The organism is Marinoscillum furvescens DSM 4134 (genome assembly GCF_003386095.1).
GTDB classification, from domain to species: Bacteria; Bacteroidota; Bacteroidia; order Cytophagales; family Cyclobacteriaceae; genus Marinoscillum; species Marinoscillum furvescens.
The window spans coordinates 57,672-173,014 of sequence record NZ_QREG01000011.1 but is presented as its reverse complement, the minus strand read 5'-3'; the positions used below and the strand labels follow the sequence as shown (position 1 = coordinate 173,014).

General features: G+C 43.2%; 91 protein-coding genes, 1 tRNA gene and 1 pseudogene. 46 read left to right on the top strand and 47 right to left on the bottom strand.

Features of this window, described 5'->3' with window-relative positions:
* Positions 1-54: 54 nt before the first annotated feature.
* Both C7460_RS12905 and C7460_RS12900 read left to right on the top strand, forming a co-directional pair.
* Positions 55-1,212, top strand: a complete 1,158-nt coding sequence (locus C7460_RS12905; protein WP_115868524.1) for a glycosyltransferase family 4 protein — start codon at positions 55-57, stop codon at positions 1,210-1,212.
* Positions 1,209-2,189, top strand: a complete 981-nt coding sequence (locus C7460_RS12900; RefSeq protein ID WP_115868523.1) for a glycosyltransferase family 2 protein — start codon at positions 1,209-1,211, stop codon at positions 2,187-2,189. The genes C7460_RS12905 and C7460_RS12900 overlap by 4 nt, the downstream gene beginning before the upstream one ends.
* Positions 2,190-2,191: 2 nt before the next feature.
* Here the strand turns inward: C7460_RS12900 and C7460_RS12895 are convergent, their stop codons facing one another.
* Both C7460_RS12895 and C7460_RS12890 read right to left on the bottom strand, forming a co-directional pair.
* Positions 2,192-3,802, bottom strand: coding sequence for a cyclic peptide export ABC transporter (locus tag C7460_RS12895; RefSeq protein WP_115868522.1), 1,611 nt, complete (start codon positions 3,800-3,802; stop codon positions 2,192-2,194).
* A gap of 1 nt (position 3,803) precedes the next feature.
* Positions 3,804-4,508 carry a glycosyltransferase family protein gene (locus C7460_RS12890; protein WP_115868521.1) on the bottom strand — a complete coding sequence of 235 codons (705 nt, stop codon included), beginning with the start codon at positions 4,506-4,508 and terminating at the stop codon, positions 3,804-3,806.
* 60 nt (positions 4,509-4,568) lie between these two features.
* Between C7460_RS12890 and C7460_RS24385 the strand changes: the two genes are divergently transcribed.
* On the top strand, positions 4,569-4,700 hold the full coding sequence (locus C7460_RS24385) for a hypothetical protein (RefSeq protein WP_262511853.1): 132 nt from the start codon (positions 4,569-4,571) through the stop codon (positions 4,698-4,700).
* 12 nt (positions 4,701-4,712) lie between these two features.
* A complete protein-coding gene (locus C7460_RS12885; protein ID WP_115868520.1) occupies positions 4,713-5,531 on the top strand; it encodes a glycosyltransferase family 25 protein in 819 nt (272 codons plus the stop codon).
* Here C7460_RS12885 and C7460_RS12880 read toward each other — a convergent pair.
* Complete coding sequence (locus C7460_RS12880) at positions 5,528-6,418, bottom strand: glycosyl transferase family 90 (protein WP_170148004.1); 891 nt, start codon at positions 6,416-6,418, stop codon at positions 5,528-5,530. The two genes, C7460_RS12885 and C7460_RS12880, sit on opposite strands and share 4 nt — an antisense overlap.
* Positions 6,419-6,644: 226 nt before the next feature.
* Between C7460_RS12880 and C7460_RS12875 the strand changes: the two genes are divergently transcribed.
* Both C7460_RS12875 and C7460_RS12870 read left to right on the top strand, forming a co-directional pair.
* On the top strand, positions 6,645-7,514 hold the full coding sequence (locus C7460_RS12875; protein ID WP_147302946.1) for a glycosyltransferase family A protein: 870 nt from the start codon (positions 6,645-6,647) through the stop codon (positions 7,512-7,514).
* A 13-nt stretch (positions 7,515-7,527) separates the two neighbouring features.
* Entirely contained in the window at positions 7,528-8,553 is a 1,026-nt protein-coding gene (locus C7460_RS12870) for an NAD-dependent epimerase/dehydratase family protein (protein WP_115868517.1), read from the top strand.
* Positions 8,554-8,606: 53 nt separating this feature from the next.
* Here the strand turns inward: C7460_RS12870 and C7460_RS12865 are convergent.
* Positions 8,607-8,679, bottom strand: a tRNA-Met gene (locus C7460_RS12865).
* A gap of 239 nt (positions 8,680-8,918) precedes the next feature.
* Between C7460_RS12865 and C7460_RS24380 the strand changes: the two genes are divergently transcribed.
* Positions 8,919-9,044, top strand: a complete 126-nt coding sequence (locus C7460_RS24380) for a hypothetical protein (RefSeq protein WP_262511852.1) — start codon at positions 8,919-8,921, stop codon at positions 9,042-9,044.
* Here the strand turns inward: C7460_RS24380 and C7460_RS12860 are convergent.
* The 6 genes from C7460_RS12860 to C7460_RS12835 all read right to left on the bottom strand — a co-directional run bounded on the left by C7460_RS12860 (position 9,041) and on the right by C7460_RS12835 (position 19,139).
* Positions 9,041-10,345, bottom strand: a complete 1,305-nt coding sequence (locus tag C7460_RS12860; protein WP_115868516.1) for a TolC family protein — start codon at positions 10,343-10,345, stop codon at positions 9,041-9,043. The genes C7460_RS24380 and C7460_RS12860 overlap by 4 nt on opposite strands.
* Positions 10,342-13,401: an efflux RND transporter permease subunit gene (locus C7460_RS12855; protein WP_115868515.1), complete on the bottom strand. Its 3,060-nt coding sequence runs from the start codon at positions 13,399-13,401 to the stop codon at positions 10,342-10,344. Before C7460_RS12855 ends, C7460_RS12860 begins: the two co-directional genes overlap by 4 nt.
* 6 nt (positions 13,402-13,407) lie before the next feature.
* On the bottom strand, positions 13,408-14,469 hold the full coding sequence (locus C7460_RS12850) for an efflux RND transporter periplasmic adaptor subunit (RefSeq protein WP_115868514.1): 1,062 nt from the start codon (positions 14,467-14,469) through the stop codon (positions 13,408-13,410).
* 339 nt (positions 14,470-14,808) lie between these two features.
* Entirely contained in the window at positions 14,809-17,058 is a 2,250-nt protein-coding gene (locus C7460_RS12845; protein WP_115868513.1) for an ammonium transporter, read from the bottom strand.
* A 209-nt stretch (positions 17,059-17,267) separates the two neighbouring features.
* On the bottom strand, positions 17,268-18,794 hold the full coding sequence (locus C7460_RS12840; protein ID WP_115868512.1) for a hypothetical protein: 1,527 nt from the start codon (positions 18,792-18,794) through the stop codon (positions 17,268-17,270).
* Positions 18,795-18,818: 24 nt separating this feature from the next.
* The gene (locus C7460_RS12835; protein WP_115868511.1) at positions 18,819-19,139 is read right to left on the bottom strand and encodes a tetratricopeptide repeat protein; all 321 of its coding nucleotides are present in this window, start codon (positions 19,137-19,139) and stop codon (positions 18,819-18,821) included.
* A 68-nt stretch (positions 19,140-19,207) separates the two neighbouring features.
* Between C7460_RS12835 and C7460_RS12830 the strand changes: the two genes are divergently transcribed.
* From C7460_RS12830 to C7460_RS12815, 4 genes and pseudogenes are all read left to right on the top strand, one after another.
* Positions 19,208-19,945, top strand: coding sequence for an electron transfer flavoprotein subunit beta/FixA family protein (locus C7460_RS12830; RefSeq protein ID WP_115868510.1), 738 nt, complete (start codon positions 19,208-19,210; stop codon positions 19,943-19,945).
* Position 19,946: 1 nt separating this feature from the next.
* Positions 19,947-20,903 (top strand): electron transfer flavoprotein subunit alpha/FixB family protein, encoded by a 957-nt coding sequence (locus C7460_RS12825; protein ID WP_115868509.1) that lies wholly within the window; start codon positions 19,947-19,949, stop codon positions 20,901-20,903.
* On the top strand, positions 20,903-21,499 hold the full coding sequence (locus C7460_RS12820; protein ID WP_115868508.1) for a bifunctional nuclease family protein: 597 nt from the start codon (positions 20,903-20,905) through the stop codon (positions 21,497-21,499). The genes C7460_RS12825 and C7460_RS12820 overlap by 1 nt, the downstream gene beginning before the upstream one ends.
* Positions 21,500-21,510: 11 nt before the next feature.
* Positions 21,511-22,796 (top strand): annotated as a pseudogene (locus tag C7460_RS12815) (NupC/NupG family nucleoside CNT transporter).
* Between the two features lie 21 nt (positions 22,797-22,817).
* Here the strand turns inward: C7460_RS12815 and C7460_RS12810 are convergent.
* The 6 genes from C7460_RS12810 to fbaA all read right to left on the bottom strand — a co-directional run bounded on the left by C7460_RS12810 (position 22,818) and on the right by fbaA (position 29,863).
* Positions 22,818-23,828: a Gfo/Idh/MocA family protein gene (locus tag C7460_RS12810; RefSeq protein WP_115868507.1), complete on the bottom strand. Its 1,011-nt coding sequence runs from the start codon at positions 23,826-23,828 to the stop codon at positions 22,818-22,820.
* Positions 23,829-23,833: 5 nt separating this feature from the next.
* Complete coding sequence (locus C7460_RS12805; RefSeq protein WP_115868506.1) at positions 23,834-24,202, bottom strand: methylglyoxal synthase; 369 nt, start codon at positions 24,200-24,202, stop codon at positions 23,834-23,836.
* 147 nt (positions 24,203-24,349) lie between these two features.
* Entirely contained in the window at positions 24,350-25,237 is an 888-nt protein-coding gene (locus tag C7460_RS12800) for a 3-hydroxybutyryl-CoA dehydrogenase (protein ID WP_115868505.1), read from the bottom strand.
* 11 nt (positions 25,238-25,248) lie between these two features.
* On the bottom strand, positions 25,249-26,754 hold the full coding sequence (locus tag C7460_RS12795; RefSeq protein WP_170148003.1) for an alpha-amylase family glycosyl hydrolase: 1,506 nt from the start codon (positions 26,752-26,754) through the stop codon (positions 25,249-25,251).
* Positions 26,755-26,852: 98 nt separating this feature from the next.
* Positions 26,853-28,670, bottom strand: a complete 1,818-nt coding sequence (locus tag C7460_RS12790; RefSeq protein ID WP_221409518.1) for an alpha-amylase family protein — start codon at positions 28,668-28,670, stop codon at positions 26,853-26,855.
* A gap of 128 nt (positions 28,671-28,798) precedes the next feature.
* Complete coding sequence (gene fbaA, locus C7460_RS12785; RefSeq protein WP_115868503.1) at positions 28,799-29,863, bottom strand: class II fructose-bisphosphate aldolase; 1,065 nt, start codon at positions 29,861-29,863, stop codon at positions 28,799-28,801.
* 374 nt (positions 29,864-30,237) lie between these two features.
* Between fbaA and C7460_RS12780 the strand changes: the two genes are divergently transcribed.
* From C7460_RS12780 to C7460_RS12765, 4 genes are all read left to right on the top strand, one after another.
* Entirely contained in the window at positions 30,238-32,964 is a 2,727-nt protein-coding gene (locus C7460_RS12780; protein WP_115868502.1) for a 4-alpha-glucanotransferase, read from the top strand.
* An 82-nt stretch (positions 32,965-33,046) separates the two neighbouring features.
* Positions 33,047-33,574 carry a hypothetical protein gene (locus tag C7460_RS12775; protein ID WP_147302945.1) on the top strand — a complete coding sequence of 176 codons (528 nt, stop codon included), beginning with the start codon at positions 33,047-33,049 and terminating at the stop codon, positions 33,572-33,574.
* Positions 33,571-34,305, top strand: coding sequence for an LVIVD repeat-containing protein (locus C7460_RS12770; RefSeq protein WP_170148002.1), 735 nt, complete (start codon positions 33,571-33,573; stop codon positions 34,303-34,305). Before C7460_RS12775 ends, C7460_RS12770 begins: the two co-directional genes overlap by 4 nt.
* On the top strand, positions 34,302-34,997 hold the full coding sequence (locus tag C7460_RS12765; protein WP_147302944.1) for a hypothetical protein: 696 nt from the start codon (positions 34,302-34,304) through the stop codon (positions 34,995-34,997). The genes C7460_RS12770 and C7460_RS12765 overlap by 4 nt, the downstream gene beginning before the upstream one ends.
* On the opposite strand, the gene C7460_RS12760 is transcribed toward C7460_RS12765, so the two are convergent.
* Entirely contained in the window at positions 34,994-35,752 is a 759-nt protein-coding gene (locus C7460_RS12760) for a carboxypeptidase-like regulatory domain-containing protein (protein ID WP_170148001.1), read from the bottom strand. The genes C7460_RS12765 and C7460_RS12760 overlap by 4 nt on opposite strands.
* Before the next feature lie 129 nt (positions 35,753-35,881).
* Between C7460_RS12760 and C7460_RS12755 the strand changes: the two genes are divergently transcribed.
* The gene (locus C7460_RS12755; protein WP_115868497.1) at positions 35,882-38,194 is read left to right on the top strand and encodes an acyl-CoA dehydrogenase family protein; all 2,313 of its coding nucleotides are present in this window, start codon (positions 35,882-35,884) and stop codon (positions 38,192-38,194) included.
* Here the strand turns inward: C7460_RS12755 and C7460_RS12750 are convergent.
* From C7460_RS12750 to C7460_RS12700, 10 genes are all read right to left on the bottom strand, one after another.
* Entirely contained in the window at positions 38,191-38,718 is a 528-nt protein-coding gene (locus C7460_RS12750; protein ID WP_115868496.1) for a methylated-DNA--[protein]-cysteine S-methyltransferase, read from the bottom strand. The two genes, C7460_RS12755 and C7460_RS12750, sit on opposite strands and share 4 nt — an antisense overlap.
* The gene (locus C7460_RS12745; protein ID WP_147302943.1) at positions 38,715-39,656 is read right to left on the bottom strand and encodes a hypothetical protein; all 942 of its coding nucleotides are present in this window, start codon (positions 39,654-39,656) and stop codon (positions 38,715-38,717) included. The genes C7460_RS12750 and C7460_RS12745 overlap by 4 nt, the downstream gene beginning before the upstream one ends.
* Before the next feature lie 388 nt (positions 39,657-40,044).
* Complete coding sequence (locus C7460_RS12735) at positions 40,045-40,575, bottom strand: inorganic diphosphatase (RefSeq protein WP_170148000.1); 531 nt, start codon at positions 40,573-40,575, stop codon at positions 40,045-40,047.
* A gap of 44 nt (positions 40,576-40,619) precedes the next feature.
* Positions 40,620-41,384: a patatin-like phospholipase family protein gene (locus C7460_RS12730; protein WP_115868492.1), complete on the bottom strand. Its 765-nt coding sequence runs from the start codon at positions 41,382-41,384 to the stop codon at positions 40,620-40,622.
* A 37-nt stretch (positions 41,385-41,421) separates the two neighbouring features.
* On the bottom strand, positions 41,422-42,312 hold the full coding sequence (locus C7460_RS12725; RefSeq protein WP_115868491.1) for a hypothetical protein: 891 nt from the start codon (positions 42,310-42,312) through the stop codon (positions 41,422-41,424).
* A gap of 34 nt (positions 42,313-42,346) precedes the next feature.
* Positions 42,347-43,006, bottom strand: coding sequence for a GDSL-type esterase/lipase family protein (locus tag C7460_RS12720; protein WP_170147999.1), 660 nt, complete (start codon positions 43,004-43,006; stop codon positions 42,347-42,349).
* 93 nt (positions 43,007-43,099) lie between these two features.
* Positions 43,100-43,396 carry a thioredoxin gene (gene trxA, locus C7460_RS12715; RefSeq protein ID WP_115868489.1) on the bottom strand — a complete coding sequence of 99 codons (297 nt, stop codon included), beginning with the start codon at positions 43,394-43,396 and terminating at the stop codon, positions 43,100-43,102.
* A 40-nt stretch (positions 43,397-43,436) separates the two neighbouring features.
* Positions 43,437-43,865 (bottom strand): VOC family protein, encoded by a 429-nt coding sequence (locus tag C7460_RS12710; protein ID WP_115868488.1) that lies wholly within the window; start codon positions 43,863-43,865, stop codon positions 43,437-43,439.
* Positions 43,862-44,302, bottom strand: coding sequence for a gamma-glutamylcyclotransferase family protein (locus tag C7460_RS12705; RefSeq protein ID WP_147302942.1), 441 nt, complete (start codon positions 44,300-44,302; stop codon positions 43,862-43,864). Before C7460_RS12705 ends, C7460_RS12710 begins: the two co-directional genes overlap by 4 nt.
* On the bottom strand, positions 44,283-44,531 hold the full coding sequence (locus C7460_RS12700; protein ID WP_115868486.1) for a hypothetical protein: 249 nt from the start codon (positions 44,529-44,531) through the stop codon (positions 44,283-44,285). Before C7460_RS12700 ends, C7460_RS12705 begins: the two co-directional genes overlap by 20 nt.
* Positions 44,532-44,762: 231 nt before the next feature.
* On the opposite strand from C7460_RS12700, the gene C7460_RS12695 reads away from it, so the two are divergent.
* From C7460_RS12695 to C7460_RS12660, 8 genes are all read left to right on the top strand, one after another.
* Positions 44,763-45,725 (top strand): ROK family protein, encoded by a 963-nt coding sequence (locus tag C7460_RS12695; RefSeq protein ID WP_115868485.1) that lies wholly within the window; start codon positions 44,763-44,765, stop codon positions 45,723-45,725.
* Positions 45,726-45,820: 95 nt separating this feature from the next.
* Positions 45,821-47,890: a carboxy terminal-processing peptidase gene (locus tag C7460_RS12690; protein WP_115868484.1), complete on the top strand. Its 2,070-nt coding sequence runs from the start codon at positions 45,821-45,823 to the stop codon at positions 47,888-47,890.
* 45 nt (positions 47,891-47,935) lie between these two features.
* Entirely contained in the window at positions 47,936-48,850 is a 915-nt protein-coding gene (locus C7460_RS12685; protein WP_115868483.1) for a DUF4097 family beta strand repeat-containing protein, read from the top strand.
* A gap of 90 nt (positions 48,851-48,940) precedes the next feature.
* Positions 48,941-49,513 (top strand): carbonic anhydrase, encoded by a 573-nt coding sequence (locus C7460_RS12680; protein ID WP_115868482.1) that lies wholly within the window; start codon positions 48,941-48,943, stop codon positions 49,511-49,513.
* Between the two features lie 135 nt (positions 49,514-49,648).
* Entirely contained in the window at positions 49,649-51,619 is a 1,971-nt protein-coding gene (locus tag C7460_RS12675) for an OPT family oligopeptide transporter (protein WP_170147998.1), read from the top strand.
* A 3-nt stretch (positions 51,620-51,622) separates the two neighbouring features.
* A complete protein-coding gene (locus C7460_RS12670) occupies positions 51,623-53,134 on the top strand; it encodes a sodium-dependent transporter (RefSeq protein WP_115868480.1) in 1,512 nt (503 codons plus the stop codon).
* Positions 53,131-53,235, top strand: a complete 105-nt coding sequence (locus C7460_RS12665) for a MetS family NSS transporter small subunit (RefSeq protein ID WP_115868479.1) — start codon at positions 53,131-53,133, stop codon at positions 53,233-53,235. Before C7460_RS12670 ends, C7460_RS12665 begins: the two co-directional genes overlap by 4 nt.
* 1 nt (position 53,236) lies before the next feature.
* A complete protein-coding gene (locus C7460_RS12660; RefSeq protein WP_115868478.1) occupies positions 53,237-53,725 on the top strand; it encodes a pyrophosphohydrolase domain-containing protein in 489 nt (162 codons plus the stop codon).
* A gap of 245 nt (positions 53,726-53,970) precedes the next feature.
* On the opposite strand, the gene C7460_RS12655 is transcribed toward C7460_RS12660, so the two are convergent.
* Entirely contained in the window at positions 53,971-54,432 is a 462-nt protein-coding gene (locus tag C7460_RS12655) for a hypothetical protein (protein ID WP_115868477.1), read from the bottom strand.
* A 128-nt stretch (positions 54,433-54,560) separates the two neighbouring features.
* Between C7460_RS12655 and ffh the strand changes: the two genes are divergently transcribed.
* A complete protein-coding gene (gene ffh, locus C7460_RS12650; protein WP_115868476.1) occupies positions 54,561-55,880 on the top strand; it encodes a signal recognition particle protein in 1,320 nt (439 codons plus the stop codon).
* A 151-nt stretch (positions 55,881-56,031) separates the two neighbouring features.
* Here ffh and C7460_RS12645 read toward each other — a convergent pair whose 3' ends face one another.
* Positions 56,032-57,009, bottom strand: a complete 978-nt coding sequence (locus C7460_RS12645) for a pyruvate dehydrogenase complex E1 component subunit beta (RefSeq protein ID WP_115868475.1) — start codon at positions 57,007-57,009, stop codon at positions 56,032-56,034.
* Between the two features lie 109 nt (positions 57,010-57,118).
* Entirely contained in the window at positions 57,119-58,909 is a 1,791-nt protein-coding gene (locus C7460_RS12640) for a tetratricopeptide repeat protein (RefSeq protein ID WP_115868548.1), read from the bottom strand.
* A gap of 144 nt (positions 58,910-59,053) precedes the next feature.
* Between C7460_RS12640 and C7460_RS12635 the strand changes: the two genes are divergently transcribed.
* A complete protein-coding gene (locus C7460_RS12635; RefSeq protein ID WP_115868474.1) occupies positions 59,054-59,272 on the top strand; it encodes a PspC domain-containing protein in 219 nt (72 codons plus the stop codon).
* On the opposite strand, the gene C7460_RS12630 is transcribed toward C7460_RS12635, so the two are convergent.
* The 4 genes from C7460_RS12630 to hisS form a co-directional block, all read right to left on the bottom strand.
* Positions 59,256-60,254, bottom strand: a complete 999-nt coding sequence (locus tag C7460_RS12630; RefSeq protein ID WP_115868473.1) for a glycosyltransferase family 2 protein — start codon at positions 60,252-60,254, stop codon at positions 59,256-59,258. The genes C7460_RS12635 and C7460_RS12630 overlap by 17 nt on opposite strands.
* Complete coding sequence (locus C7460_RS12625) at positions 60,254-60,586, bottom strand: YbaB/EbfC family nucleoid-associated protein (protein WP_115868472.1); 333 nt, start codon at positions 60,584-60,586, stop codon at positions 60,254-60,256. Before C7460_RS12625 ends, C7460_RS12630 begins: the two co-directional genes overlap by 1 nt.
* A 16-nt stretch (positions 60,587-60,602) precedes the next feature.
* Positions 60,603-62,159, bottom strand: a complete 1,557-nt coding sequence (locus C7460_RS12620) for a gliding motility-associated C-terminal domain-containing protein (protein WP_115868471.1) — start codon at positions 62,157-62,159, stop codon at positions 60,603-60,605.
* A gap of 96 nt (positions 62,160-62,255) precedes the next feature.
* The gene (gene hisS / locus C7460_RS12615) at positions 62,256-63,611 is read right to left on the bottom strand and encodes a histidine--tRNA ligase (RefSeq protein ID WP_115868470.1); all 1,356 of its coding nucleotides are present in this window, start codon (positions 63,609-63,611) and stop codon (positions 62,256-62,258) included.
* 68 nt (positions 63,612-63,679) lie between these two features.
* On the opposite strand from hisS, the gene C7460_RS12610 reads away from it, so the two are divergent.
* Positions 63,680-63,997, top strand: a complete 318-nt coding sequence (locus C7460_RS12610; protein WP_115868469.1) for a hypothetical protein — start codon at positions 63,680-63,682, stop codon at positions 63,995-63,997.
* A gap of 53 nt (positions 63,998-64,050) precedes the next feature.
* Here C7460_RS12610 and C7460_RS12605 read toward each other — a convergent pair whose 3' ends face one another.
* The 3 genes from C7460_RS12605 to C7460_RS12595 all read right to left on the bottom strand — a co-directional run bounded on the left by C7460_RS12605 (position 64,051) and on the right by C7460_RS12595 (position 68,819).
* Complete coding sequence (locus C7460_RS12605; protein WP_221409516.1) at positions 64,051-64,617, bottom strand: YdcF family protein; 567 nt, start codon at positions 64,615-64,617, stop codon at positions 64,051-64,053.
* 212 nt (positions 64,618-64,829) lie between these two features.
* Positions 64,830-67,814 carry an ATP-binding cassette domain-containing protein gene (locus C7460_RS12600; RefSeq protein ID WP_115868467.1) on the bottom strand — a complete coding sequence of 995 codons (2,985 nt, stop codon included), beginning with the start codon at positions 67,812-67,814 and terminating at the stop codon, positions 64,830-64,832.
* A gap of 93 nt (positions 67,815-67,907) precedes the next feature.
* The gene (locus C7460_RS12595) at positions 67,908-68,819 is read right to left on the bottom strand and encodes a hypothetical protein (protein WP_115868466.1); all 912 of its coding nucleotides are present in this window, start codon (positions 68,817-68,819) and stop codon (positions 67,908-67,910) included.
* 109 nt (positions 68,820-68,928) lie between these two features.
* On the opposite strand from C7460_RS12595, the gene C7460_RS12590 reads away from it, so the two are divergent.
* The gene (locus C7460_RS12590) at positions 68,929-69,135 is read left to right on the top strand and encodes a hypothetical protein (RefSeq protein ID WP_115868547.1); all 207 of its coding nucleotides are present in this window, start codon (positions 68,929-68,931) and stop codon (positions 69,133-69,135) included.
* Here C7460_RS12590 and C7460_RS12585 read toward each other — a convergent pair.
* Both C7460_RS12585 and gltB read right to left on the bottom strand, forming a co-directional pair.
* The gene (locus tag C7460_RS12585) at positions 69,127-70,602 is read right to left on the bottom strand and encodes a glutamate synthase subunit beta (protein WP_115868465.1); all 1,476 of its coding nucleotides are present in this window, start codon (positions 70,600-70,602) and stop codon (positions 69,127-69,129) included. The two genes, C7460_RS12590 and C7460_RS12585, sit on opposite strands and share 9 nt — an antisense overlap.
* Positions 70,602-75,080, bottom strand: coding sequence for a glutamate synthase large subunit (gene gltB / locus C7460_RS12580; protein WP_115868464.1), 4,479 nt, complete (start codon positions 75,078-75,080; stop codon positions 70,602-70,604). The genes C7460_RS12585 and gltB overlap by 1 nt, the downstream gene beginning before the upstream one ends.
* Positions 75,081-75,408: 328 nt before the next feature.
* Here gltB and C7460_RS12575 point away from each other — a divergent pair, with 328 nt between their 5' ends.
* From C7460_RS12575 to C7460_RS12525, 11 genes are all read left to right on the top strand, one after another.
* On the top strand, positions 75,409-76,779 hold the full coding sequence (locus C7460_RS12575) for a TlpA family protein disulfide reductase (RefSeq protein WP_170147997.1): 1,371 nt from the start codon (positions 75,409-75,411) through the stop codon (positions 76,777-76,779).
* Between the two features lie 122 nt (positions 76,780-76,901).
* Entirely contained in the window at positions 76,902-77,954 is a 1,053-nt protein-coding gene (locus C7460_RS12570) for a sugar phosphate isomerase/epimerase family protein (RefSeq protein WP_115868462.1), read from the top strand.
* 442 nt (positions 77,955-78,396) lie between these two features.
* A complete protein-coding gene (locus tag C7460_RS12565) occupies positions 78,397-82,788 on the top strand; it encodes a T9SS type A sorting domain-containing protein (protein WP_221409515.1) in 4,392 nt (1,463 codons plus the stop codon).
* A gap of 433 nt (positions 82,789-83,221) precedes the next feature.
* Positions 83,222-84,364, top strand: a complete 1,143-nt coding sequence (locus C7460_RS12560) for a glycoside hydrolase family 26 protein (RefSeq protein ID WP_115868460.1) — start codon at positions 83,222-83,224, stop codon at positions 84,362-84,364.
* A gap of 8 nt (positions 84,365-84,372) precedes the next feature.
* Entirely contained in the window at positions 84,373-86,253 is a 1,881-nt protein-coding gene (locus C7460_RS12555) for a sialate O-acetylesterase (RefSeq protein WP_115868459.1), read from the top strand.
* Between the two features lie 55 nt (positions 86,254-86,308).
* A complete protein-coding gene (locus C7460_RS12550) occupies positions 86,309-90,364 on the top strand; it encodes a hybrid sensor histidine kinase/response regulator transcription factor (protein ID WP_115868458.1) in 4,056 nt (1,351 codons plus the stop codon).
* A 336-nt stretch (positions 90,365-90,700) separates the two neighbouring features.
* Entirely contained in the window at positions 90,701-93,910 is a 3,210-nt protein-coding gene (locus C7460_RS12545) for a SusC/RagA family TonB-linked outer membrane protein (protein ID WP_115868546.1), read from the top strand.
* An 18-nt stretch (positions 93,911-93,928) separates the two neighbouring features.
* Positions 93,929-95,608 (top strand): RagB/SusD family nutrient uptake outer membrane protein, encoded by a 1,680-nt coding sequence (locus C7460_RS12540; RefSeq protein ID WP_115868457.1) that lies wholly within the window; start codon positions 93,929-93,931, stop codon positions 95,606-95,608.
* 52 nt (positions 95,609-95,660) lie between these two features.
* Positions 95,661-96,896, top strand: a complete 1,236-nt coding sequence (locus C7460_RS12535) for a glycan-binding surface protein (RefSeq protein ID WP_147302940.1) — start codon at positions 95,661-95,663, stop codon at positions 96,894-96,896.
* A gap of 23 nt (positions 96,897-96,919) precedes the next feature.
* Positions 96,920-98,935: a hypothetical protein gene (locus tag C7460_RS12530; RefSeq protein WP_115868455.1), complete on the top strand. Its 2,016-nt coding sequence runs from the start codon at positions 96,920-96,922 to the stop codon at positions 98,933-98,935.
* A 103-nt stretch (positions 98,936-99,038) separates the two neighbouring features.
* Positions 99,039-100,802 carry a glycoside hydrolase family 9 protein gene (locus C7460_RS12525; RefSeq protein WP_170147996.1) on the top strand — a complete coding sequence of 588 codons (1,764 nt, stop codon included), beginning with the start codon at positions 99,039-99,041 and terminating at the stop codon, positions 100,800-100,802.
* Here C7460_RS12525 and C7460_RS12520 read toward each other — a convergent pair whose 3' ends face one another.
* A complete protein-coding gene (locus C7460_RS12520) occupies positions 100,803-101,501 on the bottom strand; it encodes an NUDIX hydrolase (RefSeq protein WP_115868453.1) in 699 nt (232 codons plus the stop codon).
* Positions 101,502-101,723: 222 nt separating this feature from the next.
* On the opposite strand from C7460_RS12520, the gene C7460_RS12515 reads away from it, so the two are divergent.
* From C7460_RS12515 to C7460_RS12490, 6 genes are all read left to right on the top strand, one after another.
* Positions 101,724-103,268 (top strand): alpha-N-arabinofuranosidase, encoded by a 1,545-nt coding sequence (locus C7460_RS12515; protein WP_115868452.1) that lies wholly within the window; start codon positions 101,724-101,726, stop codon positions 103,266-103,268.
* A 138-nt stretch (positions 103,269-103,406) separates the two neighbouring features.
* Positions 103,407-105,056 (top strand): ribulokinase, encoded by a 1,650-nt coding sequence (locus C7460_RS12510; protein WP_115868451.1) that lies wholly within the window; start codon positions 103,407-103,409, stop codon positions 105,054-105,056.
* Between the two features lie 12 nt (positions 105,057-105,068).
* Entirely contained in the window at positions 105,069-105,773 is a 705-nt protein-coding gene (locus C7460_RS12505; protein WP_115868450.1) for an L-ribulose-5-phosphate 4-epimerase, read from the top strand.
* Positions 105,774-105,780: 7 nt separating this feature from the next.
* Positions 105,781-107,265 carry an L-arabinose isomerase gene (gene araA / locus C7460_RS12500; protein WP_115868449.1) on the top strand — a complete coding sequence of 495 codons (1,485 nt, stop codon included), beginning with the start codon at positions 105,781-105,783 and terminating at the stop codon, positions 107,263-107,265.
* 21 nt (positions 107,266-107,286) lie between these two features.
* Positions 107,287-108,444 (top strand): galactose-1-epimerase, encoded by a 1,158-nt coding sequence (locus C7460_RS12495; RefSeq protein WP_115868448.1) that lies wholly within the window; start codon positions 107,287-107,289, stop codon positions 108,442-108,444.
* A 75-nt stretch (positions 108,445-108,519) separates the two neighbouring features.
* Entirely contained in the window at positions 108,520-110,139 is a 1,620-nt protein-coding gene (locus C7460_RS12490; protein WP_115868447.1) for a sodium:solute symporter, read from the top strand.
* Between the two features lie 56 nt (positions 110,140-110,195).
* On the opposite strand, the gene C7460_RS12485 is transcribed toward C7460_RS12490, so the two are convergent.
* From C7460_RS12485 to C7460_RS12475, 3 genes are all read right to left on the bottom strand, one after another.
* The gene (locus C7460_RS12485; protein WP_115868446.1) at positions 110,196-110,495 is read right to left on the bottom strand and encodes a P-II family nitrogen regulator; all 300 of its coding nucleotides are present in this window, start codon (positions 110,493-110,495) and stop codon (positions 110,196-110,198) included.
* A gap of 1 nt (position 110,496) precedes the next feature.
* Entirely contained in the window at positions 110,497-111,471 is a 975-nt protein-coding gene (locus C7460_RS12480) for a sodium-dependent bicarbonate transport family permease (RefSeq protein WP_115868445.1), read from the bottom strand.
* 103 nt (positions 111,472-111,574) lie between these two features.
* Positions 111,575-111,919, bottom strand: coding sequence for a hypothetical protein (locus C7460_RS12475; protein ID WP_147302939.1), 345 nt, complete (start codon positions 111,917-111,919; stop codon positions 111,575-111,577).
* A gap of 133 nt (positions 111,920-112,052) precedes the next feature.
* Between C7460_RS12475 and C7460_RS12470 the strand changes: the two genes are divergently transcribed.
* Positions 112,053-113,231 carry an Nramp family divalent metal transporter gene (locus C7460_RS12470; RefSeq protein ID WP_115868443.1) on the top strand — a complete coding sequence of 393 codons (1,179 nt, stop codon included), beginning with the start codon at positions 112,053-112,055 and terminating at the stop codon, positions 113,229-113,231.
* 12 nt (positions 113,232-113,243) lie between these two features.
* On the opposite strand, the gene C7460_RS12465 is transcribed toward C7460_RS12470, so the two are convergent.
* Genes C7460_RS12465 through C7460_RS12450 form a run of 4 tightly spaced genes read right to left on the bottom strand, consistent with a single transcriptional unit; the run spans position 113,244 to position 115,223 of the window.
* Positions 113,244-113,630: a group III truncated hemoglobin gene (locus C7460_RS12465; RefSeq protein WP_115868442.1), complete on the bottom strand. Its 387-nt coding sequence runs from the start codon at positions 113,628-113,630 to the stop codon at positions 113,244-113,246.
* Positions 113,631-113,690: 60 nt separating this feature from the next.
* Positions 113,691-114,317: an MCP four helix bundle domain-containing protein gene (locus tag C7460_RS12460; protein ID WP_115868441.1), complete on the bottom strand. Its 627-nt coding sequence runs from the start codon at positions 114,315-114,317 to the stop codon at positions 113,691-113,693.
* Between the two features lie 33 nt (positions 114,318-114,350).
* A complete protein-coding gene (locus tag C7460_RS12455) occupies positions 114,351-114,653 on the bottom strand; it encodes a hypothetical protein (protein WP_115868440.1) in 303 nt (100 codons plus the stop codon).
* A 30-nt stretch (positions 114,654-114,683) separates the two neighbouring features.
* On the bottom strand, positions 114,684-115,223 hold the full coding sequence (locus tag C7460_RS12450) for a hypothetical protein (protein WP_115868439.1): 540 nt from the start codon (positions 115,221-115,223) through the stop codon (positions 114,684-114,686).
* Between the last annotated feature and the right edge of the window lie 120 nt (positions 115,224-115,343).

The following is a 115,343-nucleotide window of genomic DNA, read 5'->3' as shown; positions in this document are numbered from 1 at the left end:
TAAATGCAGGAGTGGTAAGAAATACTACTTTTGCAGACTATATAAATCAATCAAATGGCTAAACTGAAAGTTGCATATTTTCTTGATGTGATGACAGAAGACCTGGACGGTGTGAGTATCACAATGCATCAAATCATCAAACGACTTCCTCAGGGAAATATAGAGCCGATTTTCATAACTCCACAGCCCCCTGAACAGACCCTGCCTTACCCTGTTTATAAGTGCCCTTCCTGGCAAATACCTTTTGGTAGTAAAGACTACCGATACGCGCGTCCTAAGAAAATGAAAAACCTGGATAAAATTCTGGATGAATTTAGTCCTGACCTATTGCACTTTAGTAGCCCTAGTGAATTGGGGAAATATGCGATTCATTACGCAAAGGCCAATGGGCTGCCAGTCACTACGATATACCATACGCATTATCCAAGTTTTGCGCAGTATTATTTGCGATTTGTACCTGGTATAAATGCTATCACGGAGCGGGTAATGAATCACTTATATTGGCTGTATCGTTCCGTGGACAAAGTCTTTGCCCCAACGCCAAGTATGAAATCTTATTTAATTGGTAAAGGCGTAAATGCCGGAAAAATTGAGATTTGGGGCAGGGGAGTTGATTCCGCGCGTTTTAATCCGGGTCTACGTGATATTGATTTTTTTGGTGCCTCTTACCGGTCTCAAAAGAAGGTGTTATTTGTAAGTAGGCTGGTGAAAGAAAAGGAACCTGAAACACTGATGAGGTTGTATAAATTATTTGCTCAAAAGCGGCCTGATGTTACCATGGTGGTCGTAGGAGGTGGGCCTATGCGGCCAAAGCTAGAGCGAGCAATGCCTAAAGCTGTATTTACAGGGAAACTGACAGGGCAGGATTTGGCGAAGGCCTATGCTTCGTCAGATGTGTTTGTTTTTCCTTCCACCACCGAAACATTCGGTAATGTGGTGCTGGAAGCCATGTCGTCAGGACTACCCGTAGTTGCAGCAAATGCCGGGGGGCCAGGAGATATCATTCGGCTGTCAAACGCTGGGGCAGTGGTGGAGCCACGTAAAGAGCAGCAGTTTTTTGAAGAAATTATAAAGCTTTTAGACGACCCTACATACTACAGCAAGCAAAGTAATATGGCCAGAAACTACGCTTTGTCACAAAATTGGGACGACCTGTGTAGGGATTTGTTTGAGATCTATAGAAGTGAAATAGAAAGCAAAAACGCAAAATGAATCGACCAAAAATCTCAGTTGTAGTTCCTATTTATAATGTCTCGGCGTTTTTGCGACAGTGTTTGGACAGTATAATTCATCAGACTCTTGATGACTTAGAGGTAATACTGGTAAATGATCAATCTCCTGATCCCAAGGACGATGAAATATGTCTAGAATACACTTCGAAGTATGATCGTGTTACCTATGTAAAACATGAGGAAAATAAAGGGCTTGGAGGAGCAAGGAATACAGGATTGTTTGCAGCTAAGGCGGATTATGTTGCTTTTATTGACAGTGATGATTGGTTAGAGCCCACTTTTTTTGAGGAGTTATACCATGCGGCAGAGCGAAAAGACGCAGATATAGCGCAATGTTATTTTTATAAAAAACGTGCGAATGGCACCAAAGTACAGCGTTTAAAAGCCCATAGAAAGCAAGCTGACACAATGAATGCCATTAATAGTCTTGCATGGAACAAGATTTATAAGAAAAGCCTGTTTTTGGACCATAATATCCTCTATCCTGAAAAAATTGCGTCTCAGGATGTGGCTACCATGTCCAGACTAATCTACTTTGTAGATAGTGTAGCGTTGGTTCGAAAACCGCTTTACAATTATAGAGAAGATCGGGCCGGATCACTTACCTCCAGGTATCCTAAATTGCTAACGGATTTACCAGTGGTTTTTGACATTATTAAGTCGTTTTTAGTTGATGAAAACAAATTTGAGTCCGATCAGCTGTTTTTTGAAAAACGTGTCATGAGAAGCCTTAACCATCACCTGGAGCGGATGCTAAAAGAGCCATCGATGACGGAACATGAAAAGAATGAGTTGGTTAAGGATAAGCTTGAGAACTCACTTCAGTATCTCAGGCTCCCGGGAGGTAAAAAGTATCATACTTTAACCCAAGCACTCAAATCTCTTAAACGCTATCGACGAACGGTTGAGGTTAAGATACTTCTAAAAGAAATCAGCTATTTATTTTCATTCCGGTGAGCCTACTTTAATGTCATTCCTTCTTGAAGTTCGATGATTTCATCGGCTACATCAAAGTATTTTTCATCATGTGAGATTACAATGACGGTTTTACCATTCCGTTTTAGTTCTGGTAAAATGGAGTAGTAGAAGATTTTTTTGAAGTATGGATCTTGATTTGCAGCCCATTCATCAAAGAGATAAATTTCTTTGTCTTCCAGTATTTTGGTGATGAGCGACAGTCGGCTTATTTGACCAAATGAGAGGTTAGTGGTTGAAAAATTGTAATTGGCATCTAGCTGAACTTTTGACTGCATTTCCAGCAATTGAATGGTCCCAGCAGCGTTTTTATCCAAGTGATTTTTGTCTATATAACCCAGTTGACCAAAAGTAAAAGAGTCCGCAAAATATGCTGAGAACTGATTTCGATAGTCTATCAGGTTTTCTTCGCTTACTTTTTGGCCTTTGTAAACTATATGTCCTGTTTTTGGTTCGTATAGGCCGGTAAGGATTTTCGCAAACGTGGTTTTTCCACTGCCGTTTCCTCCGATAATGAAGGTAATTTTCCCTGTTTTGATACCCATTGTTAAGGGACCAAATGTCAATGAATTATCATGCCGAGACTCCAGGTACTGGTAACTAATATTTTCCAACGCCACTATGTCCGAATGAGATGCGTCCTTCTGGAGTTTCTTTTGTGATGAAATGGAAAACTGATCGATTTCTGAGCTGATAGAGTTGATTTGCTCAAAAGACACTTCTACCGATTTAAGGTCCTGAAAGAAGCCGCTAATTTTTGCAAAATAGGGAGTTACAAAAAGTATAATTGGTAGGAAAATTTTGAAGCGCTCAAAATCAAAGTCCAGGTAGTCAATACTCAGATACATGAAAATGCCGACAAAAAGAAAGATCAACAGATCTGTGACGCGCTGCGAAACACCGTTAGTTACCCGACCTTTTAAAAATGCAGAGTTCATCTGATTCATGTCCGAGGAGATTACTTCTCCCAGATAGTGGTTTCGTTTTTCCTTATTCAGACTCAGCTCTTTTAGCCCAGCCACCATGTTTCCGAGATTCCGGTAGTGAAAATTTCTAAACCTTACCGATATCCGTGTATATCGCTTTAGTTTAGGAATGAGTATGATGACCAACAGTGTTTGAAGGCCAAAAACGATGAAAAAGTAGGAGGTAAGCTGTGCATCAATGATGAATAGGCGTACGAGTGTGCCTACTACTGCTGTAGCAGCGATGAGGAATGTAGGGATGCGATCTACAAAATTGGAGATGTCAGAAATGTCTTTGGTAATAATAGGGAGTACTTTGTCCGATACTGCTTCAATATATTCGTAGCGTGCCATCAACGTTTTCCTTACGAGCTTTTTAGTAAGCTCACGCACGATGATGATGTTTATTTTAGAGACAAAGTAGGATGAAAGTACACCTATAGATGCAGCGGCAAGGCTAAACCCAACTATTCCGATCAAAAACTCAGTAGTTATGCCCTCCTGATTTTTCAACCCTGAGTTGATATAGTCAATTACCTTGGCAGTACAAAGACCTGCTGTAAGGGCTGTGATACAGCCAGCTATAAATAGTCCAAGCCTATTTTTAACAAGCGCGAAGATTTGCTTCATGTTAGAATGTTTTGTCGAATTCAGCTTTGATCCTGGAGGCAATTTTTTCTTTACTCATAGCTGATAGATGCTGCACAAACTTCGTGTTGCGTTTACTTACAAGTTTGGAAGGTAGGTAGCCTACAAGTTTGTCAAGCTCTGGGTCTTGAAGTACGCCTCTGATGAGTACGTTTTGCGTGCGAGGGTGAATATCAGCGATATGTTTGAGTCTTCCTCTTCCTAGGTCAATCCATGTTTGTAGAAAGTTTCTAACTTCTTCTGTATTGGCCATTATGTTGAACCCAGCATTGGGGAGTACCCATCTTTTTAGGTCATAACTTAGCTTGAAGTTGTGAGAGAAATAAAGTCCAAAACGATCAGATCCATCTTTTTGAAATAGGATTTGTTGACCGGGTTTCATGTGCCTGTTCACGATTTCACTTACTTGCAGATCGTACATGTTGTGGTAAATGAGCGTGTCTGCATCCACCATCATGATATAGTCTGCCGAAGACTTTTTTTGGTGGTCGATCATCATTTGGATTCTACTCCAGGTAAAAGCCATGTCTTCCAGGATTTTTTCACTGTAGTGGAAAAAATTGTATCCGTGCATTTTACAGTACTTTTCCCACATTGGGATCGAGTACTGGGTGTAAATATCTATATGCTCGGTAGCTAGCATAATGATGTCTACTTTTATAGTATCTGGGGTAGTTTCTTTAGTCACGGTATCGAACCTCTTGATTATGGAAAAATTTTGCTTATGCGCTATGATCTCAAATAGATAATGGCTGGAGAGGACTCCATTTTTGAAATTTCCGAAGGTTTTGTTTTAGCAGAAGCTGCAACCTCTTTTCAAATTTATCAAAGCTGCAAAATTAGCATTTTTAACCATATGTTTGCACCAGCATTGAAATGATATCAATAGAGAATGAGGATAATTAAATCCATTTTTTGCAACAATCTAGATCGCTCCGCTGACCGCCGTGAGCACATGACGCAGCTTTTCGAGGCACTTGGCGTCAGAGATGACGTGTTTCGTTTTAAGGCACTGCATGGTGGGGTCATTCATAACCCTAACAATTTTCAAAAAGGGAAAATTGGAAACCTTACCTCTCAAATGAGTATCTGGAAATATATCTCCAAGCAAAAAGATGGGTGGTATCTCATTTTGGAGGATGATATCAGTCTTCGTGAAGAATTTGAGCCGTCTACTTTCTTCGACTTGTTTGAATCAGAATTAGAAAAGCTGCCGAAAACCATACAGGCTATTCATTTAACTCGAAATCAGAATAAGCTTTTTGATAAAAAGTTCGATGGAAAAACCACTCCTTATAAAGTGTTGGGGCATGTAGGTGATCAGGAAATTCGCAAATGCTCTTTGATTTTTCCCTGGTCAACTCTCACTGGAGCGTACCTTCTTACGCCAAAAGCAGCCAAAAGGGTTTTTCGATATGCTTTTTACTCGGTCAAATATGCCAAATACCTGCCTTTTAAGAAGTTTAATACCGATGTACTGATGACTCGAAGCCTATACACTTCGTTTCACGGGGCGATGGTGCAGTGTTTTGTGCAAAATGAGCTGATGGATGAGGCTACAAATCGGGTATCTGTCTTACATGAGATATCGATTGGTGAAGATGGCTCCAAGGGACTCAAAACGGAAGTGTATCCTAATTTGCAGTACTTTGACCATGAAGCTCCCAAAAGGCTTTGTCCATGGTTTTCTGAGGAAAACCTGGGGAGTTAAACGTATTTGGCCCTGCTGGCATATTCCTGCAATACGTTTCGCCTGATCCTGACGTCTAGTGAATCATCTAGAAACTGATGCACGAAATGTCTTCCATTCAATGCGATCTGTTTGCATTCCTGGTCATTATTACTTGCCCATGTCAATAGATCTTCCAAATTAGAAAGATCGTCGTTTAATTCTAGGTAATGAATGTTTGCAACCAGATGTTCCTCCATTATCCATGAGCGCCATCTGGGTTTGGTCATGATAGGTACGGAGTTTGATGATAAAACCCACCTCAAATTACTGGCGATATCATTGCCTTCCAGGCTGACTATGAATTTGCTCTTTAACTGATCCGCTATGGTTATTGGTGGTTTTTTGAATCTTGCCAGCTCAGGTTTCTGTTTCACTGACGAAAATCCAATGTTGTAGTGTTGAAAGTATTTTTTTACAAAGGCTTCTCTCAGTGCAGCACCAGTTGTTGCTCCTCTCCAAATCACGTTGTTGTTTTTGTGCTCCCATTCTATATCAGTGTTCTGGACAGTTTTGCAAGGGAGGTTAAAACGGAATGAGCGCAAATTGTATAGAACGCTAGATTTGTCCTCTGGCGTTCTGGTTTTTCTGATTATTGGCAGCCCCTCAGTGTCACCGTGCTCTCCATAAAATAGCGGGAATTTGAAGTCAGCTATTTCCAGGTTTTGCCCGTAAAACGGGCGAAAAAAATCAACTAATGAATGAAGGTCTCTATAGTTTTTGATGAAAGGAAGTGCACGAATATCTCTAAGAAAAGGTAAGGGCATAAGCAACTGGCAGTACCACCTGGTCAGTGTCTTTTCAAACTGTTTATACGCAATTAAATTCACCTCCTTTTTAGTCCAGTAATCTCTTTCTTTGAGTTTCAAAAGCTGCTGTAAGTTGAGCTCTATAGACTTTTGATGATTCAAATAATACTCTACGCGTTCATCAGGATCTATCCATTGTGATGTATCTATATTTTGCTGACTTTGAATCTTGCTCATGGGGCTGCAAACTTAATAAAGTTTAAAAGAGCGGATGTGGTAGTGAAAAGGGAGGGAAAGTGATAAGAAAAACTATTTTTGCCTCTAAATAATTGAAAATTTTGAGAACGTGCGAATTATAAATGAAGTAATAAGGCTCTTTCAGATGAGGCATACAGCCCCGGAGAAATGGATCGAGAGGAGCAAGGGCCGGAAAAAGTCTAATGCAGTAATATCATTATCTGTACTGCCTGCCAGATTCAAACACTTTGAGCCTACTCTAAACTCTATTACGGATCAGTCACTTCTACCTGAGAAAATCGTAATCAACTTACCCAGATACTTCAAACGAGATAAGACGAATTATGAAATACCTGATTACGTAAAAAACCATCCGCTCATTCACATCAATTGGATAGAGGAAGACCTGGGGCCAGCGACCAAAATACTGCCAACAATGGACTTGTATAAGGATGATCCAGATAAGCTGATCATAGTCCTGGATGATGATCAGATATATCCTAAAGGAATGGTCGAAAACTACGTAAAACACTCACAAAACCTGCCTGATTCAGCAATGACCTTGTCTGGGTGGACAGTACCAAAAGGGTTTGATCATGGCAATAAGGTGCAGATTTATGGGGCTATTGTGAGGGTTTACAGAAGAGATACATCGATCGCCGAGCCACAGCGAGTAGATTGTCTGCAAGGGGCGGCGAGTTTTGCAGTGAAACCCAAGCTGTTTGACCAGCGTGTATACGATTTTGCCAATGCACCAAAGGAAGCATTTTTTGTAGACGATATTTGGCTTAGTGGAAACCTTGCATGGAACAAGTCTCCAGTATATGTGGTGCCAGCTCCATTTCGTTTTGGGAGGTTTGTGTCCCTTCGTCAGTCTACAAAAGTCAGTCTATCGAAAACTGTCAATTCAGACAATACCAACAACAACACGCTTTACAGGTATTTCGAGAAAGATTGGTGGTCATTAAATTTCAAGTGAAAAAATAGTAAGCATGAGTAAAAAAGTATTAGTCACAGGAGCTGCTGGTTTTATTGGCTTTCATACGGTATCCAAACTAATTGCGTCTACTGATTATCAAATTGTAGGGCTGGATAATATCAATGATTATTACCCGATGACTTTAAAGTTTGAGCGACTAAAAGCATTGGGGATTCATCCGGATTTTATTCGTTACGGCAAAAAAACCGGCAGCAAGTTAAATAACCGCTTCGATTTTATTCGGATGGATCTGGCTGATGAAAAGTCCCTAACCGAGCTATTTCAATCTGCTGGGTTTGATTACGTGATCCATCTTGCCGCGCAAGCAGGAGTGAGGTATAGTATAGATAACCCTAATGCTTATATCCAATCGAATGTAGTAGGGTTTAACCATATACTAGAGGCTTGTAGGACGTATCCGGTGGAGCACCTCGCCTATGCTAGTAGTTCGAGTGTGTATGGGTTAAATAAAGAGCAGCCATTTTCTGTTGATCATAAGGTGGATCAGCCTGCGAGCTTATACGCAGCTACCAAAAAGAGCAATGAACTGATGGCTCATACGTACAGTCATTTGTTTAAAATACCCACTACAGGTCTTAGGTTTTTTACTGTGTACGGTCCATGGGGTAGACCAGATATGGCTCCTATGTTGTTTGCCAAAGCCATTATGAATGGAGACCCGATCAATGTTTACAATAATGGTAAAATGTCTCGAGATTTTACTTACGTAGATGATATCGTAAATGGAGTCTGTGGAGTAGTGGAGGCAGTTCCAGATGAAAATGAAAATGGACTTCCATACCGCATCTTTAACATAGGAAATAGTAGCCCGGTACAACTTATGGAGTTTATAGAGGTGCTGGGGCAGGCTTTAGGCAAAGAAGTTCAAATGAACTTTATGCCGATGCAGGACGGTGATGTGGTGAGTACCTATGCAGATATCAGCCAACTTCGTGAAGTGATCGGGTACGAGCCTAAAACAGATATCAAAACTGGCGTTGGGGAGTTTGTAGAATGGTATAAGCAGTTTTATAAATAAACAGCTCAGATTGCATAAAAAAAGGTCAGCAGAAATGCTGACCTTTTTTATAGTAGCGGGAGCAGGACTCGAACCTGCGACCTTCGGGTTATGAGCCCGACGAGCTACCAACTGCTCCATCCCGCGATGTGATTTGTTCCGCAAACTTGCAACAAGATTACTTGATTTCATAACTTTCAAGCTGTTTTCTGATCGTTTTCAGAGCGCCTTGCTGCGTTGTGGACTGCAAAAGTAGGAAAGACTTTTGCATTACCAAAGGGTTGTGAAAATTATTTTAAGAAATCTTTACTTTACAACAATGCACTCGTGAAAAACGTTGTTTAAGTACCTTCCAAAACGACTTTTTAGGCTACAATTAATGCTCAATGAAAATACAACTCACTCCGGATCAGCTCAAAGTACTTTCTGCAGCAGCTGAAAGGGTAGGACTTAAGCTCAATGAATACATTACACGCATCATTGTGGAGCATCTGGAGAAAAGGTTTGATTAGTCCAGTAGTTGTCCGCTAAGCCTCATAAGTTCCACCTCAGCCATGTTAGCGGTGTGGATTGCTTCCAGGTATCTCACTTCAGCGCTGATTGCGTTTCGCTGTGCCTCACGAATTTCCAGGGCATTCGATTTTCCTACTCGATACCTCTCCAGTGCTATACTTTCGTTTTCCCTTGCCACTTCCAGATTCTGTTCTTCAAGGGTGATGAGTTGCAGGGCATTTTGGAAGGTGAGGTAGGCTGTTCGCAATGAGGAAATGATCTGAGTCTCAGCTTCGTGATAGGTGATCTCAGATCGCTCCAGATTTACTCTTGCATTTTGAATTTGTCTTCGTTGATTCCATCCATCAAAGACGGTCATATTAGCAGAAAGTCCATAGGATAGACCTGTAGCCTGGTTGCCGCGCAAAACACCCACTTCGTTTTGTTGGTTGGAATAGTTGTACCCAAGATTAAATACCAGCTTTGGCCAAACATCTTGCCTAAATTCCTTTACTGCCAAATAGTTTGTGTGGGATTGACTTTTAAGGAATTGAAGGTTTGGATTGAGGTTTAGCGAATTCTCCTGGAGAGATTCGAGACTCAAAGAAGCGTTTGGAGTGTAGTTGTACTCAAGGTTTACAGAAGAGTCTGGGGCTACCGTTCCCAGCATTTGCCAAAGCTGCAATTTTTGAGCGATAATCATTTCTTGTTGTTTTACAAGGGCAGATTTGTCAGTATTGAGGTCCACTTGCGCCTGCAGATACTCCATTTTACTAGCCTTACCTACATCATACTTTTGCTTGCTAATCTTTACACGTTCTTCGGATACTTTGAGCGAGCTCTTCATGAGTTCGAGTCGTTCTTCCTCTAGCGAAGTGGAAAAATAAGCTTTAATGACGTCTGCGAGGGTGGTCTCAATTCGTGATTTCAGTGCAAGTTTGTTGGTGCTCTCTAAGGCACCTAACTTGTCTTTGGTGGTAAACATTTTCATGCCATCAAAAAGTGTCCACTCCATATCTATACCAGCACTATAGCTAGTGCTTTTGGCGCCATCTCTACTCTGAGTTACAGGGCCATCACCAAACTCAAGCGTTTGTTCAGTATTTCTAATGCTTTGATTGGCACCTCCGCTTAGTGCAACAGTGGGCAGCATGCCTGCATTTCCTGCGGAATTATTGTTCTTTGCAACCTCCAGGTTCTTGCGTTCAAGTCTGATTTGGTAATTGTTTTCCAAAGCAGTGGCCAAAGCATCTTGCAGAGTGAATGTGCTGTCTGGCTGTGGATAGGCCAGTGCTGTCAGTATGGTTAGTGTCTTGATCATACGCGTGCTAAACGTTTTTCTTTGCTCGTTAAAAAAGTATAAATCGCAGGTATTACAAAAAGACTCAGGAATGTAGCGATGACCATTCCTCCAATAACAGAAATCCCCATAGATACGCGGCTTTCGGCTCCGGCACCCAAAGCCAATGCGATAGGTAGAATGCCGAGAATCGTTGACAAGCTGGTCATCAAAATAGGTCTAAAACGCATTTTTGCCGCCCCTTTTATGGCTTCCATCACACTCAGGTCCTGAGCCTTGCGTTGGTTGGCAAACTCTACAATCAATATACCGTTTTTGGTCACCAGACCGATCAGCATGATCATTCCAATCTGTGAAAATATGTTGAGTGTTTCATTGAAATACCAAAGCGTAAGTAAGGCACCACTCAGCGCCAGAGGCACTGTAAACATGATAATGAGTGGGTCTCTGAAACTTTCAAATTGCGCTGCCAGTACGAGGTAGATGAGTATTAGTGCCAATGCAAAGGCAAAATACAAGTTGCTGGAGCTTTGTTGAAACTCAAGTGAGGTACCGGATAGTGCTGTTTGAAAACGATCATCCAATACTTCATCAGCGATAAGGTTCATTTGTTCCAGGCCTTGCCCCAGGGAAACACCTTCAGCCAGACGTGCCGAGACCGTAGCGGACGTGAATCTATTGTAATGAAACAACTGGGGAGGAGTGGAGCGTTCTTCCAGAGAGAGTAGGTTGTCTAGCTGTACTAGATCTCCACTTTTCGATTTTACATAAATCGATTTGAGGTCAAGAGGCTCGTCACGGTCTTCGCGTGCCAGCTGCCCGATGACATAGTATTGTTTGCCATTCATAATGAAATAGCCAAACCGTGTGCCACTGAGACTTAGCTGTAGAGTTTGCGCAATGTCGCGTACCGAAACACCCATGCTTTGAGCCTTCTCACGATCAATTCTGACGCCCAATTCAGGTTTGTTAAACTTCAGGTTGAGATCTACAAAGCTAAATGCCTCATTGCCGTTTGCTTTTTCCAGAAAACCAGGTAACACTTCTTTAAGTTGTTCGAGGTTTCTTGCCTGAATCACAAAGCTTACAGGCATGCCACCAAAGCTTCTGCCGATCGATTCGGGCTCAGATACAAATGCTCTGGCTTTTGTGTTGGCAGCTACTTTTGGTTGTATGCTTTGTACTATTTCATGTTGGGAGCGCTCCCTGTCTGCCGCATCAGTAAGTTTTACAATAATAAAGGCGGCGTTGGTGGCTGCAGAAGATGAAAAACCAGGGGATGTAATGGTGATGATGCTTTTGGCTTCAGGTACATTGTCCTGCAGCATTTGGGTCATTTCCGTAGCATAGTCATCCATATAATCGAAGGTGGCCCCTTCTGGCCCCGTGGCAAAGATCCTAAATTGTCCACGGTCTTCTAGAGGAGAGAGCTCGGTAGGCAAAACTTGCATAAAGAGGTAAATCAGTCCACTGGCCACGACAATGATAATTCCCGAAACCCACCGATTGGCCATGAAGCTGTCCAATGCTCGATTGTATTTTTCATTGAGCCACACGAAAAATGGTTCAGTTTTTTCATAAATCCGCTGTTTCTTTTCCCGGCGTTTTAGCATTTTGCTAGATAGCATAGGCGTCAGTGTAAGCGCTACAAATGATGAAATAACTACCGCTACTGCAACGGTTATTCCGAATTCACGAAACAGCCTACCTGTAAGGCCCTGAAGGAAAACAATTGGAAAGAATACAGACGTAAGTGCCACTGTGGTGGAAATCACAGCAAAAAATATCTCATGGGTTCCTTTTTTGCCCGCTTCATTCGGCTCCATGCCATTTTCAATTTTGGAATAGATGTTTTCCAAAACAACAATGGCATCATCTACTACCAGTCCTATAGCCAATACAATTCCCAACAGGGTGAGCACATTGATAGAGAAGCCCAGTAGGTACATCGCAAAGAATGAACCGATGAGGGCAATTGGAACGGTAATAACGGGTATAAAGGTGGTTCGCCAATCCCTTAGAAAAAAGAAAATGATGAGTACGACCAGGCCAAATGCAACAAAAATTGTCTGCTGTACTTCGGTGATCGATTCTTTGATGTATTCGGTGTTATCAAAGGCGATTTCTGTTGAAATGTCCTCTGGGAGGTTCTTACGCAGGGTTTCGAGGCGTTTATAGAATTCTTCAGCTATCTCCAGGTTATTCGATCCTGGCTGTGGCACTATGGCGTTGAGCACTAGTGGTATCCCATTGTTGCGCAGTGCCGTACGTTCGTTTTCTGGGTAAAACTCCGCATGACCTATGTCTCTAAACCGGATAATGTCATTGGCAGACTCTCGAATAATCAAATCATTAAACTCTTCCGGGGAACTTAGCCTGCCGAATGTTCGAACTGTAAGTTCTGTGGTGTTTCCTTCGATTCGTCCAGAGGGTAGCTCGATGTTTTGTTGCTCTACAGCCGTGAGTACGTCCAAAGGAGTGAGGCTAAATGCTGCTAGCTTGTCGGGATCCATCCACAGCCGAATAGAGTATTTTTTTTCACCCCAAATTCTAACTTCACTAACGCCTGGAATGGTTTGAAACGTTTCCTTAAACAAGTCATCAGCAATTTCGCTTAATTCCAGCAGGTTGCGCTTTTCGCTAAAAATGCGGAGAGCAATGATGGGATTAGAATCTGCATCTGCTTTGGTGACAATAGGAGGGTCCGCATCCGGAGGTAAGTTCCTTAAAGCGCGAGAAACCTTGTCACGCACATCATTGGCTGCGGCTTCCAGGTCCATTTCCAGGTTGAATTCCACGGTGATGGTGCTGCGACCATCGGCACTAATGGAGGAAAGGGTTTTTATACCATCAATTCCATTAATGGACTCCTCTAGTGGTTCTGTAATTTGAGTCTCGATCACGTCTGCACTAGCGCCAGTATAGCTCGTAGAAACGGTGATTACCGGAGGGTCTACACTGGGATACTCTCTTACACCGAGATAATTGAAGCCTATAACTCCAAAAAGCATAATGATGATAGACATCACTATCGCCAAAACCGGTCGATCAATACTTATGTTGGATAAACTCGCCATGATAAGTTACTTCAGGTTTACGTTGACTTCTGCTCCGGGCTGAATTTGCAAAATACCTGTGGTGATTACGGTTTCCCCTGATTTTAGCCCATCAGTGACCTGTATGTTGTCATTTCTGCGTATTCCGGTTTTGACAGACCTACTTTCTACCTTGCCGTTTTTATAAATAAAAATCTTTTTACCGTTAAGCTCTGGTATCACAGCTTGCGTAGGAATCATCAAAGCATTCTCTATGGTTTCGAGTGTAAGTTCTATTCGCGCAAACTGCCCCGGATACAATTTGCCACCGCCATTAGGTGCTTTTGCCCGTACACGAATGCTACGGGTTTCCATATCTATTTGTGGCTCTATGGCATAGATCTCTCCTTTGAAGGGTTCGTCATACGCGTCCACCGTAAAGGAGATTTTGTCTCCAATGTTTACCAGGCTGATGTACTTACTTGGTACAGAAAAATCAATTTTGATAGGGTCAGTTTTGTAAAGCTCTGCTACCCGAGTGCCAGGGGTGAGGTAAGTGCCGGAAGATACATCTCTCAGACCCACATGTCCATTGAATGGAGCATAAATATGATGTTTAGCAAGCTGAGCTTCGAGTACTTTTATTTCTGAGCGTGAAGTGTTGAGTGTGGTAAGAGAAGTTTCGTATTCCTCTTGACTGATCGCTTCTTTTTTAAGAAGTGCCTGCTGCCTTCTTTCCATGTCTTCATTGAGTTTCAATGAATAGCGGAGCTTTTCAAGTTGTGCTCGTACTTCCTGGTCATTTAGTTTTAACAGTAAGTCACCTTTTTTGACTTTCTGACCTTCAGTAAAATATATGGATTCAATTTTGCCTGAAACTTCTGCGCTCAGTATTACAGATTCATCAGGGACTAGAGTGCCCGTAATTTTCACCTGATGGTCAAGTTGTTCTTTTGTTACCTGCACGGCATCCACCGTGAGTTTGCTCTTTGGAGTCGATTGGTTTGTAGGTGACTCGTTATCATTCTTTGGTAGCTTGGGATAAATAATGATCCCCACTACCACCACTGCAATGAGTGTGTAGAGGATTTTTTTGCCAGTCTTGTTCATAGTAGATGTCTTTCTATACTCCGTTTTTTGCCGATTGTTTCAAAAAATAAAGACGCAGGTAAGAAAAACCGATGTACAAACATACATCGTGCCAAAACTTGGCTCAACAATACATGAACCTAAAAAAAAGAATGCTTATGTTGAAATGGTAAGGAATTGTGGTTAATACGGGTTCAAAATACCCAATAAGCGGTATAGAAATTGTAGGTATTTATAAGCTTATTTGTAATGTTCAACGTTGAGCGGTTGAACATCAGGTTTTAGCTCTTTGGAGAGCTGAAACCGAATGGCAGTTAATCTAAAAGGCGGGAAAGTCCCGCCTTTTAGTTTTCAAAATAGTTATGGTTTGATACCAATTAGTAGAACGTCTTCACTTTGGCTTTCTTCACCTTTCCAGTCTTCTAAAGCGTTTTCATAGGTCAGCTTTTGTTCCAGCATGGATTTTCCACCATTCTTTTCCAATAGCACTCTGAGTTTGGTGTTTGCAAATCGTTTTCCGTTAGGGTTTAGTTGATTTGCCAATCCTGAGGTCGCCAGGTAGAAAGAATCTCCTTTGTTGAAGTCTATTTTGACTCGTTCAAACTCTTTTACCGGTATGGACGGATCTCCGAGAGGAATGTCTATGTTTTTGTATTCTTCCAGGTTTTCATCCAGCTTTTTCACAAACAGTTTAACACCCTGTCCACTACCAGTGTAGTAGGCTTTCCTGCGGTTTGTGTCCACCAGTAGTACGCCCATTTCCACACCTATTTTACCATGGTCGGTGGCTTTGGAGTGTTTGAGGGCCAGATGAAATTTGGCGTCTAGCAAGGCTAGTATTTTTTCTGGGGGCAAAATCTTTTTCATGCCCACGATTTCATTGAGTTGAGAAATGGCCATAGCAGAAACAAAGGCGCTAGAAATGGTAGGATCCAGGGCTGAAGCAGCGATGATAATGTTATAGCCTTTTTCTTTTCCGTGCCAGTAAAAGTCTCTTGCTACACTTTCTTTGGCCCGCATCATCACGAAGGAGTCTGGAAAAACAGAAACGATGTTATGCTCTTCGCCGAGCAAAACATCCTGTAAGTTTCCTATCACCTCCATGTTTTCTTGCAATATCGATAGTTCGATCAAGCTATTTTGTGCGTTTACCTCATCTCGCTGCTGTTCTATTACACCCGCCAAATACCTGATGGCACTGGCCGTAGGTAGTACGTTTCCATTATCATCGAGGTATTGTACACTGTCTTTTTTGATCAGGTCTAATCGTGTCTCACGTGGTAGATTGAGGTATTCTTCTACTTTAAATAAGTTGTAAGAGCGATCGCCGACCCTCACTGATACCTGGCTAACTTCCTCTTCAGGTGAGTTATCGCCTTCATTTTCTGCTGTGGCGGTTTCAAAAACTGCTCCCGATTTCTCTGCTTCGGGAGACAACCTCAAGCCGATTGTGGATTTGACCAAAACAAAAATGAAATAGGATATACCTACTGTGAAAACCATGCAGACAAAAATACCTAAGGTTTGGACGCCTAGTTGTACCCATCTGGAATGCACAAGCATTTCTTCATTTCCAAAAAGCGCAACGCATAGTGTGCCGAAAATACCACCAAACCCATGTACTGGTATAGCCCCAACCGGGTCATCTAATTTCCATTTCTCACTGATGAGAATATATGAGTAATTGTGCAGCACACCTGCGAGCAAACCGATAACGATACTGCTTATAGGAGATACTACATTACAGCAAGCTGTGATAGCTACCAGTCCGGTGAGTGACCCACCGATTACTTTTTCAATCAGGTCTTTGTTCTTCTGTACGAACTTCGCATGTAGATAAGCACTGAAACAGGCTCCGGCCGCTGCCAGGTTAGTATTGAGAATGATCAAAGGGACACTTTGGTCAAAAGCTAATACACTACCGCCATTGAATCCCCACCAGCCTAGCCACAAGATCATCAGGCCAAGAACACTGTAGGCATAGTCAGATGCCTTTACAGGCTGAATGACCCCTTTGGCTGTAAACCTCCCCAGTCTAGGCCCTACCATCCAAATACCAACAATACCTACCCATGCACCCACGGAGTGCACCACGGTAGAGCCTGCAAAATCCATAAACCCGAGTTTTGCTAGCCAGGGCTCATTCGTTTCTATTAACAGGTTGCCCCAAGCCCAATGCCCGAAAACAGGGTATACAATCACTGCCGTGAAAAGTGAAGCAATGAAGTAGGGGCCAAGTGCAGTTCGCCCGGACATAGCTCCGGAAACTATAGTGAGTGCTGTACCTGCAAATGCTAGCTGGAAAATAAAGAAAACCAACGGGTAGCCTTCGTCAAGTCCGAATCCGGCAAAGAAACTGGCACCAAAGAATCCACCGGCAGACTCACCAAACATAATTCCAAATCCGATGATAAAAAAGGCAAGACTACCAGCCACCCAGTCCATAAGGTTTTTGATGCCGATTCCTGATCGGTGTTCTTCTTTTACCAGTCCGGTTTCCAAAACCTTAAATCCTGCCTGCATAAAAAAGACCAACGCAGCTGAGATTAAAATCCATAGAATGTTGGAAGTACTGAAAGAGTCTTGTGATTGAATGTAGAAGTTGTCCATGAAAAATTGTGGTTGATGTAAATCAATCACAATTTAATGAACACTTATGTATATTGAAAATAACACAAAAAATCAACTGATTTATTGTAAAAAAATCAAAATAAATTCAAGTAAGTGAAAATAACACCAAATGAGCTTAAGATCTTTTTGAGTTATTGCTAAAAAAGTAATGCCAATTCAATAATGTTAGATATTCTGAAGTGAAACAATTAATTGGTAAAATATTTGGTCAAAACCTTTTTCCAACCATCGTTTAAGTTTGTCTGTTCAGATCCGAAATATAATTTCATATATTCTTGAAAGCTTCTAGACTCTTCATAGTCATACACCTGAACCCAAGGGCCGAAATTATTTACAGTTATTTCATCTTCATACTTGGGGTTGAATAAGTTATCCGCGGTGATCGACGGAGACAATTCGAGGATTTCAGCAGGTATCGTAGGGAATTTATGTGATTTATTTGTGATCTGAGAGTGACACCTCCAATACCTGGATTTTAAGTTCACAACAGGCTTGGAGGTGGATATTAGACTAGATACCGAAATCACTTGGAAGTCTCCCTCACCATCTATGGATGCACTCACTTGATGGTTTTTGATCTCCATATTGATATCATTTACCGAATGGTCAAGAGCAGGTGTGGTTGGGCTCCCCTCATAATTATACGTAAACCCTTTGTCTTGGTCTTCATACTGTATGTGAACACTGCTTAAAAGGTAGTCTGAAATGTTATTAGGCGTAACCAATTTTAAATGACTTCCATTGTTTATCAACTCTTGATGGAACATGGGCTGGGGCTCGTAGCTAAAGTAATTGGATGATGATTCATGCGAATACGTTAATCGAATATTGTTGTCGGAAAATCCATAGTTTGTATTTAGTGGAAGATCCATCACCTTGGAGTAAATGAGATCATTTTCAGTGATTTCGATATCTTCATTGATCACTGAGCTATCAATTAAATAGAACGCTGATCCTTTCTCTTCACTTTGAAGGGAAACCAAAATTTTTTCATTTTCAGATATTGTTATTGTTGAACCAAAGGAGCCAGTAAATATTCTGTCAGCATGTATAAGCCCATAACCTGAAGGATAAGAGGTCACACTATATCTAAATGTATGTCTTTTGGGCCAATTGATGTAAACCTTGGAATTGACATCTTGATATGAATTTATCCAAAATTCTCCTTCTAGTCCGTATTGAATTTCATGAACATTGAAAACGGAATCATTAAACTCTTCGGGACGAGACATTGTCATCAGACTGCCATCATTGGCCGATATTGACATATAGGATACGACATTATTTGATTCATCCGTGACAAATACACCCTGGAACTTCCCAAACATAAAATCATCTACAGGTGAGTTGGATTGAACTTTAATTAGTGTGTTTTCAATTTGAACTCTCAAATTGGTGGTTGCGGTCTCGACTCCATCCACAAACGAAATTGCCTTTAGTTCATAGTTTCCATCTAAAAAGTCTCTCACACGGATTTCACTAGAGAATGGGGGTGAGGTCGATTCAGCTACCAATTCATCGTTCAAATAATATTGAATACTTGACGTTCGGCTGTTCCAGCCGCGTACTTCAACTACTGGCGTGTTCCAGATTTTCTGTTCATCAATAATGTTGACAAAACTCAACTCAGATGATATTTCCTCGAATTTTTCTCCGATACAAGATGTTGCGATCACGATTATCGCGAATGCTATAAGTGTAAGCCAGTTTTTCATAGATGGTGGTTTTGTACAAACCTACTAATTCTCAAATTGAAAATTAAGGTATGCCGATTGCAATTCTTTCAAAGAATGAGCATCCTTTTGATTTTTCGCCTGATCAATACCTCGTTTGTAGATATCCTCAGCAATATCGAATTCATCCAGCTCCGCAAACAGCGCTGCTGCATGGTAGTAGGTCCCCAAATAATCAGGATGTTTTTCGAGTAATTCCTCAAACAATTGACGGCTAATTGTCTTATTATCCTTAAGGTGTTCTAATGCCAAAGCATATTTTGGAAAAGGGTCATTTGGGTCCTCCTCGATGAATTTTTTGAGTTGATTGATGCGATCCTGGTTCATCTTTATTATTGATAATATTTGCTAACTTCGAAACCTCAATATTAACCTTAAAATATCAAGAAAAGAGAATGAAAATACTCGTTTGCATTACGCATGTTCCTGATACCACGTCAAAGATTTCGTTTACCGACGGAAATACGAAGTTTGACAAAACAGGTGTGCAGTACATCATTGGCCCCTATGATGACTATGCGCTCGCAAGAGCGGTCGAACTAAAGGAACAACACGGAGGATCTATCACGGTCCTGAACGTAGGAGAGGCAGAAACTGAGCCTACTATAAGAAAAGCACTGGCGATAGGAGCGGATGAGGCAATCCGTGTGAATGCCTTTCCAAGCGATGCTTTTTTTGTAGCTAAACAAATCGCTAGTGTTGCTAAAGAAGGAGCTTATGACCTCATATTGATGGGGCGTGAATCAATAGACTTTAACGGAGGGCAGGTACATAGTATGGTAGGGGAGCTTATGGGCTTGCCTTCAGTATCGCCTGTAATGGTCCTGGATATTGAGGGCTCTACCGCCAAAATCCAACGTGAAATAGAAGGTGGTAAGGAGTTTATGGAGCTAGATATGCCATTTATTGCTGGCTGTCAGGAACCAATTGCTGAATGGAAAATCCCAAATATGCGGGGAATCATGTCTGCACGATCTAAACCACTCCAGGTGGTAGATCCTACCGATGATGGAGTGCAGGCTGATGTGGAGGTATTTGAACTTCCACCGGCTAAGGAAGCTGTGAAGCTTGTAGATCCAGAAAACCTGGACGAATTGGTAAACCTATTGAAGAACGAAGCAAAAGTATTGTAAAATGGCAGCATTAGCATTTGTAGAACTAGAAGAAGGACAAGCGAAGAAGTCTTCCCTTGAGGCAGTTAGCTATGCCTCAGAAGTGGAAGGTAGTGTAACTGCGATTTCATTTGGCCAAATGGCTGATGGAGAGCTTGATAAAATTGGTGCAGCAGGAGCGAGTAAAGTACTGCACGTTACCGATGAGAAGTTAGCTACTCCTAACATCATGGCGTATGCGTCTGCTATCTCCGAAGCGATGAACAAGGAGGGGAGTAACCTACTGGTGCTGGCTAAGTCCTCACTGGGAGATCCTGTGGCAGCTCGAGTGGCCATCAAGACCAATGCGGCAATGGCTACTAATGTCACTGAATTGCCAGATACGAGTGATGGATTTAAAGTGAAGTGTAGCATCTATACAGGAAAAGCATTTGCTATCACCAGGTTAAGTTCAGAAAAGAAAATTCTTGGGCTAAAGAAAAATGCCATCTCTATCAAAGAAGATGGGGGCACAGCAGAAGTAGAAGCGTTTAGCCCGGCTACAGACGATGGTGATTTTAAAGTACAGGTTACCAATAGAGAAAAAGCTACTGGTGAAATACTTTTGCCCGAAGCGGATTTGGTGGTGTCAGGAGGTCGTGGACTAAAAGGCCCCGAAAACTGGGGAATGATAGAGGAGTTAGCCAAGGCCATCGGTGCCGCTACAGGTTGTAGTAAGCCGGTTTCTGATATGGAATGGCGCCCTCATCACGAACACGTGGGACAAACTGGTGTAAAAGTTAGCCCATCTTTATACATTGCGGTCGGAATTTCTGGCGCAATCCAACACCTGGCCGGTGTGAACTCATCTAAATGCATTTTAGTGATCAATAAGGATGAAGAAGCACCGTTTTTTAAGGCCGCTGATTATGGTGTAGTAGGTGATGCATTTGAAATTGTACCAAAACTAACTGAAGCAATAAAGGCACAACAAGGTTAATGGCTGATAAAATCAAATTAGAAATATTAGGACTCTCTTCGAGTCAATCACAGTCTGGATCATTTGCACTGGTATTGGGAGAAGTCGGCGCCAACCGTCGACTTCCCATTATTATAGGGATGTTCGAAGCACAGGCGATCGCTATAGAGATTGAAAAAATCACTCCAAACAGGCCCATGACTCATGACCTGTTTAAGTCGTTTGCGTTTAATATGGGCTATGATATCAAAGAGATATACATTTCTGATTTGAAAGAAGGGGTGTTTTTTGCCAAGATTAAGTGTGAGTTTAACGGTGAGGAATTTGATGTAGATGCGAGACCTTCAGATGCAATTGCTATTGGCTTGCGTTTTGATGTGGACATCTATACCAATGAAAGCATTCTGACCGAAGCGGGAATCGTAATGACGGATGAAGACGATGATGTGTCAGAACCGCAACCCAAAACTACCAGGTCTGGCAAGCCTGAGCCAGTGGCTAAGAAACTGGAAGATTTACCTTCCGATCAACTAAATAAAATGCTTGACGAAGCCCTTGCCAAAGAAGACTATGAGCGAGCGGCCAAGATCCGTGATGAGATCAACAAGCGCAATTAACAAGTAATTTGATGGATGTATTAAGGGCTGCCTTTGGTTTGCTATTCCTCATAGGCGTGGCCTATTTGTTTTCACTCAAGCGAAAGTCTGTGGACTGGCGTCTTGTGCTTACCGGCATCACGTTGCAAGTGGTGTTTGGTGTTTTGATTACACAGATTGAATTGGTAAGACAGGCGTTCAACTGGGTAAGTAAGCAGTTTGTAGTGCTGTTGGGTTTTTCTGGAGATGGTGCACGCTTCTTGTTCGGAAACTTGTTAGACACCGAAAGCCTGGGATTTATATTTGCCCTACAGGTACTACCTACAGTTATCTTCTTTTCTACATTGACCTCAGGGTTGTATTATTTGGGAGTGCTGCAGTGGATAGTAAAGGGTATCGCCTGGGTGATGGCTCGTACTATGAAGCTATCTGGAGCAGAATCACTCTCTGCAGCTGGCAATATATTCTTAGGACAAACAGAGGCGCCACTGCTGGTAAGGCCGTTTGTGCCTAAAATGACCAGATCGGAGCTAATGTGTCTCATGACAGGAGGGATGGCTACTATAGCAGGAGGCGTACTCGCCGGATATGTTGCTTTTTTGGGTGGGACAGATCCCGTAGAGCAGGAAAAATTCGCAGCTTATTTGCTCAGTGCATCGATAATGAATGCACCAGCGGCTATCGTGATGGCTAAAATCATGCTGCCGGAGTTGCATAAGGATGACATCAATACTGACCTCAAAGTAGCCGCTGATACGATGGGTGTCAATCTTGTAGATGCGCTGGCACGAGGCGCCTCAGAAGGTCTGAAGTTGGCAATGAATATTGGAGCGATGCTCCTGGCGTTTATTGCTTTAATAGCAGCTATTAACTATGTACTGATGGCTGTAGGTGATCTTACAGGACTCAACTCGGCCATTGTAGCGAGCACAAATGGTAGCTTTGATGGGTTTTCATTAGAGTATATTTTGGGGCAGATATTTAGGGTATTTGCATTCGTCATAGGTGTGGACTGGCAAGAATCTTTGCAGGTAGGTAGTTTACTTGGACAAAAGTAGTGGTTAATGAATTTGTGGCGTATCTGGGATTATCCGAATTTGTGGCCGAAGGCGCGCTCAATGAAAAGTCTGTGGTAATTGCCACTTATGCCTTGTGTGGGTTTGCCAACTTTAGCTCTATTGCTATTCAGATAGGTGGCATAGGAGGGATGGCACCTTCCCGGCAGGGAGATATTTCCAGGTTGGGAATGCGGGCGCTATTTGCGGCCACATTAGCAACTATGATGACAGCAGCTATCGCTGGAGCGCTGATGGCGTAAAATACGATATGGAATAAGGAGCTAAGGTACCTGAATATTGATCCAGGTGCCTTTTTTGTTTGATTCGAAGATGGCTTCTATGATCCTGCAATGGTCGCGAGCGTCTTCCAGAGTCACCGGCTCACTTGTGTTTTCCAGAATAGCTCTGCAAAAGTCTTCAGCTTGAAGTTGGTACTGATCAGAAGGAGGAAGCAGTTCTTCTACCTCATTTTTTCTCAGAATATCAGCACTATTGACACGCAACACGGTCGGCTGATCCGTAGGTGCATTGAAAGGAATCATGATTTCCAATTCTTTTTCAGTACCCAGAACATGTACGCGCTGGTAGGCTGCAGCCTGAGTACTTACTGCGAACTGAGCTTTAATTCCAGAGGAAAATTCCATTTGTACCGTAGAGAGCACGTCAGTGCCAAATTGCTCATCTATCTGTAGACTTGCAATCACTCGGGTAGGGCTTTCGCCAAACAAGTAACGACTAGTCATTACCGGGTAACACCCAATGTCCCACATAGCACCTCCGCCATAATTAGCAATGTTTCGAATGTTTTGTGGGTCTGCATTAAAATAAGAAAACGTGCCTTGATACAGCCGAATTCCTCCCAATAAGCCAGAATCAATGATGGCTTTAGCACGTTGCCACTGCGGGTGGCTTTTTACCATGAAAGCTTCGCCAACTTTTACATTGTATTTGTTGCGTAGCTTGATGAGATGTTCAGCATCCTGTACAGTAAGCAGCAAGGGCTTTTCACAGAGCACATGTTTTCCTGCTTCTATTGCTTTGGCGGTCCACTCCACATGAAGATGATTGGGAAGTGGGTTATAGATAACATCTATTTCCGGGTCTGAGAGCAATGCTTCATAGGAGTCATAAGCAACCGGAATATTGAGCTCTTCAGCCACCTTGCCTGCCTTTTCCAGGTTACGGGAAGCAATGGCTCTAACGGCTAAATCATCACTTTTGAGAAGTCCTGGAATGACTTTCTCCACCGCTATTTTTGCAGTGCTCAAGATGCCCCAATTCAGCTTTTGCATGTCAGTTAGATTCTTTTGAGTAAGGTGTCCATCATAAGTCTGGCCGCTGCAGGGTTGGTAGCCAATGGAATATCGTGAACATCGCAGATTCTCATAAGCATCTGTACATCAGGCTCATGCGGGTGTTTGTCTAACGGATCTCTAAAAAAGATGACCATGTCCAGTTTCTTTTCGGCTGCCTCTGCGGCAATTTGTGCATCACCACCTAGTGGACCTGACAGGTATCGCAGCACTTTTAGTCCGGCTTTCTCTACATGTGAGCCCGTAGTGCCTGTTGATACCAGTTCTATTTTTTCTAGATATTCTTTGTACTTCAGTAGGAAGGCCACCATTTCAGCCTTTTTGCCATCGTGTGCGATGATTGCTATTCTCATAAAAAAATGTTCGGTTTGAAAATTATTCCCTCCGAATTTAAGAAGACCTGACTATCTAAGTGGTACTAAGTCAGAAAAAATAGAGAGAATTTCAGCAAGTGGCACACGGTAAAGAGGCGGGCAGTCCTGCCCGCCTTCTGTATAGGACTATTTAAATTGTGGACTTACCACTAAATCTTTGGAACCCGGTGTGTATTTGTAAAATCCTTCACCCGTCTTTACTCCTTTGAAACCTGCTGTCACCATGTTGACCAAAAGGGGGCATGGAGCATATTTAGGGTTTCCAAACCCATCATGGAGGACATGTAGGATGGAAAGACATACGTCCAATCCGATGAAATCGGCTAGTTGCAATGGCCCCATAGGGTGTGCCATTCCGAGTTTCATAACTGTATCTATTTCCTCTACGCCTGCTACGCCTTCAAATAGACTATAAATAGCCTCATTGATCATAGGCATTAAGATGCGGTTAGCTACAAAGCCTGGGTAATCGTTAACTTCTACGGGTACTTTTTGAAGTTTCTTCGATGTTTCCATTACCAACCTGGTGGTCTCGTCAGTAGTAGCATACCCTCGAATTACTTCTACTAGTTTCATGACAGGTACAGGATTCATGAAGTGCATCCCGATCACCTTTTCAGGTCGTTTGGTGACAGCTGCAATTTTCGTGATAGAAATAGAGGAAGTATTGGTTGACAAGATGGCCTGATCCGGTGCGTGGGCATCCATAGTCTCGAAGATCTGTTTTTTGATCTCAAAATTTTCTGTTGCTGCTTCCACTACCAGGTCGGCGTTTTTTACACCTTCGCTAATATCCGTGTAGGTGGATATATTGTTAAGTGTTGTGGTTTTATCATCCTCAGTGATTTTCTCTTTCGCTAACTGCCTGTCCAGGTTTTTGCCTATGGTGGCCAGTGCACGCTGTAGAGCGTCTTGTGAGATGTCAATCAATGCTACCTGATAGCCGTGCTGAGCAAATATATGAGCTATGCCGTTGCCCATGGTGCCAGATCCGATTACTGAAATGTTGTTCATTGGGTGTAAATCTATTTTTGGGGTTTTGAGATAAATATTATGGATTCATAAGGAGGCAAAACTACTGTTTCTCCTTCGAGTTTGGAGTCTTTAGTCACAAAAACCATGTCACCCGGAGCTTTGACGATCGATTTGGACTGACCACTGAGGTTGTGATAGACATGTGCCAATTCTGTTCCGTACTCTCTTACATACGCTAGCACCTCATCGTCCTTTAGGTCTATTGATGCCAGGCCACCGTGCCGGAGGGCTTCGGACTGATTTCTAATTTGAATAAGCCTCCGGTAGTGATGGTACATGGAGCTAGTGTTAGACCTCTGCTGATTCACAGAAGGTGTTGTGCCGTTGATGTTGTATATTGGCGTCATCCATCGAGTTCTACACCCATCGTTTTCTTCATCATCCCAGAGCATTGGTTCCCGAATTTGCTCGTCTGGTTTCATCCCGCGCATTCCAATTTCCTCTCCATAGTAGATATATGGAATACCCGGAAATGTCAGTAAAATAGCCGGGGCCAGCTTTCCTTTTTGCTCGTTTTCCAAAAATGACATCACTCTGTTTTGGTCATGATTGGTGAGAAAAGTCGCATTGATGAAATTGGGGTTGTTACGGGTAAAGGCCTCCATACTGGCTAAAAATAAAGATATTGGAGATTGATTTTCTAGTAATCTCCACGCATTTTTATGGATAGTAGCACCTACGAGCCGTTCATTTTTCACACTTTCCATGATGGAAAATGAAAGATCAAAATTGAACAATGAAGTGAATCCTCCAGCAAAGGGTGCCTGCGTGGGAAGATCAGCCCATACTTCACCTACGAGATAAACATCCCGTTTGTATGACTCCATGGTAGATTTAAATTCTTTCCAAAAAGCGTGATTGTCTTTGGCGCGATGGTCTGGGTAAATGTGCTTGGCCGCATCTAAGCGAAACCCATCAACACCAATCTCAGTGAGCCAGTATTTTCCCACCTTATAGATTTCTTCTCGTACGCGAGGATTGTCATAATTGAGGTCTGGCATACCACTCCAAAAGAAGCCAAAATACATTTCATCTTGCCCTTGTACTGCGTTCCATTGGTGGGTGTTGTCACTGTCGCCAGTGATTTCTTTTACCAGATTGTCTTCCGCTTTGATTTCGGCTTCACTAGCCCATACAAAAAAGTCTCTGAATTCGCTTTCCGGATCTAGTGCTGACCTAAACCAGGGATGAAGGTGCGAGCAATGGTTAATAACCAGGTCGATGACAATCTTAATGTCACGCTGATGTGCTTCTTTTAGCAAACGCTGAAAGTCTTCTATCGTGCCATAATCGGGATGGATACTGTAGTAATCTGTAACATCATATTTGTGATAAGAGGGAGAAGGATGTATTGGAGTCAGCCAAATGGCTCCAACGCCAAGGTCTGCCAGGTAGTCCAGTTTGCTGGTTACACCGTTGAGATCTCCAATGCCGTCTCCATTGCTGTCACAAAATGACTGTACAAAAATTTCATATACTACTCGATCTTGCCACATTTCTACTGTTGTTGGTTTGGAGCTTTCTTCACCAATCGGCCTACATTGGCTACAAGTGGCCATGAGGCAAAGACTATAAACCAGTTGTTTCAACCAGTTCATTCGCTTAGTTCAAAAATTTGGTAATTCATGGCGGGAACTTTCACGATGAGCTCACTATCCTGTTGAGAATCCAATGTGGTCTCACGGCTAAAAGCATGTTTACCATCAATTTTGATTTGATTCGTAGTGATGCCAAACGTCTCCCAGGCAGCTTGCGGGATTTTGATAGATGCTTGTTGCTCGTTTTGATCAAAGTTTACGACAATCAACAGCACCTGATCCGGTGTATGCCTCACAAAGGCATATACGTAATCGGAGTAACCGGTGTAGTGTTCATTTCGGTTGTAATAGTGTAGGTCATAGAAACCCCCACTGCGCAGTGCAGGGAGTTCATTGCAAGCCTTTAAGATTTTGGAATATGCTACTCTCAATGAACGCTGAGCGTCACTCAGCTGACCACCATCATAGGCACCATTGTTTACCCACTTGACGTGCTCTGGCACTCCCCAGTAATCAAAGATGGTGGTGCGTCCGTCATCACCACTAAATCCAGACGCTCCAGCTCCAGGTTCGCCCACCTCTTGTCCAAAATACATCATAACTGGTCCCTTGTGCATAAAAGCTGAAACGGCCATCATTGGTATCCCTTTGGAGGCATCTCCGGCAAAATCAGGACTTGCAATGCGCTGCTCGTCATGGTTTTCCAGGAATCGGAGCATCTGATCTCCTATACCTTCCTGCCGCTGCCAGATGCCGGTAATAGCATCGGAGTTGGCATGCCCTCTAATGATGTTTTTGAGCGTGTCATACATTTCTACTTTATCGTAGAGGTAGTCAAATCCACCTGTGTGTATGTAGGTGCGGTAGGCATTGGGGTTGTAGATTTCTGCTGTAAAGCTTATTTCCGGGTACTCACTTTTCACTTCTTTAATCACCCATTCCCAAAACTGAACAGGAACCATCTCGGCCATGTCACACCGAAAGCCATCTACACCTTTAGCAGCCCAGTACGTCAATATATTCTTCATTTTCAGCCAGGTGTCAGGTGTCTTGTAAAAGTAATTGACACGCCCTCCATCCTGATAGTCTACTCCATAGTTGAGTTTTACTGTTTCGAACCAATCATGTACTGAAGGTTGAGCGCTGAATACATCGTTGCCTGTAGCCTTAGCTGGGGTTTCATCAAACTTACCGTCTTTGGTAGGGTGAGGGTGGGGACCTAGTGACTCGTAAGCTTCGGGTACCTCAAAGGATTTGCCTGGTAAATAATAGAAGTTGTTGTCGGGAGCAAAGCGTACGGAATTGTCATCGTCCTCCCCAAAATCAATCACATCTTCAGGCTTTGCATCTGAGTAATAAGATCTGGCAACATGATTGGGGACAAAATCAATGATCACTTTAAGTCCTGCCTGGTGTGTTCGTTTTACCAGACTTTCAAATTCCGCCATACGGTTCGTGACATCATTTGCCAGGTCTGGATTCACATCATAGTAGTCCTTGATCGCGTAAGGAGAACCTGCACGGCCTTTCACCACATCAGCATCATCCAGAGAAATTCCATAATCGGTATAGTCGGTAAGTAGTGCGTGCTCTATGACTCCTGTGTACCACACATGGGTTATGCCCATGGCCTTTATTTCGTCTAAAGCCTTCGAGGAGATATCATCAAATTTCCCAACGCCATTTTCCTCGAGCGTGCCCCAGGGTGTGTTAGTCGTGTTGGTGTTTCCAAAAAGACGGGTGAATATCTGATAGACTATCGGGCGATTGGGAGATTCCATAGAGGTGGATTCAGTAGTAGTTTGTTCTTGAGTTTTTGTAGAGCAGGCCATGATCATACAGGCCATAAAGGCAATAATTGTAAGGTTTTTCATACTTCTCTATATAGGACATTGGAAGCCTAAATTACGTAAAGAAGGAGCTTTTGCAAACCTTGCTCTATGAAAAAGAAAAAGCCATTCTAACCTGTTAGAATGGCTTTTTTGTAATACAAACGATTGAATTAAGCGTTTGTGTTGATATTGTTCAAATCTTCGAAAGCAAGCTTTAGTCGCTCTACAAAAGACTTTTCTGCTTCTCTGAGCCACACACGTGGATCGTAGAATTTTTTGTTTGGTACATCGTCTCCATCAGGGTTGCCGATTTGCTCTTGCAGGTAGCCTTCTTTGGCCTGATAGTAATTCTTTACACCATCCCAGAATGCCCACTGCAAATCTGTATCAATGTTCATTTTGATCGCTCCGTAAGAGATGGCTTCACGGATTTCCTCGCGTGTTGATCCAGATCCTCCGTGGAATACGAAGTTCACTGGATTGTGGCCAGTTCCAAATTTTTCCTGAATGAACTCCTGAGAGTTTTTCAAAATTTTAGGAGTAAGCTTTACGTTTCCTGGCTTGTATACACCATGTACGTTACCAAAAGCAGCAGCTATTGTGAAATCTGGACTGATTTTCATGAGTTCTTCGTAGCAGTAAGCCACTTCCTCCGGTTGCGTATAAAGACGGCTGTTGTCAATGTCTGTGTTGTCTACACCATCTTCTTCACCGCCAGTTACACCAAGTTCTATTTCCAGGGTCATTCCCATTTTAGCCATGCGCTCAAAATACTTCACGCAAGTGCCAATGTTTTCTTCGATAGGCTCCTCGGAGAGGTCAATCATGTGTGAGCTAAAAAGTGGAGCTCCGGTTTCTTCGAAGTGCTTTTCGTTTGCTTCGATCATGCCATCTACCCAAGGGAGCAATTTACGAGCTGCATGATCCGTGTGTAGAATTACTGAAACTCCATATTGCTCTGCGAGCTGATGCACGTGCTTGGCACCGGCTACAGCACCGGCCACAGCCGCTTTTTGGCCGTCATTGCTTAAACCTTTACCAGCGATGAAAGCTGCACCTCCATTGGAGAATTGCACGATGACAGGGGCTTTTACGTCTCTTGCAGTCTCCAAAACAGCATTTATTGAGTTAGTGCCGATTGTGTTTACAGCCGGAAGCGCAAATCCGTTTTCATTAGCGTAATTGAGCAGTTCGGTTGCTTCTTTTCCAGTAAGTACACCAGGTCTGAATTTCATAAGTAAGTATTTTGGTTATTCTAAGATGTCACAAATATAAGAGCTTCCCTTCATACCTGTCCCTACCTTTTAAATTCTTCTATTATGGGTGCTGTATTATTGGTAATTTCCTATTTTAACCCAGAGAAAAACGGTCTCAATTGTCAAAAAACCAATAAAACCTGTGTAGTTGAAGCTTTCAAACGTTTGTATTTTTCAGATAGAGTAGGATCAAGATTTTTGATGTTTCCAAAAAGTTGACCCATTAGTAGTAAAATCGGGTTGAAGAGGATTAAAAATCAGCACTGGATCAAAAAAAATAATTCGATTTGATGATTGTATTTTGGAATGGGATTGAGACTTGTAGGACGATTATGTGAAGCCAAAAAAGAAGTATGAAACTAAAGTTTGTAATTAGCTACCGTACCAGCTGGGGTGAGCAAGTGTGTATTTGTGGATCTTTGCCTGAGCTGGGCAATGATGAAGAACGTAATGCCGTACCCTTGGTGCCTACCTCGGGAGATCAGTGGGAACTAGAAGTGGACGTGAAAGATGTAGGAGAGGTTAGTTACCGATACCTGATCAAATCTAATGAGGAAACTATTCATCGAGAGTTTGGAAAACCCAGAATTCATCGCAGTTTAAAGCAGTTTCGCAATTTGACGTTCAGGGACATATGGCGCCCAAATAAGCACGTGGAAAATGCACTATATACAGCTCCATTTTACAAAGCCTTTTTTCAGCGAGCTCATCAAGAACAACCGACCCATACCTATGACGCTAAGTCAAACTATGTACGGTTTCAGCTACGAGCTCCGCGTATAGGGAGAGATTATCAGATGGCTATAGTGGGTAGCCATGAATGTCTGGGCAGCTGGGACGAAAACAACATAGTGCTGATGAGTGATGAGGACTTTCCGGTGTGGACTGTGGATGTTCCTATTTCGGAGGGAGCTCCACCTTTTGAGTATAAATATGTGATTTACAGTCATAAGGACAAAAAGGTAGTTACCTGGGAAGAAGGGGAAAACCGCTATTTTCCACTCCTTGATTTTAAGCAGAAGAAGCGATTAGTTGTACAGTCCGACGAATTTTTCAAATATCCTGTGGGTGCCTGGAAGACTGCTGGTGTGGCTATTCCAGTTTTCTCTATTCGTACAGAAAACGGGGCCGGAATAGGAGAGTTTGCCGATATCCCCAAATTGGTGGACTGGTCAGTTAAAACTGGACTGGAAATTATTCAGGTATTACCCGTAAATGATACTGTAGCCACAAAAACCTGGACGGATAGTTATCCATATGCAGCCATCTCGGTAGATGCTCTTCATCCAATCTATGGCAGTATGAAAGCCATAGGGGACTTGAAAGACAAGAAACTGCAAAAGCAGATTGATGAGGAAGCAACTAAACTCAATGACCTCCCTGAAATAGATTATGAGGGGGTGATGAACCTTAAAATGAAGTTTTACCGACAGAGCTACGCAGACAACAAAGCGAAGTTTCTGAAGAGCAAGGCCTTTAAAGCCTTTTTGGCTACAAACGAAAATTGGTTAAAAGATTATGCGGCTTTTTGCTATCTCAGAGATAAACATGAAACGGTAGATTTTACACAGTGGGGAAGCTATGCAAGCATTACCGATGAGCAATTGGAACAGCTGGTAGCTCCAGACAAGAAACACTACGATGAGGTAGCGGTGCACTACTACATTCAGTTTCACCTGGATGCGCAACTAAAAAACGCCACCAACTACGCCCGAAAGCATGGTGTGGTGTTGAAGGGGGATATTCCTATTGGTATTTATCGAAACTCCGTGGATGCCTGGCGGCTGCCCCACCTTTTTAACATGGATACGCAGGCAGGGGCGCCACCTGATGATTTTTCGATTTCAGGTCAAAACTGGGGGTTTCCCACTTACAACTGGGAAGAAATGGCCAAAGATGGTTACCAGTGGTGGAAAGATCGAATGGTAAAAATGTCAGATTATTTTGATGTCTTTCGAATAGATCACATTTTAGGTTTTTTCAGAATCTGGGAAATTCCTCGTGACCATGTAGAAGGAATTCTTGGGCATTTCAACCCTGCTTTGCCCGTGTTTAAGTCTGAGTTGCAGGAGCGAGGCATAGCCTTTGATTATGACCGGTTTTGCAAGCCATACATTCGTGAACATATGATGTTCGATCTGTTTGGTAGCCATGCAGAGCAGGTAATTGGGCAGTATCTAACAAAAAGTGAAGCTCAAAGTGCTTATCAGCTTAAGCCTGAGTATGATACGCAGCGCAAGCTCCAAGAACACTTTGATCAGCAGGTTGCTAATGAACCACTGAGTGCGGAGTATAATAACTGGTTGAAAAGCAATCTGTTGAGGTTGTGTGGTGAAGTATTGTTGCTGGAGGCCCCGGGCACCGGCGGAGAAGCTTTTAACCCCCGCATTGGGATGCACAGCACCTATAGCTACCAGGAGTTGGACGATTATACAAAACAACGACTGGACGATTTGTATAATCATTATTTCTACCATCGACATAATGACTTTTGGAGAGAAAGTGCCATGCAAAAACTTCCCATGCTGAAGGAGGCTACAGATATGTTGATCTGTGGTGAGGATCTGGGGATGGTTCCTGCGTGTGTTCCCGGTGTGATGGATGAGTTGCAAATATTGAGTTTGGCTATACAGCGAATGCCCAATGATGATCGCGAGTTTTGGCATCCTGCAGATACACCTTACTTGAGTGTGACCAGCACGGGAAGCCATGACATGTCCACGCTGCGTGAGTGGTGGCAGGAGGACCCTGATCGAACGCAGCGATTTTATACTACTATCCTCGGAAAAGAGGGAGGCGCCCCGTACTATTGTGAGCCCTGGGTAGCTAAAGAGGTAATTCAGCAACATCTGGAATCTCCGAGCATGTTGTCCATCATTCCATTGCAGGATTTTGTGGCAATGGATGGTCAGCTCAGAAGGCTTCTTCCCGAAGAGGAGCGTATCAATGTGCCTGCCAATCCGCAACACTATTGGCGCTACAGATTTCATCTCACCATGGAAGAACTTTTAGCACAGGAAAACTTCAATGGCTTTTTACGAGAAATGATTGATAAAGGCGGGCGCAGCTCGGACTATTAATCTTCTCGTTAAAAAATAATCCTGTCAAGAACCAACGGTTTGGTTGATTGTAGTGTCAATATTACAAACAACCAAACCGTCTATGAGAGTACTTATTTCTTCACTTTTAATGGCTGGCAGTTTACTGATCGGTTGTACCGATAGTTTCGAGCCGGACTTTGAACAGGAGTCTGTAATGGGCTTCAAGCCGATCTATGCTGATGGTGATCAGCAGTTAGCATTGGAATCTGCCAGGGCTATAGAACTGGCCGGTAAAATATACGCGTATCAAAACCTGCTTTTTGTCAATGAAGTAGGTAAAGGGGTGCATATTTTTGACAATACCGACCCTAAAAATCCAACAAACTTGCGCTTTTTGTCTATTCCTGGGAATAATGATGTGGCAATCAAAAAGGGTGTTATGTATGCAGACAGTTACAATGATCTCCTCGCTCTGGAAGTCACCCAGGACACTGTGCTGCTCCTAAAGCGTATAGAATCAGTAATGGGTTTTTCGGAGGAATACCCTTTTGAAAACAATTCATACTTTGAGTGTGTGGACCCTGAAAAAGGAAAAGTAGTGGGCTGGGAGCGCACTGAATTGGAAAAACCTAAATGCTACCGACCATGAAAAGGCTTTTTTGGATACTATCTATTGTAACGATAGCGGGCTGTATGGACACCGCTGGTGAAATGGCCATAGATTTTAATGAAACCGGAGTAGGGGGCTCTACTGCCCGATTTTCTATAGCTGGTGACTTTTTATATGTAGTGAATGACTCAGAACTTCAGGCCATCGATATCTCTGATGAAAGAAACCCCAAACACGCTTCTTCTACCTCTTTAGGATGGGGGATAGAAACCATTTTTGGCTATGATGGCATGTTGTTTATCGGAGGACAAACAGGGATGCAAATTTATGGGATTCAAGAGGATGGCTCTCCAGTTTATGTTTCTGATTATACACATTCTACAGCTTGTGATCCGGTCATTGCCAATGATCAATATGCTTACGTGACGATTCGCTCCGGGGAGTTTTGCAACAACATTATGGAGGTCAATAATTTACTTGTATTGGACATAAGCAATATCAGAAGCCCTCAATTGGTAGCTGAGATCCCAATGACGAACCCCAGAGGATTGGCTTTTTTCAAAGGAGATTTGTTTGTGGGAGAAGGTCAGTTTGGGCTTGTCCGATTTAGTCTGGAGGACCCTTCATTCCCGAGACAAAAGGAGGTGTATGACATTCCCGCCAATGATATGATTCCTCTGGATAATACGCTAATCATTACACGTGATGAAGGTATCTTTCAGTTTGGGTGCGAAGAAGATGAGTTGCTACTATACAGTCCCTTAAGATGAGAGTGGTTTATACAGCACTATGTTTGAGCATGCTGCTATTGGATGTAAAGGCTCAAAACCCGGATAGCGCGCAGGCACATGTATCTACTTTCAATAAATGGGTTTTAAAAGTAGATGGTACAGATTTGGTTCACCCAAAAGACCCAGCTCTGACCCTGGCCATGGAACACAGGTTTTTGCAACGGTTTTCTGTTAGTCAGGAGTTGGGGTATGTTATGGCCGTATACGAAACCAACGAACCAGCATCCAATTTTATCGGGGTTAAAACCTCTACGGATTTAAGGGCTTATATAGCTCCTTATTCACCGAGCGGCTCTTTGTATGTTGGTATTGCTGGGGATTATCGTTTCTTAAAAGTGAAGGATAGGCTGACACTTGGTTATGGCTGTACTGGAGATGATCTTTGGTCCTGTAATTATCTGAGTTCTGAAGAAACGGAAGTGTCAACGAATCGCTGGACAGGTATTTTGAAGTTTGGAGTGCAGGAACAAGCTCATCCAAGAGTACTGATTGAAGTAGATGCAGGTATCGGGCTAGGGTACTTGTCTAGTAAAAACAGCGCCAACGACGAAAACGTTACGATTTTTGAGTTTGAAAATCAGGGAGATGGAAACCAACTGCTCAGCAATACCTGGTCTCACATTTTTACTTTCAATGCTAAAGTGGGCATAGTACTTTCACAGTACGACTAATAGCCTTTTACAAAAGGAACCGTTCGTTCAAAATATGCGAGCAACCAGTTCCAAATTTCATTGGGGTGGTAGGTCTTTTGTATGCCGGGATATTGTTGGTGTAGCTGAACGATGATTTGGTCATATTCTGCGCTATCTAATCCGTAGATAGCGCTTAGTTTCTTTCGCACCGAGTCCTGCGCTATATACTTTTGATAAGTGATCGTTTCTCTTGTTTCTTCATAGGCCTCTAGCGCTGCTCTTTTCTCTCGTTCATCCTTACTGAAATAAGTAATGGGGCCATGAATTGTGGCCGCCGGCACTGGTACACCACCTACTCCAGAGGCTCCTAAAGTGACATCACCAGGCTTGATAGGGTCAGGAGGGTTGGTGATAGTTACACCTGGTATATGGATAGCAGGGCCTTTGATATTCAAAGGAACCTTGTAGTAGCGATCAGCGTAAATCGTGATTTTTGGGAGCTGGATCGTGTCTATGGGTAATGTGACCTTTACGAAATTCACCAACATATCGTTAGTTACGGGCAACGTGAGCGTTTGATGCCCTACGTACGAAATCTCAAGTGTGTCATTGCGACGCGCCATTATCTTAAAATTACCATGGATGTCGCTTACTTTTCCAAGACCAGTAGAGCGGTTGACTACATGACAAAAGCCCACAGCTTCTTCCTTCTCATTTTCCACCTTGCCTGTCACGCTATGCTGCCCCATGACGGTCACAGCACCCAATAAAAATATCACTACAATCCACCGCATGTGTAAAGAAAGATAAAATTGTATCGAACAGTTTCCCAATTTTAGCATTTTAACACTATTTAAGAGGTCAATTTTTACCCCATTCTACAAGACTAAATTGTATCTTTAGTTCGTTTGAAAATATGGAATATGAACAACAATAGCCGATTTCACGAGAACCCTTACCTTTTTTCTTTTATGCCCATGTTTTACATGGTTTGGGCAGATGCTATATTGACGCCTAGTGAGATCCTGAAAATTCGGGAGCTTGTCGATAATCAGCTATGGGTTACAGAAGAGGATCGGGCGTTTCTGTTAGGCAAGCTGGACCCCAAAACTCCTCCGAGTCCTGATGAACTTAAAAGCTGGCTGGTGGAAATTCGTCGGGCAGCGGGAAGTCTATCTGCAGACATGAAAAAAAGTTTGGTAGATATAGGGATAGAATTAGCTCGGCTCAATGCTCGCAACCAGGATGATAAGACATTGGATGAAGCAAGAGCTCCACTCACAGATATAGAAGAAGCGCTAGGGATCATTTCGCATGAAGCTGCTTTTCATTTGCGATCGCAAGACCGGGTAGCCCAAACTCAAAGTACACGATCCTCTTCAAGTTTTGAAATCGATCAAATGACTTCTATTTTGGAAGGTGAGGAGTCTGAGGTCATCAAACGAGTAAAAACCATCATTTCTGATCCAGAATTCATTTATTTCCCAAAACAGGATGTCGATGAGTATCGGGAGCAGGTCTTCACCTGGTGCAAATACCTGGCTGATCAGGGGTTTGGCAGTATGGCTTACCCAAAAGCCTATGGAGGTGGAGACAGCATACGCGATTATTTTGCCATAATGGAAACCCTATCGTATCATGATCTGAGTTTGGTGATCAAATTTGGCGTGCAGTTTGGGTTATGGGGGATGAGTGTCTATTTTTTAGGGACTGAGAAGCACCATAAGGCCTACCTGAAGAGGATTGGTGCATTGGAGCTTCCCGGCTGTTTTGCAATGACAGAAACTGGCCACGGAAGCAATGTGAAGGGAATAGAAACCACAGCTACTTATGATCATGAAAGTGCATCATTTGTGATAAACACACCTCATGAAGCCGCAGGAAAAGAGTACATCGGAAATGCCGCAGTACATGGAAAAATGGCTACTGTATTTGCGAAACTTATTATCGGTGATACGGACTATGGTGTGAATGCATTTGTGGTGCCGCTAAGAGACGACCATGGACATGAGCTACCAGGTGTTCGCATAGCCGACTGTGGCCATAAAATGGGCCTAAATGGAGTGGATAATGGGCGTATTTGGTTTGATCAGGTTCGAATTCCGAAAGATAACATGTTGGACCGGTTCGCCTCTGTAGATTCCTCCGGGCAGTTTACAAGTCCGATAGCCAGTGACAACCGTCGCTTTTTTACGATGCTGGGAACTCTGGTAGGAGGCAGGATAGGGATACCACGATCAGGTCTGAGTGCGCTAAAAAGTGGGTTGACGATTGCGATACGCTATGGTGATCAACGCAGGCAGTTTGGACCTGAAAATGGCGCAGAAGTGCCTATACTCAACTACCGGACACATCAGCGGAGATTGATGCCGCTATTAGCGGAAAGCTATGCGCTGCATTTTGCCTTAAAGCACCTCACGCAGCGATTTTTGGATCGAACTGACGATGATATGCAGGAAATAGAGGCCATGGCAGCCGGGCTGAAAGCCTACGCAACCTGGGCCACTACCAGAGGACTGCAAGAATGCAGGGAAGCATGTGGAGGTAAGGGTTATCTGAGTGAAAACCGGCTGGATCGATTAAAAAATGATACCGACGTGTACACCACGTTTGAAGGAGACAATACGGTCTTGATGCAGTTGGTTGCCAAAAGTCGGCTTTCAGAATTTAAAAAGGAGTTTGCAGACATCAACCTGTTTGGGATCATCAATTACGTGGCTTCACAGGCAAAAACGAGTCTGACAGAGCTCAACCCAATCATTACCAGAAATACAGACCCTGAACATTTATTGGATTTGGACTTTCATAAAAGCGCATTTGAATACCGGGAGCGGGATATTCTTACTTCTGCTGCTCGTCGTATCAAGAAGCATCTTGATAATGGAATGGATTCTTTTGATGCTTTTAATCAAACACAATATCACATGGTGAATGTGGGGTTTGCTTACATTGAGCGAATTGTTCTCACGCAGTTTCAAGATGCTCTAAAGAAAGTAAGTGATCCACAGTGCAAATCGGCACTTCAGAAAGCGTGTCAGCTGTATGCCCTTAGCCGAATGGAGAAAAACAAAGGCTGGTACCTGGAGCATGGTTATATGGAAGGAGCAAAGACCAAAGCAATTCGTCGAGTAATCAATCAGCTATGCCTGGAAATGCGGGAAGATGCTGTGGCGCTGGTAGATGCTTTTGGTATTCCTGAAAGTTGTTTGGCTGCACCAATTGCCATGCGATCTTAGGCGAATAGTTCTGGAGTTTTTGGCAATGCACCTTCTAGTTCCAGTAAAGCTTTTTTGCGCCAAAGTTTGCCGCCATAGCCTACCAAACTGCCATCACTACCAATTACACGGTGGCATGGAATGAGTATCGCCAGTCGGTTGTCTCCATTTGCTTTAGCCATCGCTCTAATGGCTTTTTTATCTCCCAGCAGTTCTGACTGCTGGGCATATGAGTGCACTTTTCCGTAGGGTATTTTTAATAACGACTGCCATACTTTTTGCTGAAAAGCAGACCCAGGATAGGTGATGGGCACATCAAACTGTGTGCGTTTCTGCTCAAAATATTCTGCAAGCTGGTTGCGCAAAGTATCAAAATGTGGGTGGTGACCTTCTTGCAGTTTTGATTTTAGAAGTGATGTGATTCGTTTTTCCTGAGTAGGCAGCATTCGGCGATCGTGAAATTCCAGTAAACAGATGCCGCTATCTACAGCCCCCGCTACCATGTCTCCAAGTGGCGTGTGAATGCGAGTGGTCTGTATAGTCATTTGTGATAGGAGAAATCGTTGTGCTTAGGTATTTTGAATATCCCCAACATCCAGTCGGTCCATTCTTTCTCGTCTAGCAGTCGTATGCCTGGTTTTCGTTCAAGTGGATGCTCTTTATCTATTCGCGTGTTGATGATCAGCTCGGCATGGTGATTCCCTTGAAGTTGGAGTTGTTTGACCATCTCCGAGCCGGGTAGCACATTCATGTCAAAAAGGCTGCGATGGTATTTTGATAGCTGCCAGTTGATGTCGGTATCGTAGTACAGTCTTACCGGGATGCTTTGTAGGTGTTTCGCATTACCTCCTTTCTCCTCAAATGTGTTAAACGGGCTCAAACCTTCGTATTTATAGGTTTTTTCTTCAGGTGTGCCACCAAGCTCGCGGTGCATGATGCCTAAAACCATTTCCGGCTCCATACCATTGGCAGTGGCTTGATCACTCAGTTCCCGGGTCAGGCTATTATGTTTGAAGGTAAGGTCTACAGGTGCATCTATGGCGAAAACAGCTTTTGGCTGAATCGGGTAGTCGTCTGAATAGGCAAGGCAATACTCAGCATAACGCAATGCAATAGTGCCCCCAGCTCCAAATCCTCCGATCATTATCTTTTCTTCAGGGTACTCGTATTTGCTTTTTACAGAGTCAATCACCTGATTTATTTGCTTGACTACATGTCTGTCTGCATAGAGTTTGGGACCACACGGAATCACTACTGTAGCTACTCCATGTACATATGCAAACTCCTCCATGTCAGTATCACTCAGGAGGTGTTCTGTGGATTGATTAAAATCAGGGATAAATACTACCAGCGCCTTAGGTGCTGAGGGTGGGGCTACCACATGGTAGGATTTACCGCCGTGTAATTGGTACGGTACGGGAGTTTGAGCCAGCGATAGCATATTGGCCAAACACATAATCAACAAAGTAATAGTTAATCTCATGGTCGGAAATACTTTACTTCTAAGTAAATTGAATCTAATGGGAATAGAAAATTATTTTTTTATTGTTGTGGTCTTAGTGGTAATTCCACTGTTTTTTTGGTGGAGGGTAAAGACCTTCAACCGTCAGAAAAACACTGTGGTGGTGAAATGCCCTTCATGCGCTACAGTGCAGCGACTGTCACACTTACATAATTATACCTGTAAAAAATGCTCCACTGCAGTCCGGTATTTGGACGACAATGGAGCATTGCTGTTGGAAGTGAATAAGTATCACTGTGTAGCCTGCGGTGCTGAAAACCCCAAAGGTGTCCTCACATGTATAAGCTGCGGGCTGGCCAATGCAGAGCGTTTATCCAGCTGAAAAAAATTCCTCCGGATTAAGTCGTAGTTAACGAAACTTTTTATCGTAATCTTCAATGGCTTTAGACACTATGTCCAGGGCTGTTTTTCTATTCTGAAAGTCCTCTATGACTACCGTCTTGTTTTCCAGTTTCTTGTAATCTTCAAAGAAGTTTTGAAGCTCTTTTACAAAGTGAGGTCCCAGGTCTGTGATGTCATTTAGGTGGTTGACACTCATATCCCCAGCAGCCACAGCAATGATCTTATCATCTTTTTCGCCCTGGTCCAGCATTTGCATAGCCCCAATTACTTTGGCAGGCACTATACACAATGGATCTACAGTGATTTGTGTCAGCACAAGAATGTCTAAGGGATCCTGATCGTCACAGTAAGTTTGAGGAATGAAACCGTAGTTAGCTGGATAATACATCGATGAATAGATCACCCGATCCAAAATCAGCATCCCAGACTCTTTATCCAGTTCGTATTTTGCTCGTGAGTTTTTGGGGATTTCAATGATACCATTGACCACTTCTGGGGCGTCTTCACCAAGTCTTACATCATGCCAGGGGTTCATCATAAGGCTTTATTTTTTTGTTTGCAAAGATACACGCGGTAGTTGCGCTATGTAGATAGTTTGCTCAATTCTTTTTTAGCTTCTTCGTAACCGATTTTATATACCTCATCAGCCACACTACTGTCTAGTATGCTGTAGTCTGCCAGTTGGTCAGGTGCTATGACCAGGTCACAGTGATCCAGGCTTTTTACCACAGTGGCATTTACGCTCAGCTGAAACACGCGAGCGGCTATCTGAAGCATAGAGTTTAACTCCTTTACTGGACGTATGGGGCTGATATTGATCGCTATTATTTGCTCACAGTCGTTCATGATGGGAGTGACCGGAAGGTTGTCAAATGTGCCGCCATCTATGTACAATGCTCCATCCACCTCTATGGGGCTAAATAAAATAGGAATGCATGCAGAAGCAGCGACTACATTGCAGAGGTTTCCCTTGTTGTGGTATTCAATAGTTCCTTTGTTGAGATTGGTGGCTGCAAAAAATGCCGGCTTGGACAATTCACTGATGTCTTCGCAGGGAATGTTATCTTTTACTTCCTTGATGAGACCTTTTAGTGAGAGCAGGCCATTTAACGGAAAGTTGAATTTACTATAATCAAATAGTCCTTTTTCTTTCAATAAATCCAGGGTGTCCTCTGGCGACATACCGTAGGCATAAAAGGCACCAACAATAGCTCCTGCACTTACTCCTGAGATTACATCTGGGTAAATACCTGCTTCGTGCAGTGCCTGAATAGCGCCCAGGTGAGCAAATCCTCTAGCTCCTCCGCCGCTGAGTACCAGTCCTGTCTTGTATTTTTTCTTAGCCACGTAATGGGGTGTTTGTTGTTAATGCAGGAATTTAAACTCATTCAAAAAGAATAGCTAATTCTTCTTGTAGAAAGCGAAATAGATCGGATCCAGAACGTGAAATGAGGTGAGGAAAGGCGCGGTAATCTTCTCCTGTCACTTCAGTTCCTTTCTTTAGACCTATAAAACCAATAGGAGCAGGGTGTAGATAATGGTACGTAGCTAGTCGATATCCTACTTGTTTGCCTTTATCGTCTGGCAATGGATGCGGTACCACGAGATGGAAAACAATGGACTGGAGGGCCAGGGCATAATTGAAGTGTTCGGTGGTTACCTGGACGGTGAGCATTGCATCCAGCTGCAGCTTTTTGCATAAAGTACCGATTTCATTCACAATCTTTTGGTGGTCACCTTCACTCAGTGTGCTGGCTATAAAATCGATGCCTTCAGGCGTGTTATGAAGACGGTTTGATTCCAGAACGTCCAGCAACTTCACTCTTTTTCTGGCCAAGTCATTGATGAGGGCTTGGGTGTTGTGAAAGGATGCTTTAGCATTGGCTGTTTGTAAATAATCCTGTGGCAATAAAAGCTCTACACTTGCTGCTTTCAATGTGTCTTCGAGGTGGTGATAGGAGCTATTGTAAATGTGTGAAATGAGATTGAGAGAGCTCTCAGGCCCATGGGTATAAGCGAAAAGAGCCTTTTTGCTGTTAAAATCAGTCTCTACATGTGCAAAAGTGAGAAGTCCGATTTTTGATAGTGGCAATTGCTCAGCGGTGAGTTGGCCTTTGGCTACAGGTCGTTTAAAATCACTTAAAAGTGAGCAGTGTATCTCTACATTCTTGTAAAACTCACGGTCTGGAGCTGTCGAATACTCATAAAGGCTTTTCTGACCAAGGCAACAAACAACCTGAAGGCTACTAAGCAGTAGCATTGTGTAACGAATCATGGCGGTGACTATGTCTTTAGGGTGATCTGTAAAGTTATAAAGCTTCTATATATGGTGTCAAAACATTCGTCCAGATGGCGTACCCCTGTTCATTCATATGCAAATCATCTTCAATGAAAAGTGATTCATCCAGTAGACCGTGTTTGTTCATCATTGGTGTCCATACGTCTACATATACTACGTTTGCTTCCGTTTCTGTCCAGGCTTCAAGTGTAGTATTGAATGCCTTGTATGTTTCTGCAAGGTGCCAACGAGCAATGCTTGGTTTGGGACACACATAGTAAACGGGAACGTCAGGAAAATCCCTACGTATAAGGGACAATAGCGTCTTGGCATCAGCCATCACCTGATCTATGGGTTTGCCTGCCGCCAGGTCATTGTCACCTTCATAGAGAAAAATGGCAGATGGATTTGTAGCCGCTATTAACTCTTTGTAATAGAAAATAAGGTCACTAAAATGTGATCCGCCAAACCCATTGTTAATGATTTTATCGTTTTCAAGGTCAGTAGCTACATCTTTCCACATTCTAAAGCTTGAGCTTCCTGCAAATACGACAGGTTTTTTGATAGCCGCTTGCTTGTTTTTTGCCTGCAGGCGAATGACTTCCTCTTTAAACCTGGAAGGATCCTGAGCAAAAGAAAGGAAATAAAAGGCGGTCAGTAAAGCTGAAAAAATAAAGCGTCGGGTAGTCATAAGGTATCTAGCTGTTTGAAGTTTAAACTTAAAACAATCTAGCATTGCTAAAAAATACTACATAGTGTAAGTGACTGCCCGACTATATGGCAACTAGGCTATTTTTCGAACTTCACGGGTAATTTCGTTTGCCTGTGCTACTCCTGACTTCCTCCAGATGATTTTACCATTCTTAAAAAGGATGAGTGTCGGTATGCTGCGTATACCGTATTTATTAGCCGCCTTATTGTTTTTATCTACATCTACTTTAAGGATGTTTACGTTACTTCCGAGCTCGTTTTTTACTTGTGTAAGTATGGGAGGCATCATCTTGCAGGGACCACACCAGTCCGCATAAAAGTCTACAAGTGTCGGGGTGTTCCTATTTATCAGTTCGTGAAAATTTGCCATGATTTGGAAACTCCGTTTTAATAAAAATGGTTCGTTTCGGTTATTTCGTTGTATTTCCTTTGAGCCAGTCGGTAAAGACCTCATCTACTGGTTCCCAAAGCTCTATTTTTTGACCGTTTGGATCTAGGATGTGGACAAATTTACCGTAATCGAATGCTTCTATTTCGTCACAGATGGTCACACCTGCTGCTCTGAGTTTTTCCACGAGTCCTTCGATGTTTTGAACCCGGTAGTTGATCATAAACTCCTTTTGAGATGGCTCAAAATAGTCTGTATCAGCGTTGAAAGGGCTCCACTGCAAGTAGTTGATTTGGTCTGGTTGGTGAGTATTACGAAACTCAAAGGTGGATCCGTATTGATCTGTAGCTAGTCCGAGGTGTTCGTGGTACCAGTTTTTGGTGGCTTCAGGGTCACTGCATTTAAAAAAAATACCTCCCAGCCCCGTCACTTTAGGTTCTTTTTGGCTCATGATTGTTTGGTCTGTTCAATGTCAAATTTACCGGATTTTATCTCACTGTCGGGCTGCACTGTTCCCAGATATTCATATACCCAGCATTGGATGGTTTTACCTTCGAGCCTTATGGGCCTAAGCCTGCGGGCATATTCTGGTGCATTAGTGATCAATGGGCTGGCATGCTCGTATTCATCCAGGATTGGTAGAGTCCGGTTGGGGTGATTTAACCAGAAAACCTCACCGTAGACCTGTTTGTCGCCTTCAGGCCTGTAAATGACACCGGGGTAGCTGGCTACCCGATAGAGCAATCCATCATAGGTTCCCAAACCTAACAGACGAGCGTCTAATGGCGGTGTTTGTGTTTGTTCGTTTCCATGGAAAACGGACATCAAAAATCCATAAGCGAACAAGTAAGGGTCGGGCATGTAGTCGTCAGTTGTGACATTCTGCAAGTTTTTGCGCTAGTACTCGAGCCTTGTGTGCTTCAAGAGTGGCCCTGGCAGCGGCCTCTTCTGCTAATTGGGTTTGGCGGAGCGCTGACTGTGCTTGCGCTTCGGCCTCTTGCTGAGCCTTACTTAGCTGGTTTTTTAGTTCGCTGTTGGTGCTTTTACCCTGAATCAAGAGATAGGCCAGAACTGCGATAATTATAATTGGAACGGTTAGTTTGAGTATGTTTTTCATGACGGTGCTTTTAATCAATAAATATAAGGTGAAGTGACAGGTTTTGCTAATTGCTTGTGTTTTTCATGTGAGCTACCTTCAATTCTTTACTGGTCAGAAATGTAAAACGTTTGCATTTTTAGAATTGCTAATAATTGTTGGTATTCATGCCAAATTGTGGGCATCCGTTTCGGGGTTCTGCATATATTTGATTTTTTAATGATTTTAAACGCTTGATATAACATATTTTCTATGTCTAAGAAAGTCGCCATTGGAGTGGATATTGGAGGTACACTTACGAAAGTCGGAATTGTAGACCGTGAGGGAAACTTGTACGCCAATACAAGTTTTTCCACTACAATGCATCAAGAATTTGGAGACTATTTGGATGAGTTGAAACAGCAAATAGAGACCTTGCGTGGGCAGCTAGATTTTGAGCACGAAGTATTGGGTACCGGAGTAGGAGCACCAAATGCCAATTACTATAGGGGCACCATAGAGCATGCTGCCAATTTACTTTGGAAGGGTATCATTCCATTTGTAAATGAAATGAAAGCTCGCTTCGATGTACCGACCTACATTACCAATGATGCCAATGCTGCGGCGATTGGAGAGATGATCTATGGCAAGGCGGCCGACATGAAAGATTTTATGGTGATTACTCTGGGTACTGGTCTCGGGAGTGGTATTGTCTCAAATGGCGAATTGATTTATGGACATGATTCTCAGGCAGGAGAGTTGGGTCATGTGGTAATAGACCCCAATGGGAGATACACCGGATTAGGAAGACGTGGAGGGCTAGAGGCCTATGTGAGTAGTACTGGACTGAAGCGAACAGTATATTTTCTGTTAGCCGACAGAATGGATGATAGTATTTTGAGAGATGTTGCTTACAATGACTTGCATGGAGAGATGATTATGGATGCCGCTGAGAAGGGAGATCCCATCGCTCAGGCGGCATTTGACATGACTGGTCGAATATTGGGAGAACAATTAGCGAATTTTACTACCTTTTCTCATCCGGAAGCATATTTTCTCCTAGGTGGATTGGCTAAAGCCGGAAAATGGATTTTTGAGCCCACTCAGACGCATCTGGAGAAAAATTTGTTGCCTTTTTATCAGGGAAAGGTCAAATTACTTCCTTCGGGTATGTTGGATAAGAACGCAGCAGTTTTAGGGGCTGCAGCACTTGTTTGGAAACAGCACGAAGGGTGAAAGTTAACTTGATTTAACCTTTGGGGAAATAATATGGTCTGGTTTTTGAAATCTTAAAACCAAATCATTCGTTGTAAAGAAAAAGTAAATATTGGATGAATAAGTTAGTATTGATATTGGGGTCGGTGCTCATGACCTACGGGTTTAGTGAGTTTACCGCAGAGGAGTCCGTAGCATCATCAGCCAACCCAACAGCCGACTCGTTGGTGTATCTGGAACCAAAGCCAGAACATGCCAGTGAAACCTTCGTGATCGTAAACTTGCTCAACCGATATCACTACCGCAAAATTGATCTGGATGATTCGTTGAGTTCGGTGGTTTTTGATAACTACTTTGAGTCTTTAGACCCTAACAAATCCTACTTTCTAAAATCTGATAGAGAGTACTTTGAAAAATACAGGTATACGCTAGATGAGCATTTTCCTGAAGGAAACCTGGATTTTGGCTACCAGCTGTTTAGTGTTTATCGTGAGCGATCATTAGCGCGAATTGAGAACATCTACAACCTTCTGGAAAAAGAGCCTGATTTTAATCAAGACCAATACTTTGAGACCGATCGTGACAAACTGCCCTGGGCTGAAACTCATGCTGAACTAGACAGTATATGGGTCAAAATCATTAAGAATCAGGCCATGAGTTATAAACTCGCAGGCAAGGAGTGGCCTGATATAGCTGATGCACTGAAAAAACGCTACCAGCGTGTAGAGAAAGCACTTTATCAGTACAACAGCGAAGATGTGTACCAGGCATATATGAATGCCCTGACCAGTGCTTACGACCCGCATACGAACTATTTTTCGCCTATAGCGAAGGAGAACTTTCAGATAGATATGAGTTTGTCTCTGGAAGGAATAGGAGCACAGCTCACACAGCAGCTGGATTATACCAAAGTAGCAGACATCATTCCAGGAGGTCCGGCCTATAAGAGTAAGCAACTACAAAAAGATGACAAGATCATCGGTGTGGCGCAAGGCGATGACGGAGAGTTTGTAGACGTTATCGGGTGGCGTCTAGATGAAGTGGTTCAGAAAATCCGAGGACCTAAAGGCTCCATTGTAAGACTGCAAATTATTAAGCATAATAAAGACATCAATTCACTGCCTGACACCTTGCGATTGGTACGTGACAAGATAAAACTGGAGAAATCTGCCGCAAAAGGGGAAATAATTCCCATCACGGAAGGTAATCAACAATACCAGTTAGGAGTGATCACAGTGCCCAGCTTCTACCTCAACTTTGAGGATATGAATAAAGGTGTAAAAGACTATCGCAGTACTACACGTGACGTGCGGAAGCTTATCGATAGTTTGAATGTGAAAGGAATGGACGGATTAGTAATAGATCTAAGGTACAATGGTGGCGGCTCGCTTCAGGAGGCCATAGAGCTCACCGGTCTTTTTATTCCTGATGGTCCAGTAGTACAGGTGAGAAATACAGACAATAGCGTAGAAGTGATGAAAGACACCGATGGAGGGAAGGTCTTTTATGATGGACCCCTTGCCGTACTTACTAATCGCTATAGTGCTTCTGCCTCTGAGATATTTTCTGGAGCAATTCAGGATTACAAACGAGGAGTGGTTCTTGGGGAAAATACTTTTGGTAAAGGTACTGTTCAAAACCTGATCGATATAGGACGCTACATGCAGCAAAAAGACGTAGACCTTGGACAGTTGAAAATGACGCTGGCTAAGTTTTATCGGGTGTCAGGCAGTAGCACTCAGCTCATGGGGGTTTCTCCGGATATTGCATTTCCATCTCCATACGAAGATGAAAACTTTGGGGAAAGTGGGCGTCCTACAGCGTTGCCATGGGACGAAATTCGTACCACAAAATACGATCCTACCAACACGATTTCAGATCAAATGATTGTACATCTAAGAAAGCTTTACAACAAACACCTTCAAACAGATGAGGACCTGGCTGACTTACAGAAAGATGTAGAACGTGTGCGTAAGCTTCGAGAAGAAACAAAAGTGTCATTGAATCTGGAAGAGCGTAAGGCACAAGAGCAGCAAGAAAGCGAAACAGAAGCGGACCTCTCTACTACACTTCAACCAAGCGAAGTGTTTACAGACGAGGTAAACAGCGAAAAACTATCAGAAGATCCTTACCTAAAAGAGGCCCTGAGGCTTTTAGCTGAGCTTTCTAAAAATAAGATTGGTTGATATGCAACCTTATTGGCAAGTCTCGCATCTGTAAAAGAAAAAGATATGAGACTTGCCTTAACCTTACTCTTTGCCCTCAGCCTGATGGGCGCTACAGCTCAGCAAACACTTGCTGAAATTCATTTTGAGTCAGAAAATATTTCAAGCGTCATTGTACAGGGAGTATTTTGTGATGTCACCGTGGAGCCGGGACGTACTACGAAAATCGATGGATTGATTGCTGGAGATGGCTCTCCAGGTGATTACGAGTTTGTAAAATCGATGGATGGAGGGCAACTTTTGATAAAAGTTGAGTCCAGACGAACCAAAAACAAGTGGAGTTGGGGGAGCAGTAGGGATTCAAAAATTGCGGTGACACTTCCAGAAGGTGTTACCCTTCAAATCAAAAACACTTCAGGTGATGTACAGGTAGAGCGCTATACAGCCAATACGCTGGATGTGCAGGTTACCAGTGGTGATGTTTCGCTGGAGACTATAAATGCAAACTTATCATTAAATGCGACTTCTGGCGATTTGAGTGTAGAAGGGCTCACGGGTGATGTCACTTCAAAGACCACATCAGGCGATCAGGAATTTACATCAATCAAAGGAAATATTTCTGTAGTTGCCACATCTGGTGATTTGGAACTAGCAGCTGTTGTGGGCAACATCACCGGCCAGGCTACCAGTGGTGATATAGAAATAGAAGATGCTGAAGGTGCTATTGTACTTCAAACTACCTCTGGAGATATATCCGGGGAAGAGGTCTTAATCACCGGAGACAGCCGCTTCAAAGCTACTTCTGGAGATGTAGAGTTTGAATTGTTGAATGATTTTTCTGATTTGAGTTTTGACCTAAAGACTTCATCAGGGAGTTTGCGAGCGGGAGCTGTAAAAGAATCTAAGCGACTCATCCTGGAAGGCGGGAAGTTTGACGTTCTGGGAGTCACAACTAGTGGCAGTCAGTATTTCTACGAGTAATGTCCGTATTATTACGGGTTTGATTTGTCATTCTATTGGCTATTTTTGGAATCGATATAAAATGAATAAGCATTCTAAAAACACAATAAAATGACGTCACAGGAAGCATTATCTCAGCTAAAAGAGGGAAATCAGCGCTATGTCGCAGGAAATTTACAGCATCCACACTCAGATGTAAACCGTAGAGAGTCGCTCACAGGCGGGCAGCAACCATTTGCGGTAATATTGAGTTGTGCAGATTCACGAGTAGTTCCAGAGTTGGTTTTCGATCAGGGTATCGGAGACATCTTTGTGATTCGCGTGGCGGGAAATATTGCCAATGACGATGTTACGGGAAGTATTGAGTATGCTGTGAAGCATCTAGGTTCTAAGCTCGTGGTAGTATTGGGTCACGAAAAATGTGGAGCAGTAGGAGCTAGCCTTGGAGATGAAGATCCTGGAGGGCACATCAGCGCTATTGTAAAGAAAATCAAGCCTTCAGTTGAAGAAGCAAAAGCACTTGATGGTGATTTGCTCACCAATGCAGTAAAAACCAATGCAAAAAATACCGCAAAAGAGCTAGCAGGGTCAAAGCCTACAATGGCTCCAGCTGTAGCTTCGGATGGTGTTGAGGTAGTTTCAGCTTACTACAAGCTAGAAACCGGAGAAGTAGAGTTTCTTTAATAAAAACCACTGCTTTAGCAGTTATTACTATAAAAAGCCACGACCAGAACAGGTCGTGGCTTTTTTGTTTTTAATGGCTAAATCCACATTTTTGTTGGATACCAAAATTGAACCCTAACATTATCCCATATCAGTATGCACAAACCTCACATCAGTCCTGAGACTCGTCTCAACGAACTGACCTTACGGTCCATCCTAATTGGAGCACTGCTATCTGTAGTGCTCGGAGCTGCCAACGCTTATTTTGGCTTGTTTTCAGGACTAACAGTCTCGGCTTCCATTCCAGCAGCGGTCATTTCCATGGCTATTTTGAAAGCCTTTAAAAACTCCAATATTCTGGAAAACAACATGGTGCAAACAGCTGCCTCTGCAGGAGAGTCACTCGCGGCTGGAGTAATTTTCACTATTCCTGCTCTTGTGATTATGGGGTATTGGCAAGAGTTTAATTACGTAGAAACTACGCTAATATCTATTTGTGGAGGTGTATTGGGGGTGTTGTTTACCATACCACTACGCCAGGCCCTGATCGTCAAGGAAAAGTTGATGTTTCCAGAAGGTATAGCTACGGCTGAGGTCCTGAAGACAGGTGAAAAAGGAGGTAAATCCGTAAAGCATCTAGTGTACGGAAGTTTAATAGGCGGGGTTTTTAAGTTTGGCTCGGAGGCTTTAAACCTGTGGCATGGCATTTTTGAAAAAGCAACAGTAGTTCAGCAGAAGGCTTATTTGTACTTTAGTCTTAACCTTTCGCCGGCTTTGGTAGCCGTAGGGTATATCGTAGGTCTCAATATCAGCACCCTGGTTTTCATGGGTGGAGTCATTACCTGGTGGATAGCAATTCCAGCCTATGTGGGCATGAATGGCTTCGATGCAGTGGCCCAAGAACTGGTGAATGCAGGAAAATTTGTGTCCGTAGAAGGCGTTACAGCGGAGGCTCTGGGTGGAGCGCTTTGGAGCGTGAAGATGCGCTATCTGGGCGTAGGTGCTATGATTGTCGGAGGCCTGTGGGCGCTGCTAAGCTTGCGCAGTGCATTGGTTACAGCATTTACATCAGGAGTAAAAGCGTTTAAAGAAGGCTCAAAGAAACTCTCAGAAACCTTACGTACCGATCTGGACACGCCAATGTCATGGGTTTTGATCGGAATCGGAGTGATGATTGTGCCTGTGTTTTTCATCTACCTTACCATTATTCAAGACGTACCCGTCACACTTTTTATGGCTGTTTTGATGGTGGTGGCTGGGTTTCTCTTTTCAGCTGTGGCAGGCTACATGGCTGGCCTTGTAGGCAGTAGCAACAACCCCATTAGCGGTGTTACCATTGCTACGATTTTAAGTACAGCTTTACTGCTTCTTTTATTGTTAGGAGGTTCTGACCCTGGTAGAGGTGCTGCAGGAGCTATTCTTGTAGGAGCGGTGGTATGCTGTGCTGCTGCTATCGCTGGAGACAACATGCAGGATTTAAAAGCTGGCTATGTACTTGGTGCCACACCAAGAAATCAGCAGGTGATGCAAATGATAGGAGTAGTGGCGGGAGCACTGCTAATCGCTCCGGTGCTTAATTTGCTACTGGAGTCTAAAGGTATTGGAAGCCCTACTGCAGAACATCCTAATCCACTGACAGCCCCGCAGGCTACATTAATGATGAGTGTAGCTACAGGTATATTTGGAGGTGAACTTCCGTGGACCATCATTACGATAGGTGGCTGTCTGGGTGTAGTGATCATCATTGCTGACCAATACCTCAAATCGATCAATTCTAATTTTAGAATGCCAGTGTTGGCAGTGGCTGTCGGGCTATATCTTCCCTTTGAACTGGATTCTTCCATATTCATAGGAGGGGTCATCGCCTGGATGATTGACCGTAGTTTTAGAAAAAACAATATTACAGGCGAGCCAGCTGATAAAGCAAACAATGCCGGTTTGCTGATCGCTTCTGGACTTATCACAGGCGAAGCGTTGATGGGTATTTTAATTGCACTGCTGGCTACTTTTGGACTGAACCTACAGCTGGGAGCAGAACCCCTGGGAGGCAGTCTGGTTGGGCTGGGCATACTAGGGCTCATTCTGGTCTATCTGTATAGAGCAGTCATCCAACAATCGAGAAAATAAGGCATGCAGAAACACGAAGAATTTAGTAACCGGTGGGGCATTATTCTGGCCTCACTCGGTATGGCCATTGGTGCGGGTAACTTGTGGCGATTTCCGCGTCTTGCAGGCCAATATGGTGGGAGCTTTATTATCCTTTGGATCCTATTTCTATTTATCTGGTCTATACCGTTACTACTTGCAGAGTTTTCCATTGGGAAAAAGTTCAAAAGTGGGGTTATTGGCAGCTTTGGAAAACTCGTGGGGTCAAAACTCACCTGGATGGGTTTTTTTATTACCGTCTGCACATTAGGCATTGCTTTTTACTACTCAGTAGTTACGGCCTGGTCGCTAGAGTATCTGGGGATTTCGATTGGCAACCTGATCAATGGCCTCAGTGGTGGGGTGTCGCTCGGTGAGCGCTTGAGCAACAACCCGGAATACTTACAGGAGCAGTGGGCATTGCTTTCCAATCAAAACTTACTTACAATCGCCTTGTATGCCCTGGTAGTAGGGTTGGGTGTTTTTGTGGTGAGCAGGGGAGTGAAGGGTGGCTTGGAGAAGGCCAACAAAGTTTTAATTCCCAGTTTGTTTGTACTGCTGCTTATTGTGGCAGTAGCAGCCTTACTTATGCCGGATGGGGTAAAAGGGCTGGAATACATGTTTACGATAGACCCTAAAAACTTATCTAACCCAACCATTTGGATAGAAGCGCTATCCCAGTCGGCATGGAGTACAGGGGCTGGATGGGGGCTGATGATAACTATTTCATCCTATTCCAGATCAAAAGAAGATATTACACTCAATACCTTTATTGGTGCCTTTGGGAATAATACAGCCTCTATTTTGGCTGGTATGGCCATACTGCCAGCGGTTTTTGCATTGGCAAGTTCAGAGCAAGCGGCCATAGCTTCATTACAGTCAGGCAGTCAGGCACTGACTTTCACAATTATTCCAGAACTTTTTGCTACGCTGCCCGGCGGAGGTTTTTTGGCTGTGGTCTTCTTTTTAGCACTTACGCTCGCTGCTTTTAGTTCTTTCTTGCCAATGCTTGAGCTGCTAAAAACCAACCTGGTTCGCACGAACCTAACACAGCGAGGAATCATTGTGGTGATGGTTTTGGTGTTTATTCTATTTGGGTTTCCATCAGCTTACTCCTTAGATTATTTTAGTAATCAGGATTGGGTCTGGGGACTCGGCCTGATAGTAAGTGGTGTATTTATTGCCATAGCTACAGCGGTGTATGGCCCTAATCGTTTTAAAACGGAATTGATGGATATTGATTCGGATTTTAAAGTATCAGGGTGGTACTTTAGTGCTGCTATCTATCTAAACATTGTGATGGGTGTGGGAATTATTTACTGGTGGATGTCGCAAGGCTATAGCCAAAACCCATGGTTTGATGAAAATGGTGCCTGGAACTGGTGGGATGTGTATAGTAATGCCACTATCACTACGCAATGGGGAACTGTCCTATTGCTGGGGATACTACTAAATAGCCTGTTGTACAGACAATTTGTCCAAAAAGAAAAACGATGAGTGTATCTTCTATTATCAGTATGTTGGCGATTATTGCAGTGGTGCTGGGAGGTTTTCTATACTTTCTGACCAAAGCAATTAAAAAAGAAAAGGAAAAATAGCATGGACAAAATCGATTCATTGAATCAAGTAGCAGAATTTCATAAAACGTTTAAACACCCTATCGAGCCATCTCCGGTGATACCTGCGAAGGAGCGATGTGAGTTGCGCGTATCGCTTATTGCCGAGGAGCTGAAAGAATTACAGGAAGCTATCACCAATAATGATTTGGTAGAAGTAGCCGACGCACTTTGTGATATCCAATATGTGCTTTCAGGAGCAGTCCTGGAATTTGGCTTAGGGGAAAAATTTGTGGAGCTCTTCAATGAAGTGCAGCGCTCCAATATGAGCAAAGCATGTGTTTCGAAAGAGGAAGCTGAAAAAACAGTAGCGCATTATCGCGAACACAAAAACACGGAAGCTTACATCGTAGAGGAAGATGGTAAATTTTTAGTTTACCGAAAGGGGGACAATAAGACCCTTAAATCTATCAACTATTCACCGGCTAATTTGGAGTCTATTATAAACCAGGAATCAATAGCGAAATCGTAGAGGTTAAGCTGCTTTGAATATCCATGAGGTTATTCAGAGTTTTCTCGTCACATCCTAAGCCAAACATAATGATGGCGTAGATAGAAAGAGAAGTCAATAGTTGGATTAGCGGCTTGTTCTTCATCTTAGAAAGTCTGAATTATTTTGCTAAATTATAAATAATTTATTGATCTATGGATCAAAATAGCAAAATAATTCAGTCTATGGTGCAAATCCTGTATTTTAAGGGTTGATTGCCTTGTGTATTATTGGTCTATAGAAACCATGTATACATTGGCGTTGGGCTCACCGTCATCTTCATAGGCTACCAACATACCATCATCCATAAGCCAGTAATCATCTACATCCATATCAAAGTGGTCTGTGTCTTTTATGTATAGTCTACCATTTTTAATGCTCCATTCAGAGTACTCAATTTCCCGCTCGCCAAATGCCTCTACGGCTATTTTTAGTTCGCCATCAGGGCGAAAATCCATGTAGATTTCTATTTCTTCTAGTATTCCGGATACAAGACCAGAAACTGAACTGAGAATAACTTTGCCTAGTAAGCTTTCTTCAGAAGCTTCTTCTTCAGCATCTTTTAAAGCGTCTTCTACGTCAATAATTAGTTTCCAAGTTCCTATAACCTCTTTTTCCTTCACCTTATGCTGGGCTTGAGTAGTGGTGGCTAGTGAGGCAACTAGAATAATCAATAAGATCCTTTTCATGAGTTCGATGTTTTTGTTGTATTATGTATTGCAAGGTACTGCATAATGTATCATACTGAAAATCGAATACTTTAGTTACAGTAAATAGATGTTTATTAGTTTTGCAGCTAGGAAAAAGACACGATCGAATGTTTGATAATCTTAGTGTAAAGCTCGACCGGGCTTTTAAAACCCTGAAAGGTCAGGGAAGTATTACAGAAGTAAACGTTGCATCTACCATAAAGGAAATCAGACGAGCGCTGATAGATGCTGATGTCAACTATAAAGTAGCCAAAGAAGTGACCGACTCCATCAAGGAAAAGGCACTTGGGCGAGATGTATTGATAGCTGTTTCTCCTGGTCAGTTGCTCACCAAAATAGTAGCTGAAGAGCTTACCTTGCTCATGGGTGAGACTAATGTCCCTATGGATCAGACAGGGAATCCCAATACCATATTGATTGCCGGATTGCAAGGTTCGGGTAAAACCACTTTTAGTGGAAAACTCGCCAATATGCTAAAGAAGCAAGGACGTACCGTATTGTTGGCTGCATGTGATGTTTACCGCCCTGCAGCGATAGATCAGCTGAAGGTGCTGGGTGAGCAGATAGGTGTTGAGGTATACACAGAACCCGATGAAAAGAACCCTGTGAAAATAGCTAAGAACGCTATTAAATATGCGAAGGAGCAGGGTAAAAAGTCTCTGATCATTGATACAGCTGGACGACTTGCTGTGGATGAGGAAATGATGCAGGAGATTTCTGCAATTAAAAAGGAAATCAATCCTTCAGAGACCTTATTTGTGGTGGACTCTATGACAGGACAAGATGCTGTAAATACTGCAGCTGTCTTCAATGAGCGTTTAGATTTTGACGGAGTAGTCCTCACCAAGCTCGATGGTGACACTCGGGGTGGAGCAGCGCTTTCTATACGCAAGGAGGTCACTAAGCCTATCAAGTTTATCAGTACTGGTGAAAAGATGGATGCCATCGATCTTTTCCACCCTGACCGTATGGCAAAGCGAATCCTCGGTATGGGTGATGTACTATCACTTGTAGAAAAGGCTCAGCAAAATTTCGATCAGGAAGAAGCCCGCAGAATCAATAAGAAAATCAAAAAGAATCAGTTTGGTTTTGATGATTTTCTGTCACAGATGGAGCAAATCAAGAAGATGGGTAACATCAAAGATTTGCTGGGCATGGTACCTGGTGTAGGAAAGGCCATTAAAGACATAGATATAGACGATGATTCTCTGAAGCCTATTGAGGCGATAATCAAGTCAATGACCCCTGATGAGCGTGAAAACCCTGACCTGATCAATGGCTCTAGGCGTCAGCGCATAGCTAAGGGTAGTGGTACCTCTGTGAATCAGGTGAATCAATTGCTGAAGCAATTCCAGCAGATGCGTAAAATGATGAAAACAATGAATAAGATGGGAGGTGCAAAAGCACTTTCTAACCTGATGCGCTAAAAGAATAAGTTCATTCTATTAAACGACAAAGGCTAGAGACTCTCTAGCCTTTTTTTGTGCCTCATGAGGCTGCAGATTAAAATTAAACCATAAAAAAAGAGGTGCATACTGAGCACCTCTTTCTCTAAAGCAAATATCTTAGGATAGCTTATTATCTGTAGCAAACAGCGTTTATTGCCTCTACTGTACGCTTTACATTTGGAAGTATCTCCTCGATCAAGGTAGGAGCATACGGCAATGGCAAGTCTCTGTTATTTACCTTATGCACTGGTGCATCCAGGAAGTCAAATGCATATCGCTGGATGTGGTGGCTGATTTCTGTTGCAATTGATGAAAGTGGCCAAGCCTCTTCTACCACTACAAGTCTATTGGTTTTCTTTACAGACTCTACGATAGCAGCATAGTCAATAGGACGAACAGTACGGAGGTCAATCACCTCTGCGCTCACGCCTTCTTTTTCCATTTCAGCAGCGGCTTCATTCGCTACTTTCATCATTTTACCAAATGAAACCAGTGTAACGTCACTACCTTCTTTGACTAGTTTCGCTTCACCAATGGGGATGAGGTACTCTTCTTCAGGAACCTCTCCTTTATCACCATACATGAGCTCAGACTCCATAAAGATTACAGGGTCATTGTCACGGATGGAGGTTTTTAGTAGACCTTTAGCATCGTATGGATTAGAAGGTACTACCACCTTCAATCCTGGAGTATTGGCATACCAGTTTTCAAAGTTTTGTGAGTGTTGTGAACTGAGCATTCCGGCATTACCGGTAGGGCCACGAAATACGATAGGCACGTTAAACTGACCCCCAGACATGGACATCATTTTAGCAGCACCATTGATCACCTGATCGATAGCAACAAGAGAGAAGTTGAAAGTCATGAACTCTACGATAGGACGGAGGCCATTCATAGCTGCACCTACTCCCAAACCACCAAAACCCAACTCTGCGATGGGTGTATCAATCACGCGATCAGGACCAAACTCGTCGAGCATTCCCTGACTCACCTTGTAAGCACCATTGTATTCAGCGACTTCTTCTCCCATCAAAAAGACTTTCTCGTCTTTTCTCATTTCTTCGCTCATCGCTTCACCAAGTGCTTGTCTAAATTGTATTTCTCGCATGATTTATTCGTTGATTTTAAAGCCCTGCTAAATTAAAAGATTAGGGCGATATAAATAAAAAAAGCTCTCCAAAATGGAGAGCTTTTCCTTATAAAATTCTCTTTGATCCTTATTTCACCGCTTTTGCTACTGCATCAGCGTAGTTTGTAAACTCAAGGTCGTTGAGCGCTTTGTCCTTCAGTGAAGGATCTTTCTCAACTGCTGCTTTCAGGCTGCTTGTTACGTCTGCAGCATTGTTTTCACGAGCTGAAGCCACAGCAATCAGGTAGTGTGCCTGAGCACCTACTTTTTCGCTGCTAGTAACATTTCCTAAAGTTGATTTTGCAGCACTGTACTCGCCACCTAGAAGGTGAGCAAGACCGTGATCAAAAGTAACTATATCACTTTTTGCAGAAGATGCAAATGAAGCGCGAGCTTCTTCGTATTGACCGTTCATCACCTGGATGGAACCTTTCATTCCTTTTACATTAGAAGATGTGGTGTTAGAAGGAGATGCAGTTTCTGCAGTTTTAAGGGCATCCATTGCTTTAGCATAGTCAGCTTGCATCAAATATGCAGCACCGAGGTTAGCATTTACAATTGCAGATTTGCTCTTATTAGCAGCGATTTCAAGTTGTGTGATTGCATCCTGAACAAGTCCAGTTTTTGCTGATCCTTCAGCTTTTTTCGCTTTGTCAAGGTAAACAGCCGCAAGGTTGTTGTGAGCTACCCAGCTACCAGATTTTGTAGCTGCTTTGTAGATAGCTTCTTTCTCATCCAGTGAAGGAGTAAGTGTAGCTGAGAAAAGGAACTCCTCAGTAGAAAGTGTATCTGCATCTACATCACCGTTTACGATCTGCTTAGAAAGTACAGCAATCTGTGCATTAGATTTCTTCTCCTTAACTGTAAGGATTTCAGTTTTTGCAGTACGCAATCCAGGATATACTTCTTTCAAAAGTTTGTCGTAAACAGGAAGCTTCTGTAGTTCATCTTCTTTTTCTTCGAAAGATCCGTTTCCGTTTACAATTCTAAGCACTTTGTCTTTTGCACTTTGCTCGATACCATCGTACTCAGCAAGGGCTGTTTTAAAGCTGCTCCAGTCTTCTACTACTGGCTTCAAGATAAACTTGATAGAGTCAGCCATGCCTTTGTAATCGTATCTTCTCATCTGCTTTCTGTAGAAGTTTTCGATTGTTTCAGCACGATTTTCAGCAAGACTGCTATTTACTCTTTCAGGACCTTCTGGAGAGTGAGTACCAGTGATGGTTACAGTTCTGGTTACGTTTTTCTCAGCGATAAAAGCAGCAAGGTTGTTGCTTTTTGTTCTGTTTGAAGAGCCTTCGATGCTCAAAGAAGGGTTTAAACGAGATAGCCCCTGCTCGAAGTAGAAGTTTACTCGTGTAGGGATCAATTCTTCTTTGTCGTTGTACCCGTGATCAGCATACGTGCTGAAAACTACAGGCTTAGCAAAACGGCTTGTCATTACAAGACCTTTAGCTACCTCCATACGAGGCGTAGTTTTAGACTTTCCAGATCTTGGATCGCTAGCTACTCCTTCTACATAAAGCGTTCCAGGATTCATGCCTTCCTGATAAGGGAAAGTCATTTGAGAAGATTTTCTGGATGTAGAAGAACTGCTAGAAGGGAAGTCCTCAGCTTTGAACTCGATAGATCCTACCTCAACCTCTTGGTCGCCATATTGATAGATGGTGTTGATAGTGTATACTTTACCAGTTGGGAGCATTTTAGGAGGTAAAACCGCTGATAGTTCGAAAGGAACCGTGCTTCCATGTACTTCTAGTGGATTAGGGTCTACCTGCAAATCTTGGTCTGAGGCAAGCTTAATCATTTTGCTTAGCGCACAGCCAGAAAAAATCATTGCTCCAGCAACGAATGCTATAGCAAAATTAACTTTTTTCATTTGGATCATTTTTTTGAATTTTCAGTAACAATAATGGTCAATACCTAAATGTTGAATGCAATAATACGGAAATTTAAACATTCTTCGTAATGCATGAATAACAAATGTAATTGGCTTTTGTTATCTTTGGTGACATCTTAATCGATGGTTTTTATGCAGGAGTTTTTTGAAAAATATGCTTTCGGTGTATGTACTCGTCTCGGGGAGAAACTTCGCATCCCTACCTCGAGTATTCGGTTATTTTTCATTTACACCTCTTTCCTTACGTTTGGATCCCCTGTGGTCATCTATCTCGCTCTTGCTTTTGTGATGAACTTTCGGAAGATGCTCAGAAGACGGGATAATTCTATTTGGTATTACTAAGGTCTGAGTATTTTTTCTTTCCCTGGAGATAGTATGCTGTCAAAATACTGTTAGTTGGCCTGGGAGATGGGGTTGACCTGTTTTCATTCTGAATGCTTGTTTTCCACCTTGAAAGCGCATCTTTGTGCGCAGTGAATACCGCCTTGAAGTGCGCAAAAGATTGGTCATTCCAAAATTTTATGCCTGCGATTAGGTCCAGCACTATTCGGAAGGGTAATTTCCACCAAAGCTGGTTCTTAGGTAAGTTTTTGATGAGTAAGGTGAGCCCGTTTCGAAAGTTTAAATAAGTTTTTCTCGGGCTGGTTTTGTTGAGCGTTCCTCCACCTACATGATACACAGTTGCCTGGGGCACACAGGCCAATTGATATCCTTGGCTGCGCATTCGCCAGCAAAAATCAATCTCTTCCATGTGAGCAAAGAAAGAAGCATCAAACCCCGAGAGTGCATGAAACACCTCCGATCTAACCATAAAACATGCCCCTGTAGCCCAAAAAACATCACAGATCGAGTCATATTGACCTGTGTCTTGCTCCAAAGTATCGAATATGCGCCCCCTACAGAATGGATAACCAAGCGAATCCAAAAACCCTCCAGCCGCGCCGGCATATTCAAAATGTGACTTATTGTATATGTCGTTGATTTTTGGCTGAACGGCTCCATAAGTGGGGTTTTCATCCAGAAAACGCACCATCGGAACAAGCCAGTTGCTGGTAACTTCTATGTCACTATTGAGAAGTAGGAAGTACTCAGCCTCTATCTGATTGAGCGCTTCGTTATACCCCCCAGCATAACCATAATTTTCTGAAAGTTTAAGAACTTCTACCTCAGGAAAATTCTCCAAAACTGCTAAAGAGTCATCTGTGCTGGCATTATCAGCAACTATAATCTTTGCCTCCGAAGAATGAAGGATTAAGGTTGGTAAAAATCTTTTGAGGTAATCCTGTCCATTCCAATTCAGAATTACTACGGCGGTTTTAACCATCAAACCATATTGTTTAAGTCAAAACCAGGAATGTTAGGCATCATGCCTTCTGTGGCTTTTTTCATATGGGCTTTGGCTTCCTGGTCGATATCAGTAAGAGCCTTATTAACCGCTGCGATCACCAGATCTCGCATCATTTCTGCATCGTCAGTGCTTACAATGGATGGATCTATTTCCAGTGAAATGAGTTCTTTTTGTCCGTTCACGGTAGCTTTTACCATGCCGGCACCAGATTCTGCTGTTGTGGTGATGTCTTTGAGTCCCTCTTGTGCTTTCTTCATGTTCTCTTGCACTTCCTTGAGTTTCCCCATCATTTTCATCATATCAAACATAAGCCTTCCAATTTTTTCAGTTTCTAATGAGCGCAAAAGTACCAACTTGCGTTTTAAGTTTCCCGCTTTGCAGCTTAAACCTAAGTTCGTACAAATAAGTGCCAGATGGCATTAGTTCTTTGCCTATTCGTCCGTTCCAAACCGGGTTTTGGTTAGAAGTGTGAACGACAGCACCCCAGCGGTTATAAATGGAGATCTCAAATTCTGGAGTAGGCAGGCCAAAGAGCTCAAGCCAGTCATTCATGCCATTGCCGTCGGGCGAAAAGGCTTTTGGGACAAACACGATGGTTTCAAATGTTGTGGTCACCGCGTTGGAGTAGCTACAGATTGAATCGTAACAGTATCTGGTTCGCAGGTGAATCACTTCACCGAGGCCTGAAGGAAGCTCCAGATTATCCTGATAATCCATAACAACCGACTGGGAGCTGTCTGCACTGTAAAGCAGCAATTCTTTTTTGGCCGTACCCAGCTGATTGATAGGGTCTTTAGATGAAAGACTGACATTGTTTCCTTCATAGCTCCGATCTACTAACCGAAGTGTGGGGGCAGCAATGACCATGCTATCCAGAGCATTGTCACAGGTGTCTAGTAGATGCAGTCTGTAAAAATACTGTCTGGAAAAGGAGGGAGGGCTATCGCGAAATGGTCCGTTAGTAGATGTGAGGTGATTAAAAGCGTTTTGACTGGCGCCTCTTCCTATATCCACTTTTCTAGAAGTGCTGAGCTCAGGGATAGCTAAAAGGATTTGATTGTCTTGCACAGACGCATAAATGTTTTGAAAACTATCAGAAGATGTAGGCGAATACAGACATATTTCTTGCTCAATCACTGTGGAGGCGTCACAAGCGTTGAGCTGGGCAATGGTCACACACAGGCTATCACTATCGAATGAGGGGAGCTTTAGCTGCATTTCAATTGATAAATACCCCGTATAGAGGTTTTGAGTATTGAGTGAGTTGGTTGCTACTGCGATCGAGTATTTGGCAAGTGGAAGAAAATTCGTAGGCTGTAATATCAAGTGCGATTGATTTAGACAGCCTGGAGCTATGAGTGCTCTGCTGAATGACAACTCTGACTGTGTGCCTAGATTTACACTGATGCTCGTATCATCACATGTTGCAAATGATTGATCCCTTAACCCCTTAATATAAATCTTCCCAGAGGAGCTGCTGAAGTCATACTGCACGGTATTCGGGAGTCGAGTGGTTAGGGAGTCACGATCGTTGAAAACGATGAGGTATTCATCATAAAATTCGTCTTGAAGCTCCAGAGAAATGGCAGACTGGCTGCATTGGTAAATTTCATATTGTGGGGGAGTGCTGTCCACCACTTCAAAAGTTAATGTGTCCGTTTTAGGGACTATATCCCGCCCAATTACCTGCACAATTTCATATATCCCGGGCTCAGAGTAAGTATAAAATGTATCGGATGTTTCTACCTGTCCTGATTCATAAAAATACTGACGACTAACATCCCCAAAGCTATCAGTACTGGTGATGTGTATGGTAACGGGTGCACAGCCTTCAGGAAAGTCAATAGCAAAGCGGCCCAACTGACTTGAGTGCTGGGCCACTGTGGTATGTAGTTGTAGGCAAACGAATATGACTAATATAATCCGCAAACGAGCGTATGGTTTATTATTAGCTAACGTAAAAAACGAGCAATAATTTTAGCTGAGTAGCTGGATTAATTGCTCTATGGTATAAGATGCTTGCTCACCACTCACCATGTTTTTTACCCCATATTGCTGTTTTTCAATTTCTTCCGTACCGATAACCAGCACATGAGGAATGGCCTTTTTGTCTGCATAGTTAAACTGCTTTTTCAGTTTTGCCTGGTCGGGATATATCTCAACCTGAATCCCCGAACTACGCAGTTTTTGGAGTAAGCTCAATCCATGTTTGAAACAATCTTCATCAAGGTGCGCTATGAGAAGGTCAACTGATTTGGTAAGGTGATCAGGGAAAAGTCCTTTTTCTTCTAAAACATCATAAATTCGATCCAGACCGAATGAGATGCCAACACCAGAAATCCCCTTGAGCCCAAACACTCCAGTGAGGTTGTCATATCTACCTCCACCGGTGATACTGCCAATTTTCACATCAGTAGCTTTTACTTCGAAGATAATGCCTGTGTAGTAGGAGAGGCCTCGAGCCAGGCTAAGGTCTAATTCTACTTTTAGCGGAGTGCTCGAATGAGCACTCAGAAACTCAAAATATTGTTGAACTTCTTCAGTTCCTCGGTTTTTACCAATGAGTTTTTCAAATGCATCCACCTTGTCTGATGCCGATGCAGTAGAGTGAAACAACCCAACTACATCTTGAAGTTTTGTCTCGTCTGCTCCTAAAGCTATCAGTTCTTCATTTACTTTTTCTTCGCCTATTTTATCGAGTTTATCTATTGTCACACAAAAGGGCATTTCTTTACCTGCAAGCCCAATGAAACGAGCCATTTCCATGAGCAGTTCACGGTGATTGATCTTCAAGACAAACCCATCGTACTGGAGGTTGGCATATACTTCGTGCAGCATCAGCGTAAGTTCTGCTTCATTCCAAAGTGAATCAGAACCCACGATATCGGCATCACATTGATAAAACTCGCGATATCTGCCTTTTTGCGGTCTATCCGCTCGCCATACAGGCTGTATCTGAAAACGTTTAAAAGGAAATGTAATGTCGTTTTGGTTTTGCACCACGAATCTGGCAAAGGGCACAGTGAGGTCGTAACGCAACCCTTTCTCCGCTATTTTAGGTAGTAGAGCACCGCTTCCCGCTTGATAATCCTGTTCGGATGTTTTTTTAAGATAATCTCCGGAATTCAGGATTTTAAAAAGCAGTTGATCACCTTCGTCACCGTACTTTCCGGTGAGTACGGAGAGCTGTTCCATTGCCGGCGTTTCTATTTGGCTAAATCCATATTTGATGAAACTCTTACGGATGGTATCAATGATATATGAGCGCTTGGCCGACTGAACGGGTCCAAAATCGCGTGTTCCTTTCGGTATAGATGGTTTTGAAGTTGCCATATATTTGTTTTGGACAAAACTAACTAATCCTCTAAATTTGCACCTCGTTTAATAGAAATGATCAGAAAATGGCTGTTACAAGATTAGAAAGAAAAGGTAGAAGAAATAAGACAAGAGCTAAGAACCGCGTAAATACAATCAAGAAATTGAATGCGGTACCTACCATCAAGAATGTAGATGTAGAAGAGATCAAGAAAAGCTTCGAAAAGCCTGCCAAAAAAGCAGCTCCTAAGAAGGAGGCAAAAGCTGAAGAAGCAAAGGCTGAAGCTCCTGCAAAAGAAGAAAAGAAAACAAAGGCAAAAGCAGCTCCTAAAGCAGAAGCTAAAAAGGAAGAAAAGCCTAAGAAAGCAGCAGCCAAAAAAACAGAGAAGAAAGACGAAGAATAATTCGTTTACCTCTTATATACATTTGAAATACCCGGCCTTGGTCGGGTATTTTTTTATGTGTACCCTAGAAGCTTGTAGGCGATTATTCCCACCCATTCATGCAGAAGCTTATACCAGATAATCAATCCTTCCACATTTGGAACGACAATAGCTGGAGACCACAATAGCTTACCTGCCTGATAGTCTACAGGATAGGGAATCACTTCAAAGCCCTGCTTTTGAAAACATTTTACTGCTCTGTACATGTGTGTAGCAGATGTAACCAAAATTATGGGTCTGTTATCGATGCCTCTTGCCTTTAGCATATTCTTTGTGTGAACGACATTCTCATGAGTGTTGCGTGAGAGGGTGTCTGCTAAAAGTGCAGCTGAGGCTACACCACTGGCCAGGAAAAAGTCAATAAGCTGCGTGCTTTCCTTTTCATCGTTGTAAATGAGCTCCCCTGAACCGCCAGATAACAGGATGCTTTTTGTAATTCCCTGATGGTAAAGCATTAGTGCCTCGGTCACTCGATCTGCACTTTCATTTAAATGCATTTGATCACTTATCCCCATATTGGTTTTATTGGCGCCTCCCAGTACTACTGTCACATCGGTCAGAGGCAAGTGATCTTTTGGCACTGGTGGATATTCACTTTTCCTGAGTACCAAGTGTAGGATGAGCGGGTTAGTAAACACAAACAGGAGAAATATACCCATCAAGCCAAATAGCTTCTTCCAAAGAGCTGATTTAGCCCACCAGGAAAGCAGCCAAAGTAGAATGATCCAAAGAATAGGATTGAGTAGTAAACCTAAGATTTTAGATAAAATGAAAGCCACGAGTAACTAAGCGACTAGTTTACGATTTTTTTCAACCAATCAAAATACAATGCCACGAACAGGAATATGGACATGAGCCAAATCACCGTGACATTAAAATAAAGGGTGTCTATATACATACCTGCAAAGTGTTTTTGCGGCTGATAGAATTGTGCTCTTACGTCCAATACATGGTCTGGGAATTCTGGATCATGGTAAATAGGATAAAGTTTTTGCACCAATTCATTGTTGTGCTCCAGTATGCGGTGAGCAGTGGCCACATTTTTAACCAGTTGCGCTACGGCTTCATTGTGATGGTCTTGCTTGAGCTCATTAAAAACCTGTCTTTGTTCAGGACTACTTGTAAGTTCTTTGAGTTTCGACTGCTTCGTTGAATTGGCTTTTTTAAACCTGAGGTTGTAGTAGGTGACCAATTTGCCTAAAAACTCTTTGGTGTCATCAAACAGCTCATCTGACCAGTTGCTCAAAGTCAGCTGATCAACCTGAGGAAATTTATCGTACCCAATTTTGCTGAGTTCTTTGTTTAGTTCATTGCGAAGGGTGGTGAGTTTATAGGCAATGATTTCGCGTTCTTCTTCTGAAGCACCTGCAATGTTGTGATGAATGTATTCCAGGTCATCCTCCAGGCGAGGGAAGGTATAAACTGTTTTAAACTCACTCTCAGCCATTTGTTTGTCTTGAGGATAAAACATAGCATTGAATGCATTGGACTTAAACTGGTGTACAGCTAGCGCTTCAAATGCCCACCGAGAGGCCATGACTTCACCTATCATAGGTACTTTGTCTTCTGTAGTAATCGATGGGTTTAGTTTGTCAAAGTTTACCACTACGCCACTAAGTATGAGTTGAGGTATGACAAGGAGTGGAATAAGAATGTATACCGTAACTGCAGACTTGAAAGCAGCGGAGATGTTAAGACCCAGTAAGTTGGCAAAACATGATGTACTAAAAAGCACTAACCAAAAAGGAAGAAACATGCCTTTTATTTCGAGAATCCAGTGACCGAGAGCCAGATAAGTAGCTGTTTGAAAAGCTGATATCGAAAACAGTATGATCAACTTGGAATAGAGGTAACTAGACCTGCTCAAGTGCAAAAACGCTTCTCTTTTGAGTATTTTCCGATCCTTAATGATTTCTTCTGCACTTACTGTGAGTCCCATAAAAAGGGAAACGATCACACTCATGAAGAAAAACACAGGAATGTTCAGGTTTTCTGAAAAGTGATAAGTGGTGGTGTCTTCGGGCATGTACCGAATGATAAAAGCGAGCAGAAGCGCAAGAATAGGAGCTTCTAGCAGATTGATCAGTAGGTACTGCTTGTTGCTTAGTTTGCTTTTTAGGTCTCTAATGGTAAAAATACCGAGTTGCTTCAGGTGGCTCGGCAGATGTAAAGTCTTGTGCGGTATTACGTCTGTTTCCTTGATTTTCGGAAGCTTAATTTTCTCCTTGAAGTGGGCATACCATTGTTCTGGAGAGGTTTTTCGTTCTTTGGTAAAGTTTCCAAACTCATTGATCACCTTCGATTCAATGATATTAAAAATTTGTTCGGGGTTTGCTGTGCGTGACTGGTCCACCATCTTTACGATCTGCTTGAAATAAGAGATTCCTTCGATAGGGTTTCCATAATAGACCTGATAGCCCCCAACATCCAAAACGATCAGTTTATCGAACATTTTGAAAATGTCTTCGGAGGGCTGATGGATCACAACAAATACCATTTTGCCCTTCAGCGAAAGTTCTTTGAGCAGGTCCATAATGTTTTCCGAATCCCGAGAGGAGAGGCCGCTTGTGGGCTCATCCACATACAATAGACTAGGTTCGCGAAGTAGTTCGAGACCAATATTTAATCGTTTTCGTTGACCTCCCGATATGGTCTTTTCCAGCGGAGAGCCCACCTTCAAATGACGCGTTTCGTACAGGCCAAGTGATTCCAGGGTTTTGTTGACAAGCTCACTTATTTCGTCGCCAGACAAGTCTTTAAAGCACAGCTTAGCGGCATAGTACAGGTTGTCGAAAACTGTAAGCTCTTCTATTAGTAGATCATCTTGTGGGACATAACCAATCACACCGTCAATTTTCTTGGGGCTGACATGTATATCTACTCCATTGACCCGCACACTGCCTTCGGAGGGCTTGTCATTGCCATTCAGGACATTGAGTAGGGTAGACTTACCTGCACCACTACCACCCATAAGCGCTATAAGCTGGCCACCTTCTTCCTGAATATTGATGTTTCTGAGGCCAATGTTTCCATTTTTGAATTTAAATGAAACCTGATCTGCCACGAATGTTAGGTGGTGTTCGGCGGCTATTGACCGAAATCTGTTAACAATTTCACTATGATAAAGAGGATCAGATGACTCAAATTTAATGCTGCTACCTGACGCCAAATTATAGATGCGGTTTGTACGCATTGGTATTTCATTGAGCACAGGATTGTGCTCGCCCACATACTTAGCCAGGTACACTTCTTCATTGGGAATGCGAAGAATCAGTATGAATCCGTCGAACTCCGGCCGAATGATTCGTTGGCATTTTTCGGGGATTTGATAATTGCCGTCATCTACAATCATCAGGTTGCGGGAGCTTATCTTGCTACGTTCCTGAAAAATGACAAAAGCTTTGATCAGATCTGTGAGACGCTTGTCAATATTTAAATGGTCTGAAATCAAGTAAAGCAGCTCATTTTCTCGCTCTGAGATACGACCATCAGCATTGATCACAATGATGAGGTTCAGGATAATAATGATCTTCTGTTGGGAGGTTTGCTCCTGATTGATCCTCATGCATATCTCAGAGATATGTGCAGCTTCGTCTCCAGGGCTATGGGCATTGGCAGTAAGTTCATCAAAAAGAGAAAGAAACCTGATGGAGGAGTCTTGAGTTAAATTGTCTTCCAAAAAATTCTGGATGGAAGCACGCTCATCAGCAGTAACTTCGTCCTCTTTGGCCACTATGGCCAATAGCTCAACTATAGCTCTTAATATTTCTTCACTCATGATCTGGCGACGATATTAGGTGTGTCTAAAACTACAAAAAGCATTGGAGAACCAATGCTTTTTGATATAGTTAAGATAGGTTGTATAAAATGCTTATTTGTATTCCACGATATCTCTGCGTACCCGTTTTACCTCTTTAGTAATATCCAGTAGCATATCTTGGGTCAATACAAAGTTTCCTGTGTTTTCAGAGATTTTCTCTTCGATCTCCGCCAGGTCTCCATCGTAGAGAATTCGCAAGATATTGAGCTCGGCTATCATTTTAGCGATGATATCGTCTTGTGGAAGGTCTTTGAGCATAGCGATCACATCCAATAAAGGTTTTTTCTGATCCAATACCACTTTTACCATAGGCTCAAGAATGAGGTTTCTGTTTTCTTCATCCAGCACATCTGTAGGGTAAGTTTCTATCACACGTACTGCCAGGTGTAGGCCCTCTACAAAACTGCCTGTCAGCACTAATGCTGCCATCGTAGCGCGATCTGCATTTTCTAGCTTGCTTTCAGCTTCGATTATCGCCTCACTCAGGATTTTATTCAGGCTGTCGGCATTGTTCAGGTTATTTTGGAATTTTTCAATAGTGGCCACATTAAACACTGAAGCAACACCCAGGCTTTCTGCCAGCTTTTGACAACTTTCCATGTAGTTAGTGGCTTCTTCTATCTTATTGTAGGAGATAAGGTACCCCATATCGGTAGCATATACACCTAAATTAAGGGCTGCTTCATCTTCGTTGGTTTGATACTGGGGTAACTTTTCTAATGAATTGATGAGCTCTGCATTGTAATCTGCTCCGGTAGCTTGCAGCAAATACGGGACCTCAGTTGGTGAAGGTAAATCATGGATCACCTGATCCATATCCGAAACGATTTTTTTCTCAGCTTCAGAGAAGGCCACTTCATCAGCCTCCGCCTTGGCTTTCTCGCTAGAGGAGCTACCTCCACAAGAAGAAAAAAATATGGCAACCGGAAAAAGTAAAGCAAAAGCGCGTAACGAATTGTTCATTTTAAACGAGGGTTAGGTTTAAGTACTCTCAATTTTAATGCTTTTTTGGGTTGCATTGAAATTTAGTGTAGATAATTTCGCCCAACGAATAAGAAAAGAACAAATAGGAATGAAAGGATTGGCTTACAATAATCTAAGAGCAGGAAAACAATATTGGCTGCTCAATTACGGGGAGCGGTATGAATTCGAAATCCTGGAAGTAATGTACCCCCAGGATTTCAAACTTAAAGATCTCAATACGCTCGAGCACTTTCACATGTCGGATATTACACGCTACGGTACTGGCGAGGATTTTGAAATACGTGAATTACGCTAATTGGTAAAACGATTCTGATTTAGAAGGAAGCTTAGAGCTGCCCATGATAAACTGATCAACAGCGCGAGCGGCTTCACGGCCTTCGGAGATCGCCCAAACTACGAGCGACTGACCTCTGCGCATATCTCCAGCTGCAAAGACTCCTTTTTCACTTGTTGCATAATTGTCAGCTTTCACATTGCCGCGCTGATCCAAATCCACTCCGAGCTGATCGATCATTCCTTCTTTTTGAGGGTGCACAAATCCTGCAGCAATCAGAGCAAGCTCACATGGAATCACACGGTCCGTACCTCTGATTTCTTCCATGCCATTGTCACCCCACTTGATGTCAACAATCTTTAGCCCTACCAGCTCACCTTTATCATTCCCGATAAACTCTTTAGTAAGGACAGCCCAATCTCTCTGCGCCCCTTCTTCATGAGAGGAAGAAGTTTTGAGCGTCATTGGCCACTCAGGCCAAGGGTTGTTTTGAGCTCTAGATTCTGGTGGTTTTGAAAGCAGTTCAATCTGCGTGATCGACTTGGCACTATGACGGTTGGAAGTACCCACACAGTCAGATCCGGTATCACCGCCACCTATTACAACAACATTTTTGTCAGTAGCAAAAACCTCTGCTTCAAGTTTGTCTCCTTTATGGTTCACCAAAACGTTAGGATTTTCACCAACACGTTTGTTTTGCTGACTTAGGAAATCCATAGCGAAGTGAATGCCCTTCAGATCTCTGCCCGGCAATGGTAGATCTCTTGGGACCGTAGATCCTCCACAAAGAAGTACTGCATCGTACTGATCCTGAAGGTCTTTCACGGGAATATCTACACCAATATTGCAATTGGTTTTAAAGGTGATGCCTTCTTCTTCCATTACTTTGAGTCTGCGGTCTATTGTCCACTTCTCTAGTTTGAAATCTGGAATTCCAAATCGCAGCAATCCACCGATTCTGTCTGCTCTTTCATAAACAGTGACGTTGTGACCGGCACGATTGAGCTGAGCTGCAGCTGCCAGTCCGGCAGGACCGGAGCCAACCACTGCTACAGATTTGCCTGTGCGGTGCTCTGGTGGGTTGGCCTTGATCAGACCTCTTTCCCAAGCCTCTTCTGCTATGGACTTTTCGATGTGCTCTATGGCTACAGGGTCCTTATTGATCCCCAGCACACATGAGCCTTCACACGGAGCAGGGCAGATGCGCCCTGTAAACTCCGGAAAGTTATTCGTAGAAGAAAGGATTTTGTAAGCATTGGCCCAATCCTGCTTGAATACAGCATCATTGAAGTCAGGTATTTGGTTGCCCAGTGGACAGCCATTGTGGCAAAATGGGATGCCACAATCCATGCAACGTGCTGCTTGCTTATTTGTCTTTTCTTCTGCAAAGGGCTCGTAGATTTCCTTGTAATCTTCAATCCTTTGTTTAGGATCCCTTGACTTGGGAAGTTCTCTGTCGTATTTTAAAAAACCGTCTACTGCTCCCATTATGCTACTTTTTCTTTAATTTTTCTTTCTTCTAAAACTCTTTTCAAATCATTCGGCATCACTTTCACAAAGTACTGCTGCATGTGATCCCAATCATCCAGGATGTTGGCCGCCAGGCTACTTCCTGTAAGCTCAGCATGTGTGCTTATTTCTTGTTTGATATAGCTCAGGTCTTCTTCGTCCATAGGGTCGAGGTTGACCATTTCCATGTTGAGCTTGTCTTTGAATGATTCATTGGTATCAAGTATGTAGGCAATTCCACCACTCATACCCGCTGCGAAGTTGTTTCCGGTCTCACCGAGAATAATCACGCGACCTCCGGTCATATACTCGCATCCGTGATCCCCAACACCTTCTACTACGGCTTCTACTCCGGAGTTTCTTACACAGAACCGCTCTCCAGCCTGTCCATTGATGTAAGCCTTTCCACTGGTAGCACCATAGAAGGCTACGTTTCCAATGATGATGTTTTGTTCAGGCTTGAACGTAGCCACTTCTGGAGCTTTCACTACAAGCTGTCCACCAGAAAGGCCTTTTCCACAGTAATCATTGGCTTCACCTTCCAGATAGAAGTGAACTCCTGGTGCCAGGAATGTGCCAAAGCTTTGACCAGCAGAACCTTTGAAGCCTACTTTGAATGGAGTGCCTTCTACACCTTTGCTGCCGTACTTCTTCGAAACTTCATGCGAGAGCATAGCTCCAACAGATCGGTCGATGTTGATGATCTTGTACGTTTTGTCGTTTTCTCCTTTTTTGAGGTAATCACGCACCAGCTTGGTGTCCAATACTTTCTCCAATTCATGGTTCTGATCGATCTGATGGTGTTTTCCAAAAGACGATGGTACCTGCATTTGATGAAGGATAGGAGAGAAGTCGATGTTTTGCATCTTCCAGTGGTCCAGGTCCGGCTTCACTTTGAGTACGTCTGAATGACCCACCATCTCATTGATAGTGCGGAAGCCTAACTCAGCCATGATTTCGCGCATTTCTTCGGCTATGAACGTAAAGAAATTAACGACGTGATCAGGGTTTCCTGTAAAGAGTTTTCTGAGCTCTGGTTTTTGAGTAGCAATTCCTACCGGACAAGTATTCAAGTGACACTTACGCATCATGATACAACCCTCAACAATGAGAGCGGTAGTACTAAAGCCATATTCCTCAGCACCTAGTAGGGTAGCTACTGCTACATCTCTTCCAGTCATCAGCTTACCATCTGTCTGCACTACTACTCGAGATCTGAGGTTGTTTTTCAGAAGCGTCTGATGTGCTTCAGAAAGTCCCATTTCCCATGGAAGACCTGCATGACGAATAGATGATAGTGGTGATGCTCCCGTACCTCCGTCTGCACCTGATATCAGAATTACATCGGCTTTAGCTTTAGCTACACCAGAAGCAATCGTACCTACACCTGCTTCAGACACTAGCTTCACGTTGATACGTGCATGTCTGTTGGCATTTTTCAAGTCATAAATTAACTGCTTCAGATCTTCGATAGAGTAGATGTCGTGGTGAGGTGGAGGAGAGATAAGTCCTACACCTGGAGTAGAGTGACGTACTTTTGCTATCCACTCATCTACTTTGTGACCTGGAAGCTGACCACCTTCACCTGGCTTGGCTCCCTGAGCAATTTTAATTTGTATTTCTTCAGCTTCTTTGAGGTAATTGCTCGTTACGCCGAAACGTCCGGAAGCTACCTGTTTGATGGCTGAGCGTTCCCAGTCGCCATTTGGTTTGCGTTGGAAACGGATTTCGTCTTCTCCACCTTCTCCACTGTTACTCTTTCCACCTATGCGGTTCATAGCGATCGCCAGCGTAGAGTGAGCTTCGTGTGAGATGGACCCAAACGACATGGCACCTGTAGCGAAGCGTTTCATGATATTGCTAGCAGGCTCTACTTCCTCTAATGGCACCGGGGTGCGTTTTTTAAAGTTGAAGAGGCTACGAATCGTAAGGTTTTTCGCCTCGTGCTCCTGCACTGCTTTGGAGTACTGCTTAAAGAGTTTGTAATCTCCCAGGGAAGTAGACTTCTGCAACAAGTGGATGGTTTCCGGATTGAGCAGGTGAGCTTCACCATTGCGCTTCCATTGAAAATACCCACCGACTTCTAGTAGGTTGTTGTCCGTACCAAACCCTGCGTGGTGCTTGATTAGACATTCTTTTTCCAGATCGTCGAAGGTGAGTCCATCTAATCGACTAACTGTGCCTTTAAAACACTTGTTGACTATTTCAGACCCAAGCCCCACACACTCAAAAATCTGAGCGGACTGATAAGACTGAAGGGTGGATATTCCCATTTTAGAGAGGATTTTCAATAATCCTCCGCCTACTCCTGTGGTATATCTTTCGAAGTATTCGGTTACAGGCTTATCGTTATCCAGTTTACCTTCTTCATATTGATCTTCAAGAACTTCGTAAACTTTAAAAGGATATATTGCACTAGCACCGTATCCCACTACTGTCGCAAAATGGTGCGTTTCCCACACATCACCAGCTTCGGCTATTAGCCCTGCTTCTGTTCGCAAGTTTTTAGCTACGAGATGTTGGTGTACTCCACCCACACTCAAGAGTGTAGGTAGTGGTACGCGTTTATCACCAATATTTCTATTAGAGATGATAAGGATCGTTTTGCCTTCTCCTACAGCTTTTTCAGCATCTGCACATACCTTATCCAATGCTGTTTTTAGGTTCACCTCACTTGGATCGTACGTAGCGTCCAAAATAGCATAGTCAAACCCGATAGCTTTTTGGTTGGTGAGCTTATAAAAATCCTCACGTGAAAGCACAGGCTGAGAGATATGAATCTGACGGGTGTGCTCAGGCGTTTCATCCAATATGTTTAGCGACTTACCTACACGAGTGAATAGTGACATCACCAATCGCTCACGAATCGGGTCGATAGGAGGGTTACTTACCTGAGCAAAGTATTGCTTGAAGTAATTGGAAATATGCTGGCTCTGACGAGAAAGTACAGCAAGAGGCGCATCAGCTCCCATAGAACCTACAGGATCCTTGGCCTGAGCAGCCATAGGTACTATAGTTTCTTTAAGGTCTTCTTGTGTATACCCGTAGGCTTTGAGTTGCCTTTTGAGCAGAGACTTTTCTGTTTTTTCTTCCTTCACTTCAGGGTCTGGAAGCAATCGAAGCTTGATACGCTCTTTTTTGATCCAGTCAAAGTAAGGTTTGTTTTCAACAATGCTCTTTTTGATTTCATCATCTTTAACGAGCTTGTTATTGGGCAGGTCCAGCCAAAGCATTTTGCCTGGCTGTAGTCTGCCATTTTCCACTACATTTTCTGGCTTGATCTGGATGGCACCTGTTTCAGACGCCATTATCAGCCTATTGTCTTTAGTGACTGTATATCGAACAGGACGGAGACCATTTCTGTCAAGGGTAGCACCTAGTTGTTTACCATTAGTAAAGAAGAGGGCTGCAGGGCCATCCCACGGCTCCATAAGTGATGCATGGTATTTGTAGAATGCCTTTTTCAATGGATCCATGAAGGAGTTGTCTTGCCAAGCCTCAGGCACGAGCATCATCATGACGTGAGGTAGTGATCTTCCTCCGAGCACGAGGAGTTCGATCAATGCATCCAGGTTTGCCGAATCTGAGTTTTTAGGATTCGTAACGGGTAGCAGCCATTTCAATTCCTTCTCAGAGAAAAGAGGCGAGTTCATATTTGCCTCTTTAGATTTCATTTTGTTTACGTTACCTCGAATGGTGTTGATTTCACCATTGTGAGCGAGGTAGCGGAAGGGTTGGGCAAGCTTCCAGTTTGGAAATGTGTTGGTCGAAAACCTAGAGTGAACAATCGCAAAGACAGATTTGAAATTCTTGTTTTGCAAATCGTGGTAATACTCTTCGAGTTGATCAGTTTTTAGCTGACCTTTATAAATGACTGTACGAGAAGAGAGGCTACAAACATAAAAATCACCATTTTCACCTTCTACGTTACTTTTGATTTCATGCGTGGCGTAGTTGCTCAGCACAAACAGCTTACGCTCCAGCTCCTCTTCAGTGAGTCCCTCTTTGGGTTCTACGAAAAGCTGTTCGATGTAAGGTTCAGCAGCTTTGGATTCATGACCAGGTACTTGTTCGTTTACAGGCACCAATCGGTAGCCTATCAGTCCCAGGTCAAGGTCTTTAATACATTTATTTAGGATGCGTCTACATTCTTCCCTGAGCTGATAGTTCTTAGGGAAAAATAACATACCCACACCATAGGCTCCTTTTTCAGGAAGTGTGATGGCGAAGTTTTCCAACTCAGCCTTAAAAAACTGATGAGGAATCTGGACCAAGATTCCAGCTCCATCACCTGTATTTTCGTCACTGCCTGTGCCACCCCGGTGCTCCATGTTTTTCAGCATGGTTAGGGCATCCTTTACGTTTTTGTGGGATTCTTTATTGTTGATGTCTGCTACACATCCAACGCCACAAGAATCGTGCTCTAACTCTTTGGTATACAGTCCTTTATTCGACATTAATAATTTCATTTAGTTGTTAAACCAACCTCAAAAATACTGAAAGAGAGGCGCTAAGAGAAATAAAAGTTCTTAAAACAGCTTCCTTACCGAACAATATTTCAAAATTGCCAATGGTTTACTGGTTTGATTGAATGATTTCAAAATTCACAAAAAATAGCCAATATAAAATGTTAATTTTTTAATGAAATGAAATTTTACTGTAATATTTGTTATTTGGTGTGTGATAGGTTGCAATTTGTAATGTTAAAACATGGCCTATCTCCGAGATAGCCCACATTTTATGAATGATCTATATTTGAGGAATCTGTTTAATGAGTTGTGTGATATGAAAAAATACGTCCTTTTTATCCTGATTTTGACAGCAACTAAAGCCTGGTCTCAACCAGCGAATGTGGCCTTCGAAATACAAGGTTTAAATGCGGATACCGTATATGTCGGATATCATTTTGGTAGTCAGAAATACTTAATGGATACTTTGGCTGTAAAAGATGATGCATTTGTGCTTGAAGTAGAAAAGGTAAAAAAGGGTTTGTACTTCGTTTACAGGCCCGACTATTATTTGGAGTTTATACTTCACTTAGGTGACTACCGGTTGAGTACTTCTAGAGCAGGAGGGACAAGGGAAATGGAAGTTCAGAATTCAAAAGAAAATTCGTTGTTTCAGCAGTTTCAGAAAACAATGATTGGGCTTCAAAGTGAGCAGCGATCCTTGTCAGAAAAGCTACAGGAAGCCTCAGGAGAAGATTCCTTGCAAATCAGGCGTAGCCTCCAGCAGTTGGCGACAGATCAGGAGGAGTTTCGTCAAGGGCTAATTTCCGATAATCCAGAGACCTTTCTTGCCAGTTTTGTTGGATTGATGGATGAAGTAGCAGTACCTAAAATGGATGAAATTAGTGATGAAAAGGAGCGTCAAAAAAGACGCTATAACTATTACAAAGAGCATTATTTTGATAATGTGGATCTAAGTGATCCAGCTCTTCTGAGAACTCCTCTGCTGCACAATAAAGTCATGAAATACTTCAACGATGTACTTGTGCAACATCCGGATACCCTTATTCAAGGCGTTGATTTTTTGTTTAATCAAGTGAATAATGAACCGGAATTGTTTCGGTATTGGTTGGTCACATTATTTAAGAAATACGCCGAAGCTAAAATAATGGGACTTGATAAGGTGATGATCCACCTGATAGAACACTATTACCTTACACCACAAGTGGACTGGATCTCCGAAGAATACGAAAAGACCCTTCGCGAAGAAGTAGCCTATATCAAGCACAATGTGATAGGTAATGAAGCGCCACCACTAAATGTTGTGGATACTTTGATGCAGCCATTTTCCTTAAGGCAAGTGGCTTCCGAATATACCTTACTGTTTATTTACGATCCGGATTGTGGGCATTGCAAAAAGGCCATTAAGAAACTTGAAGAACTTGACACTGAATTTGCAAATCAAGGGGTGGAGGTAGTGGCTGTATGTACCACTACGGATGTAGACAAATGGAAGAACTTTGTAAGTGAGCACAATCCTATGTGGCACCATACGATAGATCCCACGGGTAAAAGCTACTTTCGGGTTTACTACGATGTGCGCAGTACACCAAAAATCTACTTGCTCGATGGTCAGAAGAAAATTATTGCTAAAAAGCTCGACGTAGAGCAGCTTCTGGATTTTGTAAAAAACGCTGAGAAACTTTAAAGGGTGTCAACTTTCCCATTTGTGGGTGTCATTTGTTCATTATTGTTCATAGATAGCTTGAAGAGTTGTATATTTCTGCTGGAGGCCACGCCTTCACATTTTTTTAGATCTAAATACACACTATGAATCACAATCGACGCAAAACACTAAAACACATCGGTATGACGGGTGCCGGTCTGGCTGTATTGGGCAGTTCGGGAATCATGAGCGCGTGCTCTGGCTCCACCAATAAAAATCAGACCACAGAAACTCCGAAGGAGGACGCAACCGCTTCCGCTGGAAGCCTTTTCTTTAGTATTTCTTTGGCTCAGTGGTCACTGAATCGTTCCTTTTTTGGAGCTAGTCGCCAGCTTAGCTGGGCAGAATTCGGCGAGCGGCTACAGTCCGACCCAGACTCTTTACTTCAAGGCGAATTGGACCCCATTAATTTCCCCACAATTGCCAAGAACCAATTTGGCATTGATGCCGTGGAGTATGTCAATACCTTCTATTTCGGTAAAGCAAAAGATGCCAACTTTTGGAAGGAAATGAGGAAGCGATGTGATGATGCGGGTGTGAGTAGCTTGCTCATCATGTGTGATGCCGAGGGTAGCCTTGGGGATTTGGACGAGAAGGCCAGAGTACAAGCTGTAGAAAACCACTACAAATGGGTGGATCACGCCAAAACTTTGGGTTGTCACTCAATAAGAGTAAATGCTGCTGGAAATGGTACCGCAGAGGAAGTAAAAACATCGGCTATTGATGGACTAGGCAGACTCACCGAGTATGGAGCTAAAACCGGGATCAATATCATCGTAGAAAATCATGGGGGGTATTCTTCCAATGGCCAGTGGCTATCAGAAGTCATTCAAGGGGTTGGCAGTGAATACTGCGGCACGCTGCCTGATTTTGGGAATTTCTGTATAGAACGAGGCGAAGATGGCTGTGCCAATGAATATGATCGCTACCAGGGCGTGAAGGAGCTCATGCCATTTGCCAAAGGCGTGAGTGCAAAGTCTCATGGCTTTGATGCCAACGGGGCTGAAATACATACGGATTATGAAAAAATGATGGCTATCGTGAAGGCTGCAGGTTTTACCGGCCATGTGGGTGTCGAATATGAAGGCGATGAGCTGTCTGAAGCAGAAGGTATCCTTGCTACCATAAAGCTCCTCGAACGCGTAGGGGAAATTTGAGAAAAGAACCAACACTTGAAAAGGTCATCAAATCAACATGATGACCTTTTTATGCAATAGAACTTCCCGAAAATACTAAAACTGGAAAAGGCTCCATTTCAGGTTCCTGCTCCCATCATATTGCAATGCCTAATCAAACATCCTGCAATGTCTTTTCTACCCAATGGGAGTACACATGTTTTAGGCCTGCTTACAAAAAAATAACAGGCGCTTACAAAGCACCATGGGACAAAGTGCATTTTTCCATTTTTTATGATTAATTATTGCAGGAATTACCGTTCTGAGTACTTACTCCATTTTTATGATCCTCAACACAAGAATTACATGCCTTGCTGTGTTATTTTTCACTTTTCACTTCGGCATTGCACAAAAGCCTGATAGTCTTTTCACTTTCAACTCAAGCGACTCTACACGCTATCGTTATGAGTATGTCTTTAATGATATGGACCAACTCGAACAGGAGTTAGTTTATTTATTTGATGACGATTCCAAGAGCTACGATTTGTCCTACAGATATTATTACACCTATGATGATTCAGGAAATCAATCATCTCGTGAGCAGCAAAATGTCAGCTATTCTGAATTTTTTGACATGGACATGTTTCGTACTTATCACTATACTAGTAGTGGAAGTGGTTACGATCGTAGAACTTCTCGATATGAAAATGTAGAGGGAAATGTGCTATATAAATGGCAAAGCGACTATGACTATGATAGGGGTAGCTATACTCGGGAGACAGATCGGTTAAACAGATATACCACGACGAATTATTCTGAGGGTACCATTGTAGAGGTTTACTCCAGGGTGGATGACTTTGATTGTACGGATGTATTTAGGTGTGGCAGTGATTATACGAACTATACCAATACGAAAACCACTTCCACTTACAGTGACAATACCATGAGTGACCTTATCCTTCGATTGGTAGCCTATGGTGATGAGAATAATGAAAACTGGAGGGACTCAATACAGACTACCTATACTAGAAGTGCAGATACACTTACTACGGTAATCACCAGATGGACAGGAGTAGAGTGGCTCAATGACGCTAAGACAACTTCAGCTACTTCTGAAGGTAAACAAACCCTAAACGAAAGCTACAACTGGAATAGTGACGAGCTTATTTGGGTGGGAGTGAGTAAATGGACTAGGGAATATGATGCTTCAGGAAACCTTACTGATTACATAACCTATTCCTGGGATGATACCCACAGCACCTGGGTAGCTGCCAATAGTCAGCGAACAGTAAACACTTATAATGATGTAGATAGCCTTGTCGTCAAAGAAAAGTTTGAATGGAACGAAGTGGACATGGAGTGGAGTCCACTTGAAAAGTATGTTTACGACTATGACGAATGGAGCAATGAAACCCTAAATGAGCGCTACACATGGAATGGGAGCGCATATGATCAGCAAAGCGGCAATAAATTCACTTATGCTTATGATGCGAATGACAACATGACGCTCTATGAAAGACAAACTTTTAACTCAAGTAGTGACGCTTATATTCCGTTTGATAAGAAAGTATATCAATACGATTCGGTAAGTCAACAATTACTGTATGAGAGGTATTCCTGGGATACTGATGCTAGTGACTGGTATGTGAAAAACAGAACAAAATCAGCATATGACGAGTCTGGTAATCTGATTCTTCACGAAACCTATTTTTATCATTCAGGATTGGGTAAATTATACGGTAGTGAAAAATGGGAGAAGGTTTTTGATGGTGACTTTCAAACCCTTGAGTTGAACTATACATGGGATAGCTCCACAGACAGTTGGAGTGGTAGTGATGGGTATCAAAGGTCCCTTACCACCAATGAGCAAAAGCTGAATACATCGTTTGAATACTATACCTACAACAGTTCCATACAGGATTTTGTAGGTAGTCAAAAGTATGAAGCCACCTATAACTCCGAAGGCAAAGTACTTACCAAAACAAGTTACGGTTGGGATACGGGTACGGAAAGCTGGTATGTGAATAAAACAGAGAACTACGAGTACTATGATGGAATCAGACATACTTTACAAGAAATTTATTCACGTGCTTCTATAGGTGAAGAACTTTCTGGTCTATCAAAAGTCGTGAATCTATATGATGAGTTAGGAAACAACACTGAAACTATCAATTATGTCTGGGACGATATTATTGGGGACTGGGCCAATACAGGAACAAGATCCAGTCAGGAGTTTAATGAATATAATGTTCAAATTCGCTACAAAGCAGAAGTCTGGAATGAATCTGAAATGAAGTGGGATACCACACAAATAAGGAAGTACGACTATACTTATTTGGAAGATACGTCATTGTACACCGAGCGGATTTACTCCACCTTAGACCTGTCTACAAAACAGTTTGACCCTATCCAAAGAAATGTAAAGGCCTATGATCGGTTTTATAAGGATACCCTCATTTTGAATTATACCTGGAGTACTGATGTCTGGGCGCTTCAGAGTGGGAATAAATACAAATTTAACTATGACAGCTATGGAAACCAGACGGAATATGAAAAGTACTATTATCACTCGGGTACTGAGAGTTTTATCGGGCAGGAAAAATGGGAGAAATTATTTGATAGCAATGGTACAAAGCTTAGGCACTATGTATACCGATGGGACAATGCAGGCAAGGAATGGATATTGGACTATGGATCTGAAACCTATTACGATGATGACGAAGATGGAGTAATTAATCGCGAGGATGTAGCTGTGAATGACCCAAATGCCTGGCATGATTTGGATGGCGTGGATGATCACTACGATCAATGTGAAGGTACGGTTATTCCTGAATTTGAAATTACCGAGGCTAATTATCAATCATATGATTTTACAGAAGTGAGCCAAACGCTATGCGGAGAAGAAACCTTTGATTTTGGGGGTCAAGTTATTGCAGAAGCTGGAAACTACTATGAGTATTTTGTGAGTAGTACGGGATGTGATTCCGTTGTGGTGCTCAGTATTCAAAAAGGGATAATCTATGATGAAACCATCGAAGTTACCCGGTGTGCTAGTGATGTACCATATGCTTTTGGGTCGCTGGCTCTATCAGAATCTGGTAACTACACGCAAACCTTGAGTTCTTCATACGGCTGTGACAGTACGGTGAATCTTACATTTACACTATTGCCAGAGCCACAGCAGACCATAGAGCAAGTGCTTTGTCATGGAGAATCGTTTGATTTTGATGGGCAATCCCTTTCTACGACAGGTGTTTATGAGAAAATATATACTTCTCAGACTGGTTGTGATTCATTGGTTACAGTAAACCTCACAGTAAACGAAGCGGTGATAGCTACGCAAGACCCAATCACATCGTGTGGTAGCGTCTCTATCAATGGAACAACTTATAATGAATCCCAGACTATTACCGATCTATTTCCGGGTGGAGCAGCGAATGGTTGTGATAGCACCAGCATCACAGAGTTAACCATATTATCGCCAGTTGTTGCCACACAACCTGCCATCACAGGTTGTGAAAGTGTAACATACAAAGGAGTTACTTATAATAGCTCACAAACTGTGGAAGAGGTGTTTGCCGGACAAGCAAGCAATGGCTGTGATAGTACGAGCATTACAGAAATCATTGTGTTAGAACCGGTGGTAACCACCCAGAACCCCGTTACTGCTTGTGGGAGTGTTTCTATTAATGGAACTACTTACTATGAGTCGCAGACAGTTACCGATCTTTTTCCGGGTGGTGCAGAGAATGGTTGTGATAGCACTAGCATTACAGAGTTAACCATATTAGCGCCAGTTGTTGCTACACAACCTGCCATCACAGGTTGTGAAAGTGTAACATACAAAGGACTTACCTATAATAGCTCACAAACTGTGGAAGAGGTGTTTGCCGGACAAGCAAGCAATGGCTGTGATAGTACGAGCATTACAGAAATCATTGTGTTAGAACCGGTGGTAAGCACCCAGGACCCCGTTACTGCTTGTGGGAGTGCTTCTATCAATGGAACTACTTACTATGAGTCGCAGACAGTTACCGATCTTTTCCCTGGTGGTGCAGCGAATGGTTGTGATAGCACCAGCATCACAGAGCTGACCATATTAGCGCCAGTTATTGCAAAGCAACCTGCCATCTCAGGTTGTGAAAGTGTAACGTACAAAGGAGTTACTTATAATAGCTCACAAACAGTGGAAGAGGTGTTTGCTGGACAAGCAAGCAATGGTTGTGATAGTACGAGCATTACAGAAATCATTGTGTTAGAACCGGTGGTAAGCACCCAGGACCCCGTTATTGCTTGTGGGAGTATTTCTATAAATGGAACAACTTACTACGAGTCGCAGACAGTTACTGATGTTTTTGCAGGAGGTGCAGCGAATGGTTGTGATAGTACGAGTATCACCGAGGTTGTAATAATAAACGCTACGCCTGAAACAACTCAAACTGATAATCAAATCTCCACAGAAACACTTGCAGACACTTATCAATGGATTGATTGTGCGTCTGATCAAGAAATAGAGGGGGAAATAAGCGCCACCTTCGTTCCACTTGTTTCTGGAAGCTATGCGGTCAGAACAATACTAGATAATTGTTCATTTATTTCTGACTGCATAGATTTCAAAGTTGAAAATGCTGATGTGTTAAACGCTAAAAAGCAGATTAGAATTTCCCCTAATCCAACCAATGATTTCGTGGAAATCAACCTCTTACAATCGGCTAATATCACTATTGTAGATATGAACGGGCGTGTGGTCATTTCATCTCACTCGAACGACTCCAAGCTTATCAAATTGGATCTTTCCGAATTAAGCGAAGGTATTTACTTACTCAATATCCTTAGCGAATCGAAAAGTCAGACACATAAAATAATCAAGAGATAAGATCCGATTTTCTCTAAATCTGATTCGAAAGCCAATTGGAGCACTCCAATTGGCTTTTTATTTATGCAGCACATCTACTCTATCTTGTAGGGCTATTTTACTGTATAGCACGGGAACGAATTTCATCACTACAAGCTTGCTGCTTTTCTATTTGTGGCTTTGAATCAGCACATAGAATGCAGCAAAATTTAATGGTTTTGAATCTTAACTCACAGAGTTTTTTTACAAGGTCACCAAAGGAAAAACACCCTATTGAGAGCCCTTTGGCGGTGTATGATCATTTTATGGGTATCATTTGTCTTTTGATTTCTCCTTCCTCCGTGTAGCTAGTATAATTACTCCATACCAAATTATTTAGGTATCACTTCATTCTTCATAGGTTAAGAGAGTCGGTTATAGCCGACTCTTGTTTTTCGATTCTCAACGCACACAAATGAAACACATCTTTGGTCTATTTGCTCTTACTATTTTAATCCAACAAACACTTGCTCAGACACCTATCGATCTGGATGCAACCCGTGAAACTAAAAGCTTATTACTAAACCTACATCATATAGCTAAAGAGGGATTTATGTTTGGACATCAGGACGATTTGGCATATGGGGTGAAATGGAAAGCAGAGAAGAAGAGATCTGATGTAAAAGAAACTGTGGGTACATACCCAGCTGTAATAGGATGGGACCTGGGTAGTAGGATGGATTTGGATGCGAATCTGGATGATGTCCGATTTCAGAATATGAAGCGGTGGATCAAGCAGAGTTACCGGATGGGGAGTATAACTACCATTTCGTGGCATCTGGATAACCTCTCTACCGGTGGCAATAGCTGGGATAAGACACCCTCTGTAAGCGATTTACTTCCTGGTGGAAGCAAGCACGAGGAGTTTAAGCAGCAACTGAACCTGGTGGCAGCCTGGCTGGATCAATTGCGAGTGGGTTGGTTTAAGCGTATTCCAGTCATTTTCAGACCCTGGCATGAGCATAATGGTGACTGGTTTTGGTGGGGAAAAGGTAATTGCTCGGAAGAAGAGTATATTGAGCTGTATCGCTTCACTGTAGATTATCTGAAAAACGAGAAAGACATCCATCACTTGCTGTATGCATTTTCTCCAGATCGCAGTAGATGGAAAATGGATAGCCTGGCAAAATCGACTTATTTCTATGGCTATCCGGGTGATGAGTACGTGGACATAATAGGTTTGGATAACTATGGCGATGTGGGTAGAATTGGAGGAAGTGACAGCCCAGAGTTGCAGCGAAAATACTTTATAGAAAGTCTGGAATTGATCACTGAGATCGCTCGTGAGCGAGGCAAAGTAGCGGCGCTTTCTGAAACAGGTTTGGAAGGGGTGACCAATGAAAAGTGGTTTACAGATGTGTTGCTTGACCCTATTTTGGCAAACGATATTGCGATAGCCTGGGTGCTGGTGTGGCGCAATGCCAACACCACCCATCACTATGCGCCATACCCGTCTCACCCTTCAGTCGCCGATTTTATTAAATTCGAGGAACACGAAAAGACATTTTTTGAGCGGGATATGAACAATCCGTACAAATCAGGAAAAGCACTCAAATAATCCAACCTATGAAACAACTCCTATTTCTCGTATTTGCATGCATCGCTGCTGTTTCTAATGGGCAAGTGTCGTTGAATCTGCTTTTTCAGGACCATATGGTGTTGCAAAGAGATCATCTAGTACGATTTTGGGGAACCGGAAAGCCTTCAGAAAAGATTAGTTTGAGTGTCGATGGAATAACGGTGAATACTGTCGTTGACAAATCAGGAAAATGGGAAGTATTATACCCGGCACATGGGGCAGGAGGGCCTTACCAAATAGTTATAGAAAGTACAGATTACCGATCAACTATAAAAGATGTCTGGTTTGGCGATGTATGGATTGCTAGTGGACAATCGAATATGGAATGGCCACTCAATGGAAATGTAGATGGCTGGCAAAGCGAAGTTGCCAATTCGAGCTATAATCAGATTCGATTTTTCAAGGTTCCGCATCAAATAGGGTCTTCTCCACAACAATCCTTTAATGGTGGTGAATGGAAAATCGCCAACCCAGAGACCAGTGAGCACTTTTCTGCTGTTGCCTGGTTTTTTGCCAAGAAAAATCATTTAGAGAAAGATGTGCCCGTGGGCATCATAGAAAGCAACTGGGGTGGTACTCCAGCCGAGGCCTGGACCCCCGCTTCAAGGTTGGTAGGCGTGCCAGGCTATGAATTGGCGGCAAAAGAGATTTTAGATCCTAAAGCAAACTGGTCAGATAGTATTCGTGCCAACAATGAGCGAAATGAAACCAAATACCGAAGAATTGGCGATGAACATTCCTTCTTAAAAACAGGTACTCAGCTTCCAGGTTACAACGATTCCAACTGGCAGCAGGTAGCATTGCCTAATCAAGAGGCATTGACAGATTTTGTCTGGTTGCGGAAACATATCAGTCTGGAAAACACCGCCGAATCTTCATTATTTCTCGGAGATGTGACCAAAACTGCGACCTATTTTGTGAATGGCAAACTGGTGGGCCGAGAGTCCTGGCAGGATGACACCCCTGTGTTAAAAATCCCGGAAAATGTGTTGAGAGAAGGGGATAATGTGATAGCTATTCGATGCATCAACGATTGGGACAATAAGGTGTATGTAGGTAAACCAGGAGCCATGTATTTAGAGGTGGGAAGCGAGCGTATGGACCTCTCAGGAGATTGGCTTTTCAGTAATCAGGTGGAGCCACCTATGCCTGTTGTAAAGCGATATAACTGGCTGCCAGGAATGATTTATCATGCAATGATTGCTCCAATAGCTGGCTACACCATAAAAGGTGTCATCTGGTATCAGGGAGAGAGCAATGCCGACAAGCCAGACCAGTACTATGAGCTTTTCAAAACAATGATTGAAAGCTGGCGGATCGCCTGGAGACAAGGAGAGTTTCCATTTTTGTTTGTTCAGTTAGCTAATTTTATGGAAAGGAAACCCGAGCCCTCGGAGAGTCAGTGGGCAGCACTTAGAGAAGCACAAAGTCAGGTGCTACAATTGCCTAAGACTGGCATGGCCGTGGCCTTGGATATAGGGGATGCACTAGATATACATCCACGAAACAAGCGAGATGTGGGAGAGCGACTTTGGCTTGCTGCGCGAAATGTGGCCTTTGGTGAAGCTCTTATCCATAGTGGCCCTACTTACAAAGCCCATACAATGTCGGGCAATAGACTTGTCATTAGCTATGACTATGTAGGGAATGGATTGATTTCCAATGGGCCTGTGAAGGGCTTTGCTTTGGCTGGTGCCGATGGTAAGTATGTTTGGGCTGAAGCCAAAATAAGTGACAATCAGGTAGTAGTATGGAGCGATGAGATCACTACGCCAAAGTATGTGCGCTATGGCTGGGCTGACAACCCGGAGGTTTCGCTTTACAATGCAAACGGACTACCCGCTGTGCCTTTCCAGCAACAACTATGATTTCCATATGTAAGTACCCGAACATGTATATTATTAGACCTTAACCCAAATCGTGATGAGACCCATTTTGCAAAAAATCCTGGTTCAGTTTTTTGTTTTGCTTGCCATAGTATGCCACGGACAGCATTCGCAAATCCGATTTGAGCATTTGGATAGTAAAGACGGACTCTCGCACAATCGAATCAACAGCATTTATCAGGATCAACTTGGGTTTATTTGGTTCGGGACCCCGTCAGGTCTCAATCGCTATGATGGCAGTATGATCAAAGTATTTGAGCCTGATGAAGACAATCAGTTTGCCTTGAGTAACCCAAATATCTTTTGGATGAAAGAAGGTCCCGAAGGCCACATGTGGATCAAGCCAAACTATGGCGTTTTTGCTTATGATGTCTTTCAGGAACGGTTTATCAACATTCAGGACTTGATTATTCAGTTGCGAATAGATGATTATAACCTCACAGACCTCATAAAGGACGAACATGGTAATTACTGGTTTATCATCGAAAACCTGGGAGTGAAGACCTATCTGTCAGACCAGGACACCATTTACCACTATGGCGGGGCATATCGGGACGTAGTTTCTGCTGCATTAGATGGCAAAGGAAATATTGCACTTACGCATATGAATGGCAGTATTGAGCTGATTGATACTGGCGATCCACAAAAAACAACTTTCATCAAATATCCGGAACACTTACAGGGAAAAAGTGAGCTCAAAACCTTTATTGACAATGCCGGAGATTTTTGGTTTTACAGCGAAGCATACCCTTTTGGTGCGTGTCGGTTTTCTCCTGAAACGAGTAGCTGCAAACACTATGATGCAGACGTACTGGGTAGCACACTAGTCAGTGGTATCATCCAAGACCAGGCGGGAAGGGTAATCATAGGGGTGGATCACGGAGGACTCACGATTATAGATGATCAGCAACAAACTATACAATCCATCAGGAATAATACTTCTGACCCTAATTCACTAAGTATCAATTCGGTCATTTCTATCTACAAGGACAAATCGGAGCTCGTGTGGATAGGTACCAATAAGGGAGGAGTCAATTATTTTTCACCTAAGTCAGTAAATTTCAATTTTTATAAGAATGTAGATGCCCGATCACCAAAAGCCAACGATCTACTAGCGATTATGCAAGCAGATGAACATACCCTTTGGCTCGGGTCGGATGGGGCTGGGCTACATCGTTTTGATCGCCGCTCCGGTTCCTTTACTACCTATCGGCATGACCCTCAGGACCCGCATAGTTTGAGCTCAGATATTGTGGTGAGTCTATCTCCTGCAGCAGATGGGGGCATCTGGATGGGTACTTACATGGGAGGGCTCAATTACTTTGATGGCCAAAAATTCACTACATATAGGCACCAAAAAGATGATCCTAATTCACCCTCTGGTGATAGCGTATGGAAGCTTTACCTTGATTCGAAAAACCGGCTTTGGTTAGGGACCTTAAAGGGAGGAGTCAATGTTTATGATAGTGCATTTCAAAAAATCTATGAGTTTAACCGCGAGAACGGCACGATAAAATCGAACTATGCGACCTCATTTAGCGAGGATCGAAGTGGCCGCATGTGGGTGGGTACAGGCTATGGTATTGAGATTTTTCATCCAGAAACGCAGACCTTCAGCCACATCCTACAGGACGAAAGCAAAGAAGGCTCACTTAGCAACAATTCCGTATTAGACATTTATTGTGCTTCCGATGGCACCATGTGGGTAGGTACTATGTATGGCCTAAACCGTTTTGATAAGGATAAACAGCAGTTTGAGACCTTTACCAAAGAAGACGGGCTGCCAGACAATATCATTTCTTCGATTTTGGAGGATGATTCAGGCGATATGTGGTTTGGCACCTTCAAAGGCCTGTCTAAACTGACCATTACCGATGACAGCCTCAGGATTTTCGAAAACTTTGATTTATCTGACGGTTTGCAAGGCGAAATGTTCAATGAACGCTCTGCGCTCAAGTTGCAGTCAGGGCATTTGGCTTTTGGTGGCAGCAACGGTCTCAATATTTTTGATCCGGAGCAAGTACAGTTTACCAATGAGGAAAATAAACTGGTATTTCTGGACTTTTACATCTCCAATCACCGCATTAGGTCTGGCGAGTGGTACAATGGCCGAGAGTGGTTTGCAGATGGCCTCAACCAAACATCAGCAATTACACTTAAACATTTTGAAAACTCATTTACCATAGAGTTTACAGCACTCAATTACTACCAAAATGAAAATACGGTTTATAAGTATCGGTTAAAGGGGTTTGATGATCAGTGGGTGACAGACCCTAATATACATCGGGTAAACTACACCAATCTTGACCCGGGTCGTTATACGTTTGAGGTGATGGCTACTGACCAAAGTCACATGTGGAGTGGTGAAACAAAAACACTAAACATCACAGTTTTGGCGCCCTTTTGGGAAACACCTCTGGCCTACGTAATCTATATGTTCGTATTTGCTCTGGCGCTAATCTTCACTCGCAGAGTCATCATCAATAAAGAGCGGTTTAGAGCCAAAGTGGCTCAGGAGCAATTGGAAGCAAAGCGCCTACACGAACTGGATCTGATGAAAATCAAATTTTTCACCAACATCAGCCATGAGTTTCGCACACCACTTACGCTGATCCTTACACCAATAGAGAGGCTGATGAAAAGCACTGAGGATGAAGCAAAAAAGGTGCATTATGAGCTGATTCATAGAAATGCCCGCCGCTTACTCAATCTGGTCAACCAACTGTTGGATTTTCGTAAAATGGAAGCCAATCAGCATCGTTTGTCATTGGCATCTGGTGATATTATCGCTTTCATGAAGAGTATCGTAGACTCGTTTACAGACCTGTCAAGTGAACGCCACATTCACTTGAGCTTTGAATCATCCGTTCCTCAATTTTTCACCCGATTTGATCGTGATAAGCTAGAAAAAGTGATGTTTAACCTCTTATCCAATGCGTTTAAATTTACACACCCTCAGGGTAAGGTAGCTGTTGAGATCGATGAGGTAGCCCAAAAAGAAGGAGTACATACCATTCGCTTTGCAGTAAGAGATACCGGTATAGGTATTCCTCAGGAGCGCAAAGCACAAGTTTTTAATCGGTTTTTTCAGGTAGACAATGCTTCATTTAACCTAAATCACGGTAGTGGAATTGGGCTTTCGATTTCGAAAGAGTTTGTAGAAATGCATCATGGTGAAATTTGGGTAGAAAGTGAAGTGGAGAAAGGTAGCAAGTTCATCTTTGAGTTACCACTCAAAAGACTTTTAGAGCATAGGGAGGAAATTGAAACCACACAGATAGTCAACAGTCAGGAATCCGTGATCGAACCAGAAGTGCATCAGGAAAACTGCCCAACCATTCTGCTGGCAGATGACAATGAGGATTTTAGGTTTTACCTAAGAGATAACCTAAAAGCTCTTTATAACATCTATGAGGCACCAAATGGCAAAGAAGCCTGGAAACTGGCAATGGACAAGCAGCCAGATCTGGTGGTAACCGATATTATGATGCCTGTGATGACAGGTATTGAGCTTTGTCAAAAGATAAAGCGCGACCCGCGAACAGGACATATTCCGGTTATTTTGCTCACCGCTCATTATTCAGATGATCAAAAACTTGAAGGATTTGAGGCCGGAGCCACAGAGTATATTACGAAGCCTTTCAATTTTGAAATTCTAATACAGGGCATTAAATCAGCTATTCAACTTCAGAAGCAAATCCATGCATCTGAACATCGGATTGTGGCCAAACCATCTGAGATTGCAATCAAGTCTCTGGATGAAAAGTTTATAGAAAAGGCCATTGCCATAGTAGAGGAAAATATCTCCAATGCCAATTTTTCGGTTCAGGAACTCAGCAGGGAGCTGGCTGTGAGTAGGGGGCAACTCTACAAAAAGACCTTGGAGATCACAGGTAAGTCTCCCATCGAGTTTATCCGATTGATACGCTTAAAGAGAGCAGCGGCGCTTTTAGAAAAAAGCCAGCTAAGTGTAGCTGAGGTTGCTTATAAAGTAGGCTTCAACAATCCGAAATATTTTACCAAATACTTCAAGCAAGAATACAAAGTATTGCCGTCCAAATATGCCCAATCACTGGACCGGCAGGACACCTAGTTCCGCCTACTCAAAATCAAGCGAAAATATTCACCAAAAGCGATAAGAGTCAGTGAGCCAGTGACTTTAGGTAGCTAGCTAGTCGGTGGAATTAGGTATTAAATGACTTTGAAATAGTGTACATATGATTACTGAAGATGTTGGGGCTTGTCCGAAGACATTTTATGACCTTCATGTGATAAAATGACGGAGCTAATTGGGAATAATTCCTACTATCATTGAATAATCCTTAATCTAATTAGTCTGAACTGATGATTAAATGAGGATTTTGAAATCAATCATACAACCGATTAAGATTTTCTAAAAAGTCACATTATGAGAAACGATTACAGTAAAATGAAACCAAAAGAACCCGTCAGGTCATGGCCTGGTGTTTCTTTTGTGATGGTATGTCTCCTGCTTTTTGGGGGATATGTCAGTAAGGCACAAAACACCACCCGAGTGACTGGTACAATTAGCTCCGATGAAGATGGAGGCACACTTCCCGGAGTAACTGTACTAGTAAAGGGTACCACCAACGGTACCATTACAGACATTGAAGGAAACTATTCTATTCAAGTACCTGAAGATGCTACATTGATTATTTCGTTTGTGGGGTTTCAGACACAGGAGATTCCTGTAAATGGACGAAGTGTTATCAATGTAAACATGCAAACTGATGTAGCCGCACTAGATGAAGTAGTGGTAGTAGGCTATGGTACCCAAAAGAAAAGTGATTTAACAGGCGCCGTGGCCTCATTGGATGGGGAGACCCTCAATGACATGGTAGCGGCCAACATAGATCAGGCACTAAAGGGACGGATAGCAGGTGTGCAAGTAACACAAAACACAGGTGCACCTGGGGGAGCGGTTTCGCTGCGTATTCGTGGTACCAGTTCTATCACGGGCAGTAGTGAGCCTCTATATGTAATAGATGGTATTCCTATTTCAGGAGAAGGCCAGTCTATTGCAGGGTTTGATTGGGCAGGGGGTGCCAACGGACAAAACCGGGTAAACCCACTTGCTTCAATCAACCCCAATGATATAGTAAGTATAGAGGTGTTAAAAGATGCCTCAGCTACAGCCATCTACGGATCGCGAGCAGCCAATGGTGTGGTCATGGTCACCACCAGACGTGGAAAAGCTGGCGAAGCTAAGATCAGCTATGATGGCTACTATGCCGTGCAGGAGCTTCCCAGAAAGCTTGATATGATGAATCTACGGGAGTTTGCAGCGTATCAGGCTCAAGTGGCAGAAGAAATCGATGGAATCGAACTCAATGAACGGTTTCAAGACCCATCACTTCTCGGAGAAGGTACTGACTGGCAGGATGCCGTTTTTGAACAAGCGCCTATTCAAAGTCACCAACTTTCTGTTTCTGGAGGTGTGGATGATTTCAAATATGCGATATCTGGAGGCTATTTTTCACAGGATGGGATCATCATTGGCTCTGGATTTGAGCGTTTCACCACCCGGGTAAACCTGGATGTAAAAGTAAAAGAGTGGTTCAAGATGGGTACTAGCATCACCTATGCCGATATAGATGAAGTGATCACGCTAAATAGTGGTGGAGATGGTGTGATTTCTCAAGCGCTACAGATGTCTCCCGCAGTACCGGTTCGGGATATAGATGGAAACTTCGCCGGACCTGTGCAAAATACTGCTGAGATAGGGTCCAACCCTGTGGCCCTGGCCTTATTGAGAAACAACACCCTTAAGCGTGAACGCCTCATGGCTAATTTTTTCGCAGATTTGGATTTAGCTAAAGGACTAAAACTACGCACCGAATATGGGCTAGACAATGCACATGGCCTCAATAAATCTTTTAATCCAACCTATGAATGGGGAGTCATTCGAAATGATGTGAATGATTTGCGTCAGCGGGAGGAGAACAACTTCTTTTGGATTTGGAAAAACTACCTGACTTATAATTTTAAATCTGGGGTGCATGATCTCACCGCGATGTTGGGTAATGAAATGCAGGAGTCACGCTGGAATGGATCAGAAGTTTATAAAACCAACTTTGTGTCCAATGACATTCAAGTACTTAACCAGGGAGAAAACTCTACAGTGCCTACCAATGGATGGCTTGGAAACTCTACGCTGGCTTCCTACTACACCCGTTTAAATTATATTCTTTCAGATAAATACCTCTTTACCTTCACTGTGAGAGCAGATGGATCATCTAAGTTTGGTCCGAACAACCGATGGGCAGTATTTCCGTCTGGTTCCTTTGCGTGGAGGGTGATGAACGAGGATTTTATGCCCAAAACCAATGTGCTCACAGATTTGAAATTTAGAGCTGGATATGGCGAAGTGGGTAACCAAAGTATTCCAAATTATGCGTACGGATCTGCTCTGCGTACAGAGAACTCTCAATTTGGCACTGCCAACATCAACCAGCGTTTTTCAAACCCCAACTTAAGATGGGAGGCTACTACTCAGTATAATATTGGACTAGACCTGAGCCTGTGGGGGGGGAGAATCGACCTTACTGCTGACTACTACAATAAGCAGACAAGGGATCTTTTGCTCGAGGTGTCCCTGCCAGATTACATCAGTGGTGGTGGCGCTGGTATCGCATCACCGTTTGCCAACGTAGGTAAATTGGAAAATAAGGGATTGGAGCTGAGCCTCAATACCAGAAACATCACAAGAGATAAGTTTTCCTGGAATACTGACGTGACCTTCACGCTGAATAGAAACAAGATTCTGGAGATTGACAGAGACTATACCAGAAACCTGTACTGGTATAGCAACTTCCAATCGGTGACCAGAACCACTGAAGGTCAGCCGGTAGGGGTATTTTATGGCTATAAGACCAATGGAATATTCACGGACAGTACGGACATAGCGAATTCTCCGGTACAAGTAGAGGACCAAACGCAAGATGGCAATCAAAACCTTATACACGTTCGGGATGGCGTTTGGCTGGGGGATATGAAATTTCAAGACCTCAATGGAGACGGCATTGTCAACTCAGAAGATCAAACGATCATCGGCGATCCGAACCCTGACTTCACCTATGGTATCAACAACTCTTTCAATTTTGGGCCGGTTAACCTGGGAATTTATCTCACAGGATCCTACGGTGCAGATGTGTTAAATTTCTCCAAAGTTAGAAATGAGCAGATGTCTAGTGTTTACAACAACCAATCATCTGATATTGTAAAACGGGCTCGGATCGAACTGGTAAATGAGGAAGGATCTTATAACAACATTAGTGATGTAACATTGACTAATCCAAATACTGACATTCCCAGATTTTCACAGACTGACAACAACACTAACGATCGCATGTCAGACCGATGGATTGAGGATGGATCGTATGTTCGCATCCAGACCATTACAGTAGGTTATTCTTTACCTACCAGCCTACTCAATCGCGTAAAAATCAACTCGATGAGAGTTTATGTAAAAGGACAGAACCTTTACACATTCACCAACTACAGTGGGTATGACCCTGAAGTAGGGGCATTCAACCAGGACCCGCTGATGCAAAACATCGACATGGGTAGGTACCCGTCACCTCGAGTGTATACAGTAGGTGCAAATATCACTTTCTAACCAGACAAAACGATTGTTATGAAAAAGATTACAACATATTTAAGTGCTTTCGCACTGCTTCTGACGATCAACGGATGTCAGGACGAGTTTTTAGAAGTACTACCGGCGGACAATGCTGTGGTAGATGCTTTTTATCGAAACGAAGCGGAAATCAAAACGGTCACTGCATCGCTGTACGGAAGACCATGGTTTAGTTTCAATGATAAGTTTAGCTGGGCAGCCGGAGATGGACTGGCTGGTGACTTGTACAATGATTACCAGGACGAAGGACAGTTTTTCTTCTTCACTTTCACCGATGCCAATAGTATCGTATCGGGAGCATGGGGGAGTTTGTACTCTGTAATTGCTCGTACCAATGTCATCATCAATGACATGCCTCGAATCGCTTCGAGCTATGGAGTAAATGATGAGGTGATCAATGCCGGAGTAGCCGAAGCAAAGTTCTTCAGAGCATTTGCATACTACTTTCTTACCGAATACTGGGGAGATGTTCCCGTGGTAACCAACCCTACACAGTTGATCAGTGATGACAACCTGGATCTGCCAAAGAACACGCGTGAAAGTATCTATCAGTTTATCGTAAGTGACCTGGAGTTTGCTGCGGAGCATCTGCCTGGCAGTGATCAGCCTGGGAGGTTGACCAGCTGGTCTGCGAAGGGCTTATTGTCCAAAATATATCTGACCATGGGATCAAATCTTAGCTCGGGTGATGCTGCGGCACACTTTGCGAAAGCAATGGAGCTTGCAGATGACGTGATCATGAATAGTGGTGCAGAACTCATGGAAAATTATGAAGACCTTTTTAAGGTGGAAAATGAGAATAATGCTGAATCGTTGTTTGCACTTCAATGGATCTCAGGTGCCTGGGGCACAGGCAATAGCCGACAAGCAGTATTTGCGCGCAGTAGCCTCATCACAGGAAACTCTGAGGCCTGGGGTGGAGGTAAGTCCATGACCTATGATTTTGTGAGAGCTCTAGATGCCAATGATGGCGCTGAGGATAGTGTATTCGAAGACTTGCGAAGACCGGCCATCTTTATGATGAATGGAGATGTATATCCAAACATCAACAGCAAAGAAGGCGGATATGAATACCATATTGTCAATACTGATGACAATGGTGATCAGCTGGAATATAAAGCACCAGTTTGTAACAACGTAAGAAAATACATTGTCGGAACGCAGGATGATATTGGAGCTCCAGTGGTCAATCAGGCAACACCACTCAATCAGTATATGCTTCGTCTGGCTGATGTGTACCTGATCTATGCAGAGGCAGCCATTGGTACGGGTTCTTCCACCACCGATGCTAAAGCCCTTCAATATTACAATGCCATCCGATCGCGTGCCGGGTTGGATACTCGTGCTGTCATTACCTATGCTGACATCCTCAGAGAGCGTAGAGTAGAGTTTGCAGCAGAAGGGATCAATTGGCTGGATGTCAAGCGTTTGTACTATCGTGATGAAGCAGGGGCTTTGGCCTATCTCAATAATCAAAGAAGAGCCCACACGGTGGTGCTTCCTGATGGATCTACTGCTGATGCGAATGATGAGTCGGCCTACATCGCCGAGGCTCCAGAAAGTCCCGTAGTTGTTTCGCCAGAGGATATGTTTTTGCCAGTTCCGGTTACGGAGCTCATCAATAATCCAAACCTGGGACCTGATGCGGAAGCAGTTCCTTTTGAGATTCCGCAGTAAGATGGTAGTAATAACTTGTGGTACTTGGCACAACTATAAAAGATAAAATAAGATGAAAAAATTATATAAAAACAGATTAGCACTGCTACTTCCCCTTATGCTCGTTGTAGCATTGATGAGTAGCTGTGAAGACGATGATACAGGCAGCCCGGCCATTCATTATGTGCGGGTGGCTAATCCAGAGAGTTCCGATTCATTGTTAGCAGGGGCCTTTTTAGGAGACCTCATAGTGGTAGTTGGAGAAAACCTTGGAGGAGCAAGAGAGCTGTGGTTTAATGACAAGCAAGCCGTATTGATACCAACCTATATCACGGATCAAGCAATTTTTGTAGATATACCCAACCAGGCGCCTACTGAGGTCACGAATACCATTCAAATCGTATTCAAAGACGGTAGTACGCTTGCTTATGATTTTGAGGTGGCAATATCTGAACCTGTATTGAGCAGCATGACGCATGAGTATGCTGAAGTGGGAAGTACTACCACAATTACCGGAGACTTCTTTTTCGAACCTATTACCGTAAGCTTTACGGGCAATGTGGAAGCATCTGTAGAAGTAGTAGATCAAAATACACTTCAGGTGACCATACCAGAGGGAGCTCAATCAGGTCCATTGACGGTAAGCACCAATTTTGGTACTACAGAAACCAGTTTTCATTATAAAGATGAACGTAACATCTTCTTAAACTATGATGACAAAAATGCAGATGGCAGCTGGAGACCAGGGTTATATGTAACCGACCAGCACAGTTTGGATGGCAATTACCTAAAGCTGAGTGGAAACTACAGTGCGGATAGTCCTCGTGAAGAGGGACCTGTAGGAGACAATCATTATGAATCTCAGTTTTGGGGGCAGGCTGCCGGACGTCCTGAGGGTAGCCTGATACCTATACCTGCCGAACCACAAAACTATGTATTGAAGTTTGAAGCGAAGGTAATAAGCTGGTATGCTTCCTATCTCAACATTTGCTTTTCACCTTGGGACAATGCTGGTAACCAGGAAGTATGGACGAACGCTTTCAATCCGAGAGCCATATGGGGCCCGTGGGCGGCTGCTGATCAAAACTTTGATACGGGAGGCCGTTGGATTACTGTCACCATTCCTTTGACAGATTTTATGTATGACATGGACATGAATGATAGCGATGAGGTGGAATATACTCCATCAGCTACTAAGTGGAACCCGGACAATACTGGCGGGCTGTCGTTTTGGGTACTGGCAGCGCCTATGGCTGACAATAGTCCATTTGAGATTTATATAGATAATGTGCGCATTGTAGAACAATAAACTCCTTACTAAAAAGAATCAAGATGAAACATTTAATAGTTCAGAATAAGTGGGGAGTAAAGCTCCTGCTTATGTTGCTAATCGTGGGTGGGCTTACTACTGCCTGCGACGAGGAAGAGCCTACAGTAGATGAAGTGGTACTGTTGAGTTTCGGTCCATCAGGAGTCCACCACGGAGATACTATCAAGTTCATAGGGCTCAATTTGGACAAAGTGAGCAGCATCATGCTTGCTCCTGAAGTGTCTGTGACAGATTTTATTTCTAAATCTTCCACGGTAATAGAAATCAAAGTACCACGGGAGGCCGAGGCAGGCCTGGTGACCCTTAAATCCAGTAAAGGCGATGTAGTTTCAAAGACACCATTGAGTTTTGAGGTGCCGGTGACTATTAGCACTATAGATGATGAAGTGAAACCTGGCGGTACACTGACCATCACAGGTGAGATGCTCAACTGGATCGAGACAGTCACCTTCAAAGATGGACTTTTGGTAGATGAGTTTGAGTCTCAGAGCATGACCGAGCTGAAAGTGAAAGTGCCAATGGAGGCAGAAACAGGCTTTTTGGTATTTAGCTCAGGAGGTACCGAGCCTCTAACTTTTGCCTCGGAGCAGGAGCTAAAGGTCACATTGCCACGAGTGACGGCACTGAGTCCTGCAGAAGTAAGACATACAGCAGACCTGACCATTACGGGTACGGATCTAGATCTGGTAACATCTATTTTATTTGCTGGTGATCAGATAGTAGGTGCCGCAGGGTTTAAGACACATACGGCTACAGAAATCGTTTTGGCCGTGCCAAAGCAAACAGAGAGAGGTAGCATGGTGCTAAGACAAGTATCTCCGGTGGAAGTGACCACTTCACAAGAGGTCGTTATACAGCTACCTATGGGTGCATCGGTATCTCCTGAGCCCGCAGTGCCGGGCACCGACGATATCACCATCACAGGTACAAACCTGGATCTCGTTGCGTCACTTACTCTTCCGGGAGTTGATCCTGTGGCTGCCGCATCTTTCACCGCTCATAGTGCTACGGAAATTGTCGTAGGGGTTCCGGAAGGAGCTAAAAATGGTGGTATCACCTACAAAACCATTCATGACTATGAAGGCCTGCTTGGCGCAAACTTGCTGGTACCCGGAGAAGGACCCAAACCTTTGGCAGTCACACTATATGATGACGGCATTCAATTTGGTGGGGGAGACTGGAGCTGGAATACTGTAGAATCCGATCCAGCCAGCACTGAGCAATTCTTCTCAGGAGACGTTTCGTGGAAATTTACAACGGATAGCGATGGTGGAGTATCTGCTGGCGGACTTACGGGTGTAGATGCTTCAGAGCAAAAAGTGTTTGCCTTTTCAGTGTTTGGAGGAGCAGGAACTGACGGAGCTCAGCTCGCATGTATCCTTGGTTCGGATGGTGCTGATAAGTGGGACAGCTACAATAGTGTTACCCTTAAAGAAGGCGAATGGACTTCTTATGAAATAGACCTTAGCAACTATGCCACGGTAAACCTTCAAAACATCACACGATTTATTTTCAAGGTGGAAGGAGTCGCTGGTACTACGATTTATGTAGATCGAGTAGGGTTTGATATGGGTGGACCTGCACCACTTCCAGTAAGCCTGTTTGATGATGAAACTGCCGCAGGTGGTGGAGATTGGAGCTGGGAGGCGGCCACCTCTGATCCTGCAAATAAAGAACAGGTCTATAGCGGTGAGGTAAGCTGGAAGTTTGAAACTACCAATGGTGGGGGACTTTCTGTAGGTGGGATAGATCCAGCTATAGATGCCAGTACACGCACGAGCTTTTCATTTGCGCTATATGGAGGCCCTGGTACCGATGGAGCACAAGTTGCTTGTATTTTGAATGACAACTGGGATGATTACAATACGGTCACTTTAGTAGAAGGTGAATGGACAGAGTACCAAGTTCCATTGGCCAATTATTCAACCACCGATTTGTCTCAGGTTGTTCGTTTTGCTCTCAAGGTTGATGGGATCACCTCTTCCGTAATCTATGCAGATCGCATAGGATTTGAATAATTGATTTTTGACATTTTCCAGCGAGCTCGTTTGATCACTGAAAATAATACCCACAAGGGTGGCTCGCTGGAGAATGTTTTTTGTAACAGTCCTACATAATACCATGAAGATTAGCCCCTCTGTTTCAAATATCTGCACAGTAGTGCTCGTCATGATCACTGCGCTGCTTATGAATGGTTGCTACCTGCCCTCAAAAGGCTCATCGGAGCAGTCACCAATTTTCCGTGTCAATCAGGTTGGCTATCTCACGAACGGTCAGAAACAAGCTGTTTTGGTTCAACCAAATCGGGATTCATTTGAGATCCTGAACACAAATGAGCAGATTGTCTACACTGCGGCATTGTTACCTGCTGCTACCTGGCAGTATTCTCAGGAGGAAGTGGCCATTGCAGATTTCTCAGATTTTCAAGAGTCAGGCACATTCCAACTTCGGTCGGGTGGAGTAAAGTCGCACCCATTTCAGATCAACGCTAAGCCTTATGACAACTTGCTCAAGGCAAGTATCAAGGCATACTACTACAATCGGGCATCCACTGCTTTGGAAGCTAAGCACGCAGGAGAATTTGCTCGTAAAGCGGGACATCCCGATACCGCGGTTCAGCTGCATGTTTCAGCAGTAGACACACATGGAGGTAAAGATCAGGTGATAAAGGCACCATTTGGCTGGTATGATGCTGGTGATTACAACAAATATGTGGTCAACTCTGGAATTACAACTTACACATTGCTTTTGGCGCTGGAGCACTATGAAAGCTCTCTTCTGGACATGAAGCTAAACATTCCGGAAAGTAACAATGCCAATCCGGATATTCTCGATGAAGTTTTATGGAACCTCCGATGGATGGAGCAAATGCAAGACCCCAATGATGGAGGAGTATATCATAAGCTAACTACTGCCAATTTTGAAGGCTTTGTGCCTCCGCATGATGCAAATAGCACACGATATGTAGTTGCCAAAGGAACGGCAGCATCCTTGAATTTTGCTGCAGTACTAGCTCGTAGCTATCATAGTCTAAAGGAAGTGGATAGCGTAATGGCAAAGCGATTGCTCAATAAAGCTGAATATGCCTGGTCATGGGCCTCAAAAAACCCTCATAAGGCATATACCAATTCTACAGAATACCCTGCTGTAAAAACCGGTGAATATGGAGATAAACAACTACAGGATGAATTTCTTTGGGCGGCAACAGAGCTTTATCTGGCAACTGAAGATGAGCAGTATCTCGCGGCGATTGACCTGGAGCAGTTTGGTCATTTTTCTGTGCCCAATTGGGCTTCAGTGGAAACACTGGCTATTTTTTCATTGGCAAGTTGTCCGGATTTACCCAATACCTTTCACAAGCAGGTGTCGGATAAGTTGCTTCAACTAGCAAAAGCACAGGTCGAAAAATGGAGAGCGTCTGCTTATCGGGTTCCCATAGATCAGTTTCAATGGGGGAGTAATTCCTATATTCTAAATCAGGCGATGGTCATGATCAATGCCTACCGACTGGTAGGGCATCGAGAATTTTTTGAAGCCGCACAATCCTGCCTGGATTATGTGTTGGGTAAGAATGCCACCGGCTACTGTTTTGTCACGGGTTTCGGTGTGGTATCACCCCAAAGAATTCATCATCGCCTTTCTGAGGCAGATGGAATAGCCGCACCTATTCCAGGCTGGCTGGTAGGTGGTCCAAATCCCCACAATCGATCACAAGACTGTGGGCTGAGTTACTATCCAGATACTGCACCTGCAAAATGTTATATCGATGAGCTGTGTAGCTATAGTACGAACGAAATAGCCATCAATTGGAATGCTCCGCTAGTATATGTTGCTGCTGCAATGAAAACCTTATACGAGCAGGACTTTAATGTAGCAGCCAATTAATCACAATTGATTGGCTAGTTTGAGCGAAAACCCTTTGCTCGCCTGTTTTTCATATTTGCTCTGATCAAATTGAAAAAGGTAAGATCCCTTTTTGCTGGATGTCATATCTTTTTCATCCAGTTTGGTCAGGATGTCTAGCTGATTGATCTTCTTTACAAAGTTGCGTTTATCAAGCTCTTCGTCGAGAATTGCCTCGTAGAGCTTCTGAAGCTGGCGCATGGTAAATTTCTCTGGCAAGAGTTCAAAACCAATGGGCTGCACGGAGGTTTTGTAGCGTAACTTTTGAATGGCTGCTGTTACCATCTGCTCGTGATCAAAAATGAGCTTTGGCGCTTCTTTCAGACTAAACCACTTCGCACCGTGTTGTTCAGATAGCTCCTCATTGTGATCTTCAATATTAATCAGGGCGTAGTAGGCAATTGAAACTGTGCGTTCTACAGGATCCCTGCCAGGAGCACTAAAAGTATGTACCTGATCGAGATATACATCCTGTAAGCCTGTGAGTCGGTGAAGTACTCGCTTCGCAGCTTCATCAGCCGTTTCCTGGGGCCTTAGAAACCCACCCATTAAGGACCATTTGTCACGCTCAGGTTCAAAATCCCTTTTAATCAAAAGAAGTTTCAGCTCTTCATTGTCAAAGCCAAAGATGATGCAATCAACCGCTACCAGTAAGTGGGTTTGATCTTGATATTGAGTCATATTTTAGGATATCGGGTGAGTACCAAAAAGAAAGGGCAATTAAGTCATTCTAACCCTAAAAATCCACAAGTACTTTCAAATTTTAATAAGCTGAAATTATTTAAATATGAACGATAAATAGGTTGTTTGTGGCCGATAGGGGTATGGTATGTTTATATAATGTATTAAGTACACTTAAAAGTCGTATATTGAAACATGAATAATATCTAACACATACCTACCATGAAAAATTTTTTATTGATAACATCAATCATTCTTATTTCTCGAATTTCGGTAATTGCTCAGGTTGAAGTTGAGCTTTTTGAAGACCAGATTAATCATACCATAAATAAAAATATCTACGGACATTTTGCCGAACACTTGGGGCGGTGTATCTACGATGGGTTCTATGTAGGCGAAGACAATACAACGATCCCACATAAAAATGGTGTGCGTTTGGACGTGATAGAGGCGTTGAGGGATCTCGAAATCCCTGTATTGCGATGGCCAGGAGGTTGTTTTGCTGATACATATCATTGGAAAGATGGCGTAGGACCCAAAAACAAGAGACCTACTATCGTGAATCAATGGTGGGGCGGAGTTGTGGAAGACAACAGTTTTGGTACTCATGATTTTCTAAACATGTGCGAGGTTTTAGGAGCAGAGCCTTACCTGGCGGCAAATGTGGGTAGTGGAACTGTAAAAGAGCTTGCTGACTGGGTACAATATGTAAACCACGATGGTATCAGCCCTATGGCCAAATGGAGAAAGGAAAATGGTAGAGATAAACCATGGAATGTTAAGTACTGGGGAGTAGGTAACGAAATGTGGGGGTGTGGTGGAAATATGACTCCCGAGTATTATGCTAACCTCTACAAGCAATATGCCACATTTATGGTGGATTGGTCCAACAGCGCAGGTCTTTACAGAATAGCCTCCGGGGCCAGTGATAATGATTATCACTGGACGGAAATAATGATGAGGGATATTCCTAAACATCTCATCGAAGCAATAGCGCTACACTCTTATGCAGTCATAGATTGGAATGATAAAGGTTCAGCAACAGCCTTTAACGAATCCCAGTATTTTACTACAATGGAGCGAGCGTTAAACATGGAAACGCTAGTGACCAAACATAGCGCCATAATGGATAAGTATGATCCTGAAAAAGAAATAGCGCTTTTCGTAGATGAGTGGGGAGGATGGTACAATGTAGAGGAAGGTACCAATCCTGGCTTTTTATATCAACAGAATACCATGCGTGACGCTATGATCGCAGGCACCACACTAAATATTTTTAACAATCACGCAGATCGGGTGAAAATGGCCAACCTTGCTCAAACCATTAATGTCCTACAGGCTGTGTTACTTACGAAAGAAGAGAAATTGGTGCTCACGCCTACTTATCATGTTATGAATATGTATAAGGTGCATCAAGATGCTAAACTTATACCAGTATCTCTTAACAATAATACCTCTTATGAAATGGGAGGAAAGTCCTTACCTGCAGTTTCAGTTTCTGCTTCGTTGAATGACAAAGGCGAGGTTCATATTTCATTGGTAAATATACATGTCACTAAGTCGGTCAAAGTGGATCTGTTGTTGACAGATCTAAAAGCAAAATCAATCACTGGTCAAATCTTGAGTTCAGACCATTTACAAGATCATAATACCTTCGATAACCCTTCCAAAATTTCACAAGTGTCATTTAGTTCGTTTAAAAAACGAAAAGAAAAATTGGAAGTGTCCATTCCTCAAGCTTCAGTAATTGTATTGAAGATCAAGTAATACCAGGGAGTCATAGGCCTCTAGCAGGTGTAAAGGTTTATAGCTGTTTCTTTATTTCAAAATTATAAGTGTTGTAAATACACTAATAAACACATTTCCATTATATTAGCGTAAGTATGAAAATTTGACAGTATTGGGATGGTAAATAGCTATGTTATTGGATTAGACTTTGGTTCGGACTCCGTTAGGTCGGTATTGGTAAATGCCAGTAATGGAGAGGTTATTGGAGCTAAAGTTCATTGGTATGAGCGGTGGAAGGAGGGCAAATATTGTAAGCCTGAGCAAAATCAATTTAGGCAACATCCTCTGGATCATGTGGATGGAATGGAATCTACCATTAGGGAGCTTGTAGCAGCTTGTGATGTAAACTCCTCAGCGATAAAAGGTATCTGTGTAGATACTACTGGATCATCACCTATTCCGGTAAATGAATCAGGAGAGGCATTGGCTATGCTTCCTGAATTTTCTCAAAACCCAAATGCCATGATGGTATTATGGAAAGACCATACCGCCATTGCTGAGGCCGAGGAAATTACGCAGCTCGCCAAAACCTGGGGAGGGGAGGATTATACCCGCTATGTGGGAGGGACTTATTCATCTGAATGGTTTTGGGCGAAGGTTCTTCATATTGTACGACAAGATGATGCAGTAAAAAGGCAGGCTTACAGCTGGGTGGAGCACTGCGATTACATGACCTATTTGCTCACAGGAGGAGAAAAACTAAATGAGTTAAAGCGTTCACGTTGTGCAGCTGGGCATAAGGCCATGTGGCACGAGAGCTGGGGTGGTTTGCCTTCAGATACGTTTTTGGGACAATTAGACCCATACCTTGTCGACTTAAAAAAGCGGCTTTATACAGAGACCTATACTGCAGATCAGGCAGCTGGACGCCTATCCAGTGAATGGGCACAGAAACTGGGGTTGACTGAAGATACAGTGGTAGCCGTGGGAACTTTTGACGCCCATGCCGGTGCTATCGGCGCTGAAGTAAAGGAACATACGCTTGTGCGTGTCATGGGTACTTCTACTTGTGATATTATCGTGTCTTCAAAAGAAGTAGTAGGCAAACGCACCATACATGGAATATGTGGGCAGGTAGATGGGGCGGTCATACCCGGCCTAATCGGTCTGGAGGCTGGTCAGTCTGCATTTGGGGATGTGTTGGCCTGGTTTAAAAACCTGCTTAGCTGGCCTCTAGATCACTTGGCTACAAGCAAACTTTCTCCACAGGATATTGAAGAACTCAAAGAAGAGATTCTTACTCAGCTTTCTACACAGGCAGAGCAAACACCTATAGCCGAGTCAGCTCCTCTTGCGCTGGATTGGGTAAATGGCAGACGTACACCAGATGCTAATCAAAACCTGAAGGCAGCTATCATGAACTTAAGTCTTGGCACCCAGGCTCCACATGTTTTTCGAGCGTTGGTTGAGTCCATTTGCTATGGCTCAAAGCTAATCGTAGACCGATTTGAGACGGAGGGTGTGCCCATCAAAGAAATAGTGGGTATAGGGGGAGTGGCCAAAAAATCAACGTTCATCATGCAGACTTTAGCCAATGTGCTCAATATGCCTATAAAAGTAGCAGTGTCAGACCAGGCCCCCGCTTTAGGTGCGGCAATGTACGCGGCTGTAGCTGCCGGTTTGTACCCAAATACAGAATCAGCCATAGCAGCTATGGGCAATGGGTTTGAGAAGACCTACCATCCACAACCAGAATTGGTAAAACAATACCAGAATCTTTATAGCAATTATCAAAAACTAGGAGGGTTTGTAGAGTCCTCTATTTAATTATCTAAGCCGATGAAGTCACCTTATCAAAACATAAAGGAAGCGTGCTACGAAGCTAATATGCAACTACCAGCACTTGATCTGGTAGTTTATACCTTTGGAAATGTCAGTCAGGTAGACCGTGAGAAAGAGGTTTTTGCCATCAAACCAAGTGGGGTACCATATGAGGAACTGCAGGTGTCGGATATAGTAGTTGTAGATTTTGACAACCAGCTGGTGGAAGGCAAAATGCGTCCTTCATCCGATACCAAAACACATGCTTTTCTCTATAAATCCTGGGATAAAATTGGAGGTATATCGCATACACATGCGACCTACTCTGTAGCCTGGGCTCAGGCTCAGATGGATATTCCAAATTTTGGGACCACACATGCAGATCACCTCACGGCGGATATACCCTGCGCTCCACCGATGAGCGATGAACTGATCCAGGGAGATTACGAACATATGACAGGACAGCAGATCATCGACTGTTTCGAATCAAAAGGATTATCCTATGAGGAAGTGGAGATGGTACTTTTGGGCAACCATGGCCCCTTTAGCTGGGGGAAAAGCGCAGAAAAAGCCGTCTACAACAGCAAAGTAATGGAAGAACTCGCACGGATGGCCTTTCTTACATTACAGATCAACCCAAAGGCTCCGAGGCTTAAAGAAGCATTGGTCAACAAGCATTACGAAAGAAAACACGGGAAAAACGCCTATTACGGTCAAAAATAAGAGATAAATGATCACATTAAATACACTTGAAATTTGGTTTGTCACTGGAAGTCAGCACCTCTATGGTGATGAAATTCTTCAAAACGTAGCAGATCACTCTAAAAAAATAGCTGACGCTCTGCATAAAAGCACGCACATTCCTGTAGCCGTACATTATAAAGGAGTGGTAAAAAGTCCCGAAGAAATCTACCAAGTATGCGAGGCTGCCAACAATTCGGCAAACTGTGTAGGTATTGTGAGTTGGATGCATACATTTTCTCCTGCTAAAATGTGGATTCGAGGATTGCAAATTCTTCGAAAACCATTGGTTCATTTTCATACCCAGTTTAACGACGAGATTCCATGGGACAAAATTGATATGGATTTCATGAATGAAAACCAATCAGCACATGGAGGTAGAGAATTTGGTTTTATGGCTAGTCGCCTACGAAAAAACCGTAAAGTCATTGTGGGTCATTGGCAGGCACAAAAAGCACAACAGGCACTGGGTAAATGGTCCAGGGTGGCTGCCGGTTGGCATGCTCTACAAAACCTGAAATTGGCGAGAATAGGTGATAACATGCGTGAAGTGGCTGTGACGGAAGGTGATAAAGTGGAAGCACAAATGAAATTTGGCTTTTCAGTAAATGGATACGGTGTAGGGGATGTTGTCAAGTTTATTGAAGCTGTGAGTGAGCAAGAGGTGAAATCCTTGTTAGAAATTTATCAGGATACTTACGTGATAAGCGATGATGTTTTGAAAAGTGCATCACTAAAAGATGCAGCACAAATCGAACTGGGGCTAAAGGCGTTTTTAGAAGATGGTGGCTTTGGAGCGTACACAGATACTTTTGAAGACTTGCACGGCATTAAGCAGCTACCAGGAATAGCATCACAACGTCTGATGGCAGCAGGGTATGGCTTTGGTGCGGAAGGAGACTGGAAGCATTCGGCATTGCTCTATGCCATCAAAGTAATGGACCAGGGACTTGAGGGCGGTAGTTCGTTTATGGAAGATTATACTTATGATTTTAGGAATGGGCGCTCTCGGGTGTTGGGCTCACACATGCTCGAAATATGCCCTTCCATTGCATTGGGTAAACCAAAGTGCGAAGTGCACCCATTAGGAATTGGAGGAAAAGACGACCCGGCACGTCTGGTCTTTGATGTAGATTCCGGAGAGGCCATTAACGTATCGATGGTAGATATGGGAAGCAGGTTTAGGCTGATTGTGAATGAAGTGGACGCTGTAAAGCCAGAACAAGAATTACCCAAACTGCCTGTCGCACGAGTATTGTGGGATCCCAGACCAAACCTCGAAGTGGCTGCTCAATCCTGGATACATGCTGGAGGCGCCCATCACACGGTATTCAGTAAAGCTTTAGATACAGAATACATAGAAGATTTTGCTGAGATTGCGGATGTGGAGTTGGTAGTTATTGATCAAAACACCAATGTGCGCGAATTTAAAGAGAAACTTCGTTGGAATGAGGTATATTATCACATTCACTAATCTCAAAACTCAACCATTGAAATGAAGCAACTTAATATGCACCTGTTCACACTGATCATTTTGTTTCTGGTTTTGGCAGGATGTACCAACTCTAAAAAAACAAATGAGTCTCATGTAAAAACAGCTGTTCAGAAGGAGTTATTTGGTATACTAGATGATGGTACCAAAGTTTTTGCCTATACCCTCACCAATGCGAATGGGTTCTCTATGAAAGTAATTTCATATGGAGGTATTATAACTAGTATTAAAACACCGGATCGAAAAGGTAATTTCGATGATATTGTGCTGGGCTATGATGACTTAGAAGGTTATTTAGAGAAAAACCCCTACTTCGGAGCACTCATCGGTAGGTTTGGGAATAGGATAGCAGGTGGTCAGTTTACACTGGAAGGAAAAACGTACACGCTTGCGACAAATGATGGAAACAATCACTTGCACGGCGGTGAAAGGGGTTTTGACAAAGTAGTTTGGGAATTAAAAGAAGCTGCTGTTGAAAATGGAGTGGCAGTGACTTTGGAGTATCTAAGCCCAGCTATGGAAGAAGGCTACCCAGGTAACTTGGATGTAAAAGTACAGTACACTTTGACAAATGATAATGAGCTTATCGTAGACTACCATGCTACTTCAGACCAAACGACCATTGTCAATTTAACTCAGCATACTTACTTTAATCTCACTGGAAGGGAGTCAGATATATTGGACCATGAGCTGATGATTAACGCTCAGAAGTTTTTACCGGTAGATAGTACGTTGATTCCTACTGGCGAACTAAGGTCAGTACAAGGCACACCTTTTGACTTTACAAGTTTCAAGAGAATTGGGAAGGACATTAATGCCGATAATCAACAAATTGCGTATGGATTAGGCTTTGATCATTGCTGGGCAATTGATCAGGAGAAAAAGGGATTAAACCTTGCTGCTGCGGCGTTTGACGCTAAGAGTGGGAGACAGGTGAGTGTTTATACTACGGAGCCAGGCATCCAGTTCTACTCAGGAAATTTCCTGGATGGTACCATTACTGGTAAGGGCGGAAAGAACTATGGACACAGAAGTGGTTTTTGTCTGGAAACCCAACATTTTCCTAATTCCCCTAATCAGCCTGATTTTCCAGAGGTAGTGCTTAGGGCAGGAGATGTCTACAAAAGCACTACGAAATACGTTTTTATTACCAAAAGCTAAGAAGATCGTTTATATTGCCAAGCAAATGCCCCTGCCCCGGCAATATTTTATTAAACTTTTAATCTCTAACGAACAATGAAGAGTTTAGACACGCTGGACTGGGTATTTATATCCATCTACTTCATCATCTTGTTCGGGGTGGCCATTTGGGTCATTTTCCGAAAAAACAATAATACTGAGGACTACTTCCTGGCGGGCCGTAATGTGGGCTGGTTTGTAGTCGGAGCTTCTATTTTTGCCTCCAACATTGGATCTGAACATGTAGTAGGTCTGGCTGGCGCTGGCGCTGGAAATAAGATTCCGATGCTTATCTATGAAATTCACGCCTGGGTGGTATTGTTGCTTGGTTGGGTGTTTTTGCCTTTTTATGCCCGTAGCGGAGTTTTTACCATGCCAGAATTCCTGGAAAAGCGCTTTAGTGCTAAATCACGCTGGTTTCTCTCAGTGGTATCTCTGGTAGCTTATATCCTCACCAAAATATCCGTAACCATTTATGCTGGTGGGGTGGTAGTAGCCTCACTATTGGGAATCAACTTTTGGGTAGGTGCACTTTCTACTGTAGTACTTACAGGGTTGTATACTGTATTTGGTGGTATGCGGGCCGTAGTGTATACCGAGACCCTTCAAGCCATCGTGCTGGTATTTGGAGCCGCTGCACTGACCTTTATCGGTCTCAACGAAGTAGGCGGCTGGGCTGAAATGCAGTCAACATTGGGTAAGGAGTACTTTAATATGTGGAGACCGGCCACAGACCCTGACTTTCCATGGCCATCTTTGGTGATTACCAGTTCCATTGTCGGGATTTGGTACTGGTGTACAGATCAGTATATCGTACAACGAACACTTACTGCCAAAAACCTGAAAGAAGGCAGGCGAGGAGCGATTTGGGGTGCGTTTCTTAAGTTATTGCCTGTATTCTTGTTTTTGGTGCCAGGTATCGTAGCGCTTACGCTAAAAACACAAGGTAAATTACACTGGGATACTCCAGATCAGGCATTTCCTGTGTTGATGAGTAATTTGTTGCCATCTGGCCTTAGAGGACTGGTTGCTGCAGGATTATTGGCTGCGCTCATGAGCTCATTAGCATCTGTATTCAATTCTTGCTCTACACTTTTCACAGTAGATATTTATAAAAAACTAAGACCGGATACATCTGAAAAGAAACTGGTAAACATCGGGCGTGTGGCTACGCTCGTAGTGGTAGTACTGGGTATCCTGTGGATCCCAATCATGCAAAACATTTCAGGGGTTTTGTATGAGTACTTACAGTCAGTGCAGGCATACATTGCTCCTCCGATAGCAGCCGTATTCTTGCTGGGCATCTTTTACAAGCGCATCAATGCCCATGGGGCCTATGCTACCCTGGTAGTCGGGTTTATCGTAGGTGGTTTGCGTATTGTCCTTGAAGTACTGTCAGACAGTTTTGCTCCCGGGAGCTTCCTGCATACGATGGGCACCATGAACTTCCTAACATTCGGTGCGTGGTTCTTCTTGTTTTGTGTGATTCTGGCCGTAGGGGTGAGTTTTGCCACAGCTCCTCAAACCAAAGAGCAACTGGCCGGAATGACCTATGGTACGCTTAGTGATGAAGACAAGGCGAGCAATAAAACATCCTATAACTGGAAAGATATAGTAGTGTCTGTAATCGTGGTAGCGATTGTGATCTCTATCATGATCTTTTTCAACGGCAAATAGGCACAGTTAAAACCATTGGAAGCCCACCTTTAAGTCTCTAAAGATGGGCTTTCTTTTTAGGAAATGCCTATGGCATGCGTCACTTCTGTGACTATTAACACCCCTCCACGCTCTGAAATAAATGGGTCTAGCTTTTGAATCACTTGCTCTGAGAGTTTCTCTTCTGTAATCGTAAAGACCAGTGAATTTCTGGTAATAGGGAGCAGTCCTTCAGAAAGCTGTTCGCCGCGTTGAGTGCCTTTTCCACGAAAAATCTCCAAAGCCGTATAACCATGAATTCCGCAACCTTCCAGTTGCTGGATAAGGTCTTGCAGAAAGCTGTTAGCTATAATTATTTCTATTTTTTGTAGTTTCATTTTACCAGAAAATTTGAATGATGAAATAATAGAGAGGAATACCCAGAGCAATATTGAAGGTGAAAGTCACACCTAAAGCCATGGGTAGAAGTATGCTCATATTGGCCTGAGGCACAGCCATTCGCATGGCGGCAGGTACAGCTATATAGGAAGCACTGGCCAAAAGTATGGTTTGCAGCAAGGCATCCCCTGCAGAATACCCCAGTGCATATGAAAGTGCTATTCCCAGGACAGCAATTGCTGGTGGAAACAGTGCTGCAAAGGAAACAACAAAAGCACCTGCTTTGCGAAGTTCACGAATCCTGCGACCTGCTAACAGTCCCATGTCCAGCATGTATAGACTGAGCATCCCAAAGAATATCTCATTTACAAATGGTTTGAGTTCCTTTTCGCCTGTTTCTCCAGCGACATAGCCGATCACTAAACTCCCTACTAACAGGAGAACTGATCCATTGAAAAAGGATTCTCGGAGTATGTGATTAAAATTGCCAGATCTTGTTTCGCTTTCATCAGTTTTGTTGTTTAGGCGAATAAGTATCAGGCCAGCTATGATGGCAGGAGATTCCATCAGGGCCATACCAGCCACCATATATCCACCGAAGGGTTCATTTTGGCCTTCAAGGAAAGCAGTAGCCGTTGCAAATGTCACGGCGGAAATAGAACCGTAAGTAGCAGCTACAGCGCCTGCATCATACACGCTCAGCTTGCGGTTGAGGATATAATACATGGCAAATGGCACCAGAAATGAGGCGCTCACACAAACAAGAATCACTGTGAGCACCTGGCTGTTGAAGCCACTGTGAAAGAGTTCTTCACCTCCTTTTATCCCGATATCAAACAACAGATAGATGCTCAGGAACTTGGCGATTTGAGGTGGAATCTCAAGGTCAGATTTTACGATCACGGCTAGCATGCCGAGAAAGAAAAAGAGGGTAGCCGGATGGGCAAAATTTTCTAAAATTGTGGATAATGACATAAGTACAATTCAATTGAGTTTTGTATTGGAGAGAATGGGACATAGCTATCCCATGCAGTACATCGATGATGTCTGCTAAAAATTATTATGACCGAATTGTACTTTAGCTGTAAATGATTATCTGGCAGATTTCCAGATACTTAGGAGGTTTGTTGTGTGTGATGTCTGGGGCAAAGGAATTGCCATTTTTAATGTACCCTGAGCCAGGGCCTATAGAAAGTTTTGGTTGATTGTGTTTGGCCAGATATAAGCCAATTAGCAACAGCTCTTTCTTTACATGGTGTTCAGTCTCTTTGAGTTTTTCCTCTTCGTTTTCCTGCTCCTTTTCCTTTTCCAGTTCGAGATCAATACATACGATATCCTCGTGAAACATTTCCAGCCAGATATAATCTGTGACTGCAAATGCCAGAATAGAGCAAAGAATGATATGTAAAAGACTTTTTCGCATCTAATCGAGACTTGAAGATGAAGTTACGATCTTTTTTTCATTCTTGCCTCCACCATCGATTTTTTTCATAGGACTAGATAGAATCTGATTTCTACTCAACGCAAACCCTGAATGATGCTTAGATTAGCATGCTATGAAAAGAATACTTACCAGGATAGGCCCCGGTTTGCTGGTAGCGGCTACTGGTGTAGGTGCTGGAGACCTGGCTACTTCGGCTTTAGCCGGGTCCAATATTGGGCTGGTGGCTATATGGGCTGTTGTCATAGGGGGAATAATGAAGTTTGTACTGAATGAAGGCCTCACCAAATGGCAGTTGGATACCAACAGCACCCTCATAGAAGGGGCTTTGCTCAATACATCGAAACTTGTGGGCTGGTCATTCCTGGTATATCTGACTGTTTGGAGTTTTACGGTAGCTGTAGCCCTCATGAGCGCTAATGGCATTGCGGTTCATGCAATCTGGCCAGTTTTTGATGATCCGGGAAAGGCAAAGGTTGTGTTTGGCATTGTGTTGAGTTTGACGGGCTGGTTGCTAGTAAAGGTAGGTGGCTTTACTGCCTTTGAGCGGATCATGAGTTTGTCTGTGGCTCTGATGGTAGTAGCTGTATGCTTCACCCTTTTCAAACTGGATTTTGCCTTTGACGATTTTTCAGGGTTTTGGCAATCTTCTTCTACTGATTTGAGCTGGTTTATAGCCACTATGGGAGGTGTAGGAGGTACGGTTACGGTCTTGTGTTATGGCTATTGGATTCGCGAACATCAACGAGAAGGACGGGAAGGATTGCGTCAATCCCGGATAGATCTTGCCCTGGCCTACGGTACCACGGTGCTATTGGGAGTAGGTATGGTTATCATAGGCAGTCGGATAGAAATACAGGGAGGGGGTGCTAGCCTGCTGGTACAACTAGCTGCAGAGCTAGAGACCCACTCCGGGCCATTGGTGGCTTGGATTTTCCGTCTTGGTGCTTTTGCGGCCATTTTTAGCAGCTTGCTGGGGGTATGGCAAAGTGTTCCTTATTTGTATGCTGATGTACTGCAGCGTTTGCTACCTGCCACTACTCCAGCCAAAACCTATAACCGATCGTTGGCCTTGCTGGCATTAGTGCCTATATGTGGTCTGCCACTAGGATTTGCAAAAATGCAAAAACTATATGCCTTGAGTGGAGCCCTGTTCGTGCCCATGCTAGCAGGCATCCTGATCTATTTGGGCTATCGGTCCAATGTATTCCAACCTTCCAAAAGAACAATATTCCTTTATTTCGCAGTATTTGGAGTGTTCACCTGGCTATTAGTTCGCTGGCTTATAAGCTAAAGAAAACTACTGTCAATGAAGAGGGTGTTTTTGGTGCTCTCGCAGGTAAGCGATCTTGTACTGAAACATTTCAGCCATTTTGTGTGCTCTCCATTTAGCTTCATCAGCTTTTTCACCTTCAAACAACTCATCTACGGTTTGCTCAAATAGTGCTAGCCAACGCTCAAAGTGCTGCTTATCCACTGGCAATTGAGCATGAGGGGGAAAAGGCCGTCCGCTGTACGTATAAGTTCCGAGTAAGACGGTCTGCCAAAAGCTATACATCTTGGTGAGATGATTTTCCCAATGATCGCCTAACTTCTCTGAGAAAATGGGTCCCAAAAGCTCATCTTTACGCACACAGCCGTAAAACGTATCTACGAGCATTTTTATATCCTCCAGGCTTTCGATGCTTTTCATAAAGGCTATTTTCACGCAAGTTAAACCTTGCAAAAAGCTCTGCAAAGTCAATGGCCCACCTTATTGAGGCATCGGCTTACCTACTACCCATTGGGATGATACCACAAAGTGAATCATCAGACCGAGAATGATGAGCAATCCAATTTCCAGCTGAACGGTCATGCGATTAGAAGCAATCGTTTGGTTAGAGGCCTTCAATACGTTCTTGCCTTCGTACAGTTGGATGCCTGATAGCTGATGAAGTGCGTTTTGAGCATTTCCATAGCGCGTTTTTATGGTAGCCACTAAAGCGGGTTGTGCCTCGTTTTGAGCCTCCAGCTTTTCTGCAATGCGCAGGTGTTTTTTCAATGCTTCAAACACTTGTGCTTCCTCTTTGGTCAGACGTGTTTTTTCATAGCTGCTAATTAAGGAAGCTATGGAGTCATTGAGTTGGAGGTTTTGCTCGGCCTGGTAGCTATCCGCAGTTACCAGAAGGGCTTCCTTTTGATGAAGCAGGTCCGCAAGCTGATATATGTAACCATTGGCCATCAGCCGGTCCTGATAGATGGCTTCCAGAGACTCTTCTAGCTGAGTAAGATGTACCTTGTTGAGTACACAGGTCATCAGAAAAAGGATAAACACAGATACCAGCGTTAGCGCTGTATTTCTTTTTTGATTTAGGATGTCTTTCCAGGTTTTGGGTTGCATAGGCTTTAAGTTTTGTTTTTTAAAAAGTAATAGCTAGCGCAGGTTTACTCCGGCCAGGTCGTTCATCATGGCCGTCAGCTCAGCTCGGTGATATTTTTCAAACACTTCATAAGCGCAATCTGACACCTGGAAGGGTACGTTGGCACCTGAATTCAGGCATTGGAGGTGACAATCCATGGTTTCAGATTGTAAGGTCCTGATAAATTGCTGCGCATGCTGCTCTGCCTGTTGAAGGCGAAGCTCATATGTCTGCTGGCTTAGTGTATGCTGGCGCAAGTCCATCTTTGTATAAATGGCAAACGTCAGTGCTACTAATAGGAGTACAAATCGGGGCATGGTTGTTTGGGTTTTGGTGTAAAAATTTGTTTAAGAGTGATCCCACGCAGGTTTTCTTCTATAGAAGTGCCCCACATGTTTGCGGATTCTTACAATTTTTCGGGTTAGCTTTTTGATATACCGATACATTTCTACTTCCTGGGCGTAGACTTTACCACTGTAGGAGTGCACCCCAAACCCAGCTTTATAATGAGCGGAACGCCTTTCTATCTTCTGTTGGAGCCCACATTGATCGTGGAAAAACAACTTAAACGCATGTACATTATAATGTTCTTCTAAATGGTCCAAATGCCTGATAAGTCTCCGGGCCACACGGGTGGTATGTGCGGAGTGCGGGCTGGTTAGCAACTTCTCCAATTCATCATGATAGGCATGTATTTCGTGGAGCATGGCTATGACCTGCCTTCTGTATGCTGACTGCTCGCAAAAAGATTTCAGTCCCTGATATTCGGTGAGCTTCTGCATTTCGGACTTCCACTGAGAAGTCACCCTTGAAATTCTCATTTCAAGGCTCTCGGCAGTAAGGCCAATCGGTAGCATGAGCCCTAAATAAATTACCAGTGCTTTCATGAGTATCAAATTAAGCTTGATACTCTAAATCATTCAATAGCAATTTATTACGAGCAAAAATTGCTCAAAATACGGTGTGGTATCGAGTAAATCCATCATATGACTGATTGTAAGCTACAA

Excerpts from the sequence above, each read along its gene's own strand:
- C7460_RS12625 (WP_115868472.1), bottom strand. The coding sequence starts at position 60,586 with ATGTTTGATATGATGAAAATGATGGGGAAACTCAAGGAAGTGCAAGAG.
- C7460_RS12570 (WP_115868462.1), top strand. The coding sequence starts at position 76,902 with ATGAATCACAATCGACGCAAAACACTAAAACACATCGGTATGACGGGT.
- C7460_RS12665 (WP_115868479.1), top strand. The coding sequence starts at position 53,131 with ATGAGTGTATCTTCTATTATCAGTATGTTGGCGATTATTGCAGTGGTG.
- C7460_RS12640 (WP_115868548.1), bottom strand. The coding sequence starts at position 58,909 with ATGAAAAAAGTTAATTTTGCTATAGCATTCGTTGCTGGAGCAATGATT.
- C7460_RS12845 (WP_115868513.1), bottom strand. The coding sequence starts at position 17,058 with ATGGACAACTTCTACATTCAATCACAAGACTCTTTCAGTACTTCCAAC.
- C7460_RS12870 (WP_115868517.1), top strand. The coding sequence starts at position 7,528 with ATGAGTAAAAAAGTATTAGTCACAGGAGCTGCTGGTTTTATTGGCTTT.
- C7460_RS12610 (WP_115868469.1), top strand. The coding sequence starts at position 63,680 with ATGGCTGTTACAAGATTAGAAAGAAAAGGTAGAAGAAATAAGACAAGA.
- C7460_RS12545 (WP_115868546.1), top strand. The coding sequence starts at position 90,701 with ATGAAACCAAAAGAACCCGTCAGGTCATGGCCTGGTGTTTCTTTTGTG.
- C7460_RS12470 (WP_115868443.1), top strand. The coding sequence starts at position 112,053 with ATGAAAAGAATACTTACCAGGATAGGCCCCGGTTTGCTGGTAGCGGCT.
- C7460_RS12555 (WP_115868459.1), top strand. The coding sequence starts at position 84,373 with ATGAAACAACTCCTATTTCTCGTATTTGCATGCATCGCTGCTGTTTCT.
- C7460_RS12575 (WP_170147997.1), top strand. The coding sequence starts at position 75,409 with ATGAAAAAATACGTCCTTTTTATCCTGATTTTGACAGCAACTAAAGCC.
- C7460_RS12585 (WP_115868465.1), bottom strand. The coding sequence starts at position 70,602 with ATGGGAGCAGTAGACGGTTTTTTAAAATACGACAGAGAACTTCCCAAG.
- C7460_RS12460 (WP_115868441.1), bottom strand. The coding sequence starts at position 114,317 with ATGCAACCCAAAACCTGGAAAGACATCCTAAATCAAAAAAGAAATACA.
- C7460_RS12820 (WP_115868508.1), top strand. The coding sequence starts at position 20,903 with ATGGCTGATAAAATCAAATTAGAAATATTAGGACTCTCTTCGAGTCAA.
- C7460_RS24380 (WP_262511852.1), top strand. The coding sequence starts at position 8,919 with ATGAAAATACAACTCACTCCGGATCAGCTCAAAGTACTTTCTGCAGCA.
- C7460_RS12805 (WP_115868506.1), bottom strand. The coding sequence starts at position 24,202 with ATGAGAATAGCAATCATCGCACACGATGGCAAAAAGGCTGAAATGGTG.
- C7460_RS12635 (WP_115868474.1), top strand. The coding sequence starts at position 59,054 with ATGGTTTTTATGCAGGAGTTTTTTGAAAAATATGCTTTCGGTGTATGT.
- C7460_RS12655 (WP_115868477.1), bottom strand. The coding sequence starts at position 54,432 with ATGAAAAGGATCTTATTGATTATTCTAGTTGCCTCACTAGCCACCACT.
- C7460_RS12685 (WP_115868483.1), top strand. The coding sequence starts at position 47,936 with ATGAGACTTGCCTTAACCTTACTCTTTGCCCTCAGCCTGATGGGCGCT.
- C7460_RS12825 (WP_115868509.1), top strand. The coding sequence starts at position 19,947 with ATGGCAGCATTAGCATTTGTAGAACTAGAAGAAGGACAAGCGAAGAAG.
- C7460_RS12745 (WP_147302943.1), bottom strand. The coding sequence starts at position 39,656 with ATGAGATTAACTATTACTTTGTTGATTATGTGTTTGGCCAATATGCTA.
- C7460_RS12695 (WP_115868485.1), top strand. The coding sequence starts at position 44,763 with ATGTCTAAGAAAGTCGCCATTGGAGTGGATATTGGAGGTACACTTACG.
- C7460_RS12600 (WP_115868467.1), bottom strand. The coding sequence starts at position 67,814 with ATGAGTGAAGAAATATTAAGAGCTATAGTTGAGCTATTGGCCATAGTG.
- C7460_RS12490 (WP_115868447.1), top strand. The coding sequence starts at position 108,520 with ATGAAGAGTTTAGACACGCTGGACTGGGTATTTATATCCATCTACTTC.
- C7460_RS12700 (WP_115868486.1), bottom strand. The coding sequence starts at position 44,531 with ATGAAAAACATACTCAAACTAACCGTTCCAATTATAATTATCGCAGTT.
- C7460_RS12840 (WP_115868512.1), bottom strand. The coding sequence starts at position 18,794 with ATGAAAAACTGGCTTACACTTATAGCATTCGCGATAATCGTGATCGCA.
- C7460_RS12850 (WP_115868514.1), bottom strand. The coding sequence starts at position 14,469 with ATGAACAAGACTGGCAAAAAAATCCTCTACACACTCATTGCAGTGGTG.
- C7460_RS12760 (WP_170148001.1), bottom strand. The coding sequence starts at position 35,752 with ATGCGGTGGATTGTAGTGATATTTTTATTGGGTGCTGTGACCGTCATG.
- C7460_RS12905 (WP_115868524.1), top strand. The coding sequence starts at position 55 with ATGGCTAAACTGAAAGTTGCATATTTTCTTGATGTGATGACAGAAGAC.
- C7460_RS12675 (WP_170147998.1), top strand. The coding sequence starts at position 49,649 with ATGCACAAACCTCACATCAGTCCTGAGACTCGTCTCAACGAACTGACC.
- C7460_RS12515 (WP_115868452.1), top strand. The coding sequence starts at position 101,724 with ATGAAAAATTTTTTATTGATAACATCAATCATTCTTATTTCTCGAATT.
- C7460_RS12765 (WP_147302944.1), top strand. The coding sequence starts at position 34,302 with ATGAGAGTGGTTTATACAGCACTATGTTTGAGCATGCTGCTATTGGAT.
- C7460_RS12800 (WP_115868505.1), bottom strand. The coding sequence starts at position 25,237 with ATGAACAACATTTCAGTAATCGGATCTGGCACCATGGGCAACGGCATA.
- ffh (WP_115868476.1), top strand. The coding sequence starts at position 54,561 with ATGTTTGATAATCTTAGTGTAAAGCTCGACCGGGCTTTTAAAACCCTG.
- C7460_RS12525 (WP_170147996.1), top strand. The coding sequence starts at position 99,039 with ATGAAGATTAGCCCCTCTGTTTCAAATATCTGCACAGTAGTGCTCGTC.
- C7460_RS12560 (WP_115868460.1), top strand. The coding sequence starts at position 83,222 with ATGAAACACATCTTTGGTCTATTTGCTCTTACTATTTTAATCCAACAA.
- C7460_RS12510 (WP_115868451.1), top strand. The coding sequence starts at position 103,407 with ATGGTAAATAGCTATGTTATTGGATTAGACTTTGGTTCGGACTCCGTT.
- C7460_RS12455 (WP_115868440.1), bottom strand. The coding sequence starts at position 114,653 with ATGCCCCGATTTGTACTCCTATTAGTAGCACTGACGTTTGCCATTTAT.
- C7460_RS12735 (WP_170148000.1), bottom strand. The coding sequence starts at position 40,575 with ATGATGAACCCCTGGCATGATGTAAGACTTGGTGAAGACGCCCCAGAA.
- gltB (WP_115868464.1), bottom strand. The coding sequence starts at position 75,080 with ATGTCGAATAAAGGACTGTATACCAAAGAGTTAGAGCACGATTCTTGT.
- C7460_RS12535 (WP_147302940.1), top strand. The coding sequence starts at position 95,661 with ATGAAAAAATTATATAAAAACAGATTAGCACTGCTACTTCCCCTTATG.
- C7460_RS12795 (WP_170148003.1), bottom strand. The coding sequence starts at position 26,754 with ATGTGGCAAGATCGAGTAGTATATGAAATTTTTGTACAGTCATTTTGT.
- hisS (WP_115868470.1), bottom strand. The coding sequence starts at position 63,611 with ATGGCAACTTCAAAACCATCTATACCGAAAGGAACACGCGATTTTGGA.
- C7460_RS12790 (WP_221409518.1), bottom strand. The coding sequence starts at position 28,670 with ATGAAAAACCTTACAATTATTGCCTTTATGGCCTGTATGATCATGGCC.
- C7460_RS12860 (WP_115868516.1), bottom strand. The coding sequence starts at position 10,345 with ATGATCAAGACACTAACCATACTGACAGCACTGGCCTATCCACAGCCA.
- C7460_RS12485 (WP_115868446.1), bottom strand. The coding sequence starts at position 110,495 with ATGAAACTACAAAAAATAGAAATAATTATAGCTAACAGCTTTCTGCAA.
- C7460_RS12480 (WP_115868445.1), bottom strand. The coding sequence starts at position 111,471 with ATGTCATTATCCACAATTTTAGAAAATTTTGCCCATCCGGCTACCCTC.
- fbaA (WP_115868503.1), bottom strand. The coding sequence starts at position 29,863 with ATGAAATTCAGACCTGGTGTACTTACTGGAAAAGAAGCAACCGAACTG.
- C7460_RS12520 (WP_115868453.1), bottom strand. The coding sequence starts at position 101,501 with ATGACTCAATATCAAGATCAAACCCACTTACTGGTAGCGGTTGATTGC.
- C7460_RS12660 (WP_115868478.1), top strand. The coding sequence starts at position 53,237 with ATGGACAAAATCGATTCATTGAATCAAGTAGCAGAATTTCATAAAACG.
- C7460_RS12810 (WP_115868507.1), bottom strand. The coding sequence starts at position 23,828 with ATGCAAAAGCTGAATTGGGGCATCTTGAGCACTGCAAAAATAGCGGTG.
- C7460_RS24385 (WP_262511853.1), top strand. The coding sequence starts at position 4,569 with ATGGCTGGAGAGGACTCCATTTTTGAAATTTCCGAAGGTTTTGTTTTA.
- C7460_RS12630 (WP_115868473.1), bottom strand. The coding sequence starts at position 60,254 with ATGGTTAAAACCGCCGTAGTAATTCTGAATTGGAATGGACAGGATTAC.
- C7460_RS12885 (WP_115868520.1), top strand. The coding sequence starts at position 4,713 with ATGAGGATAATTAAATCCATTTTTTGCAACAATCTAGATCGCTCCGCT.
- trxA (WP_115868489.1), bottom strand. The coding sequence starts at position 43,396 with ATGGCAAATTTTCACGAACTGATAAATAGGAACACCCCGACACTTGTA.
- C7460_RS12505 (WP_115868450.1), top strand. The coding sequence starts at position 105,069 with ATGAAGTCACCTTATCAAAACATAAAGGAAGCGTGCTACGAAGCTAAT.
- C7460_RS12720 (WP_170147999.1), bottom strand. The coding sequence starts at position 43,006 with ATGACTACCCGACGCTTTATTTTTTCAGCTTTACTGACCGCCTTTTAT.
- C7460_RS12770 (WP_170148002.1), top strand. The coding sequence starts at position 33,571 with ATGAAAAGGCTTTTTTGGATACTATCTATTGTAACGATAGCGGGCTGT.
- C7460_RS12830 (WP_115868510.1), top strand. The coding sequence starts at position 19,208 with ATGAAAATACTCGTTTGCATTACGCATGTTCCTGATACCACGTCAAAG.
- C7460_RS12645 (WP_115868475.1), bottom strand. The coding sequence starts at position 57,009 with ATGCGAGAAATACAATTTAGACAAGCACTTGGTGAAGCGATGAGCGAA.
- C7460_RS12835 (WP_115868511.1), bottom strand. The coding sequence starts at position 19,139 with ATGAACCAGGATCGCATCAATCAACTCAAAAAATTCATCGAGGAGGAC.
- C7460_RS12530 (WP_115868455.1), top strand. The coding sequence starts at position 96,920 with ATGAAACATTTAATAGTTCAGAATAAGTGGGGAGTAAAGCTCCTGCTT.
- araA (WP_115868449.1), top strand. The coding sequence starts at position 105,781 with ATGATCACATTAAATACACTTGAAATTTGGTTTGTCACTGGAAGTCAG.
- C7460_RS12450 (WP_115868439.1), bottom strand. The coding sequence starts at position 115,223 with ATGAAAGCACTGGTAATTTATTTAGGGCTCATGCTACCGATTGGCCTT.
- C7460_RS12550 (WP_115868458.1), top strand. The coding sequence starts at position 86,309 with ATGAGACCCATTTTGCAAAAAATCCTGGTTCAGTTTTTTGTTTTGCTT.
- C7460_RS12780 (WP_115868502.1), top strand. The coding sequence starts at position 30,238 with ATGAAACTAAAGTTTGTAATTAGCTACCGTACCAGCTGGGGTGAGCAA.
- C7460_RS12475 (WP_147302939.1), bottom strand. The coding sequence starts at position 111,919 with ATGCGAAAAAGTCTTTTACATATCATTCTTTGCTCTATTCTGGCATTT.
- C7460_RS12750 (WP_115868496.1), bottom strand. The coding sequence starts at position 38,718 with ATGACTATACAGACCACTCGCATTCACACGCCACTTGGAGACATGGTA.
- C7460_RS12595 (WP_115868466.1), bottom strand. The coding sequence starts at position 68,819 with ATGAACAATTCGTTACGCGCTTTTGCTTTACTTTTTCCGGTTGCCATA.
- C7460_RS12710 (WP_115868488.1), bottom strand. The coding sequence starts at position 43,865 with ATGAGCCAAAAAGAACCTAAAGTGACGGGGCTGGGAGGTATTTTTTTT.
- C7460_RS12895 (WP_115868522.1), bottom strand. The coding sequence starts at position 3,802 with ATGAAGCAAATCTTCGCGCTTGTTAAAAATAGGCTTGGACTATTTATA.
- C7460_RS12900 (WP_115868523.1), top strand. The coding sequence starts at position 1,209 with ATGAATCGACCAAAAATCTCAGTTGTAGTTCCTATTTATAATGTCTCG.
- C7460_RS12725 (WP_115868491.1), bottom strand. The coding sequence starts at position 42,312 with ATGATTCGTTACACAATGCTACTGCTTAGTAGCCTTCAGGTTGTTTGT.
- C7460_RS12590 (WP_115868547.1), top strand. The coding sequence starts at position 68,929 with ATGAAAGGATTGGCTTACAATAATCTAAGAGCAGGAAAACAATATTGG.
- C7460_RS12855 (WP_115868515.1), bottom strand. The coding sequence starts at position 13,401 with ATGGCGAGTTTATCCAACATAAGTATTGATCGACCGGTTTTGGCGATA.
- C7460_RS12680 (WP_115868482.1), top strand. The coding sequence starts at position 48,941 with ATGACGTCACAGGAAGCATTATCTCAGCTAAAAGAGGGAAATCAGCGC.
- C7460_RS12465 (WP_115868442.1), bottom strand. The coding sequence starts at position 113,630 with ATGAAAAGCATCGAAAGCCTGGAGGATATAAAAATGCTCGTAGATACG.
- C7460_RS12565 (WP_221409515.1), top strand. The coding sequence starts at position 78,397 with ATGGACCAACTCGAACAGGAGTTAGTTTATTTATTTGATGACGATTCC.
- C7460_RS12670 (WP_115868480.1), top strand. The coding sequence starts at position 51,623 with ATGCAGAAACACGAAGAATTTAGTAACCGGTGGGGCATTATTCTGGCC.
- C7460_RS12755 (WP_115868497.1), top strand. The coding sequence starts at position 35,882 with ATGAACAACAATAGCCGATTTCACGAGAACCCTTACCTTTTTTCTTTT.
- C7460_RS12540 (WP_115868457.1), top strand. The coding sequence starts at position 93,929 with ATGAAAAAGATTACAACATATTTAAGTGCTTTCGCACTGCTTCTGACG.
- C7460_RS12690 (WP_115868484.1), top strand. The coding sequence starts at position 45,821 with ATGAATAAGTTAGTATTGATATTGGGGTCGGTGCTCATGACCTACGGG.
- C7460_RS12775 (WP_147302945.1), top strand. The coding sequence starts at position 33,047 with ATGAGAGTACTTATTTCTTCACTTTTAATGGCTGGCAGTTTACTGATC.
- C7460_RS12495 (WP_115868448.1), top strand. The coding sequence starts at position 107,287 with ATGAAGCAACTTAATATGCACCTGTTCACACTGATCATTTTGTTTCTG.